We start from the raw sequence: 115,343 nt of genomic DNA on the forward strand, positions 1-115,343 counted from the left end.
GTTAAGAATCAAGTGATACACAAACAAACCATTTTTATCGGCAGTTTAAATGCTAGTATCGTACACCCCAGGGAGATATTCAGAGAGGCAGTGAAACGTTCAGCTGCCTCGATTATCTGTGCCCATAACCATCCGTCAGGTAACCCGTCCCCTTCACCCGAAGACATAGAAGTAACGAAGCGAATACAGGAAGCCGGGCGCATTATGGGCATCGAATTGCTCGACCATGTCATTATCGGTGATCATCAATTTATCAGTTTGAAGGAAAAGGGTTACATGTGACACTGTGATTTTCTCCTTTTATCCGTTATAATCAAATTTATGGTTTAAACTAAGCTAAGATTAACTGGCTAAGGATAGAAAGGAAGAACATAACGTGTTTGGATTTGGAGCAAAAGATGTCGGGATTGACCTAGGCACAGCAAATACTTTGGTATTTATTAAAGGAAAAGGAATCGTTTTACGCGAACCTTCAGTAGTTGCAAGAAATACAAATAATGGCGATATCGTTGCAGTAGGTAACGATGCTAAAAATATGATTGGTCGTACACCGGGTTCAATCGTGGCTATCCGCCCGATGAAAGATGGCGTAATTGCAGATTTTGATATTACGACTTCAATGATTCAATACTATTTAAAAGAAGCGATGAAAGCTTCTGGTGGTACGTGGAAAAAACCTAACGTCATGATTTGTGTGCCATACGGGATTACTTCGGTAGAACGTCGTGCAGTGATTGATGCAGCTCGTCAAGCGGGTGCTCGTGATGCTGTGACAATCGAAGAACCATTTGCAGCGGCAATCGGTTCGAACTTGCCAGTATGGGAACCAACAGGCAGTATGGTCGTTGATATCGGTGGAGGAACAACTGAAGTTGCAGTTATTTCACTTGGTGGTATCGTAACAAGCGAATCGGTACGTGTTGCAGGAGACGCGATGGATCATGCGATTACAAGTTACATTCGTAAAATGTACAACTTGACGATCGGTGAACGTACGGCTGAAGCAATTAAAATGGAAATCGGTTCTGCTAGAGTAATAGACAATGTCGAGAAAATGGAAATTCGTGGTCGTGACTTAGTTACAGGTCTTCCTAAAACTATCGAAATTTCTTCTGAAGAAATTGCAGAAGCACTTCGTGAGTCGATTTCAGCTATAATCGACGGTGTGAAAAAGACATTGGAACAAACTCCACCAGAATTATCTGCTGACGTAATGGAACGTGGAATCGTCTTAACTGGCGGTGGCGCATTACTGAAAAACTTGGACAAAGTGATTAGTGATGAGACAAGCATGCCTGTGTTCATTGCAGAAAATCCATTGGATTGCGTCGCAATTGGTACGGGAATGGCGCTAGATCATTTGAACATGATTCGCCAAAATTCTAAACACTAAGGAGGACCGTTCCAATGCCACATTTTTTTTCGAATAAGCGTTTGATTTTGCTGCTTGTCGGGGTGATTTTTCTTGTGGCATTGATCAGCTTCTCTCTCAGAGATCGCGATAATGCGTCGTTACCTGAACAGATTATTAAGGATGTCGTTGGTTTTGGGCAATCAATTTTCTCAAAACCAACACAGTACATAACGGGTGTTTTCGATAGTGTCGATGCTTTGTTAAATACGTACGATGAAAATAAACGTTTGAAAAGTCGTTTGGAAGAATTTGCAAAATTGCAAGCGGACGTCAACGATTTAGCATCCGAGAATACGAGACTTCGAGAAATCGTAGACAAGCAGGACGATCTCAGGGACTATGAACCGATTCAGGCAACTGTTATCGCGAGAAATCCTGATCAGTGGGAAGAAAAAGTAATTCTTGATAAAGGGGAAGTCCATGGAGTTGAAAAAAACATGGCCATCCTTACAGCACAAGGGTTGATTGGGAAAGTTGTTCTGACAACTCCATTCACTTCAACTGTAGAACTATTATCCACTCAAAATCCTAACTATCGCGTATCTGCGATGGTAATGGGTGAAAAAGAAGTATTCGGTTTAATAGAAGGATACGATGATGAACGAAAAGAACTTATTTTAAAACGAATCGATTCCAATATTAAAATTAAAAAAGGTCAGAAAATCATGTCATCTGGACTAGGCGGGATTTTCCCGAAAGGTATATTAATCGGGGAAATTACAGAAGTCTCGACAGACGATTTCGGACTGACGAAAATGGCATATATCAAGCCAGCGGCAGATTTTGCACTACTTGATCATGTCATGATTGCGAAACGAACGATGACAACAGTAAAAAATGGTGCAGACGGCGATAACAGTGCGACGGATGAGACTTCAAAAGATGAGGACGCCTCATGAAGCGATTGATTATTCCAGCCATTGCCGTCGTGCTGTTTTATCTTGAACCTGTGTTCGGATTATTTTCTCCCCTCGATATTAGTGGGGAGTATCGTTTTTTAATCCCTCGATTTCTCATCATGTATTTAATATTCATTTCCATCTACTATAGTCGCAATCGCGCGATGTTGTATGCATTACTTTTTGGGCTCTTGTATGATGTGTTTTTCATTGATATTATTGGATTGTACTCTTTCTTATATCCATTAATTTGTTTAATTGCTAGTTTTATCGTGAAATTCATTCACCAGCATCTGATTGTGACAACGGCTTTGTCACTTGTATTGGTAGCAGGTCTTGAATTCGTGCTTTATCAATTCTTTTCATTGATCGGGTTAACAGACATTTCGCTTGCTGTATTTGTACGCGAACGATTAATTCCCACAATGATTGCAAATTCAATTTTCTTAGTGGTGCTCGGCTGGGCATTTAAATACGTAATCAATGCACGTTTGTTGCAACGGTTAAATCAGCCAAATTGATTCTACGCGCGAGGTGACGCATTTGATGACGAAAAAGCAACTAGTCTACATAAAAGGAACTAAAGACGGTCTAGTGCTTCGGCTTGATGATCAATGCGCATATGCCGAACTGGTGGAAGAACTAAAACGTAAAGTATCGGACGAAGGCATCGATGGACAAGCGGAAGTCTTGCTGCAGCTTGGCAATCGCTTTTGTTCAGAAGAACAGACCAAAGAACTCATAGCGAGCGTGCACACGTCACCACATTTACGTGTTTCACGAGTGCAGAGTGATGTCATTTCAATTGAAGAAAGCAACCGTCGAATTCTAGAGCGTCAATCCGAAACGTTTGTCGGCATCGTTCGTTCTGGACAAATTGTTCGGGCAGAAGGTGACTTGGTCGTTGTGGGAGATGTGAACCCGAATGGCAAAGTCATCGCCGGAGGAAATATTTTTGTTCTCGGTCGTTTGAAGGGAATTGCCCATGCAGGGGCGAATGGTAATAAAGAAGCAGTTATTGCTGCGTCTTGGTTGGAAGCAACCCATCTGATGATTCATGAAGCACTAGAAATCATGACAGATGAACTAACCATTCTTTCGGAACAACCAGAAATGGAATGTGCATACTTACATGCAAATGGCTTCATCGCCATTGATAGATTGCAAGAACTGCGTTTATTAAGACCGCAATTATCTACATTTAAAGGAGGAAGCTAATGTGGGAGAAGCTATAGTAATTACTTCAGGTAAGGGAGGCGTTGGTAAAACAACGACTACTGCTAACCTCGGGACTGCATTGGCACTTCAAGGTAAGAAAGTTTGTTTAATCGACACCGATATCGGCTTACGAAACCTTGACGTTGTACTTGGTTTAGAAAACCGTATCATTTATGATCTGGTTGACGTAATTGAAGGCCGATGTAAAGTACATCAAGCTTTAGTAAAAGATAAACGTTTTGAAGATAAATTATTCCTGTTGCCAGCAGCACAAACGACTGATAAAAACGCCATTAATCCTGAACAAATGAAAGAACTTGTGACGGAATTAAAACGCGATTACGATTATGTCGTCATTGACTGTCCAGCAGGGATTGAACAAGGTTACAAAAACGCAGTGGCAGGAGCTGACCGTGCGATCGTTGTCACAACACCTGAAATTTCAGCTGTACGTGATGCGGATCGTATCATCGGCTTGCTAGAGCAAGAAGATATTGCACCGCCAAAATTAATCATTAACCGCATTCGTCAACATTTGATGAAATCTGGCGATGCACTGGATGTCAACGAAATCACGACGCACCTATCCATCGACTTGCTAGGTATCATCATGGATGACGAAAATGTCATCACCTCTTCAAATAAAGGGGAGCCTATTGTCATGGACCCAACAAACCGTGCAGCACTTGGCTACCGCAACATTGCCCGCCGTATTCTAGGCGAATCTGTTCCATTGATGTCATTGGAACAAGAGCGTAAAGGCATGTTCTCCAAAATCAAATCCATTTTTGCAAAATAATTTATCTGAATCCCCCACTTTGATCGAGTGGGGGATTTCTTTAGGAGGAGAAAAGACTGAATAATTTGAAATTACACGAACTAGAAGTGTTGCGAATTTGTATATTAAAATCACGGATGGAAAAATCCGCTAAAGTCGATAGTAGCTATCGCAATATTAAGGCGGGTTTTTCAGGTGAAGAAAAAACTACTTCTTATTTGATGGAAGCAAATCTGACCCCGAAAGTATCTATCTACCGCCATATCAATTTGGACAATACTCAGTACGATATTATTGTTGTGACACAAAAGCTAATTTGTGTTTTAGAAGTGAAAAATATGACTGGAGAATTTTATTTCGATTCAAGCAACAAACAATTCTATCGAATCAAAAATGGGTTAAAAGAAGGGATGCGCAATCCAGAATTGCAATTACAAAGAGCGGTTAAAGTTCTACAAAAAAGACTTAATCGAAATGGAGTGGATTTTCCTGTAAAAGGACTCATTATCTTGGCAAGTCGAGCTGGAATTGTTATTGAATCTCCTACACTATTTCAAGCTGTCCCTATTGATGCTATGTGTGATTTCCTTGAGCAAATGGAATCTGACAATAGGAAATTGATGACCCATGAAGAGTTGAAAAAAGTGCGTCATATTATTAAACGTAATGGAAATAAAGTTTACGAAACGGATATTCTTGAGCACCACGGTGTTACACATTCTTCAATTAAAACGGGCGTCAGGTGTTTGAAATGCTTTGAGATATCGATGACTCGGATCTTTTCAACATGGTTATGTATTCGATGTAGCCATCGTGACAAAGGTGCTCATATTGCCGCGCTCCAAAAATTTCAATTATTGTTCGGGCGCGAAGTGAGTAGTGATCGATTAAAGTGGTGGCTGGGAATAGAAGATAAATATTTTATTAAACGGATAGTGAAGGAAGTTTCCGAAAATAGTATAGGCAGCTCACGCAATCGAACCTATGTGCTTTCATTCAAACCTTGGGTGTTAGAAACATTTTTGACTTCGGAACTGAGAAAGAATTAGGAGGTAATTGGTTAGTTGCCCCTATAAGGACAAAAGTTGCCCCCATCAACCGAATAGTTGCCCCAATAAGCATCAAAGTTGCCCCTATAACTATCAAAATCCCCAGATTAATAGAAATAAACCGAACAAGCCCCGCATATACTACCCGAAAAGGGGGGCTGCGGCATGAAATTCACAAATAAATGGATCATCGCTTGCATAATTACCGTTGGCATCATCGCAACGATACAAATCCAGGAACGAAATGACCAAACTTCACAACTTCGCACTCTGTTCACGGAAGGGAAAGACCTACAAATGGTTCGCGAGTTCGTACTCGCTCAGTTTCCAACAAGCTCAACACCAGAACTCATCCCTGTGTCTGCGCCCACAAAGGACCCTATGATACCGACGATGGCTTCGTATGAATCTATGCAACCATATGAAGAAGGCGTGCTTGTTTCCTATGATACCGCGATACAAGTAGTTGCCCGCGAAGATGGCATTATTCTGTTTACTGGGCACACCCGACATACTGGGAAAACGATGACCGTCCTTTATGATAGCGGGGATACGGTGACGTATGGATTTGTTGAGAATTTTTCTAATTTACCTTATACCGCGGTTGCTGCCAATGACTTAATTGCAGAAGTAGAGCCTGGTTCCATGTTCGTGAAAGTTGAACGTGATGGAGAATTGCTTGAACCGACTGCGATTAAGGAATGGATGAATGATGTACTTCAATAAGATTCGCATGCATCCCATCATGATCCCCATCATTATCTACCTGATTGCGACTGCACAACTCGCACATTACAGCATCATTATCGGCTCATTACTCATTCATGAGCTAGGACATATTGCGGTAGCAAAATGGACGGGCCTTAAGATGACCAGTTGCACCATTCTTCCGTATGGGGGAGAAATAAAAATTAAGAATCTTCTTTTAGCTCCGACTCATCATCAGTGGCTCATTGCGATTGCTGGGCCACTTGCAACGGCTATGCTCTATTTAGTTGCGCAACCTTTCCAATTTCCTGGACAGGCTTTTTTTAATGAAGTCCAGTTGACTATACTTGCTTTGAATTTAATTCCGATTTTGCCGCTGGACGGTGGACAAGCGCTGAAATCTATCTTGCCCAAACGTTATCACGAGACGCTATTAGCGTTGTCTATCAGTCTTTCAACACTTTTTATAGTAGTGACATTTGACCAACTCCATTTGGCATTGATTTTCACATTTATCGCATTACAAAATATTCGCTCATGGCAATATCGAAAATATGAGGAAGCATTCTATAAAATTGTGACGAAGCAGTTGACGCTGCCTTAGCATTATGGTAAAGTTTTAATGTTATTGTTTGTAGCACCCGTGCTACTACAACCGCTCTGAAGAGGTTAAAGTATCTGCAAAGATCACCTCATTTTAAGGCGAGTCTGAGTCTAAGAGGAGGTGCAGTAAAATGTACGCAATTATCGAAACTGGTGGTAAGCAAATCAAAGTTGAAAAAGGTCAAGAAATCTACATCGAAAAATTAGGTGTTGATGCTGAAGACGTTTTCACATTTGACAAAGTATTATTCGTAGGTGGAGACAACGTGAAAGTTGGAGTTCCTTTCGTTGAAGGAGCAACAGTTAAAGCTACAGTCGTGAAAAACGGCCGCGGTAAAAAAATCACAGTTTTCAAATACAAAGCGAAAAAGAACTACCGTAAAAAACAAGGTCATCGTCAACCTTACACAAAACTTGTGATTGATTCAATCAACCTATAAGATGTGTGAACGATGATAACTGTAACGATTGAAAAAGATCAATCCAATCACATTCATTCTTTTGAAATGAAAGGCCATGCAGAATTTGCCGAGCATGGAAAAGATTTAGTCTGTGCAGCTGCAACCGCTGTTTCTTTTGGGGCAGTCAATGCAATCGCTGAACTTACGAAAGTCCTTCCAGACGTGAAGCAAGGGCAAGACGGTGGGTTTCTCAAAGTCTCGTTTCCGCAAGATCTGGTTTCAACTGTGAATGATCAAGTGCAATTAATTGTACAAGCGATGATTGTTTCTTTACAAACGATTGAACAAGATTATGGACAATATATAAAAATAACCTTCAAAAAGTAGGGGGTGAAACAAATGATGTTAAGATTAGATCTTCAGTTTTTCGCATCGAAAAAAGGAGTAGGTTCGACTCGTAACGGACGTGACTCACAATCAAAACGCCTTGGCGCTAAACGTGCTGATGGTCAAATGGTTTCAGGTGGTTCAATTTTATACCGTCAACGCGGTACTAAAATTTATCCAGGTGAAAACGTAGGCCGTGGTGGAGATGACACACTTTTTGCGAAAGTTGACGGAGTTGTACGCTTTGAGCGTTATGGCCGCGACAAGAAAAAAGTTAGTGTATATCCTGTAGCTCAAGAAGCTTAATTCAAACAGCCAAAGGACTGCATAACTGCAGTCCTTTTTCTTTTTATCAAAAAGTGTTTACATTTGCATAGAAAACTCTAGATTAGAGGAACTCTATGTCTAGCTCCAAGCACATACCTGCACCTACGGGTCGGTCCCTCATGCGAAGGTAAGCGTTCGAATTGGTTACTCCTGCGGTTACTCGTCGCAGAGGAAACCTTGCTCCTGCGATTACTCGTCGCAAAGGAAACCTTCCTTTCAGCGTCGGCGTCAAGTTAGACTTGTGCTTTGCGCTTTTCTTTTTTGCAACAAAATCGCTTTATTTCTTGGTATACTTAGGAATTGAGACTAGCATAATGGAGAGTGTGATGTATGACCGAAAAAACGTTTTCAATAAATGAGGCACTGCGATTTGCACGCCATGATTTTTTGAATCAGTTGCAACTAATCAAAATGAATATTGATCTTGCACGACTGGAAGACGCAAAGGCGGCAATAGATCACTACTCAACAGAAGCTAAAGCGTTTTATGAACTTTCGAAAATGGATTTACCACGCACGACAGAGTGGCTTCAGACTGCCAATTGGCGTTTCCCTGGATTTCAAGTAAGCATTTCCAATAACATCGAATCAGATTGCAACCTATTGTTGGATGAGCAGGTCCAAGATGTACTTGAACAAACAACAAAACTGTTACACGAACAATTAAATCCTTATACAGAACAACTATTGCACATTCATATAGTGTGTAACCCGACGACATTTAAACTGACGTTTGATGCGAACGGAGAATGGGAACCCATTCAGCAAGAACTTTCAAAAGAATCACAAGTTTCACTGACCCATGAATGCAAAACGACCAAGAATTGGCGTTTTCATATAGAGGAAAGCAAGGAGGGATAGTCAATGTTTGTCGATCACGTAAAGATATTCATTAAAGGCGGAGATGGCGGAGATGGTATGGTCGCGTTTCGTCGTGAAAAGTATGTACCAAATGGTGGTCCTGCAGGTGGAGATGGTGGCCGCGGAGGGAACGTAATCTTTGAAGTTGAAGAAGGATTACGTACGTTAATGGATTTCCGTTATAAACGTCATTTCAAAGCAGACCGTGGCGATCACGGACAAAGTAAAGGAATGCACGGACGTGGAGCGGAAGATTTAATCGTTAAAGTTCCACCTGGTACAGTCGTAATGGCTGAAGAAGGCGGACCGGTACTGGCTGATTTAGTTGAGCATGGTCAAAGAGCGGTTATTGCAAAAGGTGGCCGTGGAGGGCGCGGGAACTGCCGTTTTGCAACACCTCAAAATCCAGCACCTGAGCTGTCTGAAAAAGGCGAACCAGGACAAGAAATTGAAGTGGTTTTAGAGCTTAAAGTATTGGCTGATGTAGGTTTAGTTGGATTCCCAAGCGTTGGGAAATCTACATTGCTGTCTGTCGTATCAGCAGCGAAACCAAAAATTGCAGCGTATCATTTTACAACAATCGTTCCTAACCTTGGAATGGTTGAAACAACTGATGGTCGTAGCTTTGCGATGGCCGATTTGCCAGGTCTTATCGAAGGCGCAAGCCAAGGTGTAGGTCTTGGACATCAATTTCTTCGTCATATCGAACGTACACGCGTAATCGTTCACGTAATTGATATGTCTGGTATTGAAGGTCGCGATCCTTATGATGATTATGTGACGATTAATGAAGAACTTCGTCAATACAACTTGCGTTTGACGGAACGTCCTCAATTGATTGTAGCGAACAAAATGGACATGCCTGATGCAGAAGAAAATTTGGCTGAATTCCGTAAGAAATTACCGGAAGATGTGAAAATTTTCCCGATTTCGGCACTTTCACGCAAAGGGTTGAATGAACTTTTATTCGCAGTTGCAGATTTACTTGAAGTAACTGAAGAATTCTTAATTCACGAAATGGCTGAAGAAGAATCAGATAAAACGGTTCTTTACAAACACCAATCTGAACGTGATGGCTTCGAAATTTCACGTGACGACGATGGAGCTTATGTATTAAGTGGTTCATCAATCGAACGCTTATTCAAGATGACCGACTTCTCTCGCGAAGACGCGATTCGTCGTTTCGCACGTCAACTTCGTGGTATGGGTGTTGATGAAGCATTGCGTGAACGTGGAGCGGAAAATGGCGATACAGTAAGACTCCTTGAATTCGAATTTGAATTCATCGAATAGAAAGTGAGGATGGACATATGAAAGACGTATCTGAACAACGGTTTTATTTAGTGCGTGAAGATGTGCTGACGGAAGCGATGCAAAAAACGCTTGATGCAAAGCAGTTATTGCAAAGTGGAGAAGTCGCATCGATTTGGGACGCGGTGAAAAAAGTGGACCTGTCACGCAGCGCTTATTATAAATATCGGGATGCTGTCTTTCCGTTCCATTCCATTGTTCGGGAACGTATTTTAACGGTGTTTTTACAACTGGAAGATCGCAAAGGAACGCTTGCGACATTATTAAATACAGTGGCTGATGCACTGTGTAACGTGTTAACAATCCATCAGACGATTCCCATTCAAGGTCGTGCCAATGTGACACTGTCACTTGATGTCACTGCCATGAATGTGCAATTGGATGATTTAATTCAACAATTGAAACGGCTGGATTTTGTCGAGTCAGCGGAAGTCATTAGTTCCGGCGCATCTTAAGGAGTGTCTTACATGTTAACTAAAGATTGGGAATCACGTGTTGCTTATTTAGGACCGGAAGCATCTTTTACACATTTAGCAGCAGGAACGGTCTTTGCCGGGGAATGGTTGATGCCGTATGCAACAATTCCAGAATGTATTGAAGCGGTGGCGAACGGGGAAGTTGAATTTGCCGTGGTACCACTGGAAAATGCACTGGAAGGTTCTGTGCCGTTAACAATTGATTATTTGTTTCACGATGTGGAACTGCATGTTTCGGCAGAAATTTTATCACCGATTGAGCAACATTTTATGGTACATCCAGAGCAATTGGAGAATTGGCAAGATATCAAAATGGTCTATTCACATCCACATGCACTGGCCCAGTGTCATAAATATTTGTATTATCGATTTCGCGGAGTACCTCTGGAACAGACTACATCAACTGCAGCCGCAGCGAAATATGTAGCAGAGAATCCAGAACGGACGATTGCAGCAATCGGCAATGATTTTGCCGCAAAGAAATATGGACTGACCATTGTGGAAGCAAATATCCATGATTTTCATTTCAATCATACACGGTTTTTTGTTCTTCAGAAGAAGAACATCCGTCTTGATAAAACGGGCCATGACAACTCACCCAAAACGACCCTTATGATTAAGTTACCTGTAGATGACCGATCGGGTGCTTTGCATCAAGTATTGTCGGTATTCGCATGGCGCCAGCTGAATTTAAGCAAAATTGAGTCGCGTCCATTAAAAACAGGGCTCGGTCATTATTTCTTTATCATGGATGTACTAGAAGATGAACAAGCTGTAATGATGCAAGGAGCGAAAGAAGAACTACGCGCTTTAGGGTGCGAAGTGAAATCTCTCGGTACATATTTTACATATAAAAAGGAATGACCGCGGATTGCGCAGTCATTCCTTTTTTGTTTTTGAGAACCATTGACCGAAAATGTACTCACTTTGGAGCAACTTTTCGAAAATGGGAGCAGCATTCCCCATTTTTATAAAAAGGACGTCATTGCATATAGCGCAATGTCGTCCTTTTCTTATTCCTCATCCGCCAAATATCCTTTTTTACGCATACCCTCAACTGCTGCTTCCAGGAAGTCGCCTGAAGAGGCGGCAATCAAATGCAAATGAATGCCATCCGTCAGTTCGGATAAGTAACTGGCACCCGTTTCTTCCACGCGTGTCAAAAACAAATCGACTTCATGGCGGTTCGCCACCATGATGGATGCGGTCAGTTCACCATAAACAGGATGTTCGACCGTTACATTTTTTACTGTGACCCCTGCATCTACCATGGTGTACAATTCGTCCCGCGCATCAGCAGGTGTATGCACACATGCGATTTGGCGTTCGAACGCATGGCTTACACTTAATTGCTTCATATATACATAACCTTGGCTCGTGGCCAAAATCGGTTCGTTGCGAGCTTTTAATAAAGTCATGTCCCCAACGATTACTTGGCGGCTAACGCCAGCTTGTTTAGCCAATTCCGTGCCTTTAATTGGCTCGGAAGCTTCTTTTAGCAAGTTGAGTAATTGATGACGTCTTTCTTCTCCTAATAATTTCTTCAAGATGATCCCGTCCTTTTCATGCATATCTATAGCACGTGTACTCATAGTTTATCATGTACAGCAATTATGTGACCAAATCAAAATGCGATTCATAGGATACATAGATGAAAGGGGGAATTATTTTGCACGTACATGTTGTGCAAAAAGGAGACACACTGTGGAAAATTGCTAAGCAATATGGTGTTTCTTTTGATGAAGTGAAACGTTTGAATGCCCATTTGGCAAATCCCGATTATATCGTCCCTGGCATGAAGATCTTCGTGCCGCAAAAGACGGCAAAAACGCAAGGAATGGCTGAACACCCGTTCACTAACGAAAGACCAGTGAAAAAAATGAAGGAGGAATACACAATGGAGCCAGCTCCCAAGCCGATTCCTCAACCTGCACCGCCAATCCATAAACCGACGATGAAACCGATGCCTCAACCGATGCCACAACCGATGCCACAACCAATGCCACAACCAATGCCAAAACCGATGCCACAACTAATGCCGCAGCCAATGCCACAACCGATGCCACAGCCAATGCCACAACCAATTAATCAAAACATAGCAATGACACAAATGATGCCTCAATATATGGGCATTCCTTATGGATGGATTCCAGTCCCTGACATGGACGTACATTTGCAAGTAAATTTACCACAGCATGCAGCTCCTGCACCTGCACCTGCACCAAAACCGATGCCGATGCCTGCACCAAAACCGATGCCAATGCCTGCAGCAAAACCGGTACAGAAAGCTCCGCCTAAGTCGTCACAAGGATGGCAATTACTTGATTCCAGTTCACTTGAAATGGAATCATCACTGCAAATGCCGACATTGCCACCTCAGTACCATCCTCAGCCGCCTTGTGGTTGTGGGGCACCGCCACCACCGCCATGCGGATGTGGAGCACCGAAACCTTGTGGTTGTGGAAGACAGCATTACGGACAACAACCGGGATATGGGCAAAATCCATACCCAACTCCATATCCAACTCAAACCATGGGTGAAGAAATGGAAAGCAATTATATGATGCCACAACAAATGATGCCTCAATATATGATGCCACAACAAATGATGCCTAACCAAATGATGCCTCAGCATATGTCTCCATTCATGGCATGCATGCCTTGTCATATGTGGCCCGCTCCACAAGGGCATAGGGGTTATCCGAATCCCGCTCACTACTATTAAAAAGTGGAACGAGGGCATTACGTTCAATTAAAGCCAAATGTGTGGAAATGGCAAATTGGACCCCATGCGTATTCATTAAAAAAATATGAATATGAATCAGATGCAAATAAGATTCGTTATATACATGAACAATTAACTAAAGCGGGTGCGGACTTCATGGTTCCAATTGAGCCATATCCAGATGCATTCGTCATCCAGCAACCGTGGATTGAAAGTGGACGGAAAGTTCAGTTCAATCAATTAGAAGATCGGAAAAAATCGCTTGAAGTGCTCCATAAACTGCACGCAACGCGAAAGCAGGTTGAGTGGCAGAAGTCGGGTCTCTTTCATGAGATTGATTTGAATCGGAAATGGGCCCATCGTTTGGAAAAATGGCAACAAGTGGAGCCCTTTCTTATTCAAAAACTCGGTTCTTCCAAAACCCAGAGAATTACGAAACTCGCCAACGATTCTTTAGCACAGCTCAAGCCGATCAAACGTGATAACGTAACTCTACTGCACGGAGATGTCGTTCATCATAATTTTGTGCGTGATAATAAGAACCGTATGTATATCATTGACTTTGACCTGGCCTGCATAGGACCTGCAGAGGTGGAACTTATTTTATGGGCTCACCGTGTCCTGCCGCATTTTGATTATGATTTACATGCACTTATAGAAGAACATCCATCTCTCATCAATGTAGATTGGAACTATTTATTATTTCCAAATGAATTGATGCGTGAGTGGTTGTATGCGACTACTTTGTCAGATCAACAATTGTTGGGATTTTTACCAAAGCTAAAGAAATTCACCAACCATGCGTTAAAAAGAATGCCGCAGCTATGGGAAGACTGTAGCCGCTTGACGTAAGACAACTGCAAAAACAGAACAACACCCGTGATGACTGGCATCACGGGTGTTGTTTGTTAATGACAATTATTCTATTTCATTTTGTTGTTGTGCTTCTTCTACTTTTTTATTTTCTTCATGATTGCTGTGCTCCTGTTTATATTGCAATGTTTTGCGGTTCAGTTCATTCACTTCACCTTGTTCGTTTTGATGGTTTTGTTGATTATTCTGATGCGTAAAGGTATTATTATTTTTCCCCATAAGTAACGCCTCCAAGTTTAGTATTTTAAGATATTGAACATCTTTTCCCAACAATGTTCTGATTGAAACATTTTCCGTCGTAGATTAATTGCAACTTGCTTGAATACATGTTGTTCGAATCGGCGTTTATTCCTCGGTTTCTTCCTGCGAACATCCGTTTTATATGCTATAATCAGTACGTTGAATGTGAGGAGAGACTTTAAATGTACGATTACATAAAAGGCTTGGTTACACGTATTACACCGGAATATATGACACTCGAACAGCAATCAATAGGTTGGCAGATTTACACGCCAAATCCTTACGCATTCCGAGTATCATCAGAACCCCAACAAATTTTCACCCACTTGCATGTCCGTGAAGATGCACAATTGCTTTTTGGCTTTGTATCGCTTGATCAACGCGAGTTGTTCCGCAAGCTGATTCAAGTATCAGGCATCGGTCCAAAAGGGGCCTTGGCTATTTTGGCTAGTGGACAACCCTCTCAGGTTGTGCAAGCGATTGAACGTGAAGATGAGTCATTTTTAGTGAAATTCCCAGGTGTCGGCAAAAAAACGGCACGTCAAATGATTCTTGATTTAAAAGGAAAGCTTGGCGATTTATCAATCGACTTCGAAATGCCAAGCGGGGAAGATGAACTTCAATTATTCCCGGAAACGTCAGGCAAACACGAAATAGAAGAAGCATTCTTAGCCCTTGCGGCACTTGGTTACTCAGAACGTGAATTAACAAAAGTGCGTCCACAATTAGAGGCATTGCCCGAAGTACTTGATACGGAAGGCTATATGAAAAAAGCATTACAGTTGTTGTTGAAACTCAGCTAATGAAAGGAGGTCAACGTCATGCAAGATCGTGTGATTTCAAGCGGCGTCTCAGAATTCGATGAACGTTTTGAACAATCGTTGCGTCCGCAGTATTTGTCTCAGTACATTGGACAAGATAAAGTAAAGAATAATTTAGACATTTTTGTAAAAGCAGCAAAAATGCGTGAAGAGAGCTTGGATCATGTACTTCTGTATGGACCTCCAGGGCTAGGAAAAACAACTTTAGCTGCCGTTATTGCAAACGAAATGAACGTCAATATCCGTATGACGAGTGGTCCTGCGATTGAAAGACCAGGAGATCTTGCGGCAATTGTTAGCTCGCTTGAACCGGGTGACGTGTTGTTTATCGATGAAATCCATCGTCTGAATCGCTCAATTGAAGAAGTGTTATATCCCGCGATGGAGGACTTCTGTCTGGATATCGTCGTAGGAAAAGGACCATCAGCAAGGTCTGTCAGACTCGATTTGCCACCGTTTACATTAATCGGTGCAACGACAAGAGCCGGTGCATTATCGGCTCCCCTGCGAGATCGATTCGGCGTACTGCTGAGACTTGATTACTATGACAATCAGGCGTTGACTGAAATTGTATCCCGAAGCGCAACATTGTTTGATGCGGAAATCGACCATCCATCTGCAGGTGAAATCGCCAGCCGCTCACGAGGTACTCCTCGTATCGCAAACCGTTTATTGAAGCGTGTACGAGATTTTGCCCAAGTCAGAGGAAATGGAACGATTTCGATTGAAACTGCTCAGGAGGCACTCGAACTGTTGCAAGTAGATGCACTTGGTCTTGACCATATTGACCACAAATTGATTTTGGGCATGATTGAACGTTTTCGTGGTGGCCCTGTTGGTCTCGACACCATCGCTGCAAGTATCGGTGAAGAATCGACAACTATAGAAGATGTCTATGAACCGTACCTTTTGCAAATCGGCTTCTTACAACGTACCCCTCGAGGGCGTGTGGTAACGAAACTCGCGTATGACCATTTTAACCTCCCATATTTTGAGGAATAAAGATTAAAGGAAGTATAATCATGCAAGTAGAAGATTTTGATTTTTATTTACCAGAAGAATTAATTGCACAGACGCCGCTTGCCGACCGAACATCGAGCAAGCTTTTAGTTTTAGATAAAGACAGTGGGGAAGTCACCCACCATACATTCAAACATATCGTAGATGAATTTCAGGCTGGAGATTGCCTAGTCCTAAATGATACACGCGTTCTTCCTGCACGACTGATGGGTGTAAAAGAAGAGACCGGTGCTAACATTGAACTTCTACTGTTGAAACAGACGGAAGAAGATGTGTGGGAGTCACTTGTTAAGCCTGCAAAACGTGTTAAAATTGGCACGGTCGTGTCATTTGGTGAAGGTTTGTTGCGTGCAGAATGTGTCGGAGAAGCCAACCACGGTGGACGTCTGTTTAAATTTACTTACGACGGCATTTTTTATGAAATTCTCGATCAGCTCGGAGATATGCCGTTGCCGCCATACATCCGCGAAAAACTTGATGATAAAGACCGTTATCAAACAGTTTTCGCAAAAGAAAGAGGTTCAGCAGCAGCTCCCACAGCCGGACTTCATTTTACGGACGACTTATTAAATGAAATTCGTGCAAAAGGCGTGGAAGTAGTGTTCATCACACTTCATGTTGGTCTTGGTACGTTCAGACCTGTCAGTGTCGATTCGATAGATGACCATGAAATGCATTCGGAATTTTATCGATTGTCACAAGAAACAGCAGATACAATTAACCGTGTGAAAACGTCAGGCGGTCGCATCATTTCTGTCGGTACTACTTCTACACGTACGCTTGAAACGGTAGCCAATAAATTTAATGGCCAATTGCAGGAAGATAGCGGATGGACATCGATTTTCATTTTCCCAGGCTATGAATTTAAGTGCATTGACGGCTTGATTACAAATTTCCATTTACCGAAATCTACGCTTGTGATGTTGGTCAGTGCACTGACATCACGAGATAAAATTCTGAATGCTTATAAGCAGGCAGTAAACCATCAATACCGATTTTTCAGTTTTGGCGACGCGATGTTTATTCGCCCGTCCGCAAATCAGAAAGGAGTTCGTGCATGACAGCGATTCGATACGAACTAATTAAAACATGTAAACAAACAGGAGCGCGTTTAGGTATTGTTCATACACCTCACGGCTCATTTGAAACACCGACATTTATGCCAGTCGGTACACAAGCGACAGTTAAAACAATGTCTCCTGAAGAATTGAAAACGATGGAAGCCGGCATTATTTTGAGTAATACGTACCATTTATGGTTACGTCCAGGCCACGAAATTATTAAAGAAGCAGGCGGACTGCATAAATTCATGAACTGGGACCGTGCGATTTTAACGGATTCCGGTGGTTTCCAAGTCTTCAGTTTAAGCGAGTTCCGTAAAATTGAAGAAGAAGGCGTTCATTTCCGTAACCATATGAACGGTGATAAGCTCTTCTTAAGTCCTGAAAAAGCGATGGAAATACAAAACGCATTAGGCTCCGATATTATGATGGCATTCGATGAGTGCCCACCATTCCCTGCAACACGTGAATATATGAAATCAAGTGTAGAACGTACTTCTCGATGGGCTGAACGTTGTCTGAACGCACACGCGCGTCCTGAAGACCAAGGATTATTTGGGATTATCCAAGGTGGGGAATATGAAGATCTTCGCCGTCAAAGTGCCGCTGACCTTGTTTCAATGGATTTCCCGGGCTACGCAATTGGTGGATTGTCTGTAGGGGAGCCGAAAGACATCATGAATCGTGTGCTTGAATTCACGACACCATTCATGCCTTCTGATAAACCAAGGTACTTAATGGGCGTCGGTTCACCGGATTCTCTAATCGACGGAGCCATTCGCGGTGTTGATATGTTTGACTGTGTGTTGCCAACGCGTATTGCTCGTAATGGTACATTGATGACAAGTAACGGCCGTTTAGTTGCCAAAGGGGCTAAATATGCCCGTGATTTCGGACCAATCGATGAAAACTGTGATTGTTACGTATGTAAAAACTACTCTCGTGCTTATATCCGCCATTTAATCAAAGCGGAAGAAACGTTTGGGATTCGTTTGACTTCCTATCACAACTTGCATTTCTTGATGAATTTGATGAAACAAGTTCGTCAGGCAATTCGTGAAGATCGTCTTGGAGATTTCCGTGAGGAGTTCTTCGAACAGTACGGATACAACAAACCGAATGCAAAAAATTTCTGATTCTTGTATACTTAATGTAAAGGTTGTTTAAAAAGTTTGTATTTCAATGCTTCTTTTTGGACATGCGCTTATATAGAGAAAGGGGGAAATAATATAATGGATCAATTAATGGCCATAGCGCCTATAATTTTGATGTTCGTAGTGATGTGGTTTTTCATCATCCGTCCAGCACAAAAACGTCAAAAAACAACAGCTTCGATGCAATCTAGTTTAAAACGTGGGGATCGTATCGTAACAGTGGGTGGCCTTCACGCGTTGGTAGATGCAGTGGATGATGCAACTGTATTTGTTACAGTAGCAGACGGCACTCGTCTTCAGTTCGAACGTGCGGCTATCGCTCGCATCTTGGACGCTTCTCCAGCACTATAAAATGTAAAAAATCAAAACCTGTTCTCCTTTAAAGGAAAACAGGTTTTTTTGTATATTGCTTCGTTTTTTCTCTCATACTCAATAGAAAAAGGGGATGCGTATGAGTGATTTATTCGTTGTAGCATGGAGAACCATTTTTCTCTACATGCTAATATTGTTTATTTTCAGAATCATGGGTAAGCGGGAAGTCGGCGAATTAAGCTTGATGGACTTAGTCATTTTCGTCATGATTGCAGATGTTGCTTCATTTGCAATCGATAACCCGCGACGCAGTTTGTTTGAATCCATTCTGCCCATGATTCTTTTACTTTTGATTCAAATCGGAGCATCTTATTGGTCATTGAAAAGCAAGAAAATCCGTGATTTGATTGATGGAGATCCATCGGTCATTATACGTAACGGCGAAATCATTGAATCAGAAATGCGCAAACACCGCTACAACTTGGATGACTTATTCCAGCAGCTTCGTGAACAGCAGATTGGATCGATTCAAGATGTGTCTTATGCATTTTTGGAGCCCTCTGGAAACTTATCTGTCTTCAAAAATGATGGCGATCATCCAGTGTTGCCACTTATCGTCGATGGAGATATACAGGAAAACCATCTCGACCTGATCCAGCAGGATAAAGAATGGTTGCTCGATGAATTACAAAAAATCCATATTCATGATCCCAGAACCGTATTCTATTGTAGTTATGAACGGGAAAAATTATATGTGCAAATGAGAGAGCGATTTAAGTCTTCTTTATAAGCTTACGAAGGAGACGGACATCTGAGATCTGAAGCTGACCAAATACAAGCAATCCGAGGAATATCAATGCTGCCGTCACCATGCTATCAGCCAACCAAGGCATTTCACCTAAAGGCCAGATGACTGGACGAAGAATCGTGACAATGATAAACAGCAGGTAGGGAAGTGCGAAAAACGTGAAGCCAATGCCGGCTTCTTTTTTTTGTCTGAGTGTTGCCATATGTAAAAATGACGTTAAACAAACACCGAAACCGATGGCTAAAATAGCACCTTTTTCTTCCACACCAGGTTGGGAAGCCAATACAAACATGACAAATAATTTTCCTAGTCCACCGTAAATTGAATTCATCATAGCAGCTTTTGCTTCATGCATCGCTTGTAGGATGGCATGGAGCGGACTCTGGATGTAATAGAAAAAGAATACAGGTGCAAGTAGAGCCATGTACCCTTTTCCTTCTGTTACATGGAAGAGCACGCGGACGATGTGTTCACCGTGCAAATAAAAAATAGTTGCAGCAAAACATCCGGTAATGGCTGACACCCGCATGGCTAGTGATACACGCTCCTGAAGCATCGACCGGTTGGAGCGTGCTCTCGCGTCACTGACAGCAGGGACCAACACAATGGACAAGGCGTATGGAATAAACGCAGGGAATAACAGCAACGGGATAAAGACTGCCGAGATCATACCGTATAAATTGGTTGCGGCCACCGCCCCGATTCCTGCGACTGAAAGTGCCTTAATAAAAACAATCGGTTCCAAAAACCATGTGAAAGATCCGAACAATCGACTGCCTGCAGAAGGCAATGCTATCTGTAATATAGGTGAAGAGGGATAATTAACTTTATTTTCTTTTATTGTTTTTACTCGCTTGTATTTCCACCACAAGTATAGGAACGAAACGAGTTCTGCAATCAGAGCCATTGTCATGGCTGCCGCCGCAGTTGCTGCCGGACTTGATTGATTGACCACATATGGCAATAGCCACGTGACAAGTCCAATGCGGAAGAATTGCTCAATCAACGACGACCAGGCAGTTTCCTCTACTTTGGCGAGTCCTTGGAAATAACCTTTGAGTACACCTGAAAAAGCGGCGATCGGAATCGTCAATAAGCCGATAATAAGAGTCTGGCTCATAGCTGCATTTTCCATCAGGTTCGTTGCAACAAATGGAACCGTAAAGTATAAGAGTGGTCCGAAAAGAATGATGGAAACCCAAGTTAATTTCCACACTTTGCGCATGAGTGCCTGTATCTCGGCATGTTTTTTCCCTGCATACAACTCAGCGGTAATTTTGGCAACAGCGATTGGCAAACCGAGCTGGATTAACGATAAGAAAAAAATAAACGCTGGGTAAGCTGCTGAATATATACCAACTGCTTCCTCACCTGCGATTCGCACAAACTGAATGCGAAAAACAAAGCCAAACAATTTCGATAAAAAAACAGCGCCCATTAATACCATCGTTCCACGTAAAAATGTCGACAATTATGCCACTTCCTTCTCAAGTCAAAGAAATTCGTATACAATATTCGTATGCGAAAATAACGATGCTTAAAACCGAAGAAGAGGGAAGTGTTTCAATGAGTGTTAAGTATGAAGAATTATTTGAACTTGTGCGACCCGCATTGGAAAGTAAAGTTGCCGAATTTCGGGTGTATAATTACAACTCTGTCACGGAAGTGGATGTCTGGAATTATTGTATTAATAAAAAATGGCGAAAACGTGACATTCAAGAAATGCGAGTATCTGAATTGGTAAATGATATATTGGAAACTTCGCCCGCACAGTACATGACACATACTCAAATTGAAGACTTCAGAACTTCAAATTGGTTCTCGGAACTCAATCAAGGAGATCTTCAGGAACTATTGAAACCGAATGTTAAAGCATCAAAGTCGAGCATTGTTATAGCTAAATCGTCAGAATTTTAAGGACATTTGACACGTGGCGTAACGTGTTTCATAATAATCATGTTGCGCTTTTTTTCGAGAGTGGTGATTTTAGATCGCCATTTGACAAGTTGAGGAGGAAGTTTACATATGAAAACCAGAGGCCGAATAATCGCATTTTTATTACTCATCGTAGTATTTGCGGCTTCCATCAGTACAACCGCTCAATCGGTTGTCAGCAATATTAAACTAGGATTAGATTTACAGGGTGGTTTTGAAGTTCTCTATCAAGTTAAACCATTGGAGAACGAGAAAGACCAGAAAATCACTGAAGAAGTGCTTGCTGATACCGCGGAAGCTCTGTTAAACCGTATAAATGTTTTAGGAGTCAGTGAGCCGGTCATTCAAGTTGAAGGCGAAGATCGTATTCGTGTACAACTTGCGGGGGTTGAAGATCAAGAATCCGCTCGTGAATTGTTATCGACACAGGCGAATTTAACTTTCCGTGATGTTGAAGACAATTTAATGTTGGACGGTTCTGATTTAAAAGAAGGTGGAGCAAAAGCGACATTTGATGATAAAAATCGTCCGATGGTCACACTGGAACTAAAAGATCCTGCTAAATTTGCAGAAGTGACTCAAGAAATCAGTCAAAAACCAGTTGGTCAAAACTTATTGGTAATCTGGTTGGACTTTGAAGAAGGAAAGGATTCTTTCGCTAAAGAAATGTCGAAAGAAAATCCTAAATTTGTTTCAAGTCCTACTGTGAGTGAACGAATCAATTCAAATAATGTTCAAATCAGTGGTTCATTTACAGTTGAAGAGACAAAAAGTTTAGCAGGCGTATTAAATGCAGGTGCATTGCCGGTTAAATTGGTAGAAAAATATTCAACTTCAGTTGGAGCCCAGTTCGGTGAAAAAGCCCTGACATCTACGATTTTTGCTGGAGTAGTAGGGACTATATTAGTTGCTTTATTTATGCTTCTTTATTACCGTCTTCCAGGTTTGGTTGCAGTAATAACATTAGCGGTGTTTGTTTATTTAAATTTATTGGTCTTTGAACTGATCAATGGAGTTTTAACCTTGCCAGGTATCGCAGCGATTATTCTGGGAATCGGTATAGCAGTAGATGCAAACATCATCACAGCTGAACGAATAAAAGAAGAAATACGTATTGGTAGGTCTATTAATGCAGCATTTAAAAACGGTGCAAAAGATTCGTTTTCTGCTATTTTTGACTCCCATATCACTTCTTTATTAGCCTCTGCCGTATTGTTCTATTTTGGGACAAGTTCTGTTAAAGGCTTTGCGATTACATTGATCATCAGTATTTTAGTTAGTTTCATTACCGCTGTATGGGGATCACGAATACTTTTAGGCTTACTTGTAAATAGTGGATTCTTCGATGGCAAGCCTTGGTTATTTGGGGTCAAAAAATCAACGATTCATCATGCTGATGAAAATTATAGTGCTTTGGATTTGCCAACAAAATTTGATCGATTTGATTTTGTTAAATCACGTAAAAAATTCTTTACGGCGTCCCTTGCTTTCCTTGCAATTGGGATGATATTACTTGGGATTTTCCGCTTGAACTTAGGTATTGATTTCTCAAGTGGTACACGAGTTGAAATCCTATCTGAAGATTCTTTGACAAAAGAGGAATTAATCACTTATTTGGAGTCGATTGATCATCCTTCTGAAGATATTGTCATTTCAGGTGATAAAAAAGAAATTGGCGTTATTCGATATAATGAAGATTTCTCCCAGAAAGAAATCAATAAATTGAAAGCGACAATCAGTGATGAATATGGTGCTGAACCAAACATCAGCACGGTATCTCCGACTGTCGGAAAAGAACTTGCAAAAAATGCAGTTAAAGCCTTAATTTTCGCTTCTATTGGGATTATCATTTACACAGCATTCCGATTTGAATGGAAAATGGGGATATCAGCAATATTAACTCTTTTATACGATGCATTCTTCATGGTAGCGGTATTCAGTATTTTCCGCTTGGAAGTGGATGTTACCTTTATTGCGGCAATCTTAACGATTGTAGGTTACTCGATTAATGATACAATCGTGACATTTGACCGTATTCGTGAAAACATGAAACGCTCGAAGAAAATCGAGACAGAAGAAGAACTTGCAACAATTGTTAACAAGTCACTTCGCCAGACACTTGGACGATCCGTTAACACGGTTTTAACTGTTGTCATGGTTGTAGTCGCATTATTGCTATTCGGTGCAGAATCCATTCGTAATTTCTCACTGGCTTTACTTATCGGTTTAATTTCCGGTACGTATTCTTCAATCTTCATCGCTGCACAGCTTTGGTTCGTGTTCAAAAAACGCGAATTGAAAAAACGTGGAACAATTGATGTTGAAGAAGATGAGAACAAGAAAAAATGGGGTTCTGACGAGCCTGTCGTATAACAAGCACGTAATGTTTATAAATAATGAGGAACAGGGTATAGATAACTATGCTCTGTTCCTTTTTTTTGTGTATTATGGAACAACCAATATTTTGAATACTGAGGAGGGAACTGGATGAAATTTCAATGGTCTTTATTATTTGCACTTATTTTTGCAGTGGTTGTTGCCATTTTTGCAGTCGTCAATGTGGATACGGTACCGGTCAATTACGTCTTCGGCACCGCCCAATGGCCACTCATTTTAGTTATTTTAGGGTCAGCCTTATTAGGAGCACTTGTGAGTGGATCAGTCGCCATTTACCGTTCATTCGTATTTCAGCGTCGAGTGAAGCAGCTGGAGAAAGATAATACAGTAAAAGAATCACTGATTGCGGCACAGCAAAATGAAATCTCGGCTTTAAACAAAAATTTACCTGTTCGTTACCAGGATGCACATTTGGCTAATGAAGATACCAATAGCGAAACTAAAGTACACCCACCGATTAGCGAACGCGATATTAAAAATGCTACAAAAGCAGATGTACGTTCTACTAGTTAAGTTGAATGAAGCGCTCATTATGAGTGCTTTTTTTGTTGTTGCCAACTAGTTAGAGGTTTAGTTGGAACATCATATTTAAACGTAAGATAGTTGAAGAATTACAGAGCTGACGAGATACGTTATAATGGTATTTATGAGGAAGTGACTAAAGATGATTGAATCAAAAAAGAGATGGCGTATGGAAAGACCAGATGACCAAATCGTTCAACATTTAAAAGAAGCATTGAATTTACCGACTGTATCTGCGAAACTTCTAGCGTCTCGCGGATTTTCTGATGTCAACAAAACGAAAGCGTTTTTACATATGGACGAATCATCCATGCATGATCCGTTTTTATTGCACGATATGGATAAAGCAGTGGAGCGTATTAAAAAAGCAATTGCCGACGAGGAAATGATTTTGGTATACGGCGATTACGATGCAGATGGTGTGACGAGTACTTCTGTCATGATGACTGCGCTCCAACAACTGAATGCCAATGTAATGTTTGCCATTCCAAATCGATTTGTTGATGGCTATGGTCCGAGTGAACGATTATTTAAAGAAGCATTTGAAGATGGTGTGAGTCTCATCATTACGGTGGATAACGGAATCTCAGGCATCAATGAAATTCAATTAGCCAAGGAATTAGGTATGGACGTTATTGTAACCGATCACCATGAAGCAGGTGAGATTCTACCACCTGCTGATGCCATTATTCATCCAAGACATCCTCTGGGAAGTTATCCTTTCGGAGAATTAGCGGGTGTCGGTGTAGCCTTTAAAGTGGCACATGCTTTACTCGGTGAAGTGCCGAAAGAACTGTTGGAACTTGTTGCGATCGGGACAATAGCCGACCTGGTTTCTTTGCATGATGAAAATCGATACTTTGTACAAGCAGGCATTAAACAATTGCGGATGTCAAAAAGACCGGCAATCAAGGCATTGTGTCAGATTGCAGGCACTGAACAAAATCAAATCAACGAAGAGACGATTGGCTTTATGTTCGGTCCACGCATAAATGCATTAGGTCGATTGGCGGATGCAGGTCCAGGTGTCGATATGTTTTTGACAACAGATTCTGTGGAAGCGGCATCCCTTGCGAAAGTATTGGACACGCATAATAAAGAACGACAGGGCATAGTCAGCCAAATGACCGAAGAAGCCATCGCGATGGTGGAATCAGGTGATATTGGAAAAAATCCATTGGTGATCGTCGTAGCGAAAGAAGGTTGGAATCCTGGAGTAGTTGGAATTGTTGCGTCCCGCTTGGTTGAAAAGTATTACCGCCCAACAATCGTGCTTGGTCTCGATTCAGAAAAGGGAATTGCTAAAGGTTCCGCACGAAGTATTGAGGGTTTCCACTTATATAATGAACTTGCTAAAAATCGTGATATTTTGCCTCATTTTGGAGGACATCCAATGGCAGCAGGTATGACCCTGCCATTAGAAAAAGTTACGGATTTGCGTACTAGATTACTAGAGCAAGCCGAGCAGTCATTAACTGAAGAAGATTTACTACCTGTTCAACAGATCGATATTTCCATCAACCTCGAAGAAATTGATTTGTCGACAATTGAGTCACTGAAACAACTAGGCCCGTTCGGTATGGATTTTCCAAAGCCGATGTACTGTATTGAAAACGTCAATATTTCGTCCATGAGAAAAATAGGCGCCAATCAAAATCATGTGAAAATGGAGCTCGCTGATGGTCCACTGACGCTCGATGCTGTAGGCTTCAGCAAAGGCCATCTGGCAGATGAAATGACGCCAGGGGTCGCTGTGTCATTTATTGGGGACTTGCAAATCAATGAGTGGAACGGTCGCAAGAAACCGCAATTCATGATTGAAGATGCGAAAACGGATGAATGGCAACTATATGACATACGTGGGATTCGACAAGTAAATAGATGGCATCAGATGATTCTGCCTGACAATACATTGTATCTTGCGTTCCATCAATCAACGGTTCATCATTTTCAATCGTTATTGAATGCTGATATTAAGTTGATTTCCAAAGCACAATCTTTACCGGACGCGAAACCATATATCGTTTTGCTTGATATTCCGGAACAGGAAGAAGTATTGGAAAATGTTTTGACACATGTACAACCGAAACGGATTTATGCTCATTTTTATGCTCCAGAATCCACTTATTTTGAAGGAATGCCTAGCCGCGATCACTTTAAATGGTATTATGGATTTTTGGCTAAACGTCCTTCATTCGATTTGCAACAACACGCGAAAGATCTTGCCAAACATAAAGGATGGAGCGAAAGTACATTATTTTTCATGACAGAGGTGTTTTTTGACCTTGGTTTTGTTAAAATAAACAGTGGACGAATTGACCTGCAGGAAACAGTGGATAAACGCGACCTTGCAGAGTCGACGATATATCAAATGCGCGAGAAAAAGATGCAGCTTGAACAAAAGCTTTTATATGCGCCATATATGGAATTAAGACAATGGTTTGATGCCCGCTTAGCCGAGCAGACCGTTCCTGAGGAGGAGCAAGTATGGATTTAAAGCAATATGTAACAATAGTGGAAGATTGGCCGAAACCAGGTATCCGTTTTAAAGATATTTCAACAATCATGGATAATGGTGAAGCTTACAAATATGCAACTGATCAAATCGTGGAATATGCGAAAGAAAAGAACATAGATATGATAGTTGGTCCTGAAGCACGTGGATTTATTATCGGTTGTCCGGTCGCTTATGCGATGGGTAAAGGGTTTGCTCCTGTTCGTAAAGAAGGGAAATTACCTCGTGAAGTAATTCGTGCGGAATATGACCTTGAGTATGGAACGAACGTCCTGACGATGCATAAAGATGCGATTAAACCGGGTCAACGTGTCATGATTTGTGACGACTTGCTTGCAACGGGTGGAACGGTCGAAGCAACAATCAAGCTCATCGAACAAATGGGTGGAGTGGTTGCGGGATGTGCATTCCTAATTGAGTTAACTTACCTCGATGGACGCGAAAAATTAAAGGGCTACGACATTTGCACTTTGATGCAATATTAAGGTTGAAAGAAGATGAACTAATCAAGTTCATCTTTTTTTTATTAAAAAGTATGTTGATTTTTTGAATGACCATATAATAAAAGACAATATCTTGTAGCATTTAGGGTGCAAGAAGTGTTTATCTAATATACAATAGTCTTTACATATATTCGAAAGTGAATGGAGTCTAGTGATTCGACATGGCGAAAGACCAAATATTTACAGCTGAAGAAGTGTTCGCACTTGTCGCTACGTACATGAATGACAAAAACGTGCAATTTGTCAAAAAGTCGTATGAAATGGCGGAGCATGCTCATCGAGAACAGTTCAGAAAATCAGGAGAGCCTTATATTATTCATCCGATTCAAGTGGCGGGGATATTGGCAGAACTTCAAATGGATCCTGCAACAGTAGCTGCAGGTTTTTTACATGATGTCGTAGAAGATACGGATATCCATAGAGATGACATCGTTCGCGAATTCAGTGAAGAAGTGGCGATGTTGGTGGAAGGTGTCACCAAGTTAAGTAAAATTAAATTCATGTCGAAAGAAGAACAGCAAGCGGAAAATCACCGCAAAATGTTCGTGGCGATGGCACAGGACATTCGTGTCATTTTAATTAAATTGGCTGATCGATTGCACAATATGCGCACATTGAAATTCCAACCTGTTGAAAAGCAAAGGCTTAAAGCAAGTGAAACGCTGGAAATTTTCGCGCCCCTGGCACACCGACTTGGGATTTCCACAATCAAATGGGAACTAGAAGACATTTCGTTGCGCTATTTAAATCCCCAGCAATACTACCGCATCGTGAATTTGATGAAACGAAAACGCAATGAGCGTGAAGACTACTTGAACAATGTGATGGTCGATATTAAAAGTGAGCTTGAAGACGTTGAAATCGAAGCGGATTTATATGGCCGACCAAAACATATTTACAGTATTTATAAAAAAATGGTCCTGCAAAACAAGCAGTTTAACGAAATCTATGATTTGCTTGCCGTACGAATAACAGTCGAAAGTATTAAAGACTGTTACGCAGTTCTAGGCATTATCCATACACTTTGGAAGCCGATGCCTGGACGTTTCAAAGATTATATTGCCATGCCAAAACAAAATTTGTATCAGTCACTCCATACAACGGTCGTTGGTCCTCAAGGAGATCCTTTGGAAGTACAAATCCGGACAGCAGAGATGCATCGCATCGCTGAATACGGGGTTGCTGCACATTGGGCATACAAAGAAGGCAAAACAGTGGAGTCTTCTAATAAATCGGTTGATTCGAAGCTCACATGGTTCAGGGAAATTTTGGAGTACCAAAATGAGTCCTCGAATGCAGAAGAATTTATGGAATCTCTTAAATTCGATTTATTCTCGGATATGGTTTATGTATTTTCTCCAAAAGGGGATGTAATGGAGCTTCCTGCAGGTTCGGTTCCCATTGATTTTGCTTTTCGCGTGCATTCCGAAATCGGTAACAAGACCATCGGTGCAAAAGTAAACGGAAAAATGGTGCCACTTGATACGAAGTTGCAAACAGGTGATATCGTAGAGATATTAACTTCCAAGCAATCATTTGGACCTAGTCGAGATTGGCTGAAAATCGCCCAATCCTCACAAGCCAAAAATAAAATAAAGCAGTTCTTCAAAAAACAAGTTCGTGATGACAATGTCCATAAAGGGCATGAAATGATTGAAAAAGAAATAAAAGCACAAGAGTTTGATATTAAAGAAGTATTAACGAATGAAAATATCAAACGCGTATGTGAAAAGTTCAATTTCACGAGCGAAGAAGATATGTATGCAGCAGTAGGATTTAACGGCATTACTGCACAGCAGGTAGTAAACCGTCTGGCAGAGAAAATGCGTAAGATACGTGATCAGGAAGAAGCTTTAGAGAAAATCACTAAAGAAATGCACACGCCAACTATTCGAAAAGCAACCGAATCAGGTGTTATTGTCAAAGGAATCGACAACTTGCTTATCCGCTTATCCCGTTGCTGTAGTCCGGTTCCGGGTGATGAAATCGTCGGTTTTATTACAAAAGGCCGCGGGGTTTCAGTTCATCGAGACGATTGCCCGAATGTGCAGGATGCAACAGGGAATGAACGTATAATTGACGTTGAGTGGGGACAGCCAACGACGGCGACGCGTAAGGAATATCAAGTCGATATTGAAATTTCCGCTTTCGATCGTCCTGGTTTATTGAACGAAGTGATGCAAGTGGTGAATGAAGCGAAAACTAATATTTCAGCAGTCAGTGGTAAAGCAGATCGCGATAAGATAGCTACCATCAATATGACCATAATGATTACAAATATTGCACATTTACACAAAATTGTTGAACGAATTAAACAAATTCCAGATATTCATTCCGTACAACGAATGACGAATTGAGGGTTTAGTTTTGAAAGTCGTATTACAGCGAAGTTTAGAAGCAAAAGTTACAGTTAATGGGGAAGTCACCGGGCAAATCGATAAAGGTTTGGTTCTGCTAGTGGGCATTACCCATGAAGATACCGAAGAAGATGTTCGCTATGTAGCAGAAAAAGTGGCGAATCTTCGTTTGTTTGAAGATGAAACCGGGAAAATGAATCTATCCATTTTTGAAGCAGGTGGCTCTATCTTATCCGTTTCCCAATTTACACTTTATGGAGATACTAGAAAAGGCAGAAGACCGAGCTTCAGTGAAGCGGCCAAACCCGATATCGCGAAGCCGCTTTGGGATTTATTTAACGAACAACTTCGTAATTTGAATTTACATGTCGAAACAGGCGTCTTTGGCGCAATGATGGATGTATCTTTGACGAATGATGGTCCCGTGACATTGATTGTGGAATCAAAATAAATAGAAAACACCCTTTATCAATACGAAACCATATCATATGGCTCGCAGTTGAAAAGGGTGTTTTTTTATTTGGCTATGGTTGTTAATGTTTATTCGTACATTTGCTTTTGCCACATGTTCCGCATGAGCCAATAAGTAATGAAAACCACCAACTTGTGGGTCTCACGCTTCAAAAGTGCTGCGCCTTCGGTTACTCGTCGCAAAGAGTGTGGTCAAACTACCTTTAAAATCTATAGAGGATAGATGATTTTAATTTACGCGAAAATTATCCAAATTATGGACATTTATAGTAAAATAATAATTTATTGTTTTACGATAAAAAAGTATTGACTAAGAATGTGTCGTCGATTATTCTAACATTAGAAAGTTGAGAAGAAGGTGAGTCATTGAAACAGAAGGAATTAGCAAAGTGGTTAAAAATAATTATTGTATTTTGCTGGTTATTTGGTTTAATGTTCTGTGTCTATTTTGGACCAGAAACAGGGAAGAATATATTGTTAGATTCTGATCCCTTAAAAGAGCTATATAAACCTTTAATTGCTTATATTTGGATAACTGGCATTCCTTACTTTTTTGCTTTATGTATAGGCTGGAGTATCTGTTCAGATATTAATGTAGGCAACGATTTTACATTAAAAAATGCAAATAGGTTAAAGCGTATAAGTGTTTTAGCAATGATAGAAGGAGTTTTATATGTTATCGCACTGCTTTATGTATTTATTAGTGGTAACTACAACACTAATCTATTAATGATTCTTTTGCTTATTCTATTTTTTGCAGTTGTTATTTCTGTATTTACTTCTTTACTTTCTTATTTAATGCGTAAAGCAAGTGATATAAAGCAGGATAACGAATTAACGATTTGAGGTGTAACATGGTTATCATAGTTAATCTTGATGTAATGCTGGCAAAGAGGAAAATGAGTGTTACTGAATTATCGGAAAAGCTTGGTATCACAATGGCAAACGTCTCAATTTTAAAAAATGGAAAAGCAAAAGCAATTAAGTTTTCAACATTAGAGAAAATATGTGAAGTATTAGACTGTCAGCCAGGTGATATTTTGGAATATAAAAAATGATTAAACTAACTTTTATGGAGGAAAAATGATATGAAGAAAAAATATTTTATCGCATCAACACCAATTTTTTTAGGAGTAATCTGCTTTATTGCTAAGGCTATCATTGGAAGTAATATAGCACCGGACGGTACCCTAGAAGAGCCCTTCTTCTTAATCCCAATTGGATTCTTATTGTTCTTCTTAGGGATTGTTTCTTTAATTGGAATGGCACTAGTTTCAATGATGAAAAAAACTCAAGTTTCGAACTAATAATGTTTATTCCTGAATGAACATTTCGTTTTATAAAAAAGTTTGATTAAAATTCACTTAGAATCCTTTAATCGAAAAGGAAATGAAAAGAAAAAAAGCCATTTTGATTATTCTTTTTTCAAAATGGCTTCTTTTTATTTTTCGTAAAACATGGGTTCGCGCGATGCTTTTAATCAAATTTCCTTTACTATCCTTTTATATCAATACCCTAATTGAATATGTCTTTTGTATAGAATTAGTTAAACGATGTTGTTGAAGTAAGGGAATCGATACCAAATAAAATTAAATCAACATATTCGGTTAATAGAGCTTTTATTAAACAGCGTAAAATTCTACTATTTTAAAATCATATGGCATTAGCTGAATTTGTGGTGATGACTCGCTTGTAACTATTTTTTCATCTGTCCATAGATTTTTCAACGAGTTATTTTTTATCTCATATGGAATGTGATAAGTCTGAGTTGAATTTGTAGGGTTAATCAGTACGAAAACATTCCTGTCATCCATATATCTTCGGTAAACGACAAGATTACTTTCAACCCAGTTCATAAACTGGAAATGACCATCATTGGCGAGCAATGGATGTTGTTTTCGTAACGAAATGCATTTTGTCACATGAGCTAGAAGGTCCGTATTCTGTTTCTCTTCAACCCATTCCATGCAAGCTCTACAGCCAGGGTCTTTTCCACCCGTCATGCCAATCTCGTCCCCATAGTACATACAAGGTGACCCCATGAATGTATACATCAGTAAATAAATCAGTTTGACGCGTTTTACATCGTCCTGACACTCCGTAAGTATTCTCGATGTGTCGTGGCTGCCCACCAAATTGAACGTGACGTTCATCACATTAGTTGGATAGCTTTGTAGAACAGTAGTCATTGAGTCCATAAACTCAGTAGCAGATATGGTCTGACTGGCCAGTAGTTGCAATACATTAGTAGCGAACGGATAGTTCATTACGGCATCGAATTGATCACCGTTGAGCCAAGGCATGGCATCATGCCATACTTCCCCAAGAATATAGACATCAGGTTTTTCGTTACGGACGACATTTCGGAAATCACGCCAAAATTGGTGATCCACTTCGTTGGCAACGTCCAGGCGCCAGCCGTCAATATCAAACTCTTTTATCCAGTAAGCAGCAACATCCAGCAAATATTTTTTTACTTTAGGGTTCTGTGTATTCAATTTGGGCATTTGGGAAACAAATGCAAATGCTTCGTAATTTGGACGATCTCCTTCCTGCAAGGGAAGACTGTGCGGATAGAACCAGTTTACGTATTCTGAACCCCTTCCTTTTTCTAATACGTCCTGGAAGGGAGGGAAGTAGTAACCACAATGATTGAAAACAGCATCCAACATCACTTTGATTCCACGGGCATGACATGCCTCGACCAAGTTTCTGAAATCTTCTTTCGTTCCGAATTGAGGATCAATCGAAAAATAATCAATGGTGTCATATTTATGGTTGGATGGTGCAGTGAAAATTGGTGTAAAATAAATGCCGTTTATGCCGAGTTTTTCTAAGTAATCAAGTTGTTGCTCGACACCATGCAGATCGCCACCAAAGAAATTGTTGGTTGATGGTTCAGTTTCTCCCCATTGTTGAACGTCTTTCGGATTGTTTAATTTGTTTCCGTTGAAGAAACGGTCTGGAAAAATTTGATACCATACCGTATTTTTCACCCATTCCGGAGAATCAAACAGCTCTGACTTATGGAGGTAGGGGAAGCAGAAATAATAGCCACAATCATATATGATTTCTTCATGAAATCCTTTTTCCGATAAAACAACGGTTTCTTCGTTCGAGTGCAGTTCAAATCCGTACCGAATTCTACGGTGAGGGGGACTGATATTTACTTCCCAGTAATCGAACAATGCATCAGTTGCGCATATGAATACATCTGCTCGTTGAAAAATCCATTTGTCATTTTCCCAAATATATGGATCGCCATAAATAAGGTCGATCCGTTTAACATCCGCTTTTTTTGTGCGAATCCTTATGCAAAGAGTGTCCTCGTCAAGAATAAAGGAGTAATTATTCCCTGGTCGGTGAAAAATTGCCGAACGTTCCATTCCAACACCACCTTATGTTTATTTTATATGCTCTGATAAACGATGTTGCTGAAAGAAAGGGAATCTTTATCCCTTTAATTCAAAATCAACACAAAAAGTTAACAGAGCCAATTTAAAAACTTCGTCTCAGATTAACAAAACAATTCAATCAATTCAATCCCTATTAACTTTATTGTTCTGAAAATGAGACATCCAGTCAACTAAAAAATTTCCTTTAACGATTGTTAAAAATAGTTATTGTAAAATTAGAAACAATCATTATAATTAAAACTATATTTGTGCAATCGCTTTCACAAGTTTAAAAGATTCGGAAAAGGTCTTTTGAAAACAATCATTATTTTTTTAAAAAGAGATGATAGCGTTTTCATTTTTGCGAGTTTTTAGATTTGTGCAAACGGTTGTATAGGTGAGTGTTCAAAAAGATATTAGGAGGGTCATGATGAAGAAAAGTTTATTTTTAATGATGCTTGTTCTTTTATTAGCAATGCTCGGCGCTTGTGCACCTGATCGTGCAGAAAATCCAGAAACTGACGGTAAAGACTCAGATGGCAAAGACGTGGCTGAAGAGCCTAAACCAGAGAAACTTGTAATCTGGGAAGATGTTGACAAGTCAAAAGACTGGTTACCAGCTGCTATCGAATCTTTCGAAAAAGAGTATGGTATCAAAGTTGAATTTAAAGAGTTGAATATGGCTGATAAAATCCGTGATCAATTACGTCTAGATGGTCCAACAGGAAATGCTCCAGACGTTGTAACTCTTCCTCATGACCAAATCGGCCAAGTTGTAACTGAAGGACTTATTCAAGAAATTAAAGTTGAAGATTCAGTATTAAAAACATATAGCGAATCTTCAATTACTGCTCAAATGTATGATGGAAAACTTTTCGGTCTTCCTAAAGCAACAGAAACACCAGTATTTATTTATAACAAGGCATTAATGGAAAAAGCTCCTGAAACAATGGATGAGCTTTATACATTCTCTAAAGATTTCACAAAAGGTGAAAACTACGGATTCCTTGCACTTTGGGATAACTTCTACTTTGCACACGGTGCGATTGCAGGTATGGGTGGATATGTGTTCAACGAAGGCGAAGAAGGTCTTGACCGTAAAGATATTGGCTTGAACAATGAAGGCGCTGTAGAAGGTGCTGCATACATTCAAAAATGGTACACAGAAGGATTATTCCCTAAAGGTATCATCGGTGAAACTGGCGGCGCTGCAATGGACGGCCTATTTAACGAAGGTAAAGTTGCTGCAGTTATGAACGGACCTTGGGCATTCCAAGGAATGAGAGATGCAGGAGTTGACATCGGAATTGCTCCAATGCCAACACTTCCTAACGGAGAGCATGTTAAAACATTCATGGGTGTTAAAGGATGGCACGTAACGAAGTTCACGAAAAATCCTTACTGGGCAACAAAACTTATCGAACACTTGTCTAATGATGAAAACTCGAAAGCTCGTTTTGAAGCAGTTTCAGAAATTCCTGCTAACGTAGCATTAGTTGAAGATCCAATTATTGCTGACAATGAAGGCGCTAAAGCAGTAGCTGTTCAATCTCAATACGCAGTGCCAATGCCAAACATTCCAGAAATGGGCGAAGTTTGGGGACCAATGGCTTCTGCACTTCAAACTGTGGCTACAGGTAAATCTGAACCACAAGCAGCTTTGGACGAAGCTGTTAAAACTATCAAAACTAACATTGAAACAAATCACCCAGCGAAATAATACTTGCTAAGTGTGTCTCCCAAAATCTACTCCGATGCCTGAGAAAGTTAATCGGTTACAACCACCTGCCATAGCTTCTTACCGTGGATATGGTAGAGATTTGGGTAGCATATCACGCTGGTATCAAAATGCTAGGAAAAGACATGGGCGGTATCCTTCATTCCGGAGGGTATTGCCTATCCTTTTATTTATCCTATTAATTACAGTTTTTCGAATAGCATACTATAAGTATTGAAAACTACAATTACCGATTGTGATACATACTCAACACTTTCTTCTATGCTGAAAAAGGAGGCCAAAGCCCGAATGGAAGGTTTAACAACTGCTACTCATCATCGAAGAAATGCCACATTGCTCTCCATCATTCCTGGATTCGGACAGTTTTACAATAAGCAATTTATTAAAGGAATGATCTTTTTAATTTTAGCGGCATCGTTTGCCATCGTTTTTTCTGAGTTTTTAGGAGTAGGTTATTGGGGCATTGTCACTTTAGGGGAAATTGCTGGATTAGATAATTCAGTATTCCTGTTAATCGATGGCATCATTGCTTTAATTATCACCATCATGGGTCTATGTGTATATGCGTTTAATTTATATGACGCTTACCATAACGGAAAGAAACGTGATCTAGGTGAATCGGTAAACTCGGTAAGACAGCAATACCATAACTTAATAAATAATGGATTTCCCTACTTAATGATCTCACCAGGATTCTTCCTCTTGATTTTTGTTGTTATTTTCCCAATATTATTTGTCATACTTTTGGCATTTACCAATTACGATTTGTACCATTCACCACCAGGAAATTTAGTGGACTGGGTTGGATTCCAAAACTTTATTGATATTTATAAACTGGACATTTGGAGAAAAACATTCTTTGCTGTACTTGCTTGGACCATTGTATGGACTTTCGTTGCTACAACTTTCCAAGTAGCTTTAGGGATCTTCCTAGCGATTCTTGTTAATCAAAAGGATTTGAAAGGAAAAGCAATCATTCGTACAATCATGATTTTACCGTGGGCTGTTCCATCGTTCATCACAATATTGATTTTCTCGGGTATGTTCAACGAAACTTTCGGTGTCATCAATAAATCCATCCTTCCCTTAATTGGGCTGGAAGCTGGGTTGCCTTGGATGACGAATGAAATGTGGACGAGATTTGCGTTAATTATGATTCAGACATGGTTAGGATTCCCGTTCATTTTTGCGATGACAACAGGGGTTCTTCAATCCATTCCTGATGAATTGTATGAAGCAGCAAATGTGGACGGCGCATCCATCATGCAAAAGTTCTTCTCGATTACGTTGCCGTTAGTGTTGTATGCGACGGCGCCAATTATCATTACTCAATATACATTCAATTTTAATAACTTTAACGTTATTTTCCTGTTCAACGGGGGAGGTCCTGCGATTCCGAGCCAAAATGCCGGGGGTACCGATATCCTCATATCCTGGATCTATCGTTTGACCATGACCAGTGCACAATACGGAAAAGCGGCTGCTGTCACCATGATTCTTTCAATCATTGTCATCTCCGTAGCGTTGTGGCAATTTAAACGCACGAAATCTTTCCAAGAGGAGGATATGATGTAACATGAGTAATAAAAAAAGCAGAATCATCCGCCTCACGTTATCTTATTTAGCTATTTTAGCGATGGTTGCCGTTGTTGTGTATCCATTGCTATGGGTTATTGGATCTTCATTTAATCCAGGTCAAAGTTTATCAGGATCAAAAATGTTTCCCGATAATCCAACATTCAAACATTATGATTTCTTGTTTGATACAGAGAAATCCAATTACCTTCTTTGGTATTGGAATTCCATGAAAATAAGTGTCATTACGATGGTTTTAACGGTTATCTCTGTGTCATTTACAGCTTATGCCTTTTCACGATACCGTTTCTATGGAAGAAAGAACGGCTTGCTGACATTTTTAATCCTGCAAATGATTCCAAACTTTGCAGCATTAATCGCAATTTTCGTATTAGCCATCCGTACAGGTTTGATTGATACTCATTTTGGATTAATTCTTGTGTATGTAGGTGGACAAATACCGATGAATACGTATCTGATGAAAGGTTATTTGGACACCATTCCTAGAGAACTGGATGAATCTGCAAAAATGGATGGTGCCGGTCATATGCGCATCTTCTTCCAAATTGTTATGCCTTTGGCTAAACCAATCATTGCAGTTGTTGCATTGTTCTCGTTCATTGCACCTTTGGGTGATTTCATCCTCGCACGGATTTTACTACGCGATGATCAGAAATTTACACTTGCAGTAGGGCTATACGAAATGGTGGCCAAGCAGTTTGGTAATGAATTCACAAAGTTCGCAGCAGGTGCAGTATTAGTTGCAATTCCTATCGCGATTCTGTTCTTGATGTTCCAAAAATATTTCGTATCTGGTCTAACAGCAGGCGGGACAAAAGGTTAATACCCATGTTTAATTTGAATTTTTTATTAAAAGTTATGGAATCCGCGACAAAAAAACCTGCTTCTGCGGTTACTCGTCGCAAAGGTTTGGACCAACTGCTCCTGCGGTTACTCGTCGCAAAGGTTTGGACCAACTGCTCTTGCGGTTACTCGTCGCAAAGATTATGGTCAAACTACATTTTTGGATTTTGGTTCTTTATGAGACGAAATCAAAAAATAACCACTTGAATATTAATTATTTTGTAAATTAATTCGTCAACAATCGTTATAATAGATTTATATGAATTATGGTTATGAAGTTCTTAAAGAGAGGATGAGGAGCTTTGGCCATCACAATCAAAGACGTTGCCAAACTATCAAATGTGGCACCTTCAACCGTGTCGAGGGTCATTGCGAATAACCCTCGAATCAGTGAAAAAACTAAAATTAAAGTAAGAGCTGCTATGGATGAGCTAGGCTATCATCCGAATTTTATCGCTCGCAGTTTAGCTAATCAGTCAACAAGAGTCCTTGGATTGGTTTTGCCAAACTCAACAGATGTATTCTTCCAGAATCCATTTTTCCCGACAGTATTGAGAGGGTTAAGTGACGGAGCAAATGAACGACATTATGCCTTGCAGATCAATACGGGAAATACAGATGAAGAGATTTTTGACGGGGTTGTACAAATGGTGCAGGGTGGCCGTGTTGACGGAGTCATCCTTTTATATTCCCGGATTGAAGACAAGGTCTTGAATTATTTGAGAGAAAGAAATTTTCCTTTTGTCGTAATAGGAAAACCGTTTAAAGATGTGGAGCAAATTACATATGTAGATAACGATAACTATAAAGCGACAAAAGAAGCGACGAGTTACTTGCTGAGCCTGGGTCATAAACAAATAGGTTTTATTGGTGGAGATCTGAACTTCGTGGTGACGGTCGAGCGGTTACTTGGTTTTGAAAAAGCTCTAGGTGAAGCTGGTCTTCAAAGCAACGACGATTATATTATACACAGTCAGTTTTTACGTGAAGGTGGGCAAGAGGCTATTGGGAAGCTCATCAATCTGGAAGAACCTCCTACCGCTTTGGTGGTGGCTGATGATTTAATTGCACTTGGCGTTTTGAATACATTGTTGGAAATGAATATTTCCGTCCCTGAAGACATGTCGATCATCAGCTTCAATAATGTGCTTTTTACTGAACTGTCCCATCCACCTTTAACCTCAGTTGATATCAATATTTTCGAAATCGGCTATCAGGCGGCAAAAAGTATGATTCAACTATTGGAAAATCCAAATGAACCAGTTAAGAGGATCATAGTGGACCATGAAATCATTAAACGTTGCTCATGTTCTGAAAGCACAAAAAAATATCTGTGATCTTTAAAGAAATGATAAAAAAGCTCGTCCAGAATTTATTGGACGAGCTTTTTTCTATTCCAATTGATCATCGAAATAATTGACGACTCCATTGTAAATGCCCAAAGATGCTTGTTCTCTGAATTGTTCAGTCGTCACTGCACGTTCTTCTGATGGATTACTCAGGAAACCAAGTTCAATCAAGATCGCTTGCTGACGATTTTCTCGCAGTACAAGATAATTTCCAGGCTGAGCACCGCGGTCACGCAAGGAAATTGTGTTCCCAAGGGATCGATGGACACTTTGAGCAAGTCCTTTTTGATAGCCATGCATGTAATAAGTAGTGAACCCATTAATCGCACTGCTGTCGGTTGCGTCATAATGAACACTGATAAAAGCATCTGCAGCGAGTTGATGGCCGATAGCCACGCGTTTTCGTAAGTCAACATAGACATCGGAATCGCGTGTCATGACGACATTGGCACCTGCAGACTGTAATTTGCTTGCCAAAAGTTCAGATGTGCGAAGTGTAATCCCTTTTTCATCCGTCCCTCTGGCTCCTGTAGTGCCGTGATCATTTCCACCATGCCCAGGATCGACAACGATGGTTAATCCATTTAATGTGCCTTTTTTACGTGTTGATTCTGATTTCTGTTGGTGTGTTTCTTTTTCAGAGGCATCGGTAGAGATTACCCAATTGGCAACATAGCCTTTCGTGCCATTTGGCGTGATTACTTCGTACCAATCTCCAGTTTGTCCGATTGTTTCAAATGATTCGCCAGCATTTGCACGATAGACGACTTCACCCGATGTGTCAGGAGTGGAACGCAAATTCGTACCATTGTATACAATAAAGATATTTTTGATTTTCGTTTTTTTACTACCTTGTTCTTGTTTCGGCTTCTCGGAAGAAGCAGTACTGGCAGTCGTAGTCAACGTTCCATAAAAAGAATAGACCCAGCCATGTTCATTAGGTGAAAGTTCGATATTCACCCAATTGTGTTGTTTTTCAATAATTTTAAATCGTTCCCCTTTATTGACGTTGGCAACTTTTTTTGCTGTTAAATCTGGTTTGGAACGGACGTTAAGACTATCAACTGAAACTTCGAACTGATTTTCTTTCTTCGCGCTTTGCTTTGAAGGCTTAGAATCGTTTGTTTGAACCGTTATGTATTCTTTCGCAACAAAACCTTTAACTTGATTAAAGGAAATCTCAACCCATTTTCCATGATCAGTCAACAGTGTCGCTTGATCGCCTGCAGAAAGTTTTGCTAGGACTGCTGCATCAATCGAAGGTTGGGAACGGACATTCAATCTGTCTACTTTAGAAACAACAAGTTGTCCGGTCGCTTGTTTCTTTTCACCCAATTGCTTCGTGTACCAAGATGCAACCCATCCCTCAGAAGTTCCACGACGAACCTTTAACCAATCACCCTGTTGTTCAAGAACTAGCATTTGATCGCCCATGTTCATAGAAGCAATAATCGGATAGGCAAGTCCCGGTCCTGAACGTAAATGTAAATTTGATACAGTCGACTGGACATTTTCACCTTCAGCTTGTATAGATGAAGGTAGGATAAGAGATAATAATAAAAATAGTGCTACTAAAATTTGCCCATTTTGTCGAAGTTGAAATTTTGTCATAAAATCCCTCCTTTTGTACATTGTAAAGACTGTTGGCTGAAAAAACTATAGCTTTCTGAAAAAAGGTTGACATCTCAAACGACAGTCATTAAGATAAGGTATAATCTGAATCAAACAAATTGCCAATGACCAAGAAAGTAGCTGTTTAATACGCTGTTAAGAGAGGGAAAGACGTGGCTGGAATCTTTCCTACAGAAGCACTCAGTGAACAACACTTGGTAGGTTTTTCGTCGAAATACCCTCGCGGTGCAGTAGGCGGAAACGGAACCGGTCGTTATCCGGATTGAGAGGACACAAGTTTTTTGTGTCAATTAGGGTGGAACCGCGGAAGCTAACATTAGCTCTCGTCCCTTGCGTTTTTGCGCAAGGGGCGGGAGCTTTTTATATTGTCAATGAAAGGAGACATTAATATGTCGATTAATGTGCCAAGAGGAACAAAAGATTTACTGCCAGGTGAAACAGAAAAGTGGCAAGCAGTTGAAGAATTAATTCGGGATACGTGTCGGTTGTTTCAGTATAAAGAAATCCGTACACCTATTTTTGAACATACTGAACTGTTCACGCGAAGTGTAGGAGATACGACAGATATCGTACAAAAAGAAATGTACACGTTTACCGACAGAGGCGACCGCTCCTTAACTTTACGCCCTGAGGGAACAGCATCAGTCGTACGTTCATTTGTAGAAAATAAATTATTCGGACTGCCTAATCAACCGGTTAAATTATATTACATGGGTCCGATGTTCCGATATGAGCGTCAACAAGCGGGTCGCTACCGTCAATTCGTACAATTCGGCGTTGAAGCAATCGGAAGTAAAGATCCAGCAATTGATGCTGAAGTCATGGCACTTGCTATGAATGTCTATAAAAAAGCAGGATTGAAGAAAATTAAATTGGTTCTCAATTCTTTAGGTGATACAGAAAGCCGACAAGCTCACCGTGATGCATTAATTGCTCACTTTGCTCCTCACATCCAAGAGTTTTGTTCGGACTGTCAAAACCGTCTGCAAAAAAATCCACTTCGTATTCTTGATTGCAAAGTAGACCGTGAGAATCCATTAATGGGTACAGCTCCTCAATTACCGGACTACTTAAATGAAGAATCTCTAACTTATTTTGAAAAAGTAAAATACTACCTTGATATTTTATCGATTAAATATGAACTCGATCCGAATTTAGTACGTGGTCTTGATTATTACAATCACACAGCTTTTGAAATCATGAGTGAAGGTGAAGGCTTTGGCGCAATAACGACTCTTTGTGGCGGTGGCCGTTATAATGGGTTAGTCGAAGAACTAGGTGGACCAGATTCTCCTGGGATTGGCTTTGGAATGAGTATCGAACGATTATTATTGGCATTGGAAGCAGAAGGTGAATCGTACACAAATAACGAATCCCTCGACGTTTATGTGGTAGCAATGGGTGAAGCTGCGAAAGATAAAGCCGTTTCATTCGTTTCCCAACTTCGTCAAAACAATATTTCAGCGGAAATGGATTACTTAGACCGTAAAGTGAAAGCGCAAATGAAATCGGCAGATCGTCTGAACGCAAAATTCTCAGTAGTTATCGGAGATAATGAACTGGCAACGGGCAAAGTTTCACTGAAATATTTAGCAAATGGTACGCAGCAGGAATTGGCATTCGATGAAATTGTTGAACAATTTGAAGAAATCGCAACTAGAGCAATGGAGGAATTAGCATGACAAAACGTACACATCCATGTGGAGAAGTAGCAGAACAGGCAATTGGGCAACAAGTCGTATTAAAAGGATGGGTTCAAAAAAGACGTGATTTGGGCGGATTGATTTTCGTGGATCTTCGCGACCGTTCGGGCATCGTACAAATTGTTTTCAACCCGGACATTTCCCAGGAAGCGTTGGCTATCGCAGACAAATTACGTAATGAGTTTGTCGTTGAAGTGAGCGGGGAAGTAGTTGCCCGTCAAGAATCACAAGTGAATCCTAACATGGTAACGGGACGTATCGAAGTTCAGGCAAATCTTGTGACCATTGTTAATGAAGCGAAAAATCCACCATTTGCGATTGAAAACCAAACAGATGTCAGCGAAGACTTACGATTGAAATATCGTTATTTAGACCTTCGCCGTCCGGTAATGTATGAAACATTTAAAATGCGTTCAGAAGTAACAAAATCGATTCGACGATTCCTCGATGAAGAAACATTCCTTGAAGTGGAAACACCAATCCTTACGAAATCAACACCGGAAGGAGCACGTGACTATTTAGTACCAAGCCGTGTGCATGACGGGGAATTTTACGCATTGCCACAATCACCTCAATTGTTCAAACAAATGCTGATGGTGTCAGGCTTTGAAAAATACTACCAGATTGCGCGTTGTTTCCGCGATGAAGATTTACGTGCAGACCGTCAACCTGAATTTACTCAAATCGACATGGAAATGAGCTTCATGTCAATGGAAGATATTCTTGAAATGAACGAACGCATGATGAAGAAAATGATGAAAGACGTCAAAGGCATTGAAATTGAAACGCCTTTCCGACGCATGAAATACACAGAGGCAATGGATCGATTCGGTTCTGATAAACCTGATGTCCGTTTTGGTCTTGAACTTCAGGACGTATCAGCATTGGTTGCGGATTCTTCATTCAAAGTATTTGCTGGTGCCGTTGAAAATGGTGGCCAAGTGAAGGCAATCAATGTCAAAGGGTCAGCTGACAACTATTCACGAAAAGATATCGATGCGTTAGGTGAGTTTGCCGGTCGCTATGGTGCGAAAGGTCTTGCTTGGTTAAAAGTCGATGCAGAAGGATTGAAAGGACCAATCGCTAAATTCTTTGAAGGTGAAGCAGGCGAGAAATTAGTTCAAACACTAAGCGCTGAAGCGGGAGATTTATTGTTGTTTGTTGCAGACAAAAAATCGGTTGTTGCCGATGCTTTAGGTGCGCTTCGCATGAAATTAGGAAAAGAACTTCAATTGATCGATGAAAGCAAATTTGCTTTCTTATGGATTATTGATTGGCCGTTATTTGAATATGACGATCAGGAAGGTCGTTATTATGCAGCTCACCATCCATTCACGATGCCTTTCGTTGAAGACATCGAATTAATGGATACGGACCCAGCAAGCGTCCGCGCACAAGCCTATGACTTAGTGTTAAATGGTTATGAGCTAGGTGGCGGATCACTGCGTATTTATGAACGTGATGTGCAAGAAAAAATGTTCAGTATTCTTGGTTTTTCTCAGGAAGAAGCGACAGCTCAGTTCGGCTTTTTGCTTGAAGCGTTTGAGTATGGAACACCTCCGCACGGTGGTATTGCATTAGGATTGGACCGATTAGTTATGTTATTGGCTGGTCGCACAAACTTACGTGACACAATTGCTTTCCCTAAAACTGCGAGTGCAAGCGATATTTTAACAAAAGCACCAAGCCCAGTCTCGGAAGAACAATTGAAAGATTTATCATTGGCAATCAGTATTCAGAAAAATCTAAAATCAGGTGAATAAGAGGCTTGAATTTCTAAAATAGATATGATAGGATACTTGTAACACGAATCCTGATGTGTTCGTTAATTGCCAATCGCTTTTGACCGAACAATAATATCGTCGGGAATCCTCCTTTTATAATGGCTAACATGCCCCCAGGGGACGTTATAAGTTGTAAAGTGGATACCCACCTGCTGTGTGCGGGTTCAAAACGATACGCTTCATAATGACGGCACGATTGGGATTCGTCCTACATTATGAATAATCCCTCTAGCTTGTTTCAAGCTAGAGGGTTTTTAATGATTACAATCCCGACTAAAACGATATAGATTGTGAGGACAACATATGTTACACCAATTTTCACGAAATGAATTAGCCATAGGTACTGAAGGTGTCGACCTGCTAAAAAACACGACAGTCGCTATTTTGGGTGTTGGAGGCGTAGGTTCTTTTGCTGCGGAAGCATGTGCCAGAAGCGGCATCGGGAAAATCATCCTCGTTGATAAAGACAATGTAGATATTACAAATATCAATCGCCAATTGGTTGCTTATACATCAACAGTAGGACGCTCGAAGTCCGAAGTAATGAAGGAACGAATTTTGGACATCAATCCTGCATGTGAAGTACATGATTTGCACATGTTCTATACAGAAGAAACATACGAAGAATTCTTCAGCCATAACTTGGATTACGTGATTGATGCTTCTGATACTATCATTTACAAAATACATTTAATGAAAGAATGTCTGGCTCGAGGCGTCAAAGTCATTTCAAGTATGGGGGCAGCAAATAAAACAGACCCTACACGATTCAAAATTGCTGATATTTCTAAAACACATACGGATCCTTTGGCAAAAGTGATTCGTTCAAAACTTCGTAAAGAAGGAATCTATAAAGGAATTCCTGTTGTTTTTTCTGACGAAAGCCCGATTGTCGTTCGAGAAGATGTGGTGGAAACAGTTGGTAAGCCAGATGCGAAAATTCGTAAGGCAAAAATGCCACCATCGTCGAACGCATTCGTACCGTCTGTTGCCGGATTAGTGGCAGCAAGCTGGGTTATTAACGATATTACTAAAGAAATTCCGGTAAAACGCGTACGTTCTTAATTAATTTGAGAAGGCGACCCTTCAAGTTAAACTGGGGTGGTCTTTTTTCTTGTGATGAATTAGGTGATAGGGGCAACTTTTGTGCGGAATGGGGCAACTCTCGAGCGAATAGGGGCAACTTTCACGTTTATAGGGGCAACTAACCAATTTCCTCCTAATTCTTCACCACAACACATAAAAAGACCTGAACCGCTCGCTGGCGATTCAGGTCTTCTTTCCTTTAAATGATTCCAACTTCTGATAAATACCCGCAAGTTTCTTTTCTTCGCCCGCGAGCACCGGATTGTAATACTTCGAACCAATCAAATTGTCAGGCAGATAGGTTTGATTGACCCAACCGCCAAATGATCCAATCGGTGTGTTGTGCGGATATAAATATCCTTCGTGTCCGAGTGCAGCTGCTCCTGCATAATGTGTATCTTTCAGATGGTTCGGGATATCGCCAACTTTTCCGGCATGAATGGAAGCAATGGCAGCATCAATTGCTTTATAAGCTGAATTGGATTTCTCCGATAAACACATTTCCACGACAGCATTTGCCAACGGAATGCGAGCTTCCGGCAACCCCAATCGTTCAGCTGCCTGGATGCTCGCAAGAACGTGCGCACCTACGGCTGGATTTGCAACGCCGATATCTTCGTATGCCATGACAAGAAGGCGTCTCGAGACTGCTACCAAATCACCATTTTCAAGTAAATGAGCCAAGTAATACATGGCCGCATTGACGTCACTTCCGCGCACGGATTTTTGCAATGCAGATAACAAATTATAAAAATGAGACCCTTTTTTATCCCCGAACACGCCGATGCGATCGACGAGATTTTGAAGCAAAGCATCGTCTACTACAACCACGCCATCTTCATCGTCAGACGCGGAAACGACAGATTCAAGCAGAGTCAAAGCTTTTCGGGCATCACCATTTGCCGCTTCTGCGATTTTCATTTGCTGTTCTTCAGAGATATTAATCTTTTGTCGGCCCAGGCCGCGTTTGTCGTCTTGTAATGCGCGTTGTATCAATACCAATAAGTCTTCAGCCGTCAAACGTTTCAGTTGTTTGATTTCACCGCAACGGGAACGGATAGCCGGGTTTACATCATGAAATGGATTTTCCGTTGTGGCACCAATCAATACGATTGCGCCGCTTTCAACATGGGGGAGCAAAGTATCTTGCTGTAATTTATTGAAACGATGGATCTCATCAAGGAATAACAGAACTTTTCCTGTTACGCGTGACTCAGCCACCACTTCTTCTATATCTTTCTTGCCTGAGCGTGTCGCATTAAGTGCGATGAAAGAAAGATTGCTAGTACCGGCAATGGCATAAGCTAGGGACGTCTTGCCGATTCCCGGCTCACCGTATAACAACATTGAAGGGACATGGCCGTTCGCAATCATTTTATATAAAGGTGTGTGTTTTCCGATTATGTCTTGCTGACCAGCGATTTCATCCAATTTTTGCGGTCTCATTCGATAAGCAAGTGGTTCGTTTTGCATCGTGAGTACCTCCTAAATTCGTACATTTGTTCTCTAGTATACGTGTTACCGGTCGAAAAGTCATTTCACAGGCGATTGGTCGGAAATGTGATATACTATGTAGATGATTTTAAGGATTATACGGGGTGAATAACGTGAGAATTTCGACAAAAGGTCGATATGGATTAACGATTATGATAGAGCTAGCCAAACAATTTGGAGAAGGTCCAGTACCTCTCCGTCAAATAGCATCAGACAATGATTTATCGGAAGCTTATTTAGAACAATTGGTTTCACCGCTTCGTAATTCTGGCCTAGTTAAAAGTGTTCGCGGAGCACACGGTGGATATATGCTTTCAAAGCCACCTCATTTAATTTCTGCCGGTGATGTCATCCGAGTACTGGAAGGACCGATTCAACCGGTGGAAGGCATTGAAAATGAAGCTCCTCCTCAACGAGAATTGTGGCTTCGCATTCGTGATGCCGTAAAAACCGTTCTGGATACTACAACGATTGAAGATTTAGCTAAATTCAGTGACACGTCATCAGATGACGGATACATGTATTACATTTAAGTGTGCGTTCAAAAAACGATTTTTGAACAACCTTTAAAAAGGAGTTCGACATGAATAGAATTTACTTAGACCACGCAGCTACTTCGCCCGTACATCCGCAAGTCATTGAGAAATTAGTCCACACGATGGAACAGTCGTATGGCAATCCATCAAGTATACATGCGACTGGCCGGGAAGCCCGAAAACAGTTGGATCAAGCCCGTGAGCTTTTGGCAAATAGCATTGGTGCGAAAGATCAGGATATAATTTTGACCAGTGGCGGGACGGAAGCGGATAACTTGGCGATTTTCGGCACAGCATATGCGCGTAAATCTCTTGGCTCACATATTATCACGTCTCAAATTGAGCATCATGCCGTTTTGCATGCATGTGAAAAGCTAGAACAAGAAGGATTTGACGTGACTTATTTACCTGTCAATAAACAAGGACTTGTGTCAGTAGAAGACTTTAAACAAGCACTTCGTGAAGATACCATTTTAGTGACCATCATGCTTGGAAACAATGAAATAGGGGCCATTCAACCGATTGTAGAAATTGGCCAATTGTTGAAAAACCACCAGGCTACTTTCCATACAGATGCTGTTCAAGCATACGGATTGATGCCAATATCAGTGGATGATCTTCATGTGGATTTATTGTCTGTTTCCTCACATAAAATCAATGGACCTAAAGGAATTGGCTTCCTTTATCAGCGAAAAGGAACAAAATTATCACCACAGCTTTTTGGTGGACAGCAGGAACGCAAACGTCGCGCGGGAACTGAAAATGTACCTAGTGTACTTGCTTTCGCAGAGGCCGTATCGATTGCACAGCAGTCAATGGATGAAAAACGAAAACTGTACCAACAGTTTAAGGAAATAATGATTTCCACATGGGAAGACAAAGGAATTGCATTCCAAGTTAACGGGAATGTACAATCGACTCTTCCGCATATTTTAAACGTCAGCTTCAAAGGGACGGACGTGGAAGCACTATTGGTGAATTTGGATATGGCTGGACTTTCTGTATCGAGCGGTTCAGCTTGTACAGCAGGATCCATCGATCCATCCCATGTGCTTGTCGCAATGTTTGGAGAAAATGCGGATGAACTTCGTAATTCTATCCGCTTCAGCTTTGGTTATGGAATAACACTTGACGATGTAACGGAAGCAGCAACGAAAACTGCCGCCGTATTAAATAGACTTGTGAAATAAATGTAGAAAAGGTGAAAGAGATGCAACAATTAAAAAGTCCTGCAGAAACACGTGTCGTTGTCGGCATGTCGGGTGGCGTTGATTCGTCCGTTGCAGCTTATTTATTGAAAGAACAAGGGTACGATGTCATCGGAATCTTCATGAAAAACTGGGATGATACTGACGAAAATGGCGTATGTACAGCAACGGAAGATTATGACGACGTCATCAAGGTCTGTAACCAAATCGGCATTCCATACTATGCAGTGAATTTTGAGAAACAATATTGGGATAAAGTGTTCACTTACTTTTTGGAAGAATATAAAGCAGGTAGAACCCCAAATCCAGATGTGATGTGTAATAAAGAAATTAAATTCAAGGCATTCCTTGAGCATGCAATCAGTTTGGGTGCTGATTATTTGGCTACCGGACATTACGCTCAAGTCAAGGAAGTGGATGAAGAAACCCAACTTCTTCGCGGTCTGGATAACAATAAAGACCAAACGTATTTCTTGAATCAATTGAATCAGGAACAATTATCGAAAGTTATGTTCCCAATTGGTCATCTTGAAAAGAAATTGGTTCGTCAAATCGCTGCAGAAGCTGGATTGGCAACAGCAACGAAAAAAGATTCAACAGGCATTTGTTTTATCGGCGAACGCAATTTCAAGGAATTCCTGAGCCAATACTTGCCTGCACAGCCGGGGAATATGGTAACAATGGACGGGGAAGTTATGGGCCGTCATGATGGTCTAATGTATTACACAATCGGTCAACGTCATGGCTTAGGGATTGGTGGAGCTGGCGACCCGTGGTTTGTTCTAGGGAAAAATCTTGAGAATAACGAATTGCTGGTCGGACAAAACATTCATCACGAAGCGCTATTTTCTGATCAATTGACAGCTGTTAACATGAGTTTTACAACGAATGAGAAAAAAGACAATACGTTCTCTTGTACAGCGAAATTCAGATACCGTCAGGAAGACGTAAAAGTTGATGTGGAATTGACGGAAAACAACGGCGCGGTTATTACTTTCGCAGAGCCTGTCCGTGCAATTACCCCTGGACAAGCAGTCGTTTTATATGACGGTGATGTATGTCTTGGTGGCGGAACAATTGACGAAGTCATAAAGAACGGAAAAAAATTGACATACGTCGGCTAATGAACGAGGAGTGAGAAGATGAAAGAATTGGAACTTGGCATTGCAGCCATTCAAAACAAAGATTATGAACAAGCTGTTGTTCATTTCAATAATGCAATTGAAGAAGAGCCGAATAACCCACTTGGATATATTAACTTTGGAAACTTACTGGCACGCATGAATGAAACAGAACGTGCTGAACGCTTCTTCCAAAAGGCTATTACTCTGGATGAAAAAGCAGCGACAGCTTTTTATGGATTGGCTAATTTATATTACGAGCAGGAACGTTACGAAGAAGCGGCGAAGCTTTATGAGAAATCGATTCAGTTTGGCATTCAAGGTGCTGACGCTTACTTCATGTTAGGGAAATGCTTCGAACGATTGGGGAACCCTAAACTTGCACTGCCTTATTTACAGCGTGCAGCTGAACTTGAGCCAACAGATGTACAAATCCGCTTGTCTTACGGCATCGGATTGGCAGCTCTTGAAATGTTCAAGGAAGCTGAACCAGAATTTATGTATGTCATTCATGAAGACTTGAACAATGCAGATGCCCACTACAATTTGGGCGTTTTGTACGCTGTCTCCACAGACCGCACAAATGATGCGTTGTATCATTTGAAACAGGCGTATACGTTGCAACCGAATTTCGAACAGGCACGTTATGTGTACGACATGATTGCATTAAGTCAATAACCATTCTAGGAGGCGACAGCTTTGCCAAATCAAATCGATTTATTTCAACAAGAAGCGATGTATATTACAGGCAAACCTGTCGTCACCATTTTTCATAATGCCACTAACTTATTCTCCATCGTGAAACTTAAAATCAACGAAACAAATTCTACATATGAAGATAAAGAAATCATTGTAACCGGCTACTTCCCACCTTTGATGAATGAAGAAGCGTATCGTTTTACAGGCCAGATCAAACAGCATCCAAAATACGGAACGCAGTTTCAAGTGGAAACTTTCTCAAAAGATGTACCGGAGACCGAACAAGGCATCATTCATTATTTGTCGAGTGATTTGTTTCATGGAATTGGACGTAAAACGGCCGAAACGATTGTCAAGAAACTTGGGAAAGATGCAATCCGAATCATTTTGGATGACCCTGAAGCACTTGACTCCGTTCCACGACTTGCCAAAGAGAAAAAAGAAACCATTCGTATGACGCTTGAGCAAAACCTCGGCTTGGAACGTGTCATGATTCAATTAAATGAATGGGGATTTGGTCCACAACTGGCGATGAGGATTTACCAGACCTACCGTGAGGAAACGATAGACGTGTTGATGAAAAATCCGTTTCGACTGATTGAAGACGTGGAAGGCATCGGTTTTCACCGTGCGGATGAACTGGGTTCCAAACTTGGTATGACCGGTAAACACCCAGACCGAATCAAAGCGGCCGTTTTCCATTTATTGAACGCTGCTTCGCTCAGTGAAGGACATGTTTATTTGCATGCGGAGCATATTTTACCGAGCGTTAAGCAATTGCTGGAGTCCAGCCAATTTGAAGAAGTCCCGTACGATGCGATTTCAACAGCATGCATGGAACTAGTCGAGGAAGGAAAATTGGCTGGGGAAATGTCGCGGTTCTATTTGCCTTCGCTATATTTTTCCGAAGTGGGCATCGCTTCCAAACTGGAAACGTTGATTCAGGAACAACAAGAACGAACAGGTTTCCCGACTTCTGAAATTCGAAAAGCGCTCGGCGAAGCTGAAGAAAGACTAGGTGTTTCATATGCTGAGACGCAAATAGCTGCTATTGAACTCGGGATGAATGCATCCGTCATGCTACTGACAGGTGGGCCAGGTACAGGGAAGACAACCGTCGTCAGGGGACTTGTGGAAGTTTACGCTGAATTGCATGGTCTGACGCTCGATCCAAAAGAATACGCAAAAAAACAGGAACCATTTCCGATTATTTTAGCGGCACCAACTGGAAGGGCTGCAAAACGTTTGAATGAATCAACGGGTCTCCCATCCATGACAATCCATCGTCTACTTGGATTCACTGGCCAGGAAAAAGAGGAAGAAACAGAACGGGACATCAAAGGCAACCTGATTATTATCGATGAAATGTCGATGGTTGACACATGGCTTGCCCATCAATTATTAAAGGCAATTCCTGAAGGGGCACAAGTCATATTCGTAGGTGACCAGGATCAATTGCCTCCTGTGGGACCAGGTCAAGTTCTGAAAGACTTGCTTGCGTCTAAGAGGATTCCGACAGTGGAACTGACGGACATTTATCGTCAATCTGCCGGATCGTCCATAATTGAACTTGCCCATCAAATGAAAAAAGGCCAGTTACCGACCAATTTAATCGACAAAACGAGCGATCGTTCTTTCATTAAAGCTGGGCCGGAACAAATCGCAAAAGTGGTTGAACAAGTCATCAAAAGTGCCTTAGCAAAAGGTCATACGATAAAAGAATTGCAAGTGCTCGCACCGATGTATAAAGGTCCTGCTGGGATTGATGCACTTAATAAAATGATTCAGGAAATGGTCAATCCGAATGACACGAAGAAACGCAAGGAAATTGTGTTCGGTGAAACGATCTATCGCATAGGTGATAAAGTGCTGCAACTCGTCAATCAGCCGGAAAGCCAAGTGTATAACGGGGATATGGGCGAAGTGATCAGCATTTCTAAAGCCAGTGAAAATGTCGAAAAGCAGGACATGTTGATCGTTTCATTCGAAGGGATAGAAGTGACCTATCAGCGTAATGATTTAGGACAGTTGACGCTTGCTTATTGTTGCTCAATTCATAAATCTCAAGGCAGTGAGTTCCCGATTGTCATCATGCCAGTCGTTCGCAGTTACATGAAAATGCTGCGACGCAATTTACTGTACACAGGAATAACACGTGCTAAAAACTTCCTCATTTTGTGTGGAGACGCTGAAGTCTTTAAATTTGGCATTGAGCGCAATGATGATTTGGCAAGACTGACTTCATTGAAGGAAAGATTGAGTGAAGAGGCAGTGTCTGTGACTGAACCAACTGTCGAGAACGAAGACAATGAAGTTACTGATGAACTTATAGAGGGAAACGACCAGGAAATTTCATTGACGGCCTCCAACCATTTGACGATTCATCCTTTAGTTGGCATGAACGGCACCACGCCTTATGACTTTTTAGAAAAAATTGCTGAATGATAAATATGAACCTTGAAAAAACACACATGTAAAACGTGTGTTTTTTTTGGCTCTTTAACACCGTATGATTGATTATCGTACATTTGCGCTGGCCGCACGTTCCGCATGAGCCAACAAGCATGAAAACCATAGACTTGTGGTCTCATTCTCCGAAAGTGCTGCTCCTGCGGTTACTCGTCGCAAAGAATATGGTCAAACTCCTTTGACCATATTCTTTCTTGCGGTATGCTAGTTGCAAATGAACTCTTCGTATTTAGGTTTTCTACAGTTGTTAATCATATTTTATATGGTAAGGAATCTGCTCCAAAAACATTTGCTACAGTTTCTGTTTCTGTTTCTGCATCGCTACGCTAGCTTCGAAACATGAAAGTGCGTTGCATCAATTGGAAAGTTTACATACCTAAGCCTTTTTATTTTATAAGTCAATTTAGATAAACATCAATTAGCCGAGAAAATAAAATCTTAAAAGAGGGTGTGCATGATGATAAAAGCAGTTATTTTCGATTTTGATGGGCTGATTATTGATACAGAGACGGTATGGTTTGAAGCGTATAAGGCAGCGTTGTATCAATTCGAGGTGAATTTGACCATTGAACAGTTTGCGTTAGTGATTGGTACTGATGATACTGTATTGGATAAATATATTGTGGACAATATAAAAGAGTTGTCCACTATTTCTGAGGTCAGAGAATTGGCATCCCAACGATTTCATGAAAAGATTGGTCAGCCAATTTTAAGAGACGGTGTAGAAGATTATTTAATTGCAGCTAAAGAAGCGAGCCTTAAAATAGGATTGGCTTCCAGTTCAAAAAGAAGTTGGGTAGAAAATTATTTAACTCAGCTTGGTATTCTTCATTATTTTGAAGTAATCAAGACGAGTGATGATGTTTCAACTGTTAAACCAGATCCAGAACTTTATCTGCAAGCCATTGAATCATTGGGTGTGAAACCAGAGGAAGCTGTCGCTTTTGAGGATTCATTGAACGGTTTGAAGGCAGCACGTGCGGCAGGTTTGAAATGTGTGATTTTCCCAAATCCGGTAACAACCAATTTAGTGTTTGAAGATTACAATCTTAGGTTGTCTTCGATGGCAGATCAATCTTTGGATCTCCTTCTGAAAGAGTTACTATAGAAATAACAGCCTTACCTCTCGTCAAGATGAAAATATTAAAATTGAGTAAATTGCATGCACTTAATAAAAGTCAATTGACACATGCGTAATTGTTTTTTATAATTCTAACAAATGAATGAAAACGTTGATGGAGAAAGTACATTTGAGAAGCTTGCAAAAGAAAGAGGTTCCTTGGCTGAAAGAACCTTCAAGTGGATGTTATGGAAAGCTACTCCTGAGTGCAGCTAATCACTGCCGTAAGCCGCGTTAAGGCATAATCGAGAGACAGCAAATTCGTTTGCTGTAACTAGGGTGGTACCGCGAATTGAAGCCTTCGTCCCTTTTTTAGGGATGAGGGCTTTTTCTATTGTCTAAGCTTTAAGGACCAGCTCTTCCCCGTAGCGCCAGCAGGCTTCTTGACTCACGACTCAAAAGGTCGGTGTCTAGTTTTACAGGCCAATCCGCTCTTAAGCTTCACATCTTCATTCGAAAACGCGTTTTCGGATTCAGATGCTCCAGCACCAGAGTCGGATTAGAGCAGCCTGTTCAACATTTCATGGTGTCAAGCTGAATCAGCGCTTTATGCTTTTAAAATTGAAGGAGGAATATTTGATGAAAACTGCAGCAGAAATCCGTCGCATGTATTTAGACTTTTTCATTGAAAAAGGTCATGCACTAGAACCAAGTGCACCACTTGTACCAATTAACGATAACTCACTACTTTGGATCAACAGTGGTGTGGCAACGTTGAAGAAATATTTTGATGGACGTGTAATTCCTGACAATCCACGCATCACGAATGCACAAAAATCAATTCGTACGAATGACATTGAAAATGTCGGTAAAACAGCTCGTCATCATACATTCTTTGAAATGTTAGGAAACTTCTCGATCGGTGAATACTTTAAAAAAGAAGCGATTCACTGGGCTTGGGAATTTCTAACGGATAAGAAATGGATCGGATTTGACCCGGAATTATTATCGATTACAGTTCACCCGGAGGATGAAGAAGCATACGTAATCTGGCGCGACGAAATCGGAATTCCAGAAGCTCGCATCATCCGCTTAGAAGGGAACTTCTGGGATATCGGAGAAGGTCCAAGTGGTCCAAACTCGGAAATTTTCTACGACCGTGGCGAGAACTATGGCAACGATATGACGGATCCGGAAATGTACCCAGGCGGAGAAAACGACCGTTACTTGGAAATCTGGAACTTGGTGTTCTCTGAATTCAACCATAACCCAGATCACACGTATACGCCGCTTCCAAAACAAAACATCGATACGGGTATGGGTCTTGAACGTATGGCATGTGTTGTGCAAAATGTACCAACGAACTTCGATACAGATCTATTCATGCCGATCATTCGAAAAACCGAAGAAGTATCGGGTAAAACGTATGGCAATGGTGGTGCAGATGATTTAGCGTTTAAAGTCATTGCAGACCATACACGTACGGTTGCTTTTGCAATTGGTGACGGCGCACTTCCTTCAAATGAAGGCCGGGGCTATGTATTACGTCGATTATTACGCCGTGCAGTACGTTTTGGTAAAAATCTAGGAATTGACCGTCCATTCATGTTCAACCTAGTACCGATTATTGGCGAAATCATGAAAGATTTCTATCCAGAAGTCGAAGCGAAACAAGAGTTCATTATGCGCGTTATTAAAAATGAAGAAGAGCGCTTCCACGAGACATTACAAGACGGCCTTGGCATTTTGTCTAATGTTATTTCAACGCAGCAAGCAGCTGGACTGTCAATCATTCCAGGAAGCGATGCTTTCCGTTTGTACGACACATACGGTTTCCCTGTCGAGTTGACGGAAGAATATGCAGAAGAAGTAGGCATGACCGTTGACCATGAAGGCTTCAAAGCTTCACTGGAAGCTCAGCGTACACGTGCTCGTTCAGCTCGTAAAGATGTTGATTCCATGCAGGTGCAGTCAGAAGTATTAGGGAATATTAAAGAAGAAAGTCAATTTATTGGTTACGATACAATGGCCGTTTCTTCAAAAGTTCTGGTTATTGTAAAAGATGGAGAGCTTGTCAAGCTTGCACAAGAAGGCGATGAAGTAAAAGTCGTACTTGACCAAACGCCTTTCTATGCAGAAAGTGGCGGACAGATTGCCGATCACGGAACAATTGAAAATGATTTATTCAAAGGATTTGTGAAAGATGTCCAAAAAGCACCAAATGGTCAAAATCTTCATACCGTAGTGATTGAATCAGGAGAGCTTTCAGTTGAAGCTGACGTAACAGCAACAGTCGATCAGACAATGCGCAAATCAACGGTCAAAAACCATACAGCGACACATTTATTACATCAAGCGTTAAAAGATGTGCTTGGGACACATGTTAATCAAGCAGGTTCTTACGTTGGTCCTGATCGCTTACGTTTTGACTTCTCTCATTTCGGTCAAGTAACAAAAGAAGAATTGTTAACTATTGAACAACAAGTGAACGAGAAAATTTGGGAAGACATTCAAGTAGTTACAGGCTATCATGGTATCGATGAAGCGAAACAAATGGGTGCGATGGCACTGTTCGGTGAAAAATATGGCGATATCGTACGAGTCGTTTCAATTGATCAATACTCACTTGAACTTTGTGGTGGATGTCACGTAAGCAATACTTCACAAATCGGCTTCTTCAAGTTAGTAAGTGAAAGCGGAATTGGCGCAGGTACACGTCGTATCGAAGCAGTTACAGGCAAAGCCGCATACCAGCTTGTTAAAGAAGAAGAGAGTATCCTAGAAGAAGCAGCTGCAGCTTTGAAAGCAAATATAAAAGATGTAGTGGCTCGCGTTCAAGGCTTACAACAGGAACTTCGCCAAGTTCAACGTGAAAATGAATCATTATCAGCAAAAATTGCAAATAGCCAAGCATCTTCGATTTTGGAGAAGGCTCAGCAAATTGATGGTGTAACGGTATTGTCTGCACGTGTTCAAGCAAAAGACAACAACCAACTGCGTCAAATGATGGATGATTTAAAAACGAAGATGAATGAAGCGGTTATCGTCCTTGGAGCTTCAGAAGGCGACAAGGTAATGTTAATTGCTGGTGTCACAAGTGATTTATCAGGTGGAAAATATCATGCTGGAAATATCGTAAGAGTTGTTGCCGAACAGTGCGACGGCAAAGGTGGCGGTCGTCCCGATATGGCAATGGCTGGTGCGAAAGATTCGTCGAAACTTGATGGAGCTTTACAATCTGTGTATGATTATGTCAAATCCGTTTAATAAAAAGTTGAAATCGGTTATACTTAACAAGTAACAAAAATATGCTTGTACAAGACAATCAGATTTTACTCCGAAAGCGAGGTGCTGATCATGAGTTCATTTGACAAGACAATGAAGTTTAATTTTCCGGAAGAGTCCATGGAACAAGAAGTGAAGCAAGTTATGCTTCATGTCCATTCGGCGCTTGAAGAGAAAGGGTATAACCCAATCAATCAAATTGTCGGCTACTTACTTTCGGGTGATCCGGCATATATTCCTCGCCACCAGGATGCACGAAATTTAATCCGTAAGCTTGAACGTGATGAAATCTTAGAAGAACTTGTAAAGTTCTACATCAAGAAGAATAACGAGGCATAAGTTATGAGAGTAATGGGCTTGGACGTTGGGACGAAAACAGTTGGTGTTGCAATCAGTGACGCTTTCGGTTGGACCGCCCAAGGGATCGAAACCATCAAAATTGATGAAGCAAATGAAAAATTCGGATTGGAACGTATTGCCGAGTTGATGAAGTTGCACGAAGTATCATCGTTTGTGGTAGGATATCCGAAAAACATGAACAATTCGATTGGACCACGTGCCGAAGCTTCTGAACGCTACGCGGAATTATTGCGTCAAACGTTTGAAAAACCCGTTTATCTTTGGGATGAACGCTTAACGACATCCGCTGCGGAAAAAATGCTTATCAGTGCTGACGTCAGTCGGAAAAAACGTAAAGAAGTCATTGATAAAATGGCTGCAGTTATGATTTTACAAGGCTATCTAGATAGTCAATCTATTAAGAGGTGATTACCCATGGACCACGGACAACAAAATATTACAGTTGTAGATGACAACGGTAACGAACAACTATGTGAAGTACTATTTACATTTGAATCAGAAGAATTCAGCAAATCTTACGTTCTTTACTACCCATTGGGTGCTGAAGAAGACGAGAACGAAGAAATTGAAATTCATGCTTCTGCTTTCACACCATCTGAAGACGGTAAAGACGGCGAATTAATGCCGATCGAGTCAGACGAAGAGTGGGCAATGATCGAAGAAATGTTAAACACTTTCTTGGAAGAGGAAGAAGAAGACGAAGAATAGAAATTATTTCAAAACACAGCATGTTTCCCTTATGGGACAGGCTGTGTTTTTTTATTTGTTCAGTTAGCTAAACTGTTGCAAACAAGACGCCTTGCATGCAAAGGAACGAAGGTTAAAAACGCCACGTCCTACTCCTGCGGTAACTCTTCGCAAAAAAAAAATTGTGACAACACCTTCATGACCCACTTCATGTGGGCCTAAGCGTGAAGAATGAGACCCACAAGTATGTGGTTTTCATACTTGTTAGCTCATGCTGAACATGTGGCTAGCGCAAAATTACGATAGTAGAGTTAGAAATGAAAGTACGAAACATATTAGTAGAGAAAGCGTTCCTATTAGGCAGAATGATGAATATACATTCTGCCTTTTTCTTTTGTCTAAATATCTTGTATAATAAATGTCAGATAGAGGGGGGTAACCCGTGGAAAACGAAACAAAAAAAGATATTATGTTTAATCGTATGAAAGAAAAGAAAAAAGAAGTGAAAATTGTCAGACGTATCGTGCTTGCAATTGTTCTTATTGTATTGATTGGTGGAGGAATAACTGCTTACAGTGGATACAAATATGTAAAAAGCGCATTGCAGCCAGTTGATGAAAAGTCGGAAGAAATCATTCCAGTCAAAGTCGAAATTGGTTCGAACCTCGATTCGATTGCAGCGCTACTCGAAAAAAAAGGAATCATTAAAGATGCGCGGATCTTCAAATATTATGCGAAGTTCAATAATGAATCAGATTTCCAAGCGGGTGATTATGGCCTTAGCAAATCTATGACATTAGACGAATTAATCGAGAGTTTGAAAACTGGTAAAGTATACAGAGAACCAGTCTTCTCGATGACGATTCCAGAAGGACGCACCCTGGAAGAAATAGCTGCGAGAGTTGAAGAAAAAACATCGTATACGTCGAAGGAGTTTATGGACCTGGTGACAAACCCGGATTTCATTGATCAAATGATTGGCAAATACCCAACCATTTTATCAGATGAAATTAAAGGGCCAGATTTACGCCACGCATTGGAAGGCTATTTATTCCCAGCGACCTATGCGTATTATGAAGAAAAACCTTCATTGGAATCCATCGTAGATCAGATGTTGAAAAAGACAGCGAACGTCTTAACACCTTACACAGAAGTCCTTGCAGAGAAGCAAAAGTCTGTACACTGGTTGATGACATTTGCCTCATTGCTTGAAGAAGAAGCGACAGCTGATACTGACCGTGAAATGATTGCAAGTGTTTTCAATAACCGTATGAAAGAGAAAATGCCTTTACAAACAGACCCAACAGTTCTATATGCACTTGGTGAACATAAGGACCGAGTATTATATAATGATTTAGAAATTGATCATCCATACAATACGTATAAAATTCAAGGATTGCCTCCAGGTCCGATTTCTAATCCTGGAACCCAGTCCATTGAAGCCGTACTGAATGCACCGGAATCCGAGAACTTTTATTTCCTTGCTGATAAAGAAGGAGTCAATCATTTCTCGAAAACGTATGACGAGCATTTAGCAAAAATTGAACAATATTTACGTTAATCGTGACAAGATTGTCACCATTATCACTGAAAGAAGGGAAGGCTATCGCTTTCCTTCTTTTTTTATGATAAGATGGGGTGTAATTTTTGTGCGTTAAAGGAGTTAAACTGGACATGAAAACTTCACAATCCTACATTACTTCACATATTAAGCAACGCCCTGTTTTACTGTCGAATATGGAACAATTCGCTAAAGAACAACATATTCCAATCATGGAAATTGTGGCGATTGAATCACTTCTTCAATTTCTTCGACTGCAACAGCCGAAATCCATCTTGGAAATCGGTTCGGCCATTGGGTATTCAGCCATTCGCATGGCTTTGGCTCTACCTGAAACAGTCATGACGACAATTGAAAAAGATGAGGGTCGTTTTCAATTGGCTTCTACCTACATAAAACAGGCTGAATTGACCGAACGAATTCAACTTTTACACGGCGATGCACTGGAAATCGATATAAACCATTTTAAACTTGGTCAGTATGATGCGCTATTCATTGATGCTGCAAAAGGTCAATATCAACGATTTTTTGACAAGTATTCACCACTCGTTCCTAGCGGTGGTGTTATTTATTGTGATAACATGCTGATGCACGGTTTTACGGAAATTGATATTCAAGATGTGCCTAGAAGAAAACGAACGATGGTCCGTAATTTGCAACAGTTTACGACCTGGCTGATGAATCACGAAGAATATGAAACATCATTCCTGCCTATTGGTGATGGCATTACGATTAGTATAAAGAGGTGACTCGCTTGAAAAAACCAGAATTACTTGTAACTCCGCAGTCTGTAGAACATTTACAACAATTGATAGACGCTGGAGCAGACGCATTTTTAATTGGGGAACAACGATTTGGTCTGCGATTAGCAGGTGAGTTTACAATTGGTGATATTGAAAAATCAGTTACACTCGCTCATGCTGCGAACAAAAAAGTATATGTGGCAATGAACGCGCTCTATCATAATGAGCGTGTCGAAGCATTAGGTCCATACATGGAACAACTGGCTACATTCGGAGTGGATGGCATTACGTTCGGTGATCCAGCTGTTGTCATGGCGAAACGTGAAACAGGTATCGAAATTCCACTTCACTGGAATACCGAAACGACTGCAACAAACTGGTTCACTGCTAACTATTGGGGGAAACGCGGTGCCAATCGAGCTGTGCTGGCGAGAGAGTTAAGCATGGAAGAAGTCATTGAAATTAAAGAAAACGCAGAAGTTGCTGTAGAAGTGCAAGTTCATGGTATGACTTGTATGTTCCAATCGAAGCGTTCATTGCTTGGAAACTATTTCTTGTATCAAGACAAAGCGATGGAAATTGAAAATCGTGCGAACAACAAAAACATGTTTTTACATGATAAAGAACGCCACAATAAATATCCGATTTATGAGGATGCTAACGGGACGCATATTTTTAGTCCAAACGACATGTGTATCATTGATGAGTTGAACGAGCTCATTGATGCTGGTGTTGATTCGTTTAAAATTGATGGTGTATTGCAAGAGGTAGACTATGTAACGAAAGTGACTAGTCTTTATCGTCAAGCGATTGATGCGTATATGGTCTCACCAGAAACGTACGATCAAATTAAAGATGAATTATTAACGGAAATTGAAGAAATGCAACCGTCACTTCGACCACTCGATACCGGCTTCTTCTTCAAAGAAACCGTGTATTAAGGAAGGGGAGAATCAGCATGGCATTACTTCAACATGACCGAATTAGTGAAATCATTGATGGCAAACGCGTCATTGTTAAAAAGCCAGAACTCCTTGCTCCTGCAGGAGATCTTGAAAAGCTGAAAATCGCTGTTCATTACGGTGCGGACGCTGTGTTTATTGGTGGCCGTGAATTTGGACTTCGTTCAAATGCAGGTAACTTTTCAATAGATGAAATGCGACAAGCAGTTGAGTTTGCGAACGGCTATGGTGCGAAAATTTATGTCACGACAAACATTTTTGCACATAACGAAAATATGTATGGTTTGGCAACATACTTAAAAGATATTGAATCAGCAGGTGTGACAGGCATTATCGTCGCAGATCCATTAATTATCGAAACATGTCGTCAAGAAGCGCCTAAGCTCGAAATTCATTTAAGTACACAACAATCTTTATCAAACTGGAAAGCAGTTCAATACTGGAAAGATGAAGGTTTGCACCGCGTTGTTCTTGCCCGTGAAACGAGCGGCGACGAAATTCAGGAAATGAAAGAAAAAGTCGATATAGAAATCGAAGCTTTCATTCACGGAGCTATGTGTATCGCTTATAGTGGCCGCTGTACGTTGTCGAATCATATGACAGCACGTGACTCAAACCGTGGTGGATGTTGCCAGTCCTGTCGATGGGATTACGATTTGTACGAAGTAAACGAAGGCGAACAGCAACCTTTATTCAGTGAGGGTGACGCGCCATTTGCCATGAGTCCAAAAGACTTGAAACTAGTCGAATCCATCCCACGTATGATTGAACTTGGCATCGATTCACTGAAAATTGAAGGTCGCATGAAATCGATTCATTACGTAGCTACCGTTGTCAGTGTCTACCGTAAAGTAATCGATGCGTATTGCGCAGATCCCGAGAACTTTGTGATAAAACGCGAATGGCTTGAAGAACTCGAAAAATGCGCGAACCGTGATACGGCAACTGCTTTCTTTGAAGGTGAACCAACATATGAAGAGCAAATGTATGGTGTCCATGGCAGAAAGACAACGACAGATTTTATAGGTCTTGTTCTGGATTATAATGAAGAAACAAAAATGGTCACATTGCAACAACGGAATTACTTTACAAAAGGGCAAGAAGTGGAATTCTTCGGCCCAGATATTGAAAATTTCCGGATGACCATTACAGAATTATGGGATGAAAAAGGAATGGAATTGGATGTTGCACGCCATCCGTTGCAAATCGTTCGTTTCAAATCCGACACCCCTTTAAGACCAAATAACATGATGAGAAAGGAGCTTGTACGATGACATTTAAGCGCCCGCTTGTTATTGGTATTGCTGGTGGCTCTGGTTCAGGGAAAACAAGTGTTACCAAGGCAATTTATGACGTTTACAAAGAAAAATCCGTAGTCGTAATCGAACAAGATTATTATTATAAAGATCAAAGCCATCTAAAATTTGAAGAGCGACTTGCTACAAACTATGATCATCCTTTGGCTTTCGATACAGATTTGTTAATTGAACATATTCATCAACTTTTGAATCGTAAAGCAATCGAAAAACCTGTGTATGATTATGCAGTTCACACTCGTGCAGACGAAACGATTGTAATTGAGCCACAGGATGTTATTATATTGGAAGGTATTTTGGTTCTCGAAGATGAGCGCTTACGAGATTTGATGGACATCAAATTGTTTGTCGATACGGACTCGGATTTACGCATCATTCGTCGTATAATGCGCGACATCAATGAACGGGGCCGTTCCATCGAATCGGTTGTGGAACAGTATTTATCTGTCGTACGTCCGATGCATAACCAATTTATCGAACCGACGAAAAGATATGCAGATATCATTATTCCAGAAGGTGGCCAAAACCAGGTTGCCATTGATTTAATGGTTACAAAAATTAAAACAATTCTTGAATCTGATATCATTGTGTAATATGATATTGAAAGACTGACAAAATTATCTAATTACTTAGCCGCATATTTATAAGATGCGAGTCATAGTATTTTTATTAGTTAGCAAGTAGTTGAAGGAGTGAAATACATTGTCAACAGAAAAACAATACCCTATGACTGCTGCTGGAAAGCAGAAATTAGCGGACGAACTAGAATTCTTGAAAACGGTTAAACGTAAAGAGGTTGTTGAACGTATTAAAATTGCACGTAGTTTCGGTGACTTATCCGAGAACTCTGAGTATGATTCTGCTAAAGAAGACCAAGCATTCGTTGAAGGACGTATCTCAACTTTAGAATCAATGATTCGCAATGCGGTCATTATTGCAGAAGACGAGCAAAATAACGACATCGTATCCCTTGGGAAAACGGTTTCCTTTATTGAAGTTCCAGACGGAGAAGAAGAAACATACACTATCGTTGGTTCAGCTGAAGCAGATCCAATGGAAGGTTTGATTTCAAATGATTCTCCAATCGCGAAAAGCTTAATTGGCCGTTCGGTTGGAGATCAAGTAAAAGTATTGACTCCTGGCGGCGAAATGGACGTCAAGATTGTATCAATCAATTAATAATCAAAATCCACTCCTGCATCTTGGGAGTGGATTTTTGTTTTTTCGGGGAATAGTAAAATTAGGAGATAATTGTTAGTTGCTCCGAAACTGAGGAACTTTATCTAAAAACTATTAAAACTGCTCCCAAATCACCAAAATTGCTCCAAAACATCTCTACGCCAAAAAATCAGCCGAAACCTTATCCAAATGAAACATTTCCTTAACACATTCGTCTAATTTGTAATCAACATTTATGTTATCATGCTGTATATAAGGGGGAGTACGCATTGGCAAATACACAGCGTCGATATACCTCGAGAAGTAATCGGCCAAAAAAACCAAGCACGAACACAATATTAAATGCACTTATAGGGATCGTCATTGTCCTTATTATCATTACTGCCGGATTTATTTTCATCGGAAATGACGATGAACCTGAAAAAGCTGACAGCACGAAAGACACCGAGTCTGCAGAAACGGCAGATGGCTCAGAAGCTGAAGAAGATGTTGATCCTGAAGACCAAATCGGTTCTGAACCAATTGCAGAAGAAGAGGCAACAGAAGACAGCGAATCATCTGAAGAAGAAGCTACTGAGGAAGAATCTACAACAACTGAAGATTCAACAACTGGTGGCACCGTAACTTCTACACCGTCTGATGATCCACTCGTTTCTGAACGAATCGTTAACACGGGCTGGAAGCCGGTAGGCACATCACAAACTGGCGAACATACATCTGTATATACCGAGGGGCATGTGGACTGGGATGAGAAACTAAAAGCAATGGCATATACAACAGGCTTAGCTGCGGACAATATGATTGTATGGCGTATTGAAAACGGGGGAAGTCCTCAGAAATCCATTGGGGTTGTATCCTCAAATGATAAAAAAGAAAAATATCGTGTGTATTTAGAGTGGGTGGACGGTGAAGGCTGGAAACCTGAAAAAATGGAGACTTTGAAAACATTGGACGGCGCCTATTGACTTTCGGCGCCGCTTTTATTATTTTAAGGGAAGTGTTTTTGCTCGAGACTAAATACGAAGCTTGTTCGAAAGTACATGTATCCAATGATTTATCAAACAGAAAAGAGGCGGAAACTATATGAAATTAGCAGTAATTGGCGCAATGGAACAAGAAGTTGAAGCGTTACGTTCGGCAATTGAAAATCCACAAACAACGGTTATCGCAAATAGTGAATTTACTGAAGGTACATATGCAGGGCATGACGTTGTGCTGCTGCGAAGCGGTATCGGTAAAGTAAACGCAGCCATGTCAACGACCATTTTACTTCAACATTTCAAACCGGATGCTGTAATCAATACAGGTTCAGCTGGTGGCTTTGATGCAGAACTAGAAGTGGGAGCAGTCGTTATTTCGGATGAAGTACGTCACCACGATGTGGATGTAACAGCTTTCGGCTATGAAATGGGACAAGTACCACAGCTTCCTGCAGCTTTCACAACAGACGCTAAGCTTCGTAAGCTTGCGGAAGAGGCAGTGGAAGAAATAGGCCAACATCAATATGCAACGGGCCTAATTGCTACAGGAGATTCATTCATGAACGATCCTGTGCGTGTTGAAAGCGTGCGTAATCATTTCCCTCACATGAAGGCGGCTGAAATGGAAGCGGCTGCTGTAGCGCAAGTGTGCCACCAATTCGACGTACCATTTGTTGTGATTCGTGCACTGTCTGATATTGCAGGGAAGGAATCATCCATCAGTTTTGATGAATTCTTGCCTACAGCTGCAAAACATTCGACACAAATCGTTTTACATGTAATTAGTAAATTATAAGCAAGTTTCCGTGTTAAAATAGAGATTGATTGTTGGAGGCTCTTTCGATATCCAGTGAATCGAGAGAGTTTTTTTCATGTTTAAACAATTGATACAACTTTACGAGTGCTCGCTTTTCGATGCGGGAAACGTAACTTCTTGAAATATTCAATTGCTTGGCGATTTGTTTTTGAGTCATTGGTTCAAATTGATGTAACCCATATCTACGCTCAATAATTTCAATTTCGCGTTTCTCCAATTTGTCCAAGTGCCGGTAAAGTCTTGCCATCTGTTCTTTTTGTTCCAGTGTTTGTTGTGCAGTGTCTTCGTCAGTTTGCAGGAGATCTGTAATTTGGAGTGAATGGCCATCTTTATCCGTGCCAATCGGTTCGTAGAGAGAGACATCTTTTTGGACTTTTTTCTGGGAACGTAAATGCATGAGAATTTCATTTTCTATGCAGCGGGCGGCGTATGTCGCGAGGCGGGTCTTTTTATCTGGTGTATAACTTGCTACGGCTTTCATTAAACCGATTGTACCGATCGAAATATAGTCATCGAGTTGTTCATGCTTTGGATGGAATTTTTTGACGATATGTGCAACGAGTCGCATATTCCGTTCAATTAATTCGTGTTTGGCTTCTTCATCACCGGCTAAGCAACGCTCTACATATATGGCTTCTTCTTCTTGGGATAGGGGCTTTCTAAATGCCTGACCTTTCAGGTAACCTAGGACTGCCGGAATTTCAATCCATAATTGCAGGACGGCAGACAATAAACCACTCATGCTGATGAGCACCTCCATGTCGTCTTTTGTCACTATATGTTAACGACATAAAAAGCATGAAAAAAACGACCACAATTTGCGGTCGTTACACTTTTTTCAAAGTAAAAGTACTAATCATCAATACAGCCAAAATGAGCACGAGGAACATATAAAAAACTGGTGAAAACAGGGACAATCCAAAATAAGAAAGCGTCAGTATAGTACCGGCAGCAGTAATTGGGAGACCAGTAAAGTAGCCATTCGAATCCATTATATTGAAACGTGCCAAACGAAAAGCTCCGCTGGCAATATAAATGATGGTGATGACCATTCCGGCTGTTCCAAATTCAAATAAATCAACCATGTATATGAGAATCGCTGGGGCAACGCCGAATGAGATGATATCGCTCATGGAATCGAGTTGTTTTCCGAGTTCCGATTCTTGACCTAATTTACGAGCAACCATCCCGTCGAAACGATCCAGTAATGCTGCGATAAATATAAACAGAACACTATAGCTATATGATTCGTTTAATGTGGTCATTATGGAAGCACCACCAAAAGATAAATTCCCGATGGTGATCATATTTGCTGCATGTGCTTTCATTTTTTTGATTGTGTGATCCACTCGATGCATTAAAAACAATGGACGACACTCCTTCTTGTGTAAAGTATTAGTTCATTATACTTCTTTCAACTAAAAAAAGGTAGAACATATTTAGAAGAGGTGGGATAACGTGAAACAGAAAGTTTACCAAACGCTTATTGAATTGACGAATGGCAAATGGTCTTCCGTGGCAATCCAGAAATTCGCCAAATCTTCTTGGAGTCGAAAAGTGATTCCATCTTATATACGTACATACGGAATACAGATGCAGGAAGTTTCACAAACTATCGAATCATTTCCGACATTGCATGACTTTTTCATCCGAAAAATTGATGCACAGCACCGTCCCATTGCAGAAGGAGATATGGAAGTGGGAAGTCCTGTTGATGCAAAAGTTGAATCCATTGGGCAAATATCATCCACTGGAACATTTTTAGTGAAGGAAAAGTCGTATACCCTAACGGACCTGCTTGGAAATGTTGACCTTGCCTCACAATATGTTGGCGGGACTTATATGGTATTGTATTTAAGCCCTGCTGATTATCATCGAATTCATAGTCCGGTTAATGGACATGTTAAAAAACAAATGACACTTGGGAAAAAATCATACCCTGTGAATCAGGCCGGATTGTCTTATGGAAAAACCCCAATTAGCGGAAACTATCGACAAGTCACGCATTTGGTTTGTTCAAATCAAAAAAACTGTGCAGTTATCAGTGTGGGTGCCATGTTTGTAAACTCAATTGAAATGACCAATACATCACGGGATTGGATAAAAGGCGAGGAAATAGGGTATTTCACGTTTGGTTCCACGGTTGTATTACTATTTGGAAAAGATGCTTTTCAAAAGGATTCGTCATTGACACCCGGCAGTCGGGTGCGAGTGGGTGAGAAAATCGGGAGTATGTTATAATCATTAGAGAAAAATAGGTTGAACGGAGTGTGTCACGGTGTATAAAAAATTTTTACCGAGCGAATTTGTGAAAAGTGTATTCGACATTTCGCCACAACGATTGCTTGATAAAGGAATTCGAGGAATCATAACGGATCTGGATAACACGTTAGTTGAATGGGACCGTCCTGATGCGACACCCAAACTTGTGAGCTGGCTAAAGAGTATGAAAGACGCAGGAATTCAAGTGACGATTGTTTCGAATAATAACGAGATGCGAGTGAAATCATTTGCAGATCCACTTGGCATTCCTTTCATTTATAAAGCACGTAAACCGATGGGCAAAGCATTTCGTAAAGCACTTCAACAAATGGATGTTAAACGTGAAGAAGTGGTAGTAATCGGCGATCAGCTCCTGACGGATGTTGTCGGAGGAAATCGCATCCATTTACATACGATTTTAGTATTGCCTGTAGCAAAATCGGACGGATTTTTCACGCGTTTCAATCGATTGGTTGAAAGACGAATTTTCAAGTCGTTAAAAAGAAGAGGCTATGTAACTTGGGAGGAAGAAGTTTGACAACTATACCAACTTGTATCGGATGCGGTACTCAAATACAAACAGTAGATCTAAAGGAACCTGGATATGCACCACAATCATCACTGGAAAAAGAAGTGATTATTTGCCAGCGTTGTTTCCGTTTGAAAAATTACAATGAATTGCAGCCTGTGTCATTAACGGATGATGATTTCCTTCGTATTTTGAACAGTCTTGGCAATGAACAAGGTCTGATCGTGAAAATCGTCGATATTTTCGATTTCAACGGAAGCTGGTTACCAGGTTTGCACCGTTTTGTAGGAAACAATCCAATCTTACTGGTTGCGAATAAAGTGGATCTATTGCCGAAATCAGTGAAAAAACATCGCGTCATACAGTGGTTGCAGCAGGAAGCGAAGAAATTGGGATTGAAGCCTGTCGATGTCATGTTAGTCAGTGCCCATAAAGGAACTGGAATGGTGGAAGCGATGGAAGCAATAGATCGTCTTCGTGAAGGCAAAAATGCGTATGTAGTTGGTTGTACGAATGTTGGAAAATCAACTTTCATCAACCGTATCATCAAGCAGGTGACAGGTGAAAAAGAAGTGATTACAACTTCACATTTCCCTGGAACAACACTTGATTTAATTGAAATTCCATTGGATGACAATCAATCACTTTATGATACGCCAGGTATTATCAATCATCATCAAATGGCGCATTTCCTTGACTCATCTGAACTAAAATGGATAACACCTAAAAAAGAAATCAAACCGAAAATTTTCCAGTTAAATTCAGGACAAACCTTATTCCTTGGAGGCCTTGCAAGATTTGACTTCATTCAAGGAGAACGTTCGTCGTTTACGGTTCATATATCGAATGATTTAAATATTCACCGTACGAAACTTGAGAATGCTGATGCTTTGTATGCGGAACATTTAGGTGGAATGCTTGCACCGCCTTCTGCCGAATTTAAAGAGAATTTCCCGCCACTTGTACGACACGAGTTTTCTGTTAAAGCAGGTAAGACGGATATCGTGTTCTCCGGATTGGGCTGGATTACTGTTAACCAACCGAACGTGGTCATTGCAGCATATGCTCCTAAAGGAGTAGAAATTCAAGTTCGTCCATCATTGATTTAGGGGGCGACTGACATGAAAAAATGGTACGCGGTCATTGGGGATCCCATTTCTCATTCGATGTCGCCAAGCATGCACAGCAAGTGGTTTGCCGATTTATCCATCGATGCCACTTATATTCCTGTGCATGTAAAGAAAGACAAGCTAGTTAATGCCGTCGAGTCACTTAAATGTTTAGGAGTGAGTGGTTGGAACGTAACCATTCCACATAAAGAAGCCATCGTCCCACTGCTGGATCATATTGATACGACAGCGGCCTTAATGGGCGCAGTCAATACGGTAGTGGTGGAAGAGGATGGTTCACTGACAGGATATAACACGGATGGCATCGGCTTTGTCAATTCGCTTGAAGAAGCGATGGGTGCAAATCTTAAAGATGTGCCCATCTTAATTATTGGTGCTGGTGGCGCTGCAAGAGGGATAGCCTTCGCACTGAAAGCTCAAGGATATGTCCATATTTCCTGCGCAAACCGTACAATCGAATCTGCGGAACGATTAATTAATGATATAGATGGTGATCGTGCGATGTCACTTTCACAAGCTGAATCACAACTTGCACTGTTTCAAATCATTATCCAGACAACGCCTGCAGGCATGAAAACATCTAAAGTGGACAAGCCAATGTCACTTGAAAATGTAACATCTTCAGCAATTGTTGCGGATATTGTGTATAATCCATTATTGACGCCTTTTTTGGCGGAAGCAAAAGATCGAGGAGCACGTTGTTTAAATGGCGTTGGGATGTTTGTACATCAAGGAGCATTCTCATTTCAAAAGTGGACAAATCGCAAACCTGATACGAAACAAACGATAAAGCAAGTCGAGCAAACACTAGGAGGTCCACATGTTAACAGGTAAACAAAAACGTTTTTTACGTAGTCAAGCACATCATTTAAGCCCTATTTTCCAAGTTGGAAAAGGCGGAGTGAATGAACATATGCTGAAACAAATTCAAGAAGCTTTAGAAGTTCGTGAACTGATTAAAATTAGTATTCTGCAAAATTGTGAAGACGATAAGCAAGAAGTAGCTGAGCAATTAGCAAAGGGAACAAAAGCAGAACTTGTTCAGTTAATCGGCTTGACTGTCGTATTATACAAAGCTTCTAAAAACAACAAAAAAATCGAATTGCCGACAAGAGGCTAACGATGAAAAAAGTGTGCATTTTTGGTGGAACATTCAATCCTCCACATATTGGACATTTAATCATGGCAAATGAAGTGTTTCATGCACTGGATTTCGATGAACTTCGATTCATGCCGAACGCTAAGCCTCCACATAAAGAAGCATCGCATCTGGCAACTGGTGAACAAAGACTGCAAATGCTGCAGCTTGCCACCAAGCCATTTTCTTATTTTCAAGTGGAGCCTCTTGAGATTGCAAGAGGTGGCTTATCGTATACGTTTGATACGATGACAGAATTGACATCCCGTGAACCTCAAACACATTTCAGTTTTCTGATTGGTGCTGATATGATTTCTTCTTTGGACAAGTGGTATAAAATTGATGACCTGGTCGAAAAGGTCCGATTAATCGGTGTACGGCGTCCAGGTTATGATGAACGCTCTGATTATCCAGTGACGTTAATCGATGCACCGTTGATTGATTTATCCTCCACTGCGCTACGCAACCGGTTCAAAGAAGGAAAAGATGTATCATTGTTAATTCCAGAAAATGTACAAACTTATATTCGTCAGGAGAAATTGTATGAATAGAGATGATTTGATAAATGCTATACGTACGCGGATGCCTGAGAAACGAGTTGTGCATACTTTAGGAGTAATGGATACAGCTATTCGATTAGCGAATGTGTATGGCGTATCTGAAAAAGATGCAGAGCTTGCGGCAATTTTACATGATGTCGTGAAATTTGCGGATAGGGAATGGATGAAACAAACCATTATCGATCAACAGATGGATCCAACCCTCTTGAATTTTCATCATGAATTGTGGCATGCCCCAGTCGGTGCAATTGTCGCTCAGCAGGAATTTGGAGTGTCAAATCAGGATGTATTGAACGCGATTTGCTACCATACTACTGGCCGTGCAAACATGACGGATCTTGAAAAAATAATTTATTGTGCCGATATGATAGAACCGAATCGTCAATTCACTGGAGTTGAAGATTTAAGACAACAGGATGAACTGGGACTGAACGCGTTAATGAAAGCTTGTGTCCAACGTTCGATTCAATTTTTATTGCAAAAAAATCAACCGGTATATCCGGATTCCATTCATTGTTATAATGATTTGGTTACACGAAAGGAAAATGACTGAATGACAGTTCCAACTTTACTAGAGGTTGCTTATAAAGCAGCAGATGACAAACGTGCAGAAGATATCGTCGTATTGAATATGAAAGGTGTATCTTTGCTTGCCGATTACTTTATTATTTGTCACGCAAATTCTGACCGTCAAGTGCAGGCAATTGCAAAAGAAATGGCAGAACAGGCAGGCCAATCCGGTTTTGATGTAAAACGTTTAGAAGGCTATGACGCAGCTCGTTGGGTATTAGTGGACATGGGCGACGTAGTTGCGCATGTATTCCATAAAGATGAACGTGCATTTTATAACTTGGAACGTTTATGGGGAGATGCACCAATCATCTCTGTAGACTTAGAAGCGTAATGACTAGCTATAAAGAGTTTGCACACATTTATGATGCATTAATGACGGATATTCCTTACGACAAATATGTCGAAAAGGTTATTTCGAATGTTGAAAATGTGAAAGGTAAATCTTTATTAGATATTGGGTGTGGAACTGGAGTCCTGTCTGCGAAATTTGCAGAACAGGGTTTTCTTGTTCAAGCCGTCGATTTGTCTGAGGAAATGCTGGCAATTGCAGCTGACCGCTTTCAAAAGCAGGGGATATCTATTCCGTTATTTCATGTCTCTATGACTGATTTGGACGGATTCGAAGAAATTGATGTAGCTGTTCTATCGATTGATTCGTTAAATTACCTGGAAGAGGAAGCGCAAGTTCTTCAGACGTTGCATGGCATTCATGAATCGCTCGCAGCAGGTGGACAACTGTTCTTTGATGTTCATTCTGTTTATAAAATGGATGTATTATTTTTAGACGGTCCATTTACATATGAAGATGAGGACGTTGCATATATCTGGCACACGGAACCAGGCGAGTATCCACACTCTGTTTATCATGATTTAACTTTCTTTATGAAAAATAAGATCGGTTCATACGACCGTTTTGAAGAAAGTCATTTTCAACGTTCTTATGATGTAAAAGAATATCTATCATTCTTGCAGCAAGCAGGATTTTCGGAAATTAAGGTAACTGCAGACTGGGCGAATGAGTCACCTGAAGAAAACAGTGAACGAATCTTTTTCCACGCCATTAAATAGTTTCCATTGCTTTTCACATAAGACTTTCCAATAATGAGCAATTCGTTTATAGTATGGATAACTCCATAAGAATTGCTCCCTGTAGGAAAGGATGACCCAATCTGATTCTTGCATGGATGAAAAAACATACGAATAAAGCAGTGCTTGTAAGTGCAGGTATTATTTTATTTGTAGTACTGTTTAAACCTTTTTCAAACGAGCAGGCGCCCCCACTTGCCGATACGCTCGAAACCATTCAAACCCCCATCCCAAATACAATTCCAACTGAAGAACTGAACGAATCGGAAGAACCTGACATCGAAATAAATGAAGTGGTTGTCGTTGATGTAAAAGGACAAGTCCTGACACCTGGCGTTTATACATTAACTCATGGAAGTCGTGTATTGGATGCCATTCAGCTTGCAGGAGGCATGTTGCCATCCGCTGATGAAAAAGCATTGAACTTGGCTGCGAAACTGACCGATGAAATGGTGATTTATGTACCATTGATTGGCGAAAAGGACGTAGCGACAACTATTTCGACAACACCAGATTCAACTAGAGAAAAATCTACTATTATTAATATCAATACTGCCGATGAAATGACCTTAATGACACTTTCAGGTATCGGTCCTTCCAAGGCGAAGGCAATTCTTGCATACCGGGAAGAAAAAGGACTTTTTCAATCGATTGAAGACTTAAAAGAAGTTTCTGGAATCGGAGATCAAACTTTTGAGCAACTGAAAGATTTCATTTCGGTTAAATAAAACCATATTCAATTGACGATTCAAACGTGTTCCTACTAAACTAGATAAGAGTTTACAATCAGGGGGCGTTTTTATGGAGCGAATAACATGGGACCAATTCTTTATGGCACAAAGTCATTTACTGGCGCTTAGAAGCACATGTACAAGATTAGCGGTAGGTGCAACGATTGTACGGGATAAGCGAATCATGGCAGGTGGATATAACGGATCAATTTCCGGTGGCGATCATTGCATCGATCAAGGATGTTACGTTGTGGATCATCATTGTGTCCGTACAATTCATGCAGAAATGAATGCCTTGTTGCAATGTTCAAAATACGGCATATCAACTAATGAAGCGGATTTGTACGTGACTCATTTCCCTTGCCTTCCTTGCACAAAATCAATTATTCAGTCAGGAATCCGACGTTTATATTACGCGAAAGATTATAAAAACAGTGAATATGCCATTCAATTACTTGCCCAGTCAAATATTGAAGTCGTGCATGTATCTTTCGATGAACGGAAAATTGATTTCTTAAGCGATCAGAAAATCACTTTGTATTTGGACATGCTTCATAAGTTAAGAGAGAAGGGTGTTCCTGCAGAAGAACTGGCTTCATATGAAGCGCAGGTGAATGAGTTATTTGGCAAAACCATTGGAACCAACGCCTAATCTATATTGCCGTCGCAGCCATAGTGTCAACCAGCGCGGCAATCGGCTCCATCCAACTTCTTTTTTTACATGCCCCACTTATTCTATTATTTGTACGTAATCGATTTAAGATATTCTTTTTATTAAGTTATGTAGCAGTGGCTATTTTTTTCTTTTTGCATGCACAAGACAAATTGACGCATGATTCACATGAAGTCGCTCAAGAAGATGTTTATACCTGGACTTCGATTCATACAATAAAAGGCTCCAAATTAAGAGGATTCGCAATATCTGAGGGAAAACAAAAATGGTATATTGTGTATACTTTTGATTCAGAAGAAGAGAAAATCAAATTCTTGAATCAGTCGTTGACAGATGCAGTATTCAAGATAACGGGACAAATAACACCTGTCCCAATGCCAGCCCATGAGTATGCGTTTGATATGCAAACCTACTTAACAAGCCATGGGGCAACAGGGATGTTGTCGGCTAGCACAATGGTACAGGTTTCTCAGCCAGATGGAATAATCGGCTGGATTGCCAATCAGCGATTTCTCATGGAAAAGCATATAGACAAGCATTTTCCACTTTCACTTCAAGCAGAAGCCAAAGCACTTTTACTTGGCTTAAGAGATGACGTTGACCCAAAGGAGAATCGCGCCTATCAAATACTTGGCATCACGCATTTGTTTGCCATTTCGGGTCTTCATGTAGCGTTTCTGACATATATCTTTTATCAATCCCTTCTTAGATTGTCCATTCGTAAAGAAGTCGCCGTATGGTGTTTAATCGTCTGTTTGCCAGTCTATGCATGTTTAGTTGGTGGGGCTCCTTCAGTGTGGCGTGCGGTCGGTGTCGTGGAAATTCTATTACTTTCAAAGCAACTCCACAAAAGACTGGCAGTCGTTGATGCTTTCGCAATCAGTTTGCTTATTTTTATTTACCTGCAACCGGGGGTATTACTCCAGGTAGGATTTCAATTGTCTTATGGAGCCGCCACGGTATTGCTTTTTTCTTCCCCATTTCTACAAGCACAAACAAATGTTTTCAAGCAATCTTTTTGGATTACTTTTCTCTGTCAAATTGGGGTTGCACCAATCCTTCTCTATCACTTTTACGAAATTTCTCTTTCCTCTTTTGTAGTCAATCTTTTGTTTGTGCCACTCTTTTCCGTCATTATTTTACCGTTTAATTTAGTGCTGTTTAGTTTATCGTTTTTCTTCCTTTCTTTAACCGATTTCCTGTTCATTTTGTATGAACCGTTAAGAATGGCTTTGACGAGTTTCATTCTAAAACTAGCCTCCATTCCACATCAGCTGTGGAATCCAGGCAAACTATCGAACTGGCAGATGGTTGTGGCCTTTATTGGTGTGGTCGCTACTTTTTTTGTTCTGGAGCTTCAACACGCTAAGAAAAGACTCATTTTGACATTAGGTTTGCCGATTGCCATCATTCAAGGTTCTTCTTATTTCGATTCAGCGATTGAAGTGTCATTCCTTAACGTCGGGCAAGGGGATGCAACCCTTATTGAACTTCCGCATCGACAAGGGGTCATTCTGGTTGATTCGGGAGGATTATTGAGGTTTGATCAAGCAGCTTGGAAACTATCAGGCACACCATTTGAAATAGGAAGGGAAGTAATTGTACCTTTCTTGAAAGGAAGAGGCATTCAAACAATTGATACGTTTATTTGGACACATGCGGATAGTGATCACATTGAAGGCGCCGAAGAAATATTGGAGGAAGTGAAGGTAAAAGAAGTCCATGTGACACCTGGCGCTATTGCTGAAAATACATTGCAACACGCGGTACAAACTGCTTTGGCTATGAAAATACCGATTAAAGAACAAATGACGGGAAGTGGATTCCGAATAAGGAATACACAGTTTACTTATGTATCGCCACAGGATACTACGTATGAAGGAAATGATGATTCGCTCGTACTATACTTGAAACATGATTTGTTTACAGCGTTGTTTACAGGAGATTTAGAACAGGATGGGGAAGAGGATTTACTGAAGGTTTATGGAGGAATACAAAATATCAACCTATTAAAAGCAGGACATCATGGTAGTAAAACTTCCAGTTCTGAAGCGTTTTTACAAAAGCTACAACCACGGCTCACCATTTTTTCAGCAGGTCAAAACAACCGTTACGGGCATCCAAATCATGAAGTGGTCGAAAGGTTCAAGGAATTACAATTACCGACTATGACAACAGCGGAAGTTGGCACTATTCATGTCCGTTATGAAAAGGAAGCAATGACCGTGCGGACGTCATTCGAAAAAAACATAAAAAAAAGAGACCTTTCACAATGAGAAGTCTCTTTTTTTGCTTATTTTGTAATGAAGTCAATTACAGTCGCAATGGTGAAAATCGCTGCAAAGAAAACAAAAGATACAACGAAACCAATACCCGAGTCAACCACATCGTTACGTCTGGTTTGGACATTCTTTTCAAATTCGTTCATTGCTACCCCTCCTAATTCAAATTAATTATAAGTGATTGCTTCGAAAAAATCTATAAACAACAAGTTTTTTTCCGTGATTTCAGCTGAATGACACATTTTGTTCAAACACCAGTGAATTTCGATTTGATGTATAATGGAAATGAAGTGTGTAAGAGGAGGTTCTTCATGTTCTCAAGTGTTTGGAAAAAGATTCAAAAAGGCGAATTCAGTCCGATTTACTTGCTAGTCGGCACAGAGCATTACTTTTTTGACGAAACTATCCGTCGTCTGAAAGAATCACTGAATAAAGCCGGAGAAACGGATATATTGATGTTTGATTTAGATGAAGTTCCCGTTCAACATGTTATTGAAGAAGCGGACACCATTCCGTTTTTTACAGAGCGTAAATTAATTATTGCCAAGAATGCCTCTTTTTTAAAAGCGACAGAAAAAGGAAAAGAAAAAATAGATCATGATTTGAAGTCATTTGAAAGTTGGGTTCAGCATCCATCTGAAACGGCCATCACAGTTTTCATTGCTCCTTATGAAAAATTGGACGAGCGAAAAAAAGTGACAAAGTTGATGAAGGATAAGGCTTTGTTGCTGGAAGCGAAACCTCTCGAAGGAAACGACTTATCAGTCTGGGTGCAATCAACAGTCTCCCAGGAAAGCAAAAGCATGACGGATGATGCCATTGCCCGTTTGATTGAGACAGTAGGTCAGGACCTTGTTCAGTTGCAGTCCGAAATACATAAAATGGCGACGTATGTAGGAGAAGAATCCGAAATCACGAAAGATGTCGTGGAGTTGCTGATGACCCGCACATTAGAACAGGATGCGTTCCAGTTACTGAATGCATACTTGCGAGGTGATACAACCACCGCATTGACGGTATACCATGACTTATTAAGGCAAAAAGAAGAACCGATCATGCTGACCGCATTGCTGGCTTCCCAAATTCGCTTGATGTCGAATGTTCGGTACCTGCAAAAGAAAGGCTATCATGCACAGGCAATAGCGAAACAATTAAAAGTCAATCCGTATCGCGTCAAATTAATTGTAGAAAGCAGACAGCAAGTAGGAGAAGAACGTTTGCTCGAAGTGTTACACCGTCTCGCTGGTGCTGATTACCAATTAAAAACAAGTAGCGGCCGACGTGAACGGATTCTGGAATTATTTTTAATGAATCGGTTATAAGACAATGGACTTGAATCGTGATTAAAGCGAATCAAGTCCATTTTTTATGGGAAAAGGATGGAGAGAATTTCAAGTCTGAGAATATTGTCGTTTTGACTTCTGAAACTAACAAGTCTCTTGATAGTAAAGGAACCTGCGACACTCCTGCGGAAAAACGGGCTGTCAAGACCCTCAGTGAGGACAAAGGAACGAAGGCTAAGAACACCACCTCGTATGGCAACACCTTTGTGACCAACATCCTGTTGGCCTGAGGAGGCTTGCCAGTTCGTCCTTGGAAAGGGGGCGTGATTCCCACTTTTTTTATAAATCATAAGAATAGTTAACTAATAATGGGCTTAAGACAAAAAAAGACCGGATTCGTCAATCGAATCCGGTCTTTCATATCATTACGCTTTTTTCATTAATTGAGCTTTTTTACGAGCCGCAGTGTTTTTATGAATTAATCCTTTAGAAGCTGCTTTATCTACTTGCTTGATAGCAGATTGTAAAAGTTCTTTTGCGTTTTCTTCGTTGTTAAGAGAAGCATTTTCAGCTTTCTTAACTGCTGTACGCATTGTAGACTTCGTGTGAGAGTTTTGTGCGTTAGCAGAAGCATTCGTTTTTACACGTTTGATTGCAGATTTGATGTTTGGCATATCTTTCACCTCCTATAAAAGGTCCGAGATCAAGAGATTCTCGAGTTTAAGCGTTAATGCGCGTTTATTAGGCGCTGTTTGCTTTAAGTATTAGATCAGTATTATCAATACAACAAGCATTATTTTAGCAAACCAAAAGTTAAATTGCAATAGATTCACGCAAAGAATATTTACTTGACACCTTGGGCAAACTTTTTCTTGAGGTGATATGGATGAATATACGTAATCTAATGCGGACTGATTTAATCGATGAAGCAACCGAAGTGGTTCAGCATCGAACGGAAAAAGAGAAAGATACATTATATGAAACGCCTGGGATTCAAATGAATGAAGAGCGTAAAGGTCGTGTTCATATAACCCATATTGAAACGGATGCAAATGGGGCAGAGTCAATAGGTAAAAAAGCTGGAACATATATTACTTTATCCGTTCCAACTTTAACTGCTGAAGATGACGAAGGATTCAAGGAACTTGAGCAACAATTTATTCAATCATTGGAAGATATTCATAAACAAATTAATTTGACGGCACAATCTAAAGTACTGGTAATCGGATTAGGAAATCGGACGATTACACCGGATGCAATCGGTCCTTTGGCAATCGACCGTTTTCATGAAGCAATGTTCCATTTTCCATTTGAAACAGGACAAGTTTTATTTTATGCACCGGGTGTAACAGGTCAAACCGGTTTGGAAACGGGTGAGTTTGTTAAAGCGATCTCTGAGCATGTCAAACCAGATTTGATTTTGATTATTGATGCATTAGCAGCACGTAATCAAGATCGCCTATGTAAAACCATTCAGCTGACAAATACCGGTATCCACCCAGGTTCGGGTGTAGGCAATGCGCGAAGTGAAATTTCATTTGAATCATTAGGAGTTCCTGTAACTGCTATCGGTGTGCCAATGGTTGTGGATGCGCCAGTGCTAGTTGTGGATGCGATTGAAACAGTATTCAAAGTGATTTCATCCCAAATCGGGGAGACGACGAAACCATCTTCAGCCCTATCAGTAGGATCATGGCTTAGAAGCTCAGATGAACCCGTAAATGTTGAAGCCATCAAGCCGATTTTCGGTGAATGGGCAGGGTGGTCAAGCGAAGAAATCCGAGGACTATTGCAGGAAGTTTTGCCCCCTCATCATCAACAATTATTTGTTACGCCAAAAGAAACAGATACGTGGGTTGTGAGGCACGCAGAAATGATTCAAGCGAGTGTAACGAAATGGCTACAGGAGGATGTTTTTAGTTCTAATCAACCCTGATCCTACGTAAGTTGTAGGAGGAGGGGTGTACAATGCGCAAAACATTGCAGAAAGTCATGAGTTTCTATCTTTTTTTATTTTTAATGCCAATATTAATGATTAAGCTCCCCATGCTGGCGTTTGGAACAACGGCTTCAGAAAAAGTTGAAACTCGACCGGTTGCATATGCAGCAAACACGAAAGAAATCACAAATGATTCCACAAAAGAAAACACAGTGAATACCACAGCTCACCCAATTAAAGTCTTGCTGTATTTCACACATATTCAGGAATCGTACCAACCGATTGTCGAAAAAAAACTAGGCCTGAAAGCAGTTAATTATCACCCTACTGCCAACATATCTAACGTAAGTGACCTTGTTGTCCAGCATTTTAGTTTAAATGGGGATTCAGTTGACGTGCTGCAGTTTGACAAAATGAATAATATGCAGATTAGCGGTGCATATACAAAAATCCGACCATATTTGCAAAAGCAGTTAGCAGGAAATCACTATGATGTTCTACTGGATGTTCACCGTGATTCCATCAAACGCGAAAAGACAACAATACAGTCCAATGGCACGTCATATGCGAGAATGTCTTTTGTTGTAGGGGCCGAACATGCAAACTATAAATTGAATGAAGCCTTTGCCAAAGCAATTTCTGATGAGGTAAATGCGATGGTTCCTGACATCTCAAAAGGGGTGTTGGCTAAAACCCGGGATACCGGGAATGGGATATATAACCAAGACCTATCAAGCCACTCTCTTCTAGTTGAACTGGGTGGAATCGAGAACACGGAAGAAGAAATCAATCGGACCATTTCCATCCTGACAAAGGCAATTTCCAACTTCTTTGAAGAGACGCCTGAAACCTAACATTGATGAAAGACATGTTCACTGCTATAATTCTAGATAGTTTAATTAGGAGTGGACATTGCATGAATCGAGAAGAACGTAACAAACGCCAACAGAATATCCGAAACTTTTCAATTATCGCCCATATCGATCACGGTAAATCAACATTAGCCGATCGAATTTTAGAGCAAACCAAAGCATTGACTTCAAGAGAAATGAAAGCTCAACTTCTCGATTCAATGGATTTAGAACGTGAACGTGGAATTACGATTAAATTGAATGCTGTACAACTAAACTATCGCGCTAAAGACGGCGAAGATTACACGTTCCATTTAATCGACACACCAGGACACGTCGATTTCACATATGAAGTATCCAGAAGTTTAGCTGCCTGCGAAGGGGCTATTCTTGTTGTAGATGCAGCACAAGGAATCGAAGCACAAACATTGGCTAACGTTTATTTGGCGTTAGATAATGAACTTGAAATTTTACCGGTCATCAATAAAATTGATTTACCGGCAGCTGATCCAGAACGCGTTCGCGGAGAAATTGAAGAAGTCATTGGTCTTGATGCTTCTGAAGCTGTACTTGCTTCCGCAAAAGCTGGGATTGGTATTGAAGACATCTTAGAACAAATCGTTGCTAAAGTGCCTGCACCTACTGGTGATCCCGAAGCACCTTTAAAAGCGCTTATCTTTGATTCTCTTTACGACCCGTACCGCGGAGTAGTAGCGTACATACGTGTCATGGAGGGGACGGTCCGCCCTGGGGACAAAATCCGCATGATGGCAACCGGAAAAGAATTTGAAGTGATTGAAGCGGGTGTGTTTACGCCGAAGGCAACACTTCGTGACGAATTGACTGTAGGAGACGTAGGTTTCCTAACTGCAGCAATCAAAAATGTTGGAGATACACGTGTAGGGGATACAATCACACATGTTGCAAATCCGGCAACTGAATCCTTACCTGGTTACCGTCGATTGAACCCGATGGTGTATTGTGGTTTGTACCCAATTGACACGTCTAAATATAATGACTTACGTGATGCTCTTGAAAAACTTGAGCTAAATGACGCGGCATTACAATTTGAGCCAGAGTCTTCTCAGGCACTTGGTTTTGGATACCGTTGTGGATTCCTTGGACTTCTTCATATGGAAATCATTCAAGAACGTTTGGAACGCGAATTCAACATTGATTTAATTACGACTGCTCCAAGTGTAATTTACGATGTTCATATGACGGATGGTCAGATTAAAAAAGTGGACAACCCATCGATGATGCCGGACCCACAAAAAATCGACCGCATCGAAGAGCCATATGTTAAAGCTACCATCATGGTACCGAACGATTTCGTAGGTGTGGTGATGGAACTTTGTCAAAAGAAACGTGGTAATTTCATGACGATGGATTACATCGACAAAACGCGTGTAAGCATTATTTATGAAGTACCACTTTCTGAAGTCGTGTACGATTTCTTTGACCAATTGAAGTCAGGAACGAAAGGCTATGCGTCATTTGACTATGAATTGATCGGATACAAACCTTCAAAACTTGTGAAGATGGATATCCTGTTGAATGCAGAACAAGTGGATGCTTTAAGCTTTATAGTTCATAATGACTTTGCCTACGAACGCGGAAAAATTATTGTTGAGAAATTAAAGAAATTGATTCCAAGACAACAATTTGAGGTGCCGATACAAGCAGCAATTGGACAAAAAATTGTCGCTCGTTCGACAATCAGTGCAATCCGTAAAAACGTTCTTGCAAAATGTTATGGTGGAGATATTTCACGTAAACGTAAACTTCTTGATAAACAAAAAGAAGGTAAGAAGCGTATGAAACAAGTAGGTTCAGTTGAAGTACCACAAGAAGCGTTCATGGCTGTATTGAAGATGGACGAAGATTGATCAAATAGGTTTGTTAATGGAGGCTACTAGTTGGCCTCCTTTTTCTATAAGAAAGAAGGAAATGCCATGATTAAAGGAGCTTATATTCATATTCCTTTTTGTCATCAAATTTGTCACTACTGTGATTTCAACAAAGTGTTCTTTAAGAATCAACCGGTAGACGAGTATATCGAAACACTCGGCATGGAAATGAAGATGTTTGTTGAAAAGTACAAAGATCATTTACATATGGATACGATTTTTCTGGGTGGAGGAACACCTACAGCGCTGAGTGCGGATCAATTGGAAAGATTGTTCGAACTCATCAAACAACATATCCCGATGCAACATGTGCAGGAATTCACATCTGAAGCAAATCCAGATGAACTGACACACGACAAATTAGTTGTCATGAAGAACAATGGGATTAACCGTTTGAGCTTAGGTGTACAAAGTTTCGATGCGGATATACTAAGTCGCTTAGGTCGCACTCATTCAAACGAACATGTTTACAAAACCATTCAAATGGCTAAAGATATCGGCTTCACCAATATCAGCATTGATTTGATGTACGGCCTTCCGGGGCAAACAATGGACCAGTGGAAATATACACTGGACAAAGCGCTTGAACTGGATTTACCGCACTACTCCGCATATTCATTAATCGTCGAACCAAAGACGGTTTTTTATAATTTGATGACAAAAGGCAAATTGATTTTGCCGGGCGAAGACTTGGAAGCGGATATGTATGACGTGTTAATGACTGAAATGAAATCAAGAGGCATTCACCAATACGAAATCAGTAATTTTGCAAAGCCAGGTTTCCATTCGAAACATAACAATCTGTATTGGGACAATGTAGAATACGCAGGATTTGGTGCTGGGGCACATGGATACGCCTTAGGAAATCGCTATGCAAATATTGGTCCGATTAAAAAATATATGGACGCACTAGTAAGTAGAGAGTTTCCGGTGAATTCCATTCATGAAGTGACAGCTGTTGAAAGAATGGAAGAAGAAATGTTTTTGGGCTTACGAAAAGTTGCAGGAATCAATAAAAACAGCTTTGAAGAAAAGTTCGGCAAATCATTGGAAGAAATGTATGGACAAGTACTATCCAAGCATGTTGCAAGTGGCTCCATGATTAGCAACGAAGATAGCGTCGCTTTAACTCGAAAAGGAAGATTTATCGGAAATGAAATTTTCCAATCTTTTTTAATGGAATAAATAATCGTATCCGTTGACTTTAGTCAACGGATTTGATAATTTATGTATGAGTATTAGCACTCGCAAGAGATGAGTGCTAACAGAGGTGATAATAATGTTAACGAACCGACAATTGCTCATATTGCAAGTAACAGTTGATGACTTCATTGAGACCGCTCAACCAGTGGGATCAAGGCAGCTTTCCAAAAAAGAGGAAGTGCCGTTCAGTCCTGCGACGATTCGAAATGATATGGCTGATTTAGAAGATTTAGGTTATTTGGAAAAAACGCATACGTCGTCAGGTCGCATTCCTTCTGAAAAAGGATATCGATTTTATGTTGACCATTTACTTACGCCTCAACTTGCTTCATCAGATGACATGCAGCAAATTCAATCTGTCTTCCAGGAAAGAATTACTGAGACGGAACAAGTAATTCAAAAAACGGCCATGATATTGTCCGAATTAACGAGTTATACATCGATTTTGCTCGGACCTGATGTGCGTAAACACCGAGTTAAAAGATTTTCGATTGTTCCTTTAACCAATGATTCGGCAGTCGCAATCATCATAACGGATTCTGGTCATGTTGAAAATCGATTGTTCCAATTGCCGCAAGGTCTGACAGCATCTGATATTGAAAAGATGGTAAACATCTTAAATGAACAGCTGACCGGTGTTCACTTGCATGAACTTCAACGTGTGCTTGAAAAAGAAGCGGCCGCTTTGTTAAAACAGCATATTGGTCGTTACGGTGAACTCATGGCTTCATTTGGCGCAGCTATCTCGAGCCCACATGAAGAAAAAGTATTCTATGGCGGCAAATCCAAACTGCTTCATCATCCAGAGTTCAGTGACCTCCAGAAGGCTCGCGGCTTAATTACGATGATGGATCAAGCTAATCAAATTTCAACTTTGTTTTCACCGAACCAAGCGGGTATTCACATTCGCATCGGTTCTGAGAATAACCTTTTGGAAATGGAAGAATGTAGTGTCATTACAGCATCCTATACCATTGGGGAAGAACAAATGGGCTCCATAGCTATTATTGGCCCAACTAGAATGGATTATCGACGAGTTGTCACTTTACTGGATGTCATGAGTGGCGATCTGTCTCGTGAACTTACTCGCATTTTGCGTGGTTCACGATAAAGAAGGAGGAACTAAACGTGTCGCAATCTGAAGAAAAAGAAGTTGTCTCAAACACGGAAGAAAAAGAATCTGTGGAAGTTTCTGAACAACCTACGGGTACTGAAGAACAGCTGACAGGTCAAGAAACAAACAATGAAGAGCCATCTGAGCTCGAATTGCTACAAAAACAATTAGACGAAGAAACAAACCGTCATTTGCGTCTGCGTGCAGACTATGAAAACTTTAAGCGTCGAGCGCATTTGGACCGTGAAGCTGCGGATAAATATAAGGCACAGAACTTGCTTTCAAACTTATTACCAGTGCTTGATAATTTCGAGCGTGCCATGCAAGTAGAGTCGGCTTCGGAAGAATCACAATCTTTGCGTAAAGGCTTAGAGATGGTCTACAAGACATTGGTTGAAGCAACCGAAAAAGAAGGTTTACAAGTAATCGAAGCCGAAGGTGTTGAGTTTGACCCGAATTTACATCAAGCAGTTATGACCGAATCGGACGACTCAAAAGCATCAGGTATCGTGTTACAAGAGTTGCAAAAAGGATACAAGTACAAAGACCGTGTGCTTCGACCAACAATGGTAAAAGTAAACGAATAATTAACTTTCATACTTCTAGGAGGAATTATAGAATGAGCAAAATTATCGGTATTGACTTAGGAACAACAAATTCATGTGTATCAGTTCTTGAAGGTGGAGAACCAAAAGTTATCCCAAATCCAGAAGGTAACCGCACAACACCATCTGTTGTCGCATTCAAAAACGGCGAACGCCAAGTTGGGGAAGTAGCGAAACGTCAATCAATCACGAACCCGAACACAATTCAATCAGTTAAACGCCATATGGGTACTGATCATAAAGTCGAAGTTGAAGACAAAGAATACACTCCACAAGAAGTTTCAGCTATGATTCTTCAATACCTTAAAGGGTACGCAGAAGATTACTTGGGTGAAAAAGTAACAAAAGCAGTAATTACAGTTCCTGCTTATTTCAACGACGCTGAGCGTCAAGCAACTAAAGATGCTGGTCGTATCGCTGGTCTAGAAGTAGAACGTATTATTAACGAACCAACTGCAGCTGCTCTTGCATACGGTTTAGACAAAATGGATCAAGACCAAACGATTTTAGTATATGACCTTGGTGGCGGTACGTTTGACGTATCAATCCTTGAACTTGGCGATGGCGTATTCGAAGTGCGTTCAACTGCCGGTGACAACCGTCTTGGTGGGGATGATTTCGACCAATTGTTAATGGATTATTTCGTTGCTGAGTTCAAAAAAGAAAACGGTATCGATTTATCTAAAGACAAAATGGCTACTCAACGTTTGAAAGATGCAGCTGAAAAAGCGAAAAAAGATCTTTCTGGAGTAACATCTACTCAAGTTTCATTACCATTCATCACTGCAGGCGAAGCAGGTCCATTACATTTGGAAATGACTTTAAGCCGCACGAAATTTGATGAATTAACAGCTTCATTAGTAGAACGTACAATGGTTCCAACGCGTCAAGCATTAAAAGATGCTGACCTTTCACCTTCACAAATCGACAAAGTTATTTTAGTTGGTGGATCTACGCGTATCCCAGCGGTACAAGAAGCAATTAAGAAAGAAACAGGCAAAGAACCACATCGTGGTGTTAACCCGGATGAAGTAGTAGCAATGGGTGCAGCAGTGCAAGGTGGCGTATTAACTGGAGACGTAAAAGACGTAGTACTACTTGACGTAACTCCACTATCACTTGGTATCGAAACAATGGGTAGCGTGTTCACGAAATTAATCGAGCGCAACACGACGATTCCAACATCAAAATCACAAACTTTCTCAACAGCTGCTGATAATCAACCAGCTGTAGATATTCACGTTTTACAAGGTGAGCGTCCAATGGCTACTGACAACAAAACGTTAGGTCGTTTCCAATTGGCTGATATTCCACCAGCACCACGTGGCGTACCTCAAATCGAAGTAACTTTCGATATTGATAAAAATGGTATCGTAACAGTTAAAGCAAAAGATTTAGGAACTCAAAAAGAACAAAACATTACAATCCAATCAAATACGGCTTTAACTGACGAAGAAATCGATCGTATGGTGAAAGAAGCGGAAGCAAATGCTGAAGCAGATAAAGCGCGTAAAGAAGAAGCTGAATTGAAAAATGAAGCGGATCAAATGGTCTTCATGACCGAAAAAACATTAAAAGATCTTGAAGGCAAAGTTTCTGAAGAAGAAAAGAAACAAGCTGAAGACGCGAAGGACGAGTTAAAAGCTGCTCTAGAAGCTGGTAACTTGGAAGATATCCGCACGAAAAAAGACAAGCTGAATGAAATCGTGCAAGCATTGACGATGAAACTGTACGAACAAGCTGCAGCTGAAGCTCAAGGAGCAGAAGGTGCAGAAGACTCTAAAAAAGATGACGGTGTCGTAGACGCTGAATTCGAAGAAGTAAACGACGATAACAACAAGTAAGACAAGATAGACAACCGAAAAAGTCAAAGTCTGGAATACCGACTTTGGCTTTTTCAATGTCTTTGGCATTGCGGATATTCGCGTGTTACAATAGATGCTATGTGAAAGTTTGATCAGGAGTGTGACAAATGAATAAACGAGATTACTATGAGGTACTTGGATTAACAAAAAGTGCTTCAAAAGAAGAGATAAAAAAAGCATATAGAAAATTGTCGAAACAATTCCATCCCGATATCAACAAAGCTGCGGATGCTGTCGATAAATTCAAAGAAATAACAGAAGCATACGAAGTGTTGAGCGACGACCAGAAAAAAGCTCAATATGACCAGTTCGGGCATGCTGGACCGAATCAAGGATTTGGCGGATTCGGTGGAGGAGCAGACGGATTCGGATTCGATGATATCTTCAGTTCATTCTTTGGTGGTGGAGGATCACGTCGTCGTGACCCAAATGCACCGCGTAAAGGTGATGATTTACAGTATTCAATGACGATCGATTTTGAAGAAGCTGTTTTCGGCAAAGAGACTGAAATTGAAATTCCAAAAGAAGAAACATGTGATACTTGCCACGGTAATGGTGCGAAACCAGGTACATCACCTGAAACTTGTCATCACTGTCAAGGTACGGGCCAGTTAAATGTGACGCAGGATACGCCTTTTGGACGTATGGTAAATCGCCGTGCATGTCATCACTGTCAAGGTACAGGCAAGTTAATCAAAGATAAATGTGCAACATGTCATGGACAAGGCACAATGAAAAAACGCAAGAAAATTAAAGTGACGATTCCTGCGGGTGTTGATGATGGTCAACAACTACGTGTTTCCGGACAAGGCGAGCCAGGTAAAAATGGCGGCCCAGCTGGTGATTTATATGTAGTCTTCCGCGTTAGATCTCATGATCGATTTGAACGTGACGGGGATGACATTTATTTCGAATTGAAATTAACGTTCCCTCAAGCATCTTTAGGCGATGAAATTGAAGTGCCTACTGTAAACGGCAAAGTGAAACTGAAAATTCCAGCCGGCACGCAATCTGGTACGACTTTCCGCCTTAAAGGTAAAGGCGTGAAGAATGTACATGGTTATGGAATTGGTGATCAACACGTAGTAGTGAAAGTAATGACGCCATCTAAACTGACTGAGAAACAAAAACAACTGCTTAGAGATTTTGCTGAAATTAGTGGCGATATCCCGGAAGAACAAGGCAGTTCATTATTTGATAAAATCAAGCGCACGATAAAAGGTGACTAAGGAGTTGACGCAGGTGAAGTGGTCAGAGCTATCCATTCATACGACGCATGAAGCGGTAGAAGCAGTTTCGAATATTTTGCACGAAGCAGGGGCAAGTGGTGTAGTCATTGAGGATTCCGAGGAGTTCGCACGTGAACGTGAAGACAGATTCGGTGAAATTTATGCATTGAATCCAAATGATTTCCCGACAGAAGGAGTTATTCTGAAAGCGTATTTACCTGTTACAAGTTTTTTAGGGGAAACAGTCGAAGAAGTGAAGCTCGCGATCAATAACCTGATTAATTATGATATCAACGTCGGCGACAACATCGTGAAAATAAGTGAAGTCAATGAAGAAGAATGGGCGACAGCATGGAAAAAATACTATCACCCAGTGAAAATTTCGGAACGCTTTACGATTGTCCCTACATGGGAAACATACGAGCCAGTTGCGACAGATGAATTGATTATCGAACTGGATCCGGGAATGGCGTTTGGTACGGGCACACATCCTACAACAGTAATGTGTCTGCAAGCACTTGAGAAAACCGTTAAACCTGGTGATTATGTAACAGACATCGGCACCGGTTCGGGTGTCCTGGCAATCGGGGCGGCATTACTCGGAGCAAAACATGTTCATGCACTTGATTTGGATGAAGTAGCAGTGCGTTCTGCGAAAATTAATGTCAAGCTGAACAAAGTTCAAAACACGACAGATGTAGTTCATGGTAACTTACTGGATACGGTCAAAGAACCATCTGACGTTGTGGTTGCGAATATTTTAGCTGAAATCATTATGTCCTTCACACAAGATGCATTCAAGGTCGTGAAAGAAGGCGGCATGTACATTACTTCAGGAATCATTGGGGCTAAAAAAGACGATGTTAAACAATCACTTGAAGCTGCTGGATTTGAGATTGAAGAAGTAATGATGATGGAAGACTGGGTTACAATCATTTCGAAAAAACCAGTGAAGGAATAAAGCAAAGATGCAAAGATACTTTATCCCTCAACAATTCGAAGATGGAATGGCGATTATTTCAGGCGATGATGCCAAACATATTCAAAAAGTAATGCGTATGCAAGAAGGTCAATCCATTATTGTCGTTTCGGATGGCCATGCTTATGAAGCAACAATTGATGGTTTTGAAGGTCAGGATGTCCGCGTGAAAAAATCATCTGAATCGTTACGCTCCAACGAACTGCCGAAGAAAGTAACGATTTGTTGCGGATTACCTAAAGGTGAGAAATTGGATTTGATCACTCAAAAAGCAACAGAACTTGGCATGCATGAACTTATTCTCTTTGAGGCTGAACGTTCCATTGTAAAATGGGATGCCCAAAAAGGCAGTAAAAAACAGCAACGTTTGCAAAAAATCGCCAAAGAAGCTGCAGAACAATCTCATCGTAATGTGGTTCCCGCTATCCAAGATATTGTGACTTTCAAGCAGCTACTGCAGATGACCGAGAAGTATGATGTTTGTTTTGTTGCTGATGAAGAAGATGCCAAGTTGGAAAAACGAACACGCTTTGCTGAAATTTTATCAAAAACAAATGAGCAACAATCCATTTGTGTTGTGTTTGGACCTGAAGGCGGTTTGTCCCGAACAGAAATACACGCACTTATGGATCGAGGATTTCAATCGATTTCCTTAGGACCACGTATTCTTAGAGCGGAAACAGCTCCTTTATATGTACTGTCTGCAATTTCCTACGAATTTGAATGAGATGTTCAAATCTTGGTTATGCTAAATCCGAGGATTAGCGTGATTTATCAAACAGTTGTATGACTTGGTACGCAAAACAATCCAGTACATTTCGGTGTACTGGATATTTTAATGTAGCTGGGAATTTTAGTATTCAAAGTGTTGTTTTTGTTGGTTAAGGGAAGAACTCGCGAATAGAACTGTTTAATACGAGAATAGAAACGCTTAAAGCGCGAATAAACCACGGAGTATCGCGAATAGAAGACCCAAAACCGCGAATAGTCAATATTCGACTGACGATTTGCTTTGAAGTGAAAAAAGCGCACTGGTGTCAACTTTAAGTGATTTGTAGTGAAAAGTAACGACTATCATGGTAAAATTAAGAGGTACGGACAACTTCCGAAAGGGTGAAATCATTTTGACTACAAATATTGCGTCAATGATCGATCATACATTATTAAAACCTGAAGCTACAAAAGAACAAATTGAGAAACTTTGTGCTGAAGCTAAAGAATACACATTTGCATCTGTTTGTGTAAATCCTACTTGGGTAAAAACATCTGCTGAACTTTTAACAGGAACTCCTGTAAAAGTTTGTACAGTAATCGGTTTCCCACTTGGTGCATCTACACCTGAAACGAAAGCATTTGAAACTACGGATGCAATCAATAACGGTGCTGGTGAAATTGACATGGTATTAAATGTCGGCGCTATGAAATCTCAAGACATGGATTTAGTAAAACGAGACGTAGAAGCAGTAGTAAATGCTGCTAAAGGGAAAGCAATTGTGAAAGTAATTTTAGAAACTTGTTTGCTAACTAAAGAAGAAATTAAAGTAGCAAGCCAACTTTCTAAAGATGCTGGAGCGGATTTTGTTAAAACGTCTACTGGTTTCTCAACAGGTGGAGCAACATTTGAAGACGTTGCTTTAATGCGTGAAGTAGTAGGGCCAGACCTTGGTGTGAAAGCATCTGGTGGCGTTCGCAGCTTGGAAGATGTTCAAAAAATGATCGAAGCAGGGGCTACACGAATCGGTGCAAGTTCAGGCGTACAGATTGTGCAAGGATTAACTTCTAACTCAGACTATTAATTATCGAGAACGTATTGACCAAAATGATATGATACGATATAATTTTGGAGTACATAACACTAGGTTATGTATTGACGTGTGTTCGGAGGGAGGGAAAGAGAGATGTCAAAAACTGTCGTTCGCAAAAACGAATCGCTTGAAGATGCTCTTCGCCGCTTCAAACGTACTGTTTCTAAAAGTGGAACAATACAAGAGGTTAGAAAACGCGAGTTTTATGAAAAACCGAGTGTAAAGCGTAAAAAGAAATCAGAAGCTGCGCGTAAACGTAAATTCTAATTTAGAAGTTACTTTAGGTTTGAAATCGCGATTTTCATGAAAAACCAAGCGTAAAGCGTAAAAAGAAATCAGAAGCTGCGCGTAAACGTAAGTGGTCAATTCCCATAATCCCTACGTTCTTAACACGTACTACTTGATGACTAAAGAAATTTCATATGTAAGCCGAGAAATCTCTGGATTTCTCGGCTTATTTTATTTTTCTAAGGATTTGAATTTAGTAGTGAGTTACACCATCTTTTCGTTGAATGGACGGAAAGCCACGACGAGTTGACGGAAATTTCTCTTTGGTCACTTCCTGGACATAACGCCTAAGATTCAACAAAAGTAGACAAAACCATAACTACAAATCTAATCGAAATTCAATTGTTTCATTAACATTCATCGTCCCACACAATCAGCAACTTCTTCCAAGTTTTTTTCTTCATTATGAATCTTTTATCCTGTTCATCCGTACATACTATAGAAAGCCGAATTGCTACATAGATAAGGAGGGGCGTTATGAGATGGACGCGGGTCGTAAGTGGGTATTTACTGCTCTTCATTTCCATTCTATTAATCTTGCCTAGTTTGCCCGTCAACGCATCGGAAATTTATCGGATACCTATAAAGGATGAAGTGGAAAAAGGGCTATATGCCTTTTTGCAACGCGCTTTTGAAGAAGCTGAAGAAGCGGGTGCTGATGTTGTGATTTTAGACATCAATACACCTGGTGGATTTGTGGATTCTGCTGAAAACATCGCAAAATTAATGGATGAGACACCATTGAAAACGGTCGCGTTTATTAATCACAATGCGTTATCTGCCGGTGCCTTTATAGCATTGCATGCAGATGAAATTTACATGGTGCCAAGCGGCCGTATAGGAGCTGCTAAAGTCATTGATGGAGCAGGGAATGCTGTGGAAGAGAAAGCCAATAGTGCTTGGTTGGCATCGATGAAAACGGCAGCAGAATCTTCAGACCGTGATCCATTATACGCTTTGGCGATGGCGGATGAATCTATAGACTTACCAGAATACCGAGCAGGAGAAGGTAAACTTCTTACGCTGTCAGCTACTGAAGCTGAGGAAGTAGGCTATTCAGAGGGGACCGTTGCTTCAATCGATGAATTGCTGCAGAAATTGGAACTTAAAGATGCCACTGTTACTTCGGTAAATGAAACATTTGCAGAGAAAGTAGCGCGATTTGTTACTAATCCAATTATTGTACCCATTCTGTTGTCTATCGCAAGCCTTGGATTGGTTGTTGAATTATATTCACCTGGATTCGGAGTGGCTGGAACGATGGGCTTAACCGCGATAGGTTTATTCTTTTTCGGTCATATGGTTGCAGGGTTGGCAGGTTATGAATCCATTATTCTCTTTGTCATTGGAGTCGGGTTTATAATAGCCGAACTATTCCTCCCTGGTGCGATTGCAGGTATTATAGGGGCAGCGTTAATTATCGGTAGTATACTTCTTGCGGGGGGCAATGTAGTTCACATGGGAATTGCCGTGTTGATTGCATTGATTGTCGCAATCTTAGGAATGGTGATACTCATGAAATTCTTTGGTAAAAATCTCAAGGTGTTCAACAAAATTATTTTGAAAGATGCCACGGATACTGAACATGGTTATGTTTCTAACGTTAACCGGTATGAATTATTAGGCAGAATGGCTGTAAGCATGACACCACTTCGTCCTTCTGGAACAATTATGCTGGATGGTGAAAGAATCGATGCAGTCACTGAAGGTGGCTACGTGGATGCAAATAAAGTTGTAAAAATTATTAAAGTTGAAGGCTCCCGTACAGTTGTCCGGGAAGTCAAAGAAGGGGAGAAAGAAGCATGATTGAAGGAATTACTGGAAGCACAATCAGCATTATCATAGCCATTATAGCCGCGTTTATTCTTTTGGCTATTTTCATGACGTTTGTACCAATCGCGTTGTGGATCTCGGCATTAGCAGCAGGTGTACGCATCAGCATATTTACATTAGTAGGGATGAGATTACGTCGAGTAATTCCATCACGTATCGTCAATCCGTTAATTAAAGCGCATAAAGCAGGACTTTCTGTTGCAATTAATCAACTAGAAAGTCACTATTTGGCGGGTGGTAATGTTGACCGAGTAGTAAATGCATTGATCGCCGCTCATAGAGCAAATATTGATTTGCCATTCGAACGTGCAGCAGCAATCGACCTTGCAGGCCGTGATGTACTGGAAGCCGTTCAAATGTCTGTTAACCCGAAAGTGATTGAAACGCCGTTTATTGCCGGTGTTGCGATGAATGGTATCGAAGTTAAAGCGAAAGCACGTATTACTGTTCGTGCTAACATCGATCGTCTAGTAGGTGGTGCGGGTGAAGAAACAATTGTAGCCCGTGTTGGTGAAGGGATTATCTCAACTATTGGTTCTAGTGAAAATCATAAAAGAGTTCTAGAAAATCCTGATATGATTTCTCAAACTGTATTATCAAAAGGTCTTGATTCTGGTACGGCTTTTGAGATCTTATCCATTGATATCGCGGACGTTGATATCGGTAAAAACATTGGTGCCGAACTACAAACAGAGCAAGCGGAAGCTGACAAGAAAATTGCGCAAGCTAAGGCTGAAGAACGTCGCGCAATGGCAGTAGCTACTGAACAAGAAATGATTGCCAAAGTTCAGGAAATGCGCGCGAAAGTAGTAGGTGCAGAAGCAGAGATTCCTTTAGCTATGGCAGAGGCTTTACGTGAAGGAAATATCGGAGTTATGGATTATATGAATTATAAAAATCTACAAGCTGATACAAGTATGCGCGATTCAATCAGTAAAATGGGTGGCGATAAATCTAAAACTGATCTAACTAAAGATTAATCTGGATCAGTAGCCCTTTAAGGAGGGATTCGACAGTGGAACCAATCATTTTTGCGATTATTGCATTTATTATTAGTGCTATTTTCAAACGGAAAAATGCAAGAGATGATGGTGGGAAAACAAAACCATTTCTGCCTCAATCGTCAAATCAACAATCCATGAAAAAGCTTGAAGATTATGCGAAAGAAATATACGGAGATGTGCAAAAACAAATCTCTGAAAGACAAACACAAGCAGCACCAAAACCTGAAGTGATCCAGCAAATGAAGCATGTGAATGAAACTGTATTGCCTGTTAGGGAAAAAGCGAAGACAGCACCAACATCCGCTGCTCGTCCAGGAAGACTTTCCTTGCACCAATCAAAAGAAGTCATCAGGACTACATCTTCAGATTCAATTTCACTGGTACCGTCTTCAGAAAAGGAATTACTTCAAGCGATTGTTTTTTCAGAGATTTTAGCTCCCCCAAAATCGAAACGTTAACTCATGACCTCCCGTCTGTCAGCATATGCTGATGGAAAGGAGGTCTTTTATTGTTAAACAATCATTTGCAATTGACCCCATTTATCCATATTGACGACTTTCAATCTATCCGTGTGAATGGACCCTTTGAATTACTGTCACTTAGTCCTCATTCATGTCAGTTAAGGGGACAAGGATTTGCTTTGACTATAGAATCTGGTGAAACGGTTATTTCCACCATGAATGTAGATGAAGTCACGATCAGTGTTCGAGATTTAACAAAACTGGAACTTCGAAAAATGGATATGGTCTAATGGGATCTATAGAAAGCAGTCGAAAAATCACTTGTCAAATAAAGCCCCATGATCAAACATATTCTTTTCTTCAAGCTTTAAAAGTAAATAAAGTTTACATAATAAAATTATCTACAAATAAATCAGGAACGACATTTACGATTTACGAAAAAGACATTCCAAAGGTACGGAAAATCAGAAAGCAATTCAGGATACCTATACACTTTTCGCGACCTGATAATATACAGGTAATTCATTTTCATTGGTCAGTGCTCGCAGGATTACTAGGATTTATTTTAGTTCCATATATCTGTTCTTTATTTTTATGGCAAATATCTATAGAAGATGTGTCCGACGAACGACAAGTAAAGTTGGAGCAGGAGCTGCATAAATTAAATGTAATCGAAAGAAAAAGCCTAAAATCACTGGTACCTGATTCTGAGATTCGACAAGTTATTTTAGCGAACAATCACGACCTTTCCTGGATTCATATCAAGCGAACAGGAGCAAAAATGCATCTTACTTCTGTACCTGCACCTGTCATTATCCGAGATCAAGTGGATAAAACGGGACCTTCGGATCTAGTAGCTTTGCGAAAAGGAGTAATTACCCACTATGACCTCCGCTCTGGAGAACGTTTGGTACCGATCAATGCAACGGTGAAAAAAGGAGACAGGCTGGTAACAGGGCTTCTGAAACAAGGGAATAAAAATTTGGTTGTTGGTGCAGAAGGGCAAGTATTTGCAGACTATTGGCTTGAAATGTCTTTTCAATTACCAACAAAAATTGTTTATGATAAGTTCGTGTCTGAAGAAGTAAAAATACTACAAGTATCTCCGGCATGGAAATCGTTTAAAAAAGAGCAGAACGTGGAGCGGCTTATCGAATTGTTCAAAAGTGCATTCCGGGTTGAGCGAAACATCATCGTAGAAAAATCGTCAGTAACAGTGAATGAACAATGGATTAAAGAAGCGTTTATGCCCATGTTAAGAATGAGAACAGCATCAACGTTATCTCCAAATGGAAAGATTAAGGATGAAAAAATTTTACACATGACGTGGTCAAATGATACAGTAAAAGGGAAAGTATTGTATTACATGAATGATAATATTGCAGGTAAAAGTCCTATACATCAAGGAGACTGAGAATGCAGGAAGAACATTATACGGAATTACACGTTCAAGATCCAAATGAAGCCATCTTACTGCTAGGAATTTCTGATGGCAATATGAAATTGATTGAACAAGAACTTGGCGTACAGGTCATTACCCGAGGCGAAGCCATTCGTCTAGTAGGGGATGTCGAAAAACGTGCAATTGCTAAACAACTAATTGAACAATTATTAAAAGTTATTAAAAAAGGAATAAATATTAATCAACGTGACGTAAGTACAGCTATAGAAATGAGTACAGCTGGGACTTTAGAGTATTACGCGGAGTTGTACGATGAAGAAATTGCCCGTAATGTCAAAGGGAAAGCGATACGTGCCAAAACAATAGGTCAGCGTGAATATATTCATGCGATTCGTCACAAAGATTTGGTGTTTTGTATTGGACCTGCTGGTACGGGAAAAACATATCTGGCTGTTGTTCTTGCAACACAAGCGTTAAAAAACGGTCATGTAAAACGTATCATTTTGACTCGTCCTGCTGTTGAAGCAGGGGAGAGCTTAGGGTTCTTACCTGGCGACTTGAAAGAGAAAGTAGATCCTTATTTACGTCCTTTGTACGATGCACTTCATGACGTACTGGGAACGGAGCAAACGACGCGCTTTTTGGAAAGAGGAACGATAGAAATTGCACCTCTTGCTTATATGCGTGGACGTACACTCGATGATGCATTTGTCATTTTAGATGAGGCTCAAAATACGACGAAAGCTCAAATGAAAATGTTTTTAACACGACTGGGCTTCGGCTCGAAAATGGTGATCACTGGAGACAAAACGCAAATCGATTTACCGCGTGGTGCAGAGTCCGGACTGAAAGTTGCCGAGAAGATTTTGCACAATGTCAGTGGCATCCACTTCCAGATGCTCGAGCAAGGAGACGTTGTCCGTCATCCACTCGTCGCAAAAATTATTCATGCATACGAAGAACAGCAGCCTGAATAGGGCTGCTGTTCTTTTACTTTGGCAGATTTAATTTTTCATATTGTTTTTTATCATTACACTTTCGTTAGACTCAAAATCTGCATGAGCCAGCCATCAAGAATGAAAACCACATTCCGTTTTTTGTTACGTACACTTGCGCTAGCAGCATGCTCCGAATGAGTCCGAAAGTATGAAAACCAGATACTTGTAGGACTACCGCTTCAGCTCTTGAGGATTGGCTGGGTTGGCTTTAAAATTCATTTCTTAGAATCAAAGCTTGGATGAATGGTGGCTTCTTTTTGTCCACTCGCAAGAGGTTATTGACCAGTCATGCTGATTACTGACCATTTATCACAATTTTTGTCCATTCAGCAATAGTTATCGTCCATTCGAAAACACTTTCTGTCCATTCGCCTGAACACGGACACTCAGTCCTTACCAGAAACACATACATACAAAAAAACCTGGCATTTCATTCGATGTCAGATTTTTAAGCTGATTTGAAAAATGAGTCGTGCGCAAATACATTCTTTCATTTCTATTCAATCAACTAGTCTACGAATCTATGAATGTGCAGTGTTGTTGCATTACGCAATTCATAAATCTTTTACAATTGTCGGTGTAATGATAGAAAATTCTTGATATGATAGTAGGTAGAAGATGGGGTGATGCAGTGAATAGCTGGATTAATAAAATGCAGTCACTAGTGGGCTACCGAACATTTACCGTTTTAACGATTGTGATAACAGGTTTACTCCTTTTTTTAATTCTCGTAAACGGAGTTAGACCAGAGAAATATGATATAAAAGAATTTCACTTATCGAAAGATACAATTCGCTCCATAAAAACAGTTGAAGATCCTGTGAAGACTGAAGAAGAACGTCAAAGAGCAGCTTCAGAGGTTACAAGTGTTTATCAATTCTCCGAGGAAATTGGCGAAAATCGTGCAGCAATTGTTACGTCCGTAATTGATTATGTTCTGGAAGAAAAAGCAGAATCAGTTAAATCGGCTACGCCAATAGAACAACAAGTAAGTAACTTGAAGGAAAACCTTAATGTGCTAGAAACTGATGGGGAAGGAATTCGCTTTACCGATGATGCCCTGGTTTCCTTACTGTTATTGGAGAATGAGTCCTTAATAACTTTAAGAGATTCTCTAACTGCTTCAGTACGCGATATTATGAGTAAGCCGATTCGCACTGAGCAAGTAGCCAATGCCAAAAATGAAATTGAACGAAGCATTCGGGAAAATTTGCAGATACCAGAAAGTGTTCTGCCCACAGCTGTGTTAATTGGACGCTACAGCATCACTGTAAATGAAACGTTAAATGAGGAACTGACTCAGGCCCGAATCGAGCAGGCGCGAGCGAGTATTGAGCCGACCAGAATTCTTCAAGGGCAAGTAATTGTTCAGGAAGGTCAAATCATCGATCGGGAAGTGTATCGACAACTTAAACTTCTGGGAATGTTAACGAATCAATCGTCATTGGAACCGATTTTGGGGCTGATTCTCTTTATTTCACTTTGTATGTGGCTTGTACATATGCAAATGGCAAAATGGCGTACGAATAAAGAAGAACGGCAACGGGCACTTCTTGTTGGAATGCTGATTTTTATTTTGTCTGTCATCGGAATGAAATTAATCAGTTTGGTATCAGACAATTTTGACGTGACAATTGCCTTTTTATTCCCCACTGCATTAGCTCCAATGCTGGTACGTTCATTAATAAATGAACGCTTTGCCGTATTAATGGCATTTTTGACGGCAGCGGTCGCAGGTCTAGTGTTCCAGGAAGGGTATTCTGCTGTACTTCAGATGGAAATTGCCCTATATATTTTATTCGGTGGATTTGCAGGTTTATACGTGATTCAAGGTGCTGAAAAACGGTCACACTTACTTCAGACGAGTTTAAATGTAGCTGTTGTCAATTTCATTTTTATGGCATTTTATTTACTAATGACTCAATCAGACTATGGGGTTAGTGAATTGCTGTTTTACGGTATTGCTGCACTCACCTCTGGTCTTTTGTCCGGCGCTTTGACCATTGGCTTATTACCGTTCTTTGAATCAGCTTTCGGATTAATTTCCACAATGAAACTGATCGAACTCTCAAATCCGAATCATCCATTGCTGAAAAAAATCTTAACTGAAACACCAGGAACGTATCATCATAGTGTAATGGTCGCAAATCTGGCTGATGCAGCCTGTGAATCAATTGGTGCAGATGGATTATTAGCACGAGTAGGCTGTTACTATCATGATATCGGAAAAACAAAACGACCAGGATTTTTTATAGAAAATCAAATGAGTCATGCCAACCCTCATGATGCACTTCCTCCAGAAACCAGTAGGGACATCATTTTATCCCATGGTAGTGATGGAGCAAAATTATTGCAAAAGCACAAAATGCCAAAAGAAATTATTGATATTGCTGAACAACATCATGGGACAAGTTTATTAAAATATTTTTATTTCAAAGCAAAAGAGGAAGGGCAGCCCGTAAACGAAGAAGATTATCGTTATGCAGGGCCTAAACCTCAGAAAAAAGAGACAGCTATTATTTCCATTGCAGATAGTGTGGAGGCTGCCGTCCGTTCAATGAAGCATCCTACAGCAGAAAAAATACAGGAAATTGTACATTCCATTATCAAAGACCGATTACATGATGGGCAATTCGATGAATGTGATTTAACACTTAAAGAACTTAAAACCGTCGAACGCGTTCTGTGTGAAACTTTGAATGGTATATTCCATTCTCGAATTGAATACCCACAATAAAGGAGCTTATATATGCACTTAACGCTAGATTTAATTGACCAAACAGAATCATTATCAACGGAGAACCTGGAGCTTATTGAAAAAATGTTACATCATGCTGCTCAGGCTGAAGGTATTGAAGCTGGCAGCGAGTTATCCGTGACATTCGTGAACAATGAGGATATTCAGCAAATCAACCATGAATATAGAGGTAAGAATGTACCGACAGACGTCATTTCATTTGCAATGGAAGAACTGGGAGAAGGTGAAATGGCGATTGAAGTAGAGGGTGTGCCACGAATGCTTGGGGATATCATCATTTCAGTCGAACGCGCAAAGGAACAGGCAGTTGATTACGGCCATAGTGAAGAAAGAGAATTGGGCTTTTTAGCAATACACGGTTTCCTTCATTTACTCGGCTATGATCATATGGAAGCCGAAGACGAAAAAGAAATGACTCAAAAGCAAGAGACGATCTTACAGTCTTTTGGATTGCGACGTGAACAGGATGAAAAGCAATAATTTCTTGAATTCATTCAAGTTTGCATTCGAAGGAGTCATTTTTGCAAGTAAAAGTGAACGGAATTTTCGCTTCCATTTGCTTGCAGCAATTGCTGTGATTTTGGCGGGAACGTTCAGCCATTTATCAAGAGTTGAGTGGATTATCTTGATTTTATGTATTTCCGGGATGTTGAGTCTGGAATTGGTCAATTCTGCTTTAGAAAGAGTCGTTGATCTCGCTTCACCAGAAATTCATGTTTTAGCTAAGCTGGCGAAAGATATGAGCGCTGCTGCAGTTCTTGTATTTGCCTGTGCAAGTGCTATAATCGGAATACTCATCTTTTTACCTAAGTGGATGGAAATTATTAATTGAGGTGTTTTACTAATGGATAAATTACAACTAATGGAAGAATCCAAAATCGCACGCGAAAATGCGTACGTACCATATTCAAAATTTAAAGTGGGTGCTGCTCTGCTTACGAAAGAAGGCAAAGTATACCACGGCTGTAATATTGAAAATGCATCATATAGCATGACAAACTGTGCAGAGCGCACAGCGATGTTTAAAGCTGTTTCTGAAGGCGTTCGTGACTTTGCTTCACTTGCTGTCGTAGCTGATACGGACGGTCCTGTATCGCCATGTGGAGCATGTCGTCAAGTCATTGCAGAGTTCTGTGAGCCAAACATGCCTGTCTATCTAATTAACTTAAAAGGAGATGTACAGGAGACAACAGTTGCTGGGTTGTTGCCAGGTGCATTTACTCCGGAGGATTTAGCTTATGCTGGAAACAAATAAAGGGTACAAGTCTGGCTTCATTTCAATCATTGGCCGTCCAAACGCTGGGAAATCGACATTCTTAAACCGTGTTATCGGTCAAAAAATAGCGATTATGAGTGACAAACCTCAAACAACAAGAAATAAAGTTCAAGGTGTTTTAACAACGGACACGGAACAACTTATTTTCATTGATACTCCGGGAATCAATGAGCCTAGACATAAACTAGGGGACTTTATGCTGAAAGTCGCGAAAAACACGTTACGTGAAGTAGATGCGATTTTGTTGATGGTTGATTCTACTGACCGTATCGGTAAACAAGACCGTTACATTTTAGATATGCTCAAAGGGAATGAAACACCAGTCTTTCTGGTGATGAATAAAATCGATTTAATCCATCCTGATAAGCTTTTGAGCGTAACTGAATCTTTCAGAAATGAATTTGATTTCGCGGATGTATTGCCAATTTCTGCACTTGAAGGCATCAATATCGAAGGATTGTTGAAAGTCCTGACTCAACACTTACCTGAAGGACCTCAATATTATCCAGCAGATCAAGTAACTGATCACCCAGAACGTTTCATCATTTCTGAGTTGATTCGTGAAAAAGTTCTTCACTTAACGCATGAAGAGATTCCTCATTCAATTGCTGTTGTTATTGAGAAAATCAAACGAGACGAAGATAGTGAAAAAATCCGTGTGACAGCGACGATTATGGTAGAGCGCGATTCACAAAAAGGCATTGTCATCGGTAAAAAAGGTGCTCTTCTTAAAGAAGTTGGGATGCGAGCACGTAAAGATATCGAAATGTTACTTGGAAGCAAAGTATTTCTTGAACTTTGGGTAAAAGTCCAAAAAGACTGGCGTAACAAACAAGTTCATTTACGAGATTTCGGTTTCCGCGACGACGAATATTAATAAGGGGCGTGGGGGCAGTTGCTGAATCGAATTGAAGGCATTGTCTTAAAAACGCAAGATTACGGGGAATCCAATAAAATAGTCACCATCTATTCACGAGAAGGCGGTAAGGTAACTGCAATGGCAAGAGGTGCGAAAAAGCCTGCCAGCAGACTCGCTGCCATCACTCAACCCTTCACTCATGGGTCCTTCCTGGTCCAGCAAGGACGAGGAATGGGGACTATGCAACAAGGGGAACAAATGGAGTCTTATCGTCATATCCGGGAAGATATTGAAGCGACTGCCTATGCAAGTTTTGTGGTGGAATTAATCGATCGTGCAGTGGAAGAACGCACCGCTCAACCAGCCATTTTCAATTTACTTCAGCAAGCATTGCATGCCATTTCGGAAGAATATGACCCTGAAGCGATTGCTTTGTTCGTGGAGTGGAAAATGTTGCCGGTCACCGGGATTTACCCCACATTGCATCAATGTGCTAATTGCGGAGCAACAGATGGAGAATTCGCTTTTTCGTTTCAACAGATCGGTTTTTTATGTCATCGGTGTTTTGATATTGATCGCTATATAATTCGTTTGACACCTGCTCAAGTCAAGCTCATTCGGACGTTTTACACGGTGCCGATTGAGCAAGTTGGGAAGTTGACATTAAAAAAAGAAACGAAAACGTTTATCAAGAAAATCGTGAGAACCATATACGAGGAACAAACAGGCATTCGACTGAAGTCCAGGTCATTCATTGATCAACTCGATCGTTCGCCACAATATTTCCCCAAAAAAGAAAATCCGTCTATTGCCCCTGAAGAAGGGCAGTAAGACGGTTTTTTTTATGCGAAATACGTGTGCTCACGGAATATTCTCTAACCTTTTTGGTTAAATGGATATTACTGGTATAATATAAGGGGTTATAGTTGGTGGCTATGAAAAATATTTACTGATTGGCATGTCAGTATTATTACGGCAGGAAATGGTCCCAAAACAAAATCTGAATTATAGATTGGAGCTGGATTCTTGAAGAGGTTAGTTATTATGACAGTTGGTATAACCCATAGCGGTAAGACTACATTTGCGAAAGCATTAGAAACAGAGATGCCTAACTCAGTTGTGATTGATCAAGATAATCATGCTGAATTCCTCCATACATACTACCAAACGTTATTACCGAAACAAGGACATAATACAATCAAATATTCTCTTACACAAACTATTGTCGATTATGCAATTAATGAGACTAATTGCCACCTCATTCTTTGTAACTCAAATCGCAATCGTAAAGGCCGTTTGAAGCTGCTTGAACATTATCATAATGAAGGATTTACAAGCATTCTTGTGGATTTTGATGTGCCAGAACATGTTCTTAAAGAGCGTGTTGCGAAAAGTAAACGTACTACAAAAATATTAAGAACTGCTTCAACTTTTGAGGAAGTGCGAACTAGGCAACAGAATGAGACTAATAAAGGTGATGTGATAGCGCCGATAGAAGGCGAAGCGGAGCATTTATTTGTAATCAAAAACGCGGTTGAAGTTCATTCTGTTATTAGAAAAATTATCGAAATTGCTGATAATTGATGAATGCCAAAAATTATCTAAAGTGTACATACGTTAACATTGCAAAAGGTTTTTGTTTTCTCTAGAAGACCTCAGCTTGTTGACAAAAGAATAATAATTAATATAAAAGTATAAAAATTGAGTTCTTATTATTTGCACTCTATCGAAAAAGATTGTGGTCGGCTATTTCTTTCGCTTTCCGCGGACGAAACGCTAGCCTCCTCGGCTCAGCTGTCTATGACAGCTGAGCCTGTGGGGTCTAGCTTGTTTCGTTTTTCCGCAGGAGTCTTCAGAAATAGCCAACCACCTTCCAACTTAAATATTTTGCAGAGACACGCTTACAGAAGCATTTCTTTTGATTGGAGTGGAGGCGGCGGAAAACAACTGCTCCTGCGGTTACTCGTCGCAAAGATTAGGACCAAATTGCCTTTGGTCCTAATCTTTTCAGCGGGAACAGCACGAGCTGAAGACCCCACAGGAAATGAATAGTGCAAATGAAGTTTGCACTATTCGTTTGCGACGAAGCTAGCGAAGCGATGCAGGAGCACCGGTTTTTCTAGTGACGAGGAGACTGAAGCCGTGCCCGCGAAACACGTCCGCCGCAATGGAAATCAACATTTTCTTGCATAGGCTCTTTTTCAATAGTATACAGTTATATTCACTCATTTTTTTGTTTGTCTACAGTCTGGGTTTTCGTTTTCTCTAGAAGACCTTTTTTATGCCTAGAAAGCGTATCAATTTAATCTCACAGGACAAATAGGGGATACTTAGTGAAATAAAACACTATTATGGATCGGAATCGGTAGCAACTTTTAATAAAGATCCAATTAAGGAATTTAAAGAAAAATTAACATCAATTAGAACACTTTTTCCAGAGGATTATCTGAAGGAAATAGATGAGTTGATCGTCATTTTTAGTAATGAAAAAAATGATAAGATCAAGATTGCGGGTCATTAAGACCAGGAGGCCATGGAATGAAAATTAATCCTATGGGATGTTTTATCAATAATTTACGTTATTCTATAAGATCTGCAATAGAAACCGATGCGAAAAATTTATCTGAAGTTAGATTGCAAATAGATGGAGAAACGGAAAACTTAGATAGGGAAAAAGGCGAGGCATACATAGACGAAATAGGCTTTAAACAAGTAATTAAAGATGATACGGAAAGCATCAGCAACCTATTTTTAGTGGCAGAAGTTAATGGGGAAATTGTTGGTTTTTCAAGATGTGAAGGGAACAAATTGAAAAGAAGTTCTCATAAAGTGGAATTTGGTGTCTGTGTATTACAAGAGTTTTGGGGCTATGGTATCGGAAAAAACCTTTTACAACAATCCATTCAATGGGCAGATTCTAATGATATTAAGAAAATAACCTTGAAGGTTCTCGAAACCAATGATCAAGCAATGGAACTATATAAAAAATATGGTTTTGAAGTGGAAGGGATGTTAAGAAAAGACAAACTTCTTTCTGATGGAAATTTCTATAATACCATATTGATGGGGAGATTTAATGGTTGACTCTTCTATTCGTTTAACTTTTTGTATGCAATTATTCCGTGCGATAACTATTCATGAATATTTTAAAGCATGGCGAATAGTATGTTACGTGGTAGATAAATTAACTTGAAAGGTTGGGATGTTTTGAGTAAATTTGAAAATGAAAATCTGTTAATAACGAGAAATAATCTTCTAAATGAAATGAATTTATTAAGTGATGAAGAATTCAATTATACTCCTGGAAAAAAGAGTTGGAGTATTGCACAAATATGCAACCACTTAGCTTTGACAGAAGAAATTTTTGCTAAGGCAATTGCTTATGGACTCAAAAAATCCAACATCAGTGCAGAACCCAAAAAAATCGATTTTTTATTAGACAGGTCAAATAAGTTGGAAGCACCAGAAATCGTTATGCCTCAAATTGAATCTGCCGAGACTCATCAAATTATTGACCAATTAAGCAATTCAAGAAATTTATTAAACAACATCTTAAATACTGTAGAAGATACATCGATCTTGGTTGACAAATCAGTAAAACATCCATACTTTGGTGATTTACCTCTTTATCAATGGATCGAATTAATTTATTTACATGAACAGCGGCACATTGAGCAAATAAAAGAAATTAAATCACTGTACCAAACCACCCGATAGTCTTAATCAATTGAACTTATGTTTTACTTCAAGATGGAGTAAAGCATTTTTCTTTTTGGGACATTTAAAAGATCATTTAAAAGTGATACAAAATATAAAGTTAACAGGATGGTTAATCAATGACAATTGAAATTAGGACAGTGCAATCATCTGATTATGAAGATTTACTCGAACTGATGGCGGAATTAGGTTATCCTACATCACTTGAAGAACTTACGAAACGATTTGAGTTATTATTAAGTCATACTGAATATGAAACATTAGTGGTTGTGAAAAATAATCAATTAATTGGTTTTGCAGGGTTATGCAAGGCTCTATCTTTCGAATTTACTGGAGTATTTGCACGAATACAGGCATTCGTTATAAGTTCAAAACAAAGGAAACAAGGGGTCGGCTCAATGCTATTGAAAGCTTGCGAAGAATGGGCTATTGTGCAAGGAGCAGGTTCCATAACTTTAAACAGTGGAAATAGAGAAGAGCGAATACCAGCACATGCTTTTTATATAAGAAATGGATATATTGGTAAAAGTACGGGTTTTACAAAAAAATTAATATGAGGTTCAGAAGTTTCTCTATTCAATTACCGGTTTTACTTCATGTGACCTCGTACAAAATGAGGTGATGCGCATTGAAAATAGAGAAATATTACGTGGAAACATCTAAAGGAAAGCTGCAATATAATATTAGCGGAAAAGGTAAACCCAATGTCGTTTTGATTAACGGTGGGTCGGGTCCCATTGAAGGTTGGATGAAAATACTCCCGGAAATTTCGCAATTCTCATCAGTATTTTCTTATAATCGATTTGGTGTTACTGGTAGCGATAAGCCAATCGAAAATCAAGATGGAATGACAATTGTTAATACTCTCCATGAAACACTAAAAGTCTTGGGATTTGAACCTCCTTACTTATTTGTTGGACATTCTCTAGGGGGCTTATATGCAAATTTATATGCGCGACTCTATCCTAACGAAGTAGCTGGAATTGTCTTTTTGGAATCCAGCCATCCAAAAGATATCAAACTTGAAGAATTTGAAGGTAAGGCAGTAAAAACAATAAATAAGATGCTCAAAATGTTGGATTCCTTATCTTCACACAAACAATTCGATGAAGTAAATTTTGTAAAACGAACTGTGAGTCAAATTCATCAAATAGATGCTTTTCCCGAAATACCTGTATTTGTTGTTACAGGTGGGAAGAAAAACCGAATGATGCCAGAGGAAGTACGAATAAAACGACAAGATAATCAATTGGAATTACTGACATTGTCAAAGAATAGTAAACACATTGTTGCTGAAAAAAGTGGACATTTCCCGCAATTATCAGAGCCAAGAGTCGTCATTGATACGATCAAAAATTGTGCAAACGAAATAAATGAACTAGCCCATAACAAGTAGTCTCATATTGATAAAAATAGGGAGGGAGTTGTGATAAAATTCACATCTCCCTCCCTTAATTTATTCTATAGAGCAATTGAGCATAAATGTTTCAATCCTGTTTAAATTAAAATTCTAAGTGTTTTTCAATATATGCTTTAACTTCTACGATAGGCATACGTACTTGTTCCATTGAATCACGGTGACGTACAGTTACTTGACCGTCTTCAACTGAATCAAAGTCATACGTGATACAGAAAGGTGTTCCAATTTCGTCTTGTCGACGGTAACGTTTACCGATTGATTGAGACTCATCATAATCGACCATAAATGATTTGCTTAAATTAGCAAACACTTCACCAGCGCCTTCAGCTAATTTTTTCGATAATGGTAAGATAGCTGCTTTTACCGGAGCTAATGCAGGGTGGAAACGTAACACGGTACGTTTATCATCACCTTCAAGAGTTTCTTCAGCATATGCATCACATAAGAATGCCAGTGTGACACGGTCTGCACCTAATGATGGTTCGATACAGTATGGTACATAACGTTCATTCGTTATCGGATCTATATAGTTGAAATCTTCACCAGAGTGCTCCATATGGCGTTTTAAGTCGAAGTCTGTGCGGTCTGCAATACCCCAAAGCTCGCCCCAGCCGAATGGGAATTTATATTCCACATCTGTTGTAGCCGATGCATAATGTGATAGTTCTTCTTTATCGTGATCACGTAAACGCATGTTTTCTTCGTTCAAACCTAAGTTCAGTAACCAGTTTTTACAATAGTCGCGCCAGAAAGTAAACCATTCCAAATCTTCACCTGGCTTACAGAAGAATTCAAGTTCCATTTGCTCAAATTCCCGCGTACGGAATGTGAAGTTACCTGGCGTGATTTCATTACGGAAACTCTTACCGATCTGAGCAATCCCGAATGGCATTTTTTTTCGCATTGAACGTTGCACATTTTTAAAGTTTACAAAAATCCCTTGTGCTGTTTCTGGACGTAAGTAAATATCGTTAGAAGAAGTTTCCGTCACACCTTGAGAAGTTTTGAACATTAAATTGAACTGACGGATGTTCGTGAATTCTTGAGCTCCACAATCTGGACAAATAATGGCGTGTTCGCTGATTAATTCTTCCATTTTTTCGAATGGAAGTCCGTCAACAATCATTTCGATTCCTTTTGCTTCAAGAGCATCTTCAATCAGTTTGTCTGCACGATGGCGTGCTTTACATTTTTTGCAGTCAATCATAGGGTCATTGAAATTTCCGATATGACCTGATGCTGACCAAACTTTAGGATTCATCAAGATAGCTGCGTCAAGACCAACATTATAAGGAGATTCTTGAACAAATTTGCGCCACCAAGCTTTTTTGATATTATTCTTAAGTTCAATTCCAAGTGGACCGTAATCCCAAGTGTTGGCTAAGCCTCCATAAATATCCGAGCCAGGGAAGACAAAACCTCTGTGTTTCGCTAAACTAACTACATTTTCCATTGTGATTGTCATAACAATCCCTCCAAAAATAAAAATAGCACTCGTCCCCGGACATTAAATGTCCGGGGACGAGTGCATAATACCCGCGGTTCCACCCCAGTTAATTGCTAAAAGCAATCCACTTTCATTAACATGACTCCAGGACGCCTTTTCTTGTTCGCTGCAGACTTGCACCGTCTCTGCTCGCTAAAGGATGAACAATACTTATTTTCCTATCTTCGTCTATATAATTGACTATATTGTAGCATATAAAAATCTAAAGTGCCACTTAAACAGGGTACTAGATAAGCCCACTTAATTAGTATATAATATTGAACATTGAGTATAACACTTTTTGAGGCGGTGAGTCCGATCGAACTCAACAAACGTCAAGAGGACATTTTGCTAATTGTAAAAGAAAATGGTCCGATTACAGGAGAACAAATTGCAGAGCGTCTGCATTTAACAAGATCTACACTTCGACCGGATTTAGCTATATTAACCATGTCGGGGTTTCTGGATGCACGACCTCGTGTAGGATATTTTTATTCAGGCAAAAAAACTGGTCAAGCTGTTTCTGACAGCATGATGAATATGAAGGTTCGGGACTTTCAGTCAATCCCGATTGTAGTAGCAGAAGATATGACCGTATATGATGCCATCTGTCAAATGTTTTTGGAAGATGTCGGCACGCTATTTGTTGTAGATAAAAATTCATATTTAACAGGCGTATTATCAAGAAAAGATTTACTCCGAACGAGTTTAGGTCAACAGGACTTAAATAAAATTCCCGTACATATCATAATGACTCGGATGCCAAATATAACATTTTGTTATAAACACGACTCACTTATCCATGCCGCGAAGAAGTTGATTGACAAACAAATAGATGCTTTGCCAATCGTAAAACAACATCCTGATGGTTACGAAGTGATTGGTCGTTTGACCAAAACAAACATTACACGTGCTTTTCTGTCATTAGCGGAAAATCACGATTTGTGAGGTGACGGAAACCATGAAAAACCTGCAAATATTTATTGTTTCGGATTCAGTGGGCGAAACAGGAGAGTTAGTTGCGAAAGCAGCGGTAAGTCAGTTTAGACCTGGTTTACAGGATACGTCCTTAAAACGATTCCCTCATATCGCGACACTCGATCATGTAAAAGAAATTGTAAATCTTGCAAAACTGCAGCAAGCGATTATTTTATATACGCTTGTCCGAAAAAAGATGCGCTCAACTTTGCAAATGGAATGTGCAAAACATAGTGTAAGATCCATCGATTTAATGGGTCCGCTCATGGATACACTTGAACTTGAATTGAATGAAATTCCTTTTGAAGAACCAGGGTTAGTGCGGAAATTGGATGACGATTATTTCAAAAAAATTGAAGCAATTGAGTTTGCTGTAAAATACGATGATGGACGGGATCCACGTGGTTTACTATTGGCTGACATCGTCCTCGTCGGCGTTTCCCGCACTTCCAAGACCCCTTTATCTCAGTATTTAGCACACAAACGATATAAAGTCGCAAATGTTCCATTAGTGCCTGAAGTAGAGCCTCCGGAAGAGTTATTTAAAGTTGACCCGGAAAAATGTTTCGGACTTGTCATTTCTCCAGAGAAGTTAAATTCAATCCGGAAAGAACGATTGATTGCTTTAGGACTTAATGATGATGCAAGCTATGCAAAATTGGAACGCATTAAACAAGAAATCGTCCATTTTGAAAAAGTAGTTTCCCGAATTGGATGTCATGTGATTGATGTGACGAATCGTGCAGTCGAAGAAACAGCAAATGTCATCTTAAACAAAATCCAGTAAGGTGAAAACCATCCCTATGAGGGAAGGTTTTTTCTTTTGAAATAATAATTATTTTGTGGATTTTTCAAGAAAAACGTTTTATAATAAAAAATTGTGGTAAAAATATTTAATAAGGGTTGTCATTTCGTAAGTTTTGTCAAGATTTCAATAATTTAGATTTTTGAAAATCACTATAGAAAAAAACAGTATTACTTCTACAAAGGGGGTAATATGTATTTTTTTTATTATTTTTGTCGAAACTTGCAGGATTTTCATCGATTATCTCGAATTCAATATTTAGCCTATAAAGATGGTGATGACAACGTGCAACGAATTCCGGAAGAAACAATTGAACAGATTCGCACGAGTAATGATGTTGTTGATGTTATTAGCGAATACGTTCAATTAACAAAACGTGGACGCAACTGGTTTGGTCTTTGTCCTTTTCATGGAGAACAAACTCCTTCATTCTCAGTTTCACAAGATAAACAAATCTTTCATTGTTTTGGATGTGGTGCCGGAGGAAATGCCATTACCTTCGTAATGGATATCGACAATCTTTCTTTTCAGGAAGCAGTTAGCAAATTAGGATCACGTATAGGTATCGACCTGGACATTGAACCTCAGAATGGCGAAGCTAAAACGGTCTCCAAAGAAGAAACAAGAATGAAAGAAGCGCACACGTTTGCTATGAATTACTACCATCACTTGCTTTTAAATACGGAAGAAGGAGAAAAAGCCCTTCATTATTTAGAAGAAAGAGGATTTTCAAGAGAGCTTATTGAACAGTATAGAATTGGGTGGTCACTACCTAATTGGGATGCCTTAACCACGTTGCTTGAACGTAAAGGATTCAATCCGGCCGAAATGGAACAAAGTGGTCTGCTCATTCAAAAAGAAAATAAAAATGAATACTTCGATCGATTTAGAGAACGAATCATGTTTCCGGTTCGTGATGAAGCGGGACATGTCATAGCATTTTCTGGACGTGTATTAAATACGGAGTCGCAGGATGCAAAGTACATGAACAGTCCTGAGTCTCCGATATTTCAAAAAAGCAAAGTTTTGTATAATTTGGATGTTGCGCGCCCTATAATCCGTAAAAAGCATAAAGTGATTGTCATGGAAGGTTTTATGGATGTTATAGCAGCGGCAAAAGCGGGCATCATGAATACTGTTGCTACGATGGGTACTTCGCTTACAAAGGAACATGTTAATAAACTGAAACGTCTAACTGATTCTGTGACACTTTGTTACGATGGGGACGCTGCAGGGCTAGAAGCTGCAAAACGTGCTGCACAGCTATTAATGCAGGATAAAGTGAAAACGGAAATAGCCATCCTGCCAGATCAAATGGACCCGGATGACTTTGTTCAAAAAAATGGAGCAGAGGCATTCGAAAAACAAATAATTGAACGACCCCATGCTTATTTGGCTTTTATGATGATGGTTGCAAGACGCAATAAAAACTTTCAATTTGAAAATGACACGTTACAATACGTGCAAGAAGTTCTCGAACACTTTGTCGGAAATTCTTCACCAGTTGAACGCGATTTATATATTCGGCAATTAGCCAATGAAACCAATATTTCGGAAGATGCGATTTATCAGCAATTTCGAAAGATTGAAGGGAAAAATATTAAGCAGAACTCGAGACAACAGGCTCCTCCTGTTGCCCAAAACGCTCCGGTAAGTCGTAAGCGTATACAGGCAATTGATCGGGCTGAAAAATTGTTGCTCGCTCATATGTTACATCAAGTTGATATTGTCGATCGTTTACACCAAGATCATGGCCTACACGTATTCATCCACGATCCTTATGAAGCGATATTTGTTCGTCTCATAGGTTTCTACGACACATATCCTCAAGCTGATACACATCGTTTTCTAGAAATTCTAGAAGACACAGAACTACGAAAGCTGGTCATGGAAGCAACGTTAACAGAACGAGACCCGGAACATGCAAGTGAAGAAGTCTCCGACTGCTTACGACAAATAAATAAACATCGAATCGAGCTTCAAATTCAAACGAAAATGCACGAGTCCAAAGAAGCAGAAAAACTTCAGGATATGACACGTGCTTTAGAGCTAGCAAAACAAATGATCGATTTGAAAAAATCGTTATCAACGATGTAAATTGATTGGTTTTTAAAGGAGGAAGACTTATGGCGGACAAGTCTGAGCGTTCAAAAGAGGTAGAAACTGAGGTCACATTAGAAGAAGCAAAAAAATCTCTACTCGAACTGGGTAAAAAATCGGGGGAGCTGACTTTTGCTGACATAGCTGAAAAATTATCCGTATTTGAGTTGGAATCAGATCAAATCGAAGAATTTATTGAACAGCTAGAAGCACAAGGTGTGGAGCTTGGTCGTAAAGACGGCGATGAAGAAGACTTAGAAAAATTAATGAAAAAAGGGCAAGAAGAGGAAACATTCGATTTAAACGATTTAAGTGTACCACCTGGTGTTAAAATCAATGACCCAGTGCGAATGTACTTAAAAGAAATCGGTCGTGTTGACTTACTTTCTGCAGATGAAGAAATTGCCTTGGCTAAACGTATTGAAGCAGGCGATGAAGAAGCGAAAAAACGTTTAGCAGAAGCGAACTTACGACTGGTTGTAAGTATTGCCAAGCGTTACGTTGGCCGTGGCATGCTGTTCCTGGATTTAATTCAGGAAGGTAATATGGGTCTAATCAAAGCGGTGGAAAAATTTGATTTCCGTAAAGGATTCAAATTCAGTACGTACGCAACTTGGTGGATTCGACAAGCGATTACACGTGCTATTGCTGACCAAGCTCGTACGATTCGTATCCCTGTCCATATGGTTGAGACCATCAACAAATTAATCCGCGTTCAGCGACAGTTGCTTCAAGACCTAGGTCGCGAGCCTTCTCCAGAAGAAATAGGGGAAGAAATGGAATTGCCAGCTGAAAAAGTGCGTGAAATTTTAAAGATTGCTCAAGAGCCAGTTTCACTTGAAACACCTATCGGGGAAGAGGATGATTCGCACTTAGGAGACTTCATTGAAGACTCGGATGCACAATCTCCATCTGACCATGCAGCTTATGAGTTGTTAAAAGAGCAGTTAGAGGACGTTTTAGATACTTTAACTGACCGAGAAGAAAATGTATTGCGTTTGCGTTTTGGTCTTGATGATGGACGTACACGCACTTTAGAAGAGGTAGGGAAAGTATTTGGTGTTACGCGTGAACGTATTCGTCAAATCGAAGCAAAAGCTTTACGAAAATTGCGCCACCCTTCAAGAAGTAAACGACTAAAAGACTTTTTAGAATAGAATGTTCAAAGATGCTCACACAGGTGAGCATCTTTTTTTGTTCTCTTTTTTAATAGAAGAATAATAGTTGTGAATGTTAGAATATTTCATATATAATGAAAAATGAAAGCGTTTTAAAATTAAAAGGGGTTGAATGTAGTGAATTTTGATTTATCGCAAGAACATCAGATGATTCGCAAGACAATGAAAGAGTTTGCGGATAAAGTTGTAGCACCAGGTGCGATAGAACGTGATCGGACGAAAGCTTTTCCAAAAGAAATTTTTAAACAGTTAGCCGACATGGGGATGATGGGCTTACCGTTTTCAGAAGAATATGGTGGGGCTGGTGCAGATACAATCAGTTTTGCTATTGTTACTGAAGAACTTAGCAGAGCATGTGCATCTACCGGTATTACGTATTCAGCGCATATTTCTTTAGGTGGGGCACCGCTTAATTTGTTTGGAACAGAAGAACAAAAACATAAATATTTAACGCCGATCTGCACAGGTGAATCTTTTGGAGCTTTTGGGTTAACTGAACCGAATGCAGGCTCAGATGCAGGAGGTACACAAACACGTGCAGTTGAAGATGGTGACGATTTCGTCATTAATGGCAGCAAAGTATACATTACGAACGCAAGCTATGCGAAACATTTGGCAATCACTGCGATTACCGGAGTAGTAGATGGTAAGAAGGAAATCAGTGCGATTATTGTGCCAACTGATGCCGAAGGATTCACAGTGATTGATAACTACGAAAAAATGGGCTTAAATGCTTCTAATACAACAGAACTAGTTTTAGAGAATGTGAGAGTACCAAAAGAAAATCTATTAGGCAAACGCGGCGAAGGATTCCGTCAGTTTTTAGTAACACTCGATGGCGGTCGTATCGGTATTGGAGCAATGGCGGTAGGGATTGCTCAGGCAGCATTCGACCGTGCGCTTCGTTATTCTAAAGAACGCAAACAATTCGGCAAACCATTGTCCGATTTCCAAATCACTCAATTCAAATTGGCGGATATGGCCATGAAAATCGAATTGGCTCGTACGATGGTCTATAAAGCTGCGTGGCTTAAAGATCAAGGTCGTCCATTCTCAAAAGAAGCATCAATGTGTAAATTATATGCTTCTGAAATCGCCATGCAGATTGCTGACCAAGCCGTTCAAATTCACGGTGGATATGGCTATATGAAAGAATATGAAGTTGAGCGTTATATGCGCGACGCTAAATTGTGCGAAATTGGCGAAGGTACTTCAGAAGTGCAACGAATGGTAATTGCTCGTTTAATCGGCTGTTAAATTTCGCTAAATTGTCGAATTTATCAC

At 40.3% G+C, this 115,343-nt stretch carries 118 protein-coding genes, 1 other RNA gene, 1 pseudogene and 3 other annotated features (1 of these 123 running past the window's edge); of the genes and pseudogenes, 109 read left to right on the top strand and 11 right to left on the bottom strand.

What is annotated here, in order from left to right; genetic code table 11:
• The 16 genes from radC to pheA all read left to right on the top strand — a co-directional run.
• Positions 1–282, top strand: partial view of a DNA repair protein RadC gene (gene radC, locus MHH33_RS07300; protein ID WP_342543391.1) — the 3' portion only. Its footprint begins 417 nt before the window's first position; the window shows 282 of its 699 coding nt (coding positions 418–699); the start codon falls outside the window, past its left edge; it ends in the stop codon at positions 280–282.
• Between the two features lie 94 nt (positions 283–376).
• Entirely contained in the window at positions 377–1,393 is a 1,017-nt protein-coding gene (locus tag MHH33_RS07305; protein WP_016426789.1) for a rod shape-determining protein, read from the top strand.
• Positions 1,394–1,407: 14 nt separating this feature from the next.
• Positions 1,408–2,313, top strand: a complete 906-nt coding sequence (mreC, locus tag MHH33_RS07310; RefSeq protein ID WP_016426790.1) for a rod shape-determining protein MreC — start codon at positions 1,408–1,410, stop codon at positions 2,311–2,313.
• Positions 2,310–2,834 carry a rod shape-determining protein MreD gene (gene mreD, locus MHH33_RS07315; RefSeq protein WP_016426791.1) on the top strand — a complete coding sequence of 175 codons (525 nt, stop codon included), beginning with the start codon at positions 2,310–2,312 and terminating at the stop codon, positions 2,832–2,834. Before mreC ends, mreD begins: the two co-directional genes overlap by 4 nt.
• Before the next feature lie 25 nt (positions 2,835–2,859).
• Complete coding sequence (gene minC, locus MHH33_RS07320) at positions 2,860–3,531, top strand: septum site-determining protein MinC (protein ID WP_016426792.1); 672 nt, start codon at positions 2,860–2,862, stop codon at positions 3,529–3,531.
• 1 nt (position 3,532) lies between these two features.
• Complete coding sequence (minD, locus tag MHH33_RS07325; RefSeq protein ID WP_016426793.1) at positions 3,533–4,330, top strand: septum site-determining protein MinD; 798 nt, start codon at positions 3,533–3,535, stop codon at positions 4,328–4,330.
• 65 nt (positions 4,331–4,395) lie between these two features.
• On the top strand, positions 4,396–5,358 hold the full coding sequence (locus MHH33_RS07330; protein ID WP_342543392.1) for a nuclease-related domain-containing protein: 963 nt from the start codon (positions 4,396–4,398) through the stop codon (positions 5,356–5,358).
• Between the two features lie 165 nt (positions 5,359–5,523).
• Entirely contained in the window at positions 5,524–6,084 is a 561-nt protein-coding gene (locus MHH33_RS07335; protein ID WP_342543393.1) for a hypothetical protein, read from the top strand.
• Positions 6,085–6,103: 19 nt separating this feature from the next.
• Entirely contained in the window at positions 6,104–6,670 is a 567-nt protein-coding gene (locus MHH33_RS07340; protein ID WP_342543394.1) for a site-2 protease family protein, read from the top strand.
• A gap of 39 nt (positions 6,671–6,709) precedes the next feature.
• Positions 6,710–6,786 (top strand) — a sequence feature (ribosomal protein L21 leader region).
• Positions 6,787–6,800: 14 nt separating this feature from the next.
• On the top strand, positions 6,801–7,109 hold the full coding sequence (gene rplU / locus MHH33_RS07345) for a 50S ribosomal protein L21 (RefSeq protein WP_016426797.1): 309 nt from the start codon (positions 6,801–6,803) through the stop codon (positions 7,107–7,109).
• Positions 7,110–7,121: 12 nt separating this feature from the next.
• The gene (locus MHH33_RS07350) at positions 7,122–7,457 is read left to right on the top strand and encodes a ribosomal-processing cysteine protease Prp (protein ID WP_016426798.1); all 336 of its coding nucleotides are present in this window, start codon (positions 7,122–7,124) and stop codon (positions 7,455–7,457) included.
• Between the two features lie 15 nt (positions 7,458–7,472).
• Positions 7,473–7,763: a 50S ribosomal protein L27 gene (gene rpmA / locus MHH33_RS07355; RefSeq protein ID WP_036659634.1), complete on the top strand. Its 291-nt coding sequence runs from the start codon at positions 7,473–7,475 to the stop codon at positions 7,761–7,763.
• Between the two features lie 351 nt (positions 7,764–8,114).
• Complete coding sequence (locus MHH33_RS07360) at positions 8,115–8,645, top strand: Spo0B domain-containing protein (RefSeq protein WP_342543396.1); 531 nt, start codon at positions 8,115–8,117, stop codon at positions 8,643–8,645.
• 3 nt (positions 8,646–8,648) lie between these two features.
• Entirely contained in the window at positions 8,649–9,938 is a 1,290-nt protein-coding gene (gene obgE, locus MHH33_RS07365) for a GTPase ObgE (protein WP_016426801.1), read from the top strand.
• 17 nt (positions 9,939–9,955) lie between these two features.
• Complete coding sequence (locus MHH33_RS07370) at positions 9,956–10,411, top strand: ACT domain-containing protein (protein WP_342543397.1); 456 nt, start codon at positions 9,956–9,958, stop codon at positions 10,409–10,411.
• Between the two features lie 12 nt (positions 10,412–10,423).
• Entirely contained in the window at positions 10,424–11,296 is an 873-nt protein-coding gene (gene pheA / locus MHH33_RS07375; RefSeq protein WP_342543399.1) for a prephenate dehydratase, read from the top strand.
• A 149-nt stretch (positions 11,297–11,445) separates the two neighbouring features.
• On the opposite strand, the gene MHH33_RS07380 is transcribed toward pheA, so the two are convergent.
• Entirely contained in the window at positions 11,446–11,979 is a 534-nt protein-coding gene (locus MHH33_RS07380) for a transcription repressor NadR (RefSeq protein ID WP_342543400.1), read from the bottom strand.
• Between the two features lie 122 nt (positions 11,980–12,101).
• Here MHH33_RS07380 and safA point away from each other — a divergent pair, with 122 nt between their 5' ends.
• On the top strand, positions 12,102–13,157 hold the full coding sequence (gene safA / locus MHH33_RS07385; RefSeq protein WP_342543401.1) for a SafA/ExsA family spore coat assembly protein: 1,056 nt from the start codon (positions 12,102–12,104) through the stop codon (positions 13,155–13,157).
• Between the two features lie 39 nt (positions 13,158–13,196).
• Positions 13,197–14,009 (top strand): phosphotransferase, encoded by an 813-nt coding sequence (locus MHH33_RS07390; protein WP_342543402.1) that lies wholly within the window; start codon positions 13,197–13,199, stop codon positions 14,007–14,009.
• 66 nt (positions 14,010–14,075) lie between these two features.
• Here MHH33_RS07390 and MHH33_RS07395 read toward each other — a convergent pair whose 3' ends face one another.
• On the bottom strand, positions 14,076–14,249 hold the full coding sequence (locus MHH33_RS07395; protein ID WP_342543403.1) for a hypothetical protein: 174 nt from the start codon (positions 14,247–14,249) through the stop codon (positions 14,076–14,078).
• A gap of 203 nt (positions 14,250–14,452) precedes the next feature.
• Between MHH33_RS07395 and ruvA the strand changes: the two genes are divergently transcribed.
• The 6 genes from ruvA to MHH33_RS07425 all read left to right on the top strand — a co-directional run bounded on the left by ruvA (position 14,453) and on the right by MHH33_RS07425 (position 19,428).
• Positions 14,453–15,073: a Holliday junction branch migration protein RuvA gene (gene ruvA / locus MHH33_RS07400; protein ID WP_342543404.1), complete on the top strand. Its 621-nt coding sequence runs from the start codon at positions 14,453–14,455 to the stop codon at positions 15,071–15,073.
• Between the two features lie 18 nt (positions 15,074–15,091).
• The gene (gene ruvB / locus MHH33_RS07405; protein WP_342543405.1) at positions 15,092–16,093 is read left to right on the top strand and encodes a Holliday junction branch migration DNA helicase RuvB; all 1,002 of its coding nucleotides are present in this window, start codon (positions 15,092–15,094) and stop codon (positions 16,091–16,093) included.
• A gap of 20 nt (positions 16,094–16,113) precedes the next feature.
• Positions 16,114–17,172, top strand: coding sequence for a tRNA preQ1(34) S-adenosylmethionine ribosyltransferase-isomerase QueA (gene queA, locus MHH33_RS07410; protein WP_342543406.1), 1,059 nt, complete (start codon positions 16,114–16,116; stop codon positions 17,170–17,172).
• On the top strand, positions 17,169–18,308 hold the full coding sequence (gene tgt, locus MHH33_RS07415) for a tRNA guanosine(34) transglycosylase Tgt (protein WP_016426811.1): 1,140 nt from the start codon (positions 17,169–17,171) through the stop codon (positions 18,306–18,308). The genes queA and tgt overlap by 4 nt, the downstream gene beginning before the upstream one ends.
• Positions 18,309–18,404: 96 nt before the next feature.
• On the top strand, positions 18,405–18,677 hold the full coding sequence (gene yajC, locus MHH33_RS07420; protein ID WP_342543407.1) for a preprotein translocase subunit YajC: 273 nt from the start codon (positions 18,405–18,407) through the stop codon (positions 18,675–18,677).
• Between the two features lie 100 nt (positions 18,678–18,777).
• A complete protein-coding gene (locus MHH33_RS07425) occupies positions 18,778–19,428 on the top strand; it encodes a DUF421 domain-containing protein (RefSeq protein ID WP_016426813.1) in 651 nt (216 codons plus the stop codon).
• Here the strand turns inward: MHH33_RS07425 and MHH33_RS07430 are convergent.
• Positions 19,412–20,917 carry a polysaccharide biosynthesis protein gene (locus MHH33_RS07430; protein ID WP_342543408.1) on the bottom strand — a complete coding sequence of 502 codons (1,506 nt, stop codon included), beginning with the start codon at positions 20,915–20,917 and terminating at the stop codon, positions 19,412–19,414. The genes MHH33_RS07425 and MHH33_RS07430 overlap by 17 nt on opposite strands.
• Positions 20,918–21,012: 95 nt before the next feature.
• On the opposite strand from MHH33_RS07430, the gene MHH33_RS07435 reads away from it, so the two are divergent.
• The 10 genes from MHH33_RS07435 (at position 21,013) to MHH33_RS07480 (ending at position 31,453) form a co-directional block, all read left to right on the top strand.
• Positions 21,013–21,363 carry a post-transcriptional regulator gene (locus MHH33_RS07435; RefSeq protein WP_036659635.1) on the top strand — a complete coding sequence of 117 codons (351 nt, stop codon included), beginning with the start codon at positions 21,013–21,015 and terminating at the stop codon, positions 21,361–21,363.
• Between the two features lie 108 nt (positions 21,364–21,471).
• Complete coding sequence (gene secDF / locus MHH33_RS07440; RefSeq protein WP_342543410.1) at positions 21,472–23,754, top strand: protein translocase subunit SecDF; 2,283 nt, start codon at positions 21,472–21,474, stop codon at positions 23,752–23,754.
• Positions 23,755–23,868: 114 nt separating this feature from the next.
• Entirely contained in the window at positions 23,869–24,291 is a 423-nt protein-coding gene (locus tag MHH33_RS07445) for a lipopolysaccharide assembly protein LapA domain-containing protein (protein ID WP_016426817.1), read from the top strand.
• A gap of 151 nt (positions 24,292–24,442) precedes the next feature.
• Positions 24,443–26,797 (top strand): single-stranded-DNA-specific exonuclease RecJ, encoded by a 2,355-nt coding sequence (recJ, locus tag MHH33_RS07450; RefSeq protein WP_342543413.1) that lies wholly within the window; start codon positions 24,443–24,445, stop codon positions 26,795–26,797.
• A complete protein-coding gene (locus MHH33_RS07455; RefSeq protein WP_342543414.1) occupies positions 26,788–27,300 on the top strand; it encodes an adenine phosphoribosyltransferase in 513 nt (170 codons plus the stop codon). The genes recJ and MHH33_RS07455 overlap by 10 nt, the downstream gene beginning before the upstream one ends.
• 179 nt (positions 27,301–27,479) lie before the next feature.
• Complete coding sequence (locus tag MHH33_RS07460; protein ID WP_016426820.1) at positions 27,480–29,675, top strand: bifunctional (p)ppGpp synthetase/guanosine-3',5'-bis(diphosphate) 3'-pyrophosphohydrolase; 2,196 nt, start codon at positions 27,480–27,482, stop codon at positions 29,673–29,675.
• Positions 29,676–29,685: 10 nt separating this feature from the next.
• A complete protein-coding gene (gene dtd, locus MHH33_RS07465; protein ID WP_342543415.1) occupies positions 29,686–30,126 on the top strand; it encodes a D-aminoacyl-tRNA deacylase in 441 nt (146 codons plus the stop codon).
• A gap of 386 nt (positions 30,127–30,512) precedes the next feature.
• Positions 30,513–30,992, top strand: a complete 480-nt coding sequence (locus MHH33_RS07470; protein WP_342543416.1) for a DUF2975 domain-containing protein — start codon at positions 30,513–30,515, stop codon at positions 30,990–30,992.
• Positions 30,993–31,000: 8 nt separating this feature from the next.
• Positions 31,001–31,204, top strand: a complete 204-nt coding sequence (locus MHH33_RS07475; protein WP_342543417.1) for a helix-turn-helix transcriptional regulator — start codon at positions 31,001–31,003, stop codon at positions 31,202–31,204.
• Between the two features lie 30 nt (positions 31,205–31,234).
• Complete coding sequence (locus MHH33_RS07480; RefSeq protein ID WP_342543418.1) at positions 31,235–31,453, top strand: DUF3955 domain-containing protein; 219 nt, start codon at positions 31,235–31,237, stop codon at positions 31,451–31,453.
• A gap of 315 nt (positions 31,454–31,768) precedes the next feature.
• On the opposite strand, the gene MHH33_RS07485 is transcribed toward MHH33_RS07480, so the two are convergent.
• The gene (locus tag MHH33_RS07485) at positions 31,769–33,532 is read right to left on the bottom strand and encodes a glycoside hydrolase family 13 protein (protein ID WP_342543419.1); all 1,764 of its coding nucleotides are present in this window, start codon (positions 33,530–33,532) and stop codon (positions 31,769–31,771) included.
• A gap of 439 nt (positions 33,533–33,971) precedes the next feature.
• On the opposite strand from MHH33_RS07485, the gene MHH33_RS07490 reads away from it, so the two are divergent.
• From MHH33_RS07490 to MHH33_RS07505, 4 genes are all read left to right on the top strand, one after another.
• Positions 33,972–35,261, top strand: coding sequence for an extracellular solute-binding protein (locus tag MHH33_RS07490; protein ID WP_342543740.1), 1,290 nt, complete (start codon positions 33,972–33,974; stop codon positions 35,259–35,261).
• 306 nt (positions 35,262–35,567) lie between these two features.
• Entirely contained in the window at positions 35,568–36,854 is a 1,287-nt protein-coding gene (locus MHH33_RS07495) for a sugar ABC transporter permease (RefSeq protein WP_342543420.1), read from the top strand.
• 1 nt (position 36,855) lies between these two features.
• Positions 36,856–37,698 (top strand): sugar ABC transporter permease, encoded by an 843-nt coding sequence (locus MHH33_RS07500; RefSeq protein ID WP_342543421.1) that lies wholly within the window; start codon positions 36,856–36,858, stop codon positions 37,696–37,698.
• 322 nt (positions 37,699–38,020) lie between these two features.
• A complete protein-coding gene (locus MHH33_RS07505; RefSeq protein ID WP_342543422.1) occupies positions 38,021–39,055 on the top strand; it encodes a LacI family DNA-binding transcriptional regulator in 1,035 nt (344 codons plus the stop codon).
• Between the two features lie 54 nt (positions 39,056–39,109).
• On the opposite strand, the gene MHH33_RS07510 is transcribed toward MHH33_RS07505, so the two are convergent.
• Positions 39,110–40,678, bottom strand: coding sequence for an SH3 domain-containing protein (locus tag MHH33_RS07510; RefSeq protein WP_342543423.1), 1,569 nt, complete (start codon positions 40,676–40,678; stop codon positions 39,110–39,112).
• Between the two features lie 116 nt (positions 40,679–40,794).
• Positions 40,795–41,033: a binding site (T-box leader), on the top strand.
• 55 nt (positions 41,034–41,088) lie between these two features.
• Here MHH33_RS07510 and hisS point away from each other — a divergent pair.
• The 4 genes from hisS (at position 41,089) to MHH33_RS07530 (ending at position 45,251) form a co-directional block, all read left to right on the top strand.
• Positions 41,089–42,381, top strand: a complete 1,293-nt coding sequence (gene hisS, locus MHH33_RS07515; protein WP_342543425.1) for a histidine--tRNA ligase — start codon at positions 41,089–41,091, stop codon at positions 42,379–42,381.
• Entirely contained in the window at positions 42,378–44,165 is a 1,788-nt protein-coding gene (gene aspS, locus MHH33_RS07520) for an aspartate--tRNA ligase (RefSeq protein WP_342543426.1), read from the top strand. Before hisS ends, aspS begins: the two co-directional genes overlap by 4 nt.
• Positions 44,166–44,209: 44 nt before the next feature.
• A non-coding RNA gene (gene ssrS / locus MHH33_RS07525) (6S RNA) lies at positions 44,210–44,393 on the top strand.
• 96 nt (positions 44,394–44,489) lie between these two features.
• Positions 44,490–45,251, top strand: a complete 762-nt coding sequence (locus tag MHH33_RS07530; protein ID WP_342543427.1) for a tRNA threonylcarbamoyladenosine dehydratase — start codon at positions 44,490–44,492, stop codon at positions 45,249–45,251.
• A gap of 204 nt (positions 45,252–45,455) precedes the next feature.
• Here MHH33_RS07530 and MHH33_RS07535 read toward each other — a convergent pair whose 3' ends face one another.
• Positions 45,456–46,745, bottom strand: a complete 1,290-nt coding sequence (locus tag MHH33_RS07535; RefSeq protein WP_342543428.1) for a replication-associated recombination protein A — start codon at positions 46,743–46,745, stop codon at positions 45,456–45,458.
• 134 nt (positions 46,746–46,879) lie between these two features.
• Between MHH33_RS07535 and MHH33_RS07540 the strand changes: the two genes are divergently transcribed.
• From MHH33_RS07540 to mtnN, 18 genes are all read left to right on the top strand, one after another.
• Entirely contained in the window at positions 46,880–47,299 is a 420-nt protein-coding gene (locus tag MHH33_RS07540) for an Rrf2 family transcriptional regulator (protein ID WP_342543429.1), read from the top strand.
• 50 nt (positions 47,300–47,349) lie between these two features.
• Positions 47,350–48,492 carry a cysteine desulfurase family protein gene (locus MHH33_RS07545; protein ID WP_342543430.1) on the top strand — a complete coding sequence of 381 codons (1,143 nt, stop codon included), beginning with the start codon at positions 47,350–47,352 and terminating at the stop codon, positions 48,490–48,492.
• Between the two features lie 20 nt (positions 48,493–48,512).
• Positions 48,513–49,634 (top strand): tRNA 2-thiouridine(34) synthase MnmA, encoded by a 1,122-nt coding sequence (mnmA, locus tag MHH33_RS07550; protein ID WP_342543431.1) that lies wholly within the window; start codon positions 48,513–48,515, stop codon positions 49,632–49,634.
• Positions 49,635–49,652: 18 nt separating this feature from the next.
• Entirely contained in the window at positions 49,653–50,309 is a 657-nt protein-coding gene (locus MHH33_RS07555; RefSeq protein ID WP_016426841.1) for a tetratricopeptide repeat protein, read from the top strand.
• 21 nt (positions 50,310–50,330) lie between these two features.
• The gene (locus tag MHH33_RS07560; protein ID WP_342543432.1) at positions 50,331–52,775 is read left to right on the top strand and encodes an ATP-dependent RecD-like DNA helicase; all 2,445 of its coding nucleotides are present in this window, start codon (positions 50,331–50,333) and stop codon (positions 52,773–52,775) included.
• A 481-nt stretch (positions 52,776–53,256) separates the two neighbouring features.
• Complete coding sequence (locus MHH33_RS07565; RefSeq protein ID WP_342543741.1) at positions 53,257–53,907, top strand: HAD family hydrolase; 651 nt, start codon at positions 53,257–53,259, stop codon at positions 53,905–53,907.
• 115 nt (positions 53,908–54,022) lie between these two features.
• Positions 54,023–54,231: a binding site (T-box leader), on the top strand.
• A gap of 267 nt (positions 54,232–54,498) precedes the next feature.
• On the top strand, positions 54,499–57,126 hold the full coding sequence (alaS, locus tag MHH33_RS07570; RefSeq protein ID WP_342543433.1) for an alanine--tRNA ligase: 2,628 nt from the start codon (positions 54,499–54,501) through the stop codon (positions 57,124–57,126).
• A 90-nt stretch (positions 57,127–57,216) separates the two neighbouring features.
• On the top strand, positions 57,217–57,483 hold the full coding sequence (locus MHH33_RS07575; protein ID WP_016426845.1) for an IreB family regulatory phosphoprotein: 267 nt from the start codon (positions 57,217–57,219) through the stop codon (positions 57,481–57,483).
• Positions 57,484–57,486: 3 nt separating this feature from the next.
• The gene (gene ruvX, locus MHH33_RS07580; RefSeq protein ID WP_016426846.1) at positions 57,487–57,912 is read left to right on the top strand and encodes a Holliday junction resolvase RuvX; all 426 of its coding nucleotides are present in this window, start codon (positions 57,487–57,489) and stop codon (positions 57,910–57,912) included.
• Positions 57,913–57,918: 6 nt separating this feature from the next.
• Positions 57,919–58,212 carry a DUF1292 domain-containing protein gene (locus tag MHH33_RS07585; protein ID WP_016426847.1) on the top strand — a complete coding sequence of 98 codons (294 nt, stop codon included), beginning with the start codon at positions 57,919–57,921 and terminating at the stop codon, positions 58,210–58,212.
• A gap of 421 nt (positions 58,213–58,633) precedes the next feature.
• The gene (gene mltG, locus MHH33_RS07590) at positions 58,634–59,752 is read left to right on the top strand and encodes an endolytic transglycosylase MltG (RefSeq protein WP_016426848.1); all 1,119 of its coding nucleotides are present in this window, start codon (positions 58,634–58,636) and stop codon (positions 59,750–59,752) included.
• A gap of 113 nt (positions 59,753–59,865) precedes the next feature.
• Positions 59,866–60,501: an O-methyltransferase gene (locus MHH33_RS07595; protein ID WP_342543434.1), complete on the top strand. Its 636-nt coding sequence runs from the start codon at positions 59,866–59,868 to the stop codon at positions 60,499–60,501.
• 5 nt (positions 60,502–60,506) lie between these two features.
• Positions 60,507–61,436, top strand: a complete 930-nt coding sequence (locus MHH33_RS07600) for a peptidase U32 family protein (RefSeq protein ID WP_342543435.1) — start codon at positions 60,507–60,509, stop codon at positions 61,434–61,436.
• Between the two features lie 17 nt (positions 61,437–61,453).
• Positions 61,454–62,731, top strand: a complete 1,278-nt coding sequence (locus MHH33_RS07605) for a U32 family peptidase (protein WP_342543436.1) — start codon at positions 61,454–61,456, stop codon at positions 62,729–62,731.
• Entirely contained in the window at positions 62,728–63,366 is a 639-nt protein-coding gene (udk, locus tag MHH33_RS07610; protein ID WP_016426852.1) for a uridine kinase, read from the top strand. The genes MHH33_RS07605 and udk overlap by 4 nt, the downstream gene beginning before the upstream one ends.
• A 109-nt stretch (positions 63,367–63,475) precedes the next feature.
• Positions 63,476–63,952 (top strand): transcription elongation factor GreA, encoded by a 477-nt coding sequence (gene greA, locus MHH33_RS07615; protein ID WP_016426853.1) that lies wholly within the window; start codon positions 63,476–63,478, stop codon positions 63,950–63,952.
• A gap of 269 nt (positions 63,953–64,221) precedes the next feature.
• Entirely contained in the window at positions 64,222–64,917 is a 696-nt protein-coding gene (locus MHH33_RS07620; RefSeq protein WP_342543437.1) for a YrrS family protein, read from the top strand.
• A gap of 118 nt (positions 64,918–65,035) precedes the next feature.
• Positions 65,036–65,728 carry a 5'-methylthioadenosine/S-adenosylhomocysteine nucleosidase gene (mtnN, locus tag MHH33_RS07625; RefSeq protein WP_342543439.1) on the top strand — a complete coding sequence of 231 codons (693 nt, stop codon included), beginning with the start codon at positions 65,036–65,038 and terminating at the stop codon, positions 65,726–65,728.
• Positions 65,729–65,741: 13 nt separating this feature from the next.
• Here the strand turns inward: mtnN and sigK are convergent, their stop codons facing one another.
• Entirely contained in the window at positions 65,742–66,491 is a 750-nt protein-coding gene (gene sigK / locus MHH33_RS07630) for an RNA polymerase sporulation sigma factor SigK (RefSeq protein ID WP_016426856.1), read from the bottom strand.
• An 85-nt stretch (positions 66,492–66,576) separates the two neighbouring features.
• Positions 66,577–67,116, bottom strand: a complete 540-nt coding sequence (gene pssA / locus MHH33_RS07635; protein WP_016426857.1) for a CDP-diacylglycerol--serine O-phosphatidyltransferase — start codon at positions 67,114–67,116, stop codon at positions 66,577–66,579.
• Positions 67,117–67,207: 91 nt separating this feature from the next.
• On the opposite strand from pssA, the gene MHH33_RS07640 reads away from it, so the two are divergent.
• The 12 genes from MHH33_RS07640 to MHH33_RS07695 all read left to right on the top strand — a co-directional run bounded on the left by MHH33_RS07640 (position 67,208) and on the right by MHH33_RS07695 (position 76,707).
• On the top strand, positions 67,208–67,990 hold the full coding sequence (locus MHH33_RS07640; protein ID WP_342543440.1) for a phosphatidylserine decarboxylase: 783 nt from the start codon (positions 67,208–67,210) through the stop codon (positions 67,988–67,990).
• A gap of 37 nt (positions 67,991–68,027) precedes the next feature.
• Positions 68,028–68,549 (top strand): YqeG family HAD IIIA-type phosphatase, encoded by a 522-nt coding sequence (locus MHH33_RS07645; RefSeq protein ID WP_342543441.1) that lies wholly within the window; start codon positions 68,028–68,030, stop codon positions 68,547–68,549.
• Positions 68,546–69,649, top strand: a complete 1,104-nt coding sequence (gene yqeH, locus MHH33_RS07650) for a ribosome biogenesis GTPase YqeH (RefSeq protein ID WP_342543442.1) — start codon at positions 68,546–68,548, stop codon at positions 69,647–69,649. Before MHH33_RS07645 ends, yqeH begins: the two co-directional genes overlap by 4 nt.
• A 12-nt stretch (positions 69,650–69,661) precedes the next feature.
• Positions 69,662–70,504, top strand: a complete 843-nt coding sequence (gene aroE, locus MHH33_RS07655; RefSeq protein WP_342543443.1) for a shikimate dehydrogenase — start codon at positions 69,662–69,664, stop codon at positions 70,502–70,504.
• Positions 70,491–70,790 (top strand): ribosome assembly RNA-binding protein YhbY, encoded by a 300-nt coding sequence (gene yhbY / locus MHH33_RS07660; RefSeq protein WP_269925208.1) that lies wholly within the window; start codon positions 70,491–70,493, stop codon positions 70,788–70,790. The genes aroE and yhbY overlap by 14 nt, the downstream gene beginning before the upstream one ends.
• A 2-nt stretch (positions 70,791–70,792) precedes the next feature.
• Positions 70,793–71,359: a nicotinate-nucleotide adenylyltransferase gene (locus tag MHH33_RS07665; RefSeq protein WP_342543444.1), complete on the top strand. Its 567-nt coding sequence runs from the start codon at positions 70,793–70,795 to the stop codon at positions 71,357–71,359.
• Complete coding sequence (gene yqeK / locus MHH33_RS07670; RefSeq protein WP_342543445.1) at positions 71,352–71,921, top strand: bis(5'-nucleosyl)-tetraphosphatase (symmetrical) YqeK; 570 nt, start codon at positions 71,352–71,354, stop codon at positions 71,919–71,921. Before MHH33_RS07665 ends, yqeK begins: the two co-directional genes overlap by 8 nt.
• Complete coding sequence (gene rsfS, locus MHH33_RS07675) at positions 71,922–72,272, top strand: ribosome silencing factor (protein ID WP_342543446.1); 351 nt, start codon at positions 71,922–71,924, stop codon at positions 72,270–72,272.
• A complete protein-coding gene (locus MHH33_RS07680) occupies positions 72,272–73,009 on the top strand; it encodes a class I SAM-dependent methyltransferase (protein ID WP_342543447.1) in 738 nt (245 codons plus the stop codon). Before rsfS ends, MHH33_RS07680 begins: the two co-directional genes overlap by 1 nt.
• A 116-nt stretch (positions 73,010–73,125) precedes the next feature.
• Positions 73,126–73,755 (top strand): helix-hairpin-helix domain-containing protein, encoded by a 630-nt coding sequence (locus MHH33_RS07685; protein WP_342543448.1) that lies wholly within the window; start codon positions 73,126–73,128, stop codon positions 73,753–73,755.
• A gap of 73 nt (positions 73,756–73,828) precedes the next feature.
• A complete protein-coding gene (locus MHH33_RS07690) occupies positions 73,829–74,410 on the top strand; it encodes a ComE operon protein 2 (protein ID WP_016426868.1) in 582 nt (193 codons plus the stop codon).
• A gap of 23 nt (positions 74,411–74,433) precedes the next feature.
• Positions 74,434–76,707: a DNA internalization-related competence protein ComEC/Rec2 gene (locus tag MHH33_RS07695; protein ID WP_342543449.1), complete on the top strand. Its 2,274-nt coding sequence runs from the start codon at positions 74,434–74,436 to the stop codon at positions 76,705–76,707.
• Between the two features lie 17 nt (positions 76,708–76,724).
• Here MHH33_RS07695 and MHH33_RS07700 read toward each other — a convergent pair whose 3' ends face one another.
• Positions 76,725–76,859: a YqzM family protein gene (locus tag MHH33_RS07700; RefSeq protein ID WP_016426870.1), complete on the bottom strand. Its 135-nt coding sequence runs from the start codon at positions 76,857–76,859 to the stop codon at positions 76,725–76,727.
• A gap of 165 nt (positions 76,860–77,024) precedes the next feature.
• Between MHH33_RS07700 and holA the strand changes: the two genes are divergently transcribed.
• Together holA and MHH33_RS07710 are read left to right on the top strand one after the other, a co-directional pair.
• The gene (gene holA, locus MHH33_RS07705) at positions 77,025–78,035 is read left to right on the top strand and encodes a DNA polymerase III subunit delta (protein WP_342543451.1); all 1,011 of its coding nucleotides are present in this window, start codon (positions 77,025–77,027) and stop codon (positions 78,033–78,035) included.
• A 17-nt stretch (positions 78,036–78,052) separates the two neighbouring features.
• A complete protein-coding gene (locus tag MHH33_RS07710; RefSeq protein ID WP_342543452.1) occupies positions 78,053–78,286 on the top strand; it encodes a hypothetical protein in 234 nt (77 codons plus the stop codon).
• 135 nt (positions 78,287–78,421) lie between these two features.
• Here MHH33_RS07710 and rpsT read toward each other — a convergent pair whose 3' ends face one another.
• Positions 78,422–78,670 (bottom strand): 30S ribosomal protein S20, encoded by a 249-nt coding sequence (gene rpsT, locus MHH33_RS07715; RefSeq protein WP_016426872.1) that lies wholly within the window; start codon positions 78,668–78,670, stop codon positions 78,422–78,424.
• Between the two features lie 212 nt (positions 78,671–78,882).
• Here rpsT and gpr point away from each other — a divergent pair, with 212 nt between their 5' ends.
• From gpr to MHH33_RS07865, 30 genes and pseudogenes are all read left to right on the top strand, one after another.
• Positions 78,883–79,932, top strand: coding sequence for a GPR endopeptidase (gene gpr / locus MHH33_RS07720; protein WP_016426873.1), 1,050 nt, complete (start codon positions 78,883–78,885; stop codon positions 79,930–79,932).
• 32 nt (positions 79,933–79,964) lie between these two features.
• On the top strand, positions 79,965–80,789 hold the full coding sequence (gene spoIIP / locus MHH33_RS07725) for a stage II sporulation protein P (protein ID WP_342543453.1): 825 nt from the start codon (positions 79,965–79,967) through the stop codon (positions 80,787–80,789).
• 62 nt (positions 80,790–80,851) lie between these two features.
• Complete coding sequence (gene lepA, locus MHH33_RS07730; RefSeq protein WP_016426875.1) at positions 80,852–82,675, top strand: translation elongation factor 4; 1,824 nt, start codon at positions 80,852–80,854, stop codon at positions 82,673–82,675.
• 66 nt (positions 82,676–82,741) lie between these two features.
• Positions 82,742–83,881, top strand: coding sequence for a radical SAM family heme chaperone HemW (gene hemW, locus MHH33_RS07735; protein ID WP_036659638.1), 1,140 nt, complete (start codon positions 82,742–82,744; stop codon positions 83,879–83,881).
• Positions 83,882–83,975: 94 nt separating this feature from the next.
• Positions 83,976–85,010 (top strand): heat-inducible transcriptional repressor HrcA, encoded by a 1,035-nt coding sequence (gene hrcA / locus MHH33_RS07740; RefSeq protein WP_342543454.1) that lies wholly within the window; start codon positions 83,976–83,978, stop codon positions 85,008–85,010.
• Positions 85,011–85,027: 17 nt separating this feature from the next.
• The gene (gene grpE, locus MHH33_RS07745) at positions 85,028–85,600 is read left to right on the top strand and encodes a nucleotide exchange factor GrpE (RefSeq protein ID WP_016426878.1); all 573 of its coding nucleotides are present in this window, start codon (positions 85,028–85,030) and stop codon (positions 85,598–85,600) included.
• Between the two features lie 32 nt (positions 85,601–85,632).
• Entirely contained in the window at positions 85,633–87,462 is a 1,830-nt protein-coding gene (dnaK, locus tag MHH33_RS07750) for a molecular chaperone DnaK (protein ID WP_016426879.1), read from the top strand.
• A 128-nt stretch (positions 87,463–87,590) separates the two neighbouring features.
• Positions 87,591–88,712, top strand: a complete 1,122-nt coding sequence (gene dnaJ / locus MHH33_RS07755) for a molecular chaperone DnaJ (RefSeq protein WP_016426880.1) — start codon at positions 87,591–87,593, stop codon at positions 88,710–88,712.
• 13 nt (positions 88,713–88,725) lie between these two features.
• Positions 88,726–89,673, top strand: coding sequence for a 50S ribosomal protein L11 methyltransferase (prmA, locus tag MHH33_RS07760; RefSeq protein WP_016426881.1), 948 nt, complete (start codon positions 88,726–88,728; stop codon positions 89,671–89,673).
• Positions 89,674–89,680: 7 nt separating this feature from the next.
• Positions 89,681–90,418: a 16S rRNA (uracil(1498)-N(3))-methyltransferase gene (locus tag MHH33_RS07765; protein WP_342543455.1), complete on the top strand. Its 738-nt coding sequence runs from the start codon at positions 89,681–89,683 to the stop codon at positions 90,416–90,418.
• Between the two features lie 397 nt (positions 90,419–90,815).
• A complete protein-coding gene (deoC, locus tag MHH33_RS07770) occupies positions 90,816–91,487 on the top strand; it encodes a deoxyribose-phosphate aldolase (protein WP_196930489.1) in 672 nt (223 codons plus the stop codon).
• 102 nt (positions 91,488–91,589) lie between these two features.
• Positions 91,590–91,763 carry a 30S ribosomal protein S21 gene (gene rpsU / locus MHH33_RS07775; RefSeq protein ID WP_016426884.1) on the top strand — a complete coding sequence of 58 codons (174 nt, stop codon included), beginning with the start codon at positions 91,590–91,592 and terminating at the stop codon, positions 91,761–91,763.
• A gap of 26 nt (positions 91,764–91,789) precedes the next feature.
• Positions 91,790–91,900 (top strand): annotated as a pseudogene (locus tag MHH33_RS07780) (hypothetical protein); the annotation flags it as partial.
• 361 nt (positions 91,901–92,261) lie between these two features.
• On the top strand, positions 92,262–93,590 hold the full coding sequence (locus tag MHH33_RS07785) for a nodulation protein NfeD (RefSeq protein ID WP_342543457.1): 1,329 nt from the start codon (positions 92,262–92,264) through the stop codon (positions 93,588–93,590).
• A complete protein-coding gene (gene floA, locus MHH33_RS07790; RefSeq protein WP_016426886.1) occupies positions 93,587–94,597 on the top strand; it encodes a flotillin-like protein FloA in 1,011 nt (336 codons plus the stop codon). The genes MHH33_RS07785 and floA overlap by 4 nt, the downstream gene beginning before the upstream one ends.
• A 35-nt stretch (positions 94,598–94,632) precedes the next feature.
• Positions 94,633–95,079, top strand: coding sequence for a hypothetical protein (locus MHH33_RS07795; protein ID WP_342543458.1), 447 nt, complete (start codon positions 94,633–94,635; stop codon positions 95,077–95,079).
• 50 nt (positions 95,080–95,129) lie between these two features.
• The gene (locus tag MHH33_RS07800) at positions 95,130–95,372 is read left to right on the top strand and encodes a hypothetical protein (protein WP_016426888.1); all 243 of its coding nucleotides are present in this window, start codon (positions 95,130–95,132) and stop codon (positions 95,370–95,372) included.
• Positions 95,372–96,496 (top strand): sporulation protein YqfD, encoded by a 1,125-nt coding sequence (locus MHH33_RS07805; protein WP_342543459.1) that lies wholly within the window; start codon positions 95,372–95,374, stop codon positions 96,494–96,496. Before MHH33_RS07800 ends, MHH33_RS07805 begins: the two co-directional genes overlap by 1 nt.
• Positions 96,497–96,498: 2 nt before the next feature.
• Positions 96,499–97,461 (top strand): PhoH family protein, encoded by a 963-nt coding sequence (locus MHH33_RS07810; protein ID WP_016426890.1) that lies wholly within the window; start codon positions 96,499–96,501, stop codon positions 97,459–97,461.
• A 673-nt stretch (positions 97,462–98,134) separates the two neighbouring features.
• Positions 98,135–100,219: an HDIG domain-containing metalloprotein gene (locus MHH33_RS07815; RefSeq protein WP_016426891.1), complete on the top strand. Its 2,085-nt coding sequence runs from the start codon at positions 98,135–98,137 to the stop codon at positions 100,217–100,219.
• A gap of 12 nt (positions 100,220–100,231) precedes the next feature.
• Positions 100,232–100,720: an rRNA maturation RNase YbeY gene (gene ybeY / locus MHH33_RS07820; protein ID WP_342543460.1), complete on the top strand. Its 489-nt coding sequence runs from the start codon at positions 100,232–100,234 to the stop codon at positions 100,718–100,720.
• Complete coding sequence (locus MHH33_RS07825; RefSeq protein ID WP_342543742.1) at positions 100,707–101,072, top strand: diacylglycerol kinase family protein; 366 nt, start codon at positions 100,707–100,709, stop codon at positions 101,070–101,072. Before ybeY ends, MHH33_RS07825 begins: the two co-directional genes overlap by 14 nt.
• A gap of 12 nt (positions 101,073–101,084) precedes the next feature.
• Positions 101,085–101,495, top strand: a complete 411-nt coding sequence (locus MHH33_RS07830) for a cytidine deaminase (RefSeq protein WP_016426894.1) — start codon at positions 101,085–101,087, stop codon at positions 101,493–101,495.
• Positions 101,479–102,393, top strand: a complete 915-nt coding sequence (gene era, locus MHH33_RS07835) for a GTPase Era (RefSeq protein ID WP_016426895.1) — start codon at positions 101,479–101,481, stop codon at positions 102,391–102,393. Before MHH33_RS07830 ends, era begins: the two co-directional genes overlap by 17 nt.
• Positions 102,394–102,411: 18 nt before the next feature.
• A complete protein-coding gene (gene recO, locus MHH33_RS07840; protein WP_016426896.1) occupies positions 102,412–103,206 on the top strand; it encodes a DNA repair protein RecO in 795 nt (264 codons plus the stop codon).
• A 213-nt stretch (positions 103,207–103,419) separates the two neighbouring features.
• Complete coding sequence (locus MHH33_RS07845; RefSeq protein WP_342543461.1) at positions 103,420–103,959, top strand: AAA family ATPase; 540 nt, start codon at positions 103,420–103,422, stop codon at positions 103,957–103,959.
• Between the two features lie 954 nt (positions 103,960–104,913).
• A complete protein-coding gene (locus MHH33_RS07850) occupies positions 104,914–105,459 on the top strand; it encodes a GNAT family N-acetyltransferase (RefSeq protein ID WP_342543462.1) in 546 nt (181 codons plus the stop codon).
• 105 nt (positions 105,460–105,564) lie between these two features.
• Positions 105,565–106,092, top strand: coding sequence for a DinB family protein (locus tag MHH33_RS07855; protein WP_342543463.1), 528 nt, complete (start codon positions 105,565–105,567; stop codon positions 106,090–106,092).
• A gap of 119 nt (positions 106,093–106,211) precedes the next feature.
• On the top strand, positions 106,212–106,649 hold the full coding sequence (locus MHH33_RS07860; protein WP_016426901.1) for a GNAT family N-acetyltransferase: 438 nt from the start codon (positions 106,212–106,214) through the stop codon (positions 106,647–106,649).
• Positions 106,650–106,720: 71 nt separating this feature from the next.
• Positions 106,721–107,488 (top strand): alpha/beta hydrolase, encoded by a 768-nt coding sequence (locus MHH33_RS07865; protein WP_342543464.1) that lies wholly within the window; start codon positions 106,721–106,723, stop codon positions 107,486–107,488.
• A gap of 106 nt (positions 107,489–107,594) precedes the next feature.
• On the opposite strand, the gene MHH33_RS07870 is transcribed toward MHH33_RS07865, so the two are convergent.
• Complete coding sequence (locus MHH33_RS07870; protein ID WP_016426903.1) at positions 107,595–108,977, bottom strand: glycine--tRNA ligase; 1,383 nt, start codon at positions 108,975–108,977, stop codon at positions 107,595–107,597.
• A 330-nt stretch (positions 108,978–109,307) separates the two neighbouring features.
• Here MHH33_RS07870 and MHH33_RS07875 point away from each other — a divergent pair, with 330 nt between their 5' ends.
• The 5 genes from MHH33_RS07875 (at position 109,308) to MHH33_RS07895 (ending at position 115,316) form a co-directional block, all read left to right on the top strand.
• A complete protein-coding gene (locus tag MHH33_RS07875; RefSeq protein ID WP_147640277.1) occupies positions 109,308–109,946 on the top strand; it encodes a helix-turn-helix transcriptional regulator in 639 nt (212 codons plus the stop codon).
• Between the two features lie 13 nt (positions 109,947–109,959).
• The gene (locus tag MHH33_RS07880; RefSeq protein WP_342543466.1) at positions 109,960–110,763 is read left to right on the top strand and encodes a pyruvate, water dikinase regulatory protein; all 804 of its coding nucleotides are present in this window, start codon (positions 109,960–109,962) and stop codon (positions 110,761–110,763) included.
• Between the two features lie 303 nt (positions 110,764–111,066).
• Positions 111,067–112,878, top strand: a complete 1,812-nt coding sequence (gene dnaG, locus MHH33_RS07885; RefSeq protein WP_342543743.1) for a DNA primase — start codon at positions 111,067–111,069, stop codon at positions 112,876–112,878.
• Between the two features lie 29 nt (positions 112,879–112,907).
• Positions 112,908–114,038 (top strand): RNA polymerase sigma factor RpoD, encoded by a 1,131-nt coding sequence (rpoD, locus tag MHH33_RS07890; protein ID WP_016426907.1) that lies wholly within the window; start codon positions 112,908–112,910, stop codon positions 114,036–114,038.
• 138 nt (positions 114,039–114,176) lie between these two features.
• Positions 114,177–115,316, top strand: a complete 1,140-nt coding sequence (locus MHH33_RS07895) for an acyl-CoA dehydrogenase (RefSeq protein WP_016426908.1) — start codon at positions 114,177–114,179, stop codon at positions 115,314–115,316.
• Positions 115,317–115,343 lie beyond the last annotated feature (27 nt).

Source organism: Paenisporosarcina sp. FSL H8-0542 (assembly GCF_038632915.1).
Lineage (GTDB): Bacteria > Bacillota > Bacilli > Bacillales_A > Planococcaceae > Paenisporosarcina.

Bases quoted from the DNA above. Each gene is read 5' to 3' on its own strand.
- MHH33_RS07435 (WP_036659635.1), top strand. From the start codon at position 21,013: ATGAGTGTTAAGTATGAAGAATTATTTGAACTTGTGCGACCCGCATTG.
- MHH33_RS07460 (WP_016426820.1), top strand. From the start codon at position 27,480: ATGGCGAAAGACCAAATATTTACAGCTGAAGAAGTGTTCGCACTTGTC.
- lepA (WP_016426875.1), top strand. From the start codon at position 80,852: ATGAATCGAGAAGAACGTAACAAACGCCAACAGAATATCCGAAACTTT.
- MHH33_RS07785 (WP_342543457.1), top strand. From the start codon at position 92,262: ATGAGATGGACGCGGGTCGTAAGTGGGTATTTACTGCTCTTCATTTCC.
- MHH33_RS07690 (WP_016426868.1), top strand. From the start codon at position 73,829: ATGGAGCGAATAACATGGGACCAATTCTTTATGGCACAAAGTCATTTA.
- pheA (WP_342543399.1), top strand. From the start codon at position 10,424: ATGTTAACTAAAGATTGGGAATCACGTGTTGCTTATTTAGGACCGGAA.
- MHH33_RS07500 (WP_342543421.1), top strand. From the start codon at position 36,856: ATGAGTAATAAAAAAAGCAGAATCATCCGCCTCACGTTATCTTATTTA.
- MHH33_RS07340 (WP_342543394.1), top strand. From the start codon at position 6,104: ATGATCCCCATCATTATCTACCTGATTGCGACTGCACAACTCGCACAT.
- tgt (WP_016426811.1), top strand. From the start codon at position 17,169: ATGACAGCGATTCGATACGAACTAATTAAAACATGTAAACAAACAGGA.
- MHH33_RS07555 (WP_016426841.1), top strand. From the start codon at position 49,653: ATGAAAGAATTGGAACTTGGCATTGCAGCCATTCAAAACAAAGATTAT.
- holA (WP_342543451.1), top strand. From the start codon at position 77,025: ATGTTCTCAAGTGTTTGGAAAAAGATTCAAAAAGGCGAATTCAGTCCG.
- mnmA (WP_342543431.1), top strand. From the start codon at position 48,513: ATGCAACAATTAAAAAGTCCTGCAGAAACACGTGTCGTTGTCGGCATG.
- dnaJ (WP_016426880.1), top strand. From the start codon at position 87,591: ATGAATAAACGAGATTACTATGAGGTACTTGGATTAACAAAAAGTGCT.
- queA (WP_342543406.1), top strand. From the start codon at position 16,114: ATGCAAGTAGAAGATTTTGATTTTTATTTACCAGAAGAATTAATTGCA.
- MHH33_RS07880 (WP_342543466.1), top strand. From the start codon at position 109,960: ATGAAAAACCTGCAAATATTTATTGTTTCGGATTCAGTGGGCGAAACA.
- yqeK (WP_342543445.1), top strand. From the start codon at position 71,352: ATGAATAGAGATGATTTGATAAATGCTATACGTACGCGGATGCCTGAG.
- rpmA (WP_036659634.1), top strand. From the start codon at position 7,473: ATGTTAAGATTAGATCTTCAGTTTTTCGCATCGAAAAAAGGAGTAGGT.
- MHH33_RS07585 (WP_016426847.1), top strand. From the start codon at position 57,919: ATGGACCACGGACAACAAAATATTACAGTTGTAGATGACAACGGTAAC.
- MHH33_RS07810 (WP_016426890.1), top strand. From the start codon at position 96,499: ATGCAGGAAGAACATTATACGGAATTACACGTTCAAGATCCAAATGAA.
- rplU (WP_016426797.1), top strand. From the start codon at position 6,801: ATGTACGCAATTATCGAAACTGGTGGTAAGCAAATCAAAGTTGAAAAA.
- MHH33_RS07850 (WP_342543462.1), top strand. From the start codon at position 104,914: ATGAAAATTAATCCTATGGGATGTTTTATCAATAATTTACGTTATTCT.
- MHH33_RS07845 (WP_342543461.1), top strand. From the start codon at position 103,420: ATGACAGTTGGTATAACCCATAGCGGTAAGACTACATTTGCGAAAGCA.
- gpr (WP_016426873.1), top strand. From the start codon at position 78,883: ATGAATATACGTAATCTAATGCGGACTGATTTAATCGATGAAGCAACC.
- mreD (WP_016426791.1), top strand. From the start codon at position 2,310: ATGAAGCGATTGATTATTCCAGCCATTGCCGTCGTGCTGTTTTATCTT.
- rpsT (WP_016426872.1), bottom strand. From the start codon at position 78,670: ATGCCAAACATCAAATCTGCAATCAAACGTGTAAAAACGAATGCTTCT.
- MHH33_RS07480 (WP_342543418.1), top strand. From the start codon at position 31,235: ATGAAGAAAAAATATTTTATCGCATCAACACCAATTTTTTTAGGAGTA.
- yhbY (WP_269925208.1), top strand. From the start codon at position 70,491: ATGTTAACAGGTAAACAAAAACGTTTTTTACGTAGTCAAGCACATCAT.
- dnaK (WP_016426879.1), top strand. From the start codon at position 85,633: ATGAGCAAAATTATCGGTATTGACTTAGGAACAACAAATTCATGTGTA.
- MHH33_RS07335 (WP_342543393.1), top strand. From the start codon at position 5,524: ATGAAATTCACAAATAAATGGATCATCGCTTGCATAATTACCGTTGGC.
- MHH33_RS07565 (WP_342543741.1), top strand. From the start codon at position 53,257: ATGATAAAAGCAGTTATTTTCGATTTTGATGGGCTGATTATTGATACA.
- minC (WP_016426792.1), top strand. From the start codon at position 2,860: ATGACGAAAAAGCAACTAGTCTACATAAAAGGAACTAAAGACGGTCTA.
- ruvX (WP_016426846.1), top strand. From the start codon at position 57,487: ATGAGAGTAATGGGCTTGGACGTTGGGACGAAAACAGTTGGTGTTGCA.
- udk (WP_016426852.1), top strand. From the start codon at position 62,728: ATGACATTTAAGCGCCCGCTTGTTATTGGTATTGCTGGTGGCTCTGGT.
- aspS (WP_342543426.1), top strand. From the start codon at position 42,378: ATGACAAAACGTACACATCCATGTGGAGAAGTAGCAGAACAGGCAATT.
- MHH33_RS07575 (WP_016426845.1), top strand. From the start codon at position 57,217: ATGAGTTCATTTGACAAGACAATGAAGTTTAATTTTCCGGAAGAGTCC.
- MHH33_RS07535 (WP_342543428.1), bottom strand. From the start codon at position 46,745: ATGCAAAACGAACCACTTGCTTATCGAATGAGACCGCAAAAATTGGAT.
- MHH33_RS07595 (WP_342543434.1), top strand. From the start codon at position 59,866: ATGAAAACTTCACAATCCTACATTACTTCACATATTAAGCAACGCCCT.
- sigK (WP_016426856.1), bottom strand. From the start codon at position 66,491: ATGAGTGGTTTATTGTCTGCCGTCCTGCAATTATGGATTGAAATTCCG.
- MHH33_RS07485 (WP_342543419.1), bottom strand. From the start codon at position 33,532: ATGGAACGTTCGGCAATTTTTCACCGACCAGGGAATAATTACTCCTTT.
- MHH33_RS07425 (WP_016426813.1), top strand. From the start codon at position 18,778: ATGAGTGATTTATTCGTTGTAGCATGGAGAACCATTTTTCTCTACATG.
- MHH33_RS07685 (WP_342543448.1), top strand. From the start codon at position 73,126: ATGAAAAAACATACGAATAAAGCAGTGCTTGTAAGTGCAGGTATTATT.
- ruvB (WP_342543405.1), top strand. From the start codon at position 15,092: ATGCAAGATCGTGTGATTTCAAGCGGCGTCTCAGAATTCGATGAACGT.
- MHH33_RS07490 (WP_342543740.1), top strand. From the start codon at position 33,972: ATGAAGAAAAGTTTATTTTTAATGATGCTTGTTCTTTTATTAGCAATG.
- MHH33_RS07860 (WP_016426901.1), top strand. From the start codon at position 106,212: ATGACAATTGAAATTAGGACAGTGCAATCATCTGATTATGAAGATTTA.
- rpsU (WP_016426884.1), top strand. From the start codon at position 91,590: ATGTCAAAAACTGTCGTTCGCAAAAACGAATCGCTTGAAGATGCTCTT.
- MHH33_RS07825 (WP_342543742.1), top strand. From the start codon at position 100,707: ATGAAAAGCAATAATTTCTTGAATTCATTCAAGTTTGCATTCGAAGGA.
- MHH33_RS07455 (WP_342543414.1), top strand. From the start codon at position 26,788: ATGGATTTAAAGCAATATGTAACAATAGTGGAAGATTGGCCGAAACCA.
- MHH33_RS07680 (WP_342543447.1), top strand. From the start codon at position 72,272: ATGACTAGCTATAAAGAGTTTGCACACATTTATGATGCATTAATGACG.
- MHH33_RS07665 (WP_342543444.1), top strand. From the start codon at position 70,793: ATGAAAAAAGTGTGCATTTTTGGTGGAACATTCAATCCTCCACATATT.
- rpoD (WP_016426907.1), top strand. From the start codon at position 112,908: ATGGCGGACAAGTCTGAGCGTTCAAAAGAGGTAGAAACTGAGGTCACA.
- MHH33_RS07360 (WP_342543396.1), top strand. From the start codon at position 8,115: ATGACCGAAAAAACGTTTTCAATAAATGAGGCACTGCGATTTGCACGC.
- MHH33_RS07815 (WP_016426891.1), top strand. From the start codon at position 98,135: ATGCAGTCACTAGTGGGCTACCGAACATTTACCGTTTTAACGATTGTG.
- MHH33_RS07830 (WP_016426894.1), top strand. From the start codon at position 101,085: ATGGATAAATTACAACTAATGGAAGAATCCAAAATCGCACGCGAAAAT.
- yajC (WP_342543407.1), top strand. From the start codon at position 18,405: ATGGATCAATTAATGGCCATAGCGCCTATAATTTTGATGTTCGTAGTG.
- MHH33_RS07530 (WP_342543427.1), top strand. From the start codon at position 44,490: ATGTTACACCAATTTTCACGAAATGAATTAGCCATAGGTACTGAAGGT.
- hemW (WP_036659638.1), top strand. From the start codon at position 82,742: ATGATTAAAGGAGCTTATATTCATATTCCTTTTTGTCATCAAATTTGT.
- MHH33_RS07445 (WP_016426817.1), top strand. From the start codon at position 23,869: ATGAAATTTCAATGGTCTTTATTATTTGCACTTATTTTTGCAGTGGTT.
- obgE (WP_016426801.1), top strand. From the start codon at position 8,649: ATGTTTGTCGATCACGTAAAGATATTCATTAAAGGCGGAGATGGCGGA.
- MHH33_RS07700 (WP_016426870.1), bottom strand. From the start codon at position 76,859: ATGAACGAATTTGAAAAGAATGTCCAAACCAGACGTAACGATGTGGTT.
- secDF (WP_342543410.1), top strand. From the start codon at position 21,472: ATGAAAACCAGAGGCCGAATAATCGCATTTTTATTACTCATCGTAGTA.
- era (WP_016426895.1), top strand. From the start codon at position 101,479: ATGCTGGAAACAAATAAAGGGTACAAGTCTGGCTTCATTTCAATCATT.
- MHH33_RS07395 (WP_342543403.1), bottom strand. From the start codon at position 14,249: ATGGGGAAAAATAATAATACCTTTACGCATCAGAATAATCAACAAAAC.
- MHH33_RS07510 (WP_342543423.1), bottom strand. From the start codon at position 40,678: ATGACAAAATTTCAACTTCGACAAAATGGGCAAATTTTAGTAGCACTA.
- ruvA (WP_342543404.1), top strand. From the start codon at position 14,453: ATGTACGATTACATAAAAGGCTTGGTTACACGTATTACACCGGAATAT.
- MHH33_RS07495 (WP_342543420.1), top strand. From the start codon at position 35,568: ATGGAAGGTTTAACAACTGCTACTCATCATCGAAGAAATGCCACATTG.
- rsfS (WP_342543446.1), top strand. From the start codon at position 71,922: ATGACAGTTCCAACTTTACTAGAGGTTGCTTATAAAGCAGCAGATGAC.
- alaS (WP_342543433.1), top strand. From the start codon at position 54,499: ATGAAAACTGCAGCAGAAATCCGTCGCATGTATTTAGACTTTTTCATT.
- mtnN (WP_342543439.1), top strand. From the start codon at position 65,036: ATGAAATTAGCAGTAATTGGCGCAATGGAACAAGAAGTTGAAGCGTTA.
- MHH33_RS07805 (WP_342543459.1), top strand. From the start codon at position 95,372: ATGGGATCTATAGAAAGCAGTCGAAAAATCACTTGTCAAATAAAGCCC.
- MHH33_RS07350 (WP_016426798.1), top strand. From the start codon at position 7,122: ATGATAACTGTAACGATTGAAAAAGATCAATCCAATCACATTCATTCT.
- MHH33_RS07765 (WP_342543455.1), top strand. From the start codon at position 89,681: ATGCAAAGATACTTTATCCCTCAACAATTCGAAGATGGAATGGCGATT.
- recJ (WP_342543413.1), top strand. From the start codon at position 24,443: ATGATTGAATCAAAAAAGAGATGGCGTATGGAAAGACCAGATGACCAA.
- hisS (WP_342543425.1), top strand. From the start codon at position 41,089: ATGTCGATTAATGTGCCAAGAGGAACAAAAGATTTACTGCCAGGTGAA.
- floA (WP_016426886.1), top strand. From the start codon at position 93,587: ATGATTGAAGGAATTACTGGAAGCACAATCAGCATTATCATAGCCATT.
- MHH33_RS07475 (WP_342543417.1), top strand. From the start codon at position 31,001: ATGGTTATCATAGTTAATCTTGATGTAATGCTGGCAAAGAGGAAAATG.
- hrcA (WP_342543454.1), top strand. From the start codon at position 83,976: ATGTTAACGAACCGACAATTGCTCATATTGCAAGTAACAGTTGATGAC.
- spoIIP (WP_342543453.1), top strand. From the start codon at position 79,965: ATGCGCAAAACATTGCAGAAAGTCATGAGTTTCTATCTTTTTTTATTT.
- MHH33_RS07605 (WP_342543436.1), top strand. From the start codon at position 61,454: ATGGCATTACTTCAACATGACCGAATTAGTGAAATCATTGATGGCAAA.
- MHH33_RS07370 (WP_342543397.1), top strand. From the start codon at position 9,956: ATGAAAGACGTATCTGAACAACGGTTTTATTTAGTGCGTGAAGATGTG.
- MHH33_RS07870 (WP_016426903.1), bottom strand. From the start codon at position 108,977: ATGACAATCACAATGGAAAATGTAGTTAGTTTAGCGAAACACAGAGGT.
- ybeY (WP_342543460.1), top strand. From the start codon at position 100,232: ATGCACTTAACGCTAGATTTAATTGACCAAACAGAATCATTATCAACG.
- mreC (WP_016426790.1), top strand. From the start codon at position 1,408: ATGCCACATTTTTTTTCGAATAAGCGTTTGATTTTGCTGCTTGTCGGG.
- MHH33_RS07545 (WP_342543430.1), top strand. From the start codon at position 47,350: ATGAATAGAATTTACTTAGACCACGCAGCTACTTCGCCCGTACATCCG.
- aroE (WP_342543443.1), top strand. From the start codon at position 69,662: ATGAAAAAATGGTACGCGGTCATTGGGGATCCCATTTCTCATTCGATG.